The organism is Tsuneonella deserti (assembly GCF_014644315.1).
GTDB lineage: Bacteria > Pseudomonadota > Alphaproteobacteria > Sphingomonadales > Sphingomonadaceae > Tsuneonella > Tsuneonella deserti.
Genome location: NZ_BMKL01000001.1, coordinates 2562849 through 2675247 on the forward strand (window position 1 = coordinate 2562849; position 112399 = coordinate 2675247).

Below are 112399 nucleotides of genomic sequence, written 5' to 3' on the forward strand. Positions count from 1 at the left end.
TGGCCGAGCCGGCCGCGCTCGCTCGCGACGCGAACTCGCCTCAGGCCTGCGCCAGGCTTTCGTCGGCCAGATACTCGGGCAGGAGGTCGAGCAAGGCCGCGCGTGCGTGAAGGTATTCGCGCCACAAGGTGAGCGCGGCTGCGGTGGGATCCTGGCCCCGCTCGGTGACCGCCAGCAGCGCCTTGAGGCCCGGGCGCATCATCGCGGAGATATCGCTGATGCCGTTGCTCGCAAGTTCTACCCGCCAGCCGCCGGCGCCCTCGATCCGCGAGGGAAAGTCCCTCACGTGTTCGTCAGGCTTTTCCGCCTCTACCCCCGCGATTGCGGCAACGGCCGCGGCAGCGTCCTGCAGCGCGGCCCATTGCCCCCGCATCGAGCCCAGGTCCCGGGGTGCGCTGCCGTCGCGGCGCGCGGCGGGGACGAAATCTGTCGGAGTCGCGTTCATCGTGACGCCCGCGTTAACCTGCGAGCGCTTGCCAAAACGCTAATAAGCGGCGGACTGCCCGCAAACTGCTGGCAAGCGGCGAGACGCTTTGCTAAGCGCCCGCCTCCGGTCCGCACCCGTAGCTCAGCTGGATAGAGCGCTGCCCTCCGAAGGCAGAGGTCACAGGTTCGAATCCTGTCGGGTGCGCCAAGCTGTCTAACAGACTTTGGCTGCATAACGCGAAGGCTCGCCGGTTCTTCAACCAAAGGAAAAGGCAGGGCTCCGAAGTGGAGGACTTTCAGCCGTTGCCTTCAGGCAATGGTACCTTCAGACCCACGTGGATGAACGGCCAGAACACTGGCGTATGCTTCATCGAACGCCTTCTCGAGCGCCGGATTGCAGCCTCGCAGTCCTTCGACCACCTCCCGCGCCCATTCGAAGTATTGCGCTCTCCGCTCGGCTGACCAATCGGCAGGAGGCGTGGCCACGAGATCGCGCAGGTTTGCCGTCTTGTCAGCCAGCTTCACAAGCTTGGCTCCATGGGATTTGGTGGCGGACTTCACCACCTGAAGCCGTTTCCGCTCCTCTTTTGGAAGCGACTTGTCGTCGGTTACTTCGGCAACGATGGTAGCCACGGGCTTGCCGAAGCGGTCTTCAATCTCCTCGATCGAGGTCTCGGTGTCTTCCACGGTGTCGTGAAGCAACGCGGCTGCGATCACGCTCGCGTCCTCCACGCCGCCTTCCCTCGCCAGGATGTCAGCCAGTGCCAGGGGGTGGTTGATGTACGGCGAGGCCTCGGCGTCCTTGCGCCTTTGTTGGCTATGCCTGGCGGCTGCGAAGGATGCCGCCTCGAGGATCAAAGTGATATCGTTTTTCATAGTGCGTTCCCTATCCAATTCTTGGCGGACGGGCGGCTACCGCATTCGAAACGCGTCACAAATTGGTTCCGTATCGTGCCCAAGGCATGCGATCAAAGCGGGTCAAGCTCCGCGGGCCCGCCTGCCGACGCCCATACGATTGCATGCTGGCGGAAATCCCGCGCGAGCGACTGGGCCTCGTCGCGGGAAGGGCCGATGAGGAGGATGCTGGGTTCGGCGGGCCAGGCCGGGTCGGCGCCTCGGCCCTCGCCCGGAATGTATTGCCAACCCCTCGCCTCCAAGTTCCGGATGAGTTCGGCCTGGCGAGCCATGTTCGCCCCGAGCGGGACTTGTTCGCTATACGGGTTCCAGGCGGTCAGGAACGCGGCCCCCGCCGCGCCGCTACGCTGTAGCAAGTCATCCAGCGCCGCCGAGCGTTCGCCGATACGCAGGACGAACGGCGGCTCGGCGAACACGTGATAATCGGTCGCCCGATAGGCTGCGATCAGGCTTGCATCGAGCTGTCGCGCCACCTCTCGCTCAATTCACCTGCCGCTCGCGTCCTTCCCAGTAGGGCGCGCGCAGTTCGCGGCGGAGGATCTTGCCGGAAGGATTGCGCGGCAGCGCGTCGATGAAATCCACGGTTTTGGGGCACTTGAAGCCGGCGATTTTCTCGCGCGCATAGGAGATCACGTCGCCCGCCTCGAGATGGACGCCAGGCTTGGGAACGACCACCGCCTTGACCGCCTCGCCCCATTTCTCGTCGGGCACGCCGATAACGGCCACATCGGCGATCGCGGGGTGACCATAGATCGCGCTTTCGACTTCGGCCGGATAGACGTTCTCGCCGCCCGAGATGATCATGTCCTTGATGCGGTCCTGGATGTAGAGGTAGCCCTCCTCGTCCATGATCCCGGCATCGCCGGTGCGCAACCAGCCATCGGCCGACAACACGCGGGCGGTTTCCTCTGGCCGGTTCCAGTAGCCGACCATCGTCGTCGGGCTGTAGATCGCCACTTCGCCGATTTCACCCGGAGGGAGCGGATTGCCCTCGGCATCGAGGATTCGGATCTCGCACGATGGCAGCGCCTTGCCGGCCGAGCGCATCACGCCCTCGCGGCCGGGCCGGTGGTCTTCCGGCGGCAGGCTGACGACGGTGCCGTAGGTCTCCGTCATCCCGTACATTTGCGCAAAGCCGCAGCCCAGCTTCTCGACCCCGCGCTTGAGCAGGTCGAGCGGAATCGGGCTCGCGCCGTAAGCCATTCCCTCGAGGTTGGAGAAATCCGCGTCCTTCGCATCGGGATGATCCAGCATCATCTGCAGCGCGGCAGGGACGAGGAACGCCCACTTGGCCTTGTAGCGCTGGATGTCGCGCAGGATCAGCGCGGGATCGAACTCGGTATGGATGATGAGCTGCTGCCCGCCGTTGACCGCGCCGGTGACGGAGCCGACCCCGGCGATATGGCCGAACGGCATCGCGTGGATCAGCGTGTCGCCAGGCTGCGAACTGAACCAGCCGATGCCCTCCTCCTGCATGATGGGGCGCAGCACGGTGGCGTTGCGGTGAGTCAGCATCACCCCCTTGGGCATACCGGTGGTGCCCGAGGTGTAGAGCTGGAGGAACACGTCGCCGCGATCGACTTCGGTCGTCACCGGGGCATCGGACTGGCCGTCGCGCCACTGGTCGAACCGATCGTCCATGATCACGCGCTGGCCTTCGAAGGCTTGTCCTTCGAACAATGGCTCGACGAACAGGGCGGCCGCTTCGGCATCCTTGAGGATGAACTCGATCTCGGCCGGGGCCAGGCGCCAGATTACCGGCACCAGCACCATGCCGGCGCGGGCGACGCCCATGACCAGCTCGCAGGCGCGCCAGGAATTCTTGCCGAGATAGGCGACGCGGTCGCCCTTCTTGAGGCCCATCGCGGCAAGGCCGTTGGCGATCTGCGTCGCATGCCGGTCGTAGGTCTTCCAGTCGATGATGACATCATCGTGACGCATCGCGACCCCATCCGGGGTTTCCTGCGCCCACTGGGTCAGCGCCGCGCCCAGCGTGCGCGACTTGTCGGGATATTCCATTCGCCTCTCCTTGGCTCGCCATCATGCGTGGCGAATCTCGGCAGGCAAGTTGCGTTGGGAAACCAATCAGCGCAAGTCCGGTTCGTCGAACCCGTTTTCGAGGAAACGAAGCGCGCATCCGGCCAGCACCGCGCTGCCGCGAGGCAGCGCAGCTTCATCGACGAACATGCGCGGAGAGTGGATCGAGCAGGCGCTGCGCCAGTCGTCGCCCTCCCTGGCCACGCCGAGGAAGAACATCGCGCCGGGCACCTGTTCGAGCACATAGGAGAAGTCTTCCGCGCCCATGATCGGGGTGGGCAGGGTGATCCAGTCCTGCTCGCCGAACAGTTCGCCGGTCACCGCCTGGCCGAGCGCAACCGCGCGCTCGTCGCACATCGTGACCGGGAAGCCGGGGGTGACCGTCGTGCGCGCGGACAGGCCATAGCCTGCAGCCACGCCCTGCGCGGTTTCCGCGATCAGCCGGTGGACCGTGTCGCGGTTGCGCGGCGTCAACGTGCGGATCGTGCCGCGCAGGGTCACCCGGTCGGGGATCACGTTGTGCGCGGTGCCGGCTTCGATCATCGTGACGGTGACGACCACCGCATCGGCGGCGTTGAAGCGGCGGGTGACCATCGCCTGCAGCGCGGTGACGATGGCGCAGGCGGCGGGCACGGGATCGAGCGTGTCGTGCGGCATCGAGGCGTGGCCGCCCTTGCCCTCGACCACGATGTCGAGCTGGTCGGCCGATGCCATCAGCGCGCCCGCCCTTCCGGCCACGGCGCCGTGGCGGGCGTTGGGCATGATGTGGAGCGCGAAGGCGGCCTCGGGCAGCGGCGAGACCAGCCCGTCATCGAGCATGTGCTTCGCGCCGTGGAAACCTTCCTCGCCCGGCTGGAACATGAACTGGACTTCGCCCGCGACATCGTCCCGGCGCGCACAAAGCAGTTCCGCCGCGCCGGCAAGCATCGCGGTGTGGGTGTCGTGACCGCAGGAATGCATCCTCCCGGGCACAATAGAGGCGAATTCGAGGCCGGTGTGCTCGTCCATCGGAAGAGCGTCCATGTCGCCGCGCAGCAGGACTCGCCGGCCCGGCCTGCCACCCTTGAGCGTGGCCACCGCGCCGGTCGTCGAGCCGCCCTCGCGCCATTCGAGCGGCAGGTGCGCGAGCGCGGCGCGCACCTTGGCGAGTGTCTTCGGCGTGTCGAGGCCCAGCTCGGGCTCGGAATGGATGGCGCGGCGCAGGGCGACGATCTTCTCGGAGATCGCGCGAGCCGAATCGAGCAGGTCGGGGTGCAGCATGACAGGAGACTAACCTGCGTTCGCGCGCCTGCATCAGGAAAAGTGTAGTGGTGTGCCCGCGCCGCCCCGTCTAAGGCGCGAGGCCAATGTCGCCCGCCACGCCACAATACTCCACGCTGCCCCGCGTCGGGGTCATCTTCAACCCGCGCAGCCACCGCAACCGCCAGCTGTGCGATGAAGCAGCGGCGCTGCCGGGCGTGAGCGTCGCGTCACCCGAGAAACGCGGGGAGCTCGCCGCGGTCCTGGCCGGTTTTGCCGAGGAGGGCGTCGAATGCATCGCCATCAGCGGGGGAGACGGCACGGTGCGCGATGTGCTGACCGCCGGGATGCGGGTGTTTGGAGATCGCTGGCCGCTCCTCGCGGTGATACCTGCCGGCAAGACCAATGCGTTGAGCCACGATCTCGGCGCTCCCAAGCACTGGACCATCCAGGAAGCCGTTGCGGCGGTGCGTGACGGAAAACGGGTCGTGCGCCGGCCGATGATCGTTCGCGACGTTGAGGGTGGCGGCGAACTTGCCGGTTTCGTGCTGGGCGCGGGCCTGTTTACCGTCGCGGTGAACGCGGGCCAGGACGCGCACCGGCTGGGCGCATTCGACGGTGTGGCGGTGGTCGCCACCGCCCTGTGGGGTATCGCGCAAGGCCTGTTCGGCTCCGACCACAACCACTGGCGCCGCGGCGCGCCCATGCGGATCCGCGTCGGGCAGGAGGGCAGGGAACTGCCACGCAGCGCCAGGGGAGACCCGCGCCGAAGGGGGATGCTGCTTGCCGCCACGCTCGAACGGTTCGCGTTCGGCATCAATCCCTATGGCCGCCTTACGGGTCTCAAGCTCGCGGTGATGGATCATCCGCGCCGCCGGCTGATGGCGATGATCCCGGCTGTGGCATGGGGGTGGGAAAGCGAGTGGCTGGAGAAGGCGGGCCTGCACCGCTGCTCGACCGACCGGATCCTGCTCGATCTGGGGGATCGCTTCATCCTCGATGGTGAGGCCTTCCCCGCCGGAAGTTACGAGCTCACCGAGGGGCCGCGGTTGAGCTTCGTGGTGCCGTGAGCGGGCCGCTCGAGGGGCGGGTCGCCCGGTCGCTCGAAGCCCCCGTGGCCGGGCAAGTGCGCGCAATCGCCGCGCGCCTTGGCGAGGAAGCAGGCGCGCGCGCAGTGCTGTTCTACGGCTCCAACCTGCGCACCGGCTCGCTGGAGGGGGTGCTCGATTTCTACGTCCTGTTGCCCGGCTCCCAGGTCGAGCGAATTTGGCCGCGCGTCTCCTACCGCGAATGGAACGAGGGCGACCTGACCCTGCGCGCCAAGATCGCAACCATGGCGCTGGGCACCTTCGCACGCGCCGCGCTCGGCGAATCGCGCGATACGACGATCTGGGCGCGGTTCGTCCAGCCTTCGGCGCTGGCCTGGGCCGCCGATGCGACGGCACGGCGAGAGGTGACGCATGCCGTGTCGGGCGCGGCGATCACTGCCGCGAGGCTCGCCGCCGCGCTTGGCCCGCGCGAGGGCCGGGCACAGGATTTCTGGCGGGCGCTGTTCCGGGCGACCTATCGCGCGGAGTTCCGGGTCGAGAAACCAGGCCGCGAAAACGACATTCTTTCGGTCAACGAAGCGCATTTCGACGGCCTCCTTCCGCTGGCATGGGAGAGCGGAGGGATAGACTTCGAACGGCGGGGCGACGTTCTGCTGCCGCGCATTGCGGATGGTGAGCGGAAGGCGATCCTCCGCTGGTGGGGCTTGCGCAGACGGCTGGGCAAGCCGCTCAACCTGCTGCGGCTGGTCAAGGCCAGCACCACTTTCGAAGGCGCTGCGCGCTATGCGGCGTGGAAGATCGAGCGGCATACAGGCGTGCCGGTCGAGCTGACACCTTGGCGCGAGAGGCATCCCGTGCTCGCCGCGCCGGCCGTCCTGTGGCGGGTCTGGCGCCAGCAACGCTGAACCGGGTCGCAGCCCGGCCAGCTCACATGTAGCGCATGTTGATGTGGATCGACTTGACCCCGGATCCGACCGGGAACGCGGTCTTTGTGTAGCTCGGCTTGCCGAGATTGAAGATGTTGATCGAAGGGTTGTTCGACATCCCGCCGCCATCGCTCGTCAGGTCGGTGTTGCCGTCGCCGTCGAGATCGTGGCGCACCGCGATGCCGTAACTGCCGCTCGCCGGCACCGGCACGCAGAAGGTCATCGTCCCGGCACGCGCCGGGGCCTCCATCCGGTTGATCCACCGCCCCTTCTTCAGCCAGTCGGCGGCGGTCGCGCGATAGCTCTGCACGCGGATGCGGCCCCTGGAAGCCTTCACCCCCGCGACGGTCACCAGCACGGCCGGGCCTTCGCCGCCGCGGCACTGGGACATGTCGTTGGAGATGGTCTGCCGGTATTGCGCGTGAACCGGCGCGGCGGCGCCGAGCACCAGCGCGCCGAGCGCGATAATGTTGGCAGGAAGGCGGGAAGTACGAAAGTTCATGGAACCGTCCATATGGCGGGGCGGGGCGCGCGGCTCAAGCCGGAGCGCGCCTGCGTGGCCCCAGTGGGTTGCGCGGCCGTGGCTGCGGCGGCCTGAATTTGCCCTGAATTTTCGCCCCGGCTCCTGCGCGAACTGTCACCATTTGGCACGAATGACGCCCGAGTGGGCGGGGCGATGTGGAAAAGGCCGCCTGTTTCGCTTGTGCCCTCCGCAAGGCAGTGGTTAAGCCCTTCACAGGCATCCCGAGGAGCCCCAAAGGCCGTCCCATGGCCCATCCGCTGATCAGCCCGTCCATCCTGTCCGCCGACTTTGCCCGGCTGGGCGAGGAAGTGCGCGCAATCGACGCGGCCGGTGCCGACTGGATCCATGTCGACGTGATGGACGGGCATTTCGTCCCCAACCTCACGATCGGTCCGGGCGTGGTCAAGGCGCTTCGCCCGCACACGGGCAAGCCGTTCGACGTCCATCTGATGGTCAGCCCGGTCGACCAGTGGCTCGAAGCCTTTGCCGAAGCTGGCGCGGACATCATCACCGTCCATCCCGAAGCCGGGCCGCACGTCCACCGCACGGTGCAGGCGATCAAGGGCCTGGGCAAGAAGGCGGGAATCAGCCTCAACCCGGCGACCCCTGCGAAGATGCTCGATTACCTGGTCGACGAGATCGACTTGGTGCTGGTGATGAGCGTCAACCCCGGTTTCGGCGGGCAGAGCTTCATCGCCAGCCAGCTCCGCAAGATCGAGGCGGTGCGCAAGATGATCGACAAGTCGGGCCGGGCAATCCACCTCGAGGTGGATGGCGGCGTCGATGCCGTCACCGCGCGCCAGTGCGTGGATGCGGGGGCCGACGTCCTGGTAGCGGGATCGGCTACCTTCCGCGGCGGGGCGGAGCGCTACGCCGCCAACATCGCCGCGCTCAAGGGGCTTCAAGAGGCTGGTGCCTGATGGCCGACGCGGCGCTTACCGACAGGCGCGCCGCCACCACCGCCCGGGCGCGTGCGATACCGCTCCACGGGGGCGAGGATCCGCACGTTTTGAAGGCCGTGGAAGCGGAAGACGGCGCCACCGGTGATCTGATCGAACCCGGCCGCGCGCTGGCGCTGGCCGATTTCTCGCCTCCCGCGGTAGGCGCGGGCGAGGCGCTGATCCGGCTCGCCTACCGCCTCGGCGTATCGGGCGCCACGCTGGCGCGCCCGTTCGGCAAGCCTGCCCGTCCACGCCTGCTGGCGACGGTCGAAAGCCCTCTGGCCGGCGATCGCGCCGCGGGGGTCGCGCTGCGGGCCGGGCATTTCCTGGTTTACGGGGTCAAGGCGCCGATCGCGCAGATGGACTTCGCTCCAGCCGCCAGGCTGACTCCGCCGTTCGAGCGCACCGTGCACGGCTTCACCTGGCTGCGCGACTTGTGCGTGTCAGCCCCGCGCGAACAATGCACCGCCACAGCCGAGCGGATCCTTGCGGCCTGGCTTGCGGCCAATCCGGGGCCAGGCGGAAAGCAGGGCAAGGGTGCGGCGTGGACGGTGGAGAACGCCGGCCTCCGGCTGCTCGGCTGGCTGGTTCATGCCCCGTTGATCCTGTCCGGGCAGGATAGCCGCCTGCGCACGAAGGCGCTCAAGGCGATGGAGGAAACCGCCCGCTGGCTTGACCGCAGCGTGTCGAAGGCCGGCGACGGGCTTGGTCAGGTCGCGGGCTGGAGCGCGATTGTCTCGGCCGGGCTGCTGCTGCCCGATGGAAAGCCCCGCCGCCTGTTCGGCGAGGCCGGCCTCGTTCGCGCGCTGGGCGAGCTGGTGGCCGAAGACGGCGGCGTGCTCTCGCGCAGTCCGCTGGCGCAGGCTCAGGCGATCGCCCTGCTGATCGAGCTGAAGGCATGCTACCGCGCCGTGCGGCGCGAACCTCCGGCGGCGATCGAGGCGATGCTGGGTATGCTGGTGCCGCCGCTGCTCACCCTCACGCATGGCGATGGCGGGCTCGGTTCGTGGCAGGGCGCGGGCGCGGTTCCGGCAGAGCGCATCGCGGCGCTTGTTTCAGCCAGCGGGGTGCGCACCCGGCCGCTCAAGGACGCACGCCAGTGGGGCTACCAGCGAATCGTCGCCGGCAAGTCGGTGCTCCAGTTCGATGCCGCTCCTCCGCCGCTTGCCCGCCATGCGCGCTCCGGCTGCGCCTCGACGCTGGCTTTCGAGCTCAGCCACGGGCCCCAGCGGATAGTGGTCAATTGCGGCGGCGCCGCGTTCGCGGGCGGACAGGTGCCCGTGCGGATCGAGCAGGGCCTGCGCGCGACCGCTGCCCATTCGACCCTGGTGCTGGGGGATGCGAACTCGACCGCGGTGCTGCTGAACGGCAAGCTTGGAGGAGGCGTCGGCGAAGTCGAGCTCGACCGGCGCACGATCGCGCCTGAAAAGGCGGGGCGGGGCGCCACGCGGCTGGAAGCGAGCCACGATGGCTATGTCGCGCGCAATGGCCTCATCCATCGCCGCATCCTCATCCTGCGCGACGACGGCAGCGAACTGCGCGGAGAGGATCTGCTGGTGCCTGCGGGAAAGAAGGGCAAGCGCGGCAAGATCGGCTTCGCGATCCGCTTCCACATCGGCCCGGGCATCGATCTCGGCCTCACCGCAAACGGCCGCGGCGCGGGCCTCGCGCTGCCTGACGGTACGTACTGGCAGTTCCGCTGCGGCGAACTGGGCGAAGGGGCGGCGCTGTCGATCGAGGAGAGCCTGTGGGTCGATGGCCAGGGCCGCCCGCAGCCGATCGAACAATTGGTGATACAGGGGCTGACGCCCCGCAGCGGGGGAAGCTTCTCCTGGCTGTTCAAGAAAATGGGATGATCTTTCGTGACTGACGTGACCATCAGGCGGGCGCTGCTGTCCGTCTCCGACAAGGACGGGCTCGCCGCGCTCGGCGCGACGCTTGCCGATGGGGGCATCGAGATCATCTCGACCGGCGGGACCGCAAGGGAACTGCGCGGCGCGGGGCTGGACGTGCGCGACGTGTCGGACGTGACCGGCTTTCCCGAGATGATGGACGGGCGGATCAAGACGCTCCATCCGGTGGTCCACGGGGGCCTGCTGGCTGTCCGCGACAACCCTGAACACGCCGCGGCGATGGCCGCGCACGAGATCGGCGGGATCGATCTGGCGGTGATCAACCTCTACCCGTTCGAGGCGACCGTGGCGCGCGGCGCGAGCCGGGACGAGATCATCGAGAACATCGACATCGGCGGCCCGGCGATGGTCCGCTCGGCGGCGAAGAATCACCAGTACGTGACGATCGTCACCGACCCGGCCGATTACGACGAGCTGCTGGCCGAACTCGCCGCCAACAACGGGGCGACCACGCTCGCCTTCCGCAGGCGCATGGCGGCCAAGGCTTTCGCCGCGACCGCCGCCTATGACGCGATGATCAGTCAGTGGTTCGCGTTCGCCGACCAGCAGCAGAAGTTCCCGCCGCTGGTCAGCACGTCGCGCAGGCTCGCCACCACTCTGCGCTACGGCGAAAACCCGCATCAGGACGCCGCGCTGTACCTGCCGGTCGGACCGCACGTGAACGGTTTGCCGCAAGCCGAACAGGTGCAGGGCAAGGAGTTGTCCTACAACAACTACAATGACGCTGCCGCCGCGCTCGAACTGGTGGCAGAGTTTGCCGGAGGCGATCCGGCGGTGGTGATCGTCAAGCATGCGAACCCTTGCGGTGTCGCACAGTGTTCGACGCTGTTCGGCGCGTGGAATGAAGCGCTTCATTGCGATGATGTTTCGGCGTTCGGCGGCATCGTCGCGACCAACGTGCCGCTCGACGGGCCGACCGCGGAGGCGATCTGCTCGATCTTCACCGAGGTGGTAGTCGCCCCCGGCGCCGACGATGCCGCCCGCGCCGCCTTCGCGAAAAAGAAGAACCTGCGCCTGCTGATTACCGACGGCCTCCCCGATCCCCGCCGCTCCGGCCAGACGATGGCAGTCATCGCCGGCGGCATCCTGGTGCAGGACCGCGACAACGGCGCGATTTCGCGTAACGACTTGAAAGTGGTCACGAAAAGGGTTCCGACCGAGCAGGAACTGAGCGACTGCATGTTCGCTTGGACGGTCGCCCGGCACGTAAAATCCAACGCGATCGTGTACGCGAAAGACGGCGTCACCGCGGGCATCGGCGCCGGCCAGATGAACCGGCGCGATTCCTCGCGCATCGCGGCGATGAAAGCGGCCGAGGCGGCGGAAAAGCACGGCTGGAGCCAGCCCCGCACCGTCGGCAGCGCGGTCGCTTCGGACGCCTTCTTCCCCTTCGCCGACGGCCTGCTCGCCGCAGCCGAAGCGGGCGCGACTGCGGTGATTCAGCCGGGCGGTTCGATCCGCGACGAGGAAGTGATCAAGGCGGCCGACGAGGCTGGCCTGGCGATGGTCTTCACCGGGATGCGGCACTTCCGGCACTGATAGGTTTTCGAAGGCGCCTCCGCGCCTTCGTCCTCGGCGCTGCTTCCTACGCTTCGCTTCGGACCGCCTGCGGGCACCCGTTTGGTCTCGCGGTCGGCTTGTCGCCGCCCGTCTTAGCGGCGCCAGGGAAGTCGCCTGCTTTCCCGCAAGATCGCGTGGGCGCAGTTGTGGCCGGGCGCGCCGGTGACGCCGCCGCCCGGGTGCGTGCCAGCGCCGCATAACCACAGGCCGGGCACGGGCGTGCGGTGACTGCCGGCACCGAGCACGGGGCGAGCAGCCCACAGCTGGTCGAGGCTCATGCGCCCGTGGAAGATGTCTCCACGCCACAATCCGAACTTGGCTTCGAGTGCACGGGGAGTGTGGACCTGCCTATGGAGAACCAGTTCACGAAACCCGGGTGCGCGGGCCTCGATCGCGTCAAATACCGCCTCCACCGCGTCATTCTCCCGATCCTGGGGCAAATCCGGATCGATGTGCTGGCAGAACAGGCTCGCGACATGCTGGCCGCGCGGGGCCAGGCCTTCATCGACGAGGCTGGGAATCAGCATCTCGACGATCGGCCGGGTGCTGAACCCCCGGTCCTTCGCATCGCGCCACGCCTGATCCATGTAGTCCAGGCTCGGCGCGATAATGATGCCGGCTTTCAGATGTTCCTCGCCTTCCGGAGCGTGGGTGAAACGGGGCAGAGCGGATAGTGCGACGTTCATCCGCAATGACCCCGACCCGCCCTGGTACCCCGCCATCGCCCGTGAAAAATCCGCCGGCAGCGTTTCGCCGGGCACCAGCTTGTCGAATAGCGGCTTGGGCCCCAGGTTTGCGATTACCCGCTTCGCGCGAATTTCCGCGCCGCCCGCAAGCCTGAGGCCCACCGCCCGGCCGCCCTCGACCAGCACCCGTTCGACCGGCTCCCCGGTCATGATCTCGCCGCCGGCTTCGCGCACTGCTTCGCTCATCAGGCGGGTAATGGTCCCCATGCCGCCCGGCACATGGCCCCAGGCACCCTTCTTGCCGTTCACCTCGCCGAAAACATGGTGGAGCAGGACATAGGCGCTGCCGGGTTCCTCGGGGCTGGCGTAGTGGCCCACGGTGGCGTCGAACCCGAACGCCGCCTTGACCGGCTCGCTTTCGAACCACTGGTCGAGCACCTCGCGTGCCGAACGGGTGAACAGCGTCAGCACGTCGCGCTTGGCTGCCAGTGGCAGCCTGGCAACCTTGCGCGATTGCAGGACCGCATCGATCATCGCACGCGGCCCCCCGGCGGCATCCGGAGGGATCTGCAACGCAAGGTCGCGCATGACTTCGGCCACGGTCTCGAGCATCGCGTAATAGCCGGGCAACGCCTCTGCGTCCGCGCGCGAGAAGCGCGCGAACTCGGTCTGGGTTGCCTCCAGCCCGCCGCCAACCAGCAGGTAATCGTTATCGAGGGGAAGGAAGTTGGCGAAAGGCCGCTCGATGACGCGGTAACCGCGGGCCACCAGACCCATGTCTTCGATGACCTTGGGCTGGAGCAGGCTGACCGTGTAGCTGGCCGTCGAATTGCGGAAACCGGGGGCGAATTCCTCGGTTACCGCCGCTCCGCCGATCACTGTACGCGCTTCGTAGAGCCGCACCTTGTGTCCTGCGCGGGCAAGGTAGAACGCGCACACCAGCCCGTTGTGGCCAGCCCCGATTATCGCCGTGTCGAGCACCCGTGTCCTCCTGAACGTCCCGCAACCCCAGTATTCAGGGCCTCGCAATCGGCGCAGCGCTATCCATATCGGCGCCCCAAAGGAAGAAAGACAATGCGCCTGTTCAAGACCGATCTGCCCCGCAATTTCGCCATCGGCTTCGCCGTGGGCACCGCGATCGCGGTGTGGCAGATCGCCCCGCAAATGAGCGGTGAGCTGATCCCTCCGGCCCAGGCCGCGACAATAGCCGCTCCGGCACAGTGAAGCAGGCGGCCCTCGCGCTCGCCGCTGGCGCGGTCGCCTTGGCGAGCTGCCAGAGCGCGACTGCAGGGGAGGCCGTCGTCGCGGCGCCGATGGCGAAACGCCAGGCTGCCGAAGGCAGGGGCCTCAAGACCGCTGTTTTCGCGGGCGGCTGCTTCTGGGGCGTGGAGGCCGTCTTCAGCCATGTGAAGGGCGTGAAGAGCGCTGTCAGCGGTTATGCCGGCGGAACCAAGGCGAGCGCCGATTACGATACCGTTTCGGCCGGCGGCACCCGCCACGCAGAGGCGGTCAGGGTAACGTACGACCCCGCGGTGATCCGCTACGATCAGCTCCTGCGGATCTATTTCGCGGTCATCGCGGACCCCACCCTCAAGAATCGGCAGGGTCCTGACGTCGGCGCGCAGTATCGCACCGCGTTGTTCCCGCAGAACTCCGAACAAAGCGCGGTCGCCCGGGCCTATCTCGCCCAGCTTGGCGCCGCCCGCCTGTGGAAGAGCCCCATCGTCACCACCCTCGAACAGGGCGCGTTCTATCGGGCCGAAGCCTACCATCAGGATTTCGCCGCGAAGAACCCCAATCATCCCTACATCCGGCGCTGGGATGCGCCGAAGGTCGCGGCCCTGAAAGCGACTTATCCCGGCGTCTGGAAGGCATCGTTCACGACTGGTTGACGCTCTGGCTTCTGTCGATTCCCGGCACTACATTGCACCCATGTCCGGCCACCAGCACCATGAACACTCCGGTTCCGATCTTGCCGAGGCGGCGCGCGCAGCGCTGGTCGCCGCGGGTGAGCAGTGGACCGACTTGCGCGCTGACGTGTTCGCCGCGCTTTCGACCCATGCCTCGCCGGCATCCGCTTACGATATCGCCGACGAGGTTTCGGCACGGCGCGGCAAGCGCATGGCGCCCAACTCGATCTACCGAATTCTCGACGTGTTCGTGGCCAACAACCTCGCGCTCAGGGTCGAAAGCAGCAACGCCTACCTCGCCAACAGCCATCCGGGTTGCCTCCACGATTGCATCTTCCTGGTGTGCGACGAGTGCGGCGAGGCGACCCACATCGATAACGATGCGGTGAGCAAGACCGTGCGGGGCCTGGCCGAGGCGGCTGACTTCAAGCCCGAGCGCCCGGTGATCGAGATTCGCGGCCTGTGCGCCGAATGCCGCTAGGACACGCGCTTTTCAGGCGATGCTCATGGTCTGCTCACCCGGCTTTCATCGACAGCGCGCAGCCGCGCGTGTAGGGCAGCGCCCATGACTTCGCGCCCCGTGACGCCGCTTCTCGACACTGTCGATACGCCCACCGACCTCCGCAAGCTTGATCCAGGTCAACTGCGCCAGCTCGCGGACGAGCTTCGCGCGGAGATGATCAGCGCCGTCGGCACGACCGGGGGGCACCTCGGCTCCGGCCTTGGCGTGGTCGAGCTCACGGTCGCGTTGCACTATGTCTTCGACACTCCGACCGACAAGCTGATCTGGGACGTCGGTCACCAGGCTTACCCGCACAAGATCCTGACCGGCCGCCGCGATCGCATCCGCACCCTGCGCCAGGGCGGCGGGTTGTCCGGCTTCACCAAGCGCAGCGAGAGCGAATACGATCCGTTCGGCGCGGCCCACTCGAGCACCTCGATCAGCGCGGCGCTGGGCTTTGCCATCGCCAACAAGCTGAAGCGGCAGCCAGGACGGGGCATCGCGGTCATCGGCGACGGCGCGATGAGCGCGGGCATGGCCTACGAGGCGATGAACAACGCCGAGGCGGCGGGAGATCGGCTGGTCGTCATACTCAACGACAACGACATGTCGATTGCACCTCCGGTGGGCGGACTTTCGGCTTACCTCGCCCGGATGGTGTCCTCGAGCGAGTACCTCGGCCTGCGCAGTCTCGCCAAACGCCTGACCGCGAAACTCAGCCGGCGCCTGAACCACGGGCTCGAAAAGGCCGAGGAGTTTACCCGCGGGATGGTGACCGGCGGGACGCTGTTCGAGGAACTGGGTTTCTACTACGTCGGGCCCATCGACGGCCATAACCTCGACCACCTGATCCCGGTGCTGGAGAACGTGCGGGACAGCGGCCAGGGGCCCATTCTCGTTCACGTCGTGACGCAGAAGGGCAAAGGGTACGCCCCGGCCGAGAACAGCGCCGACAAGTACCATGGCGTGCAGAAGTTCGACGTGATCACCGGCGAACAGGCGAAGAGTGCTGGCGGCCCTCCGTCGTACCAGAACGTGTTCGGCGATGCGCTGGCGAAGCTGGCGGAAACCGACGACCGAATCTGCGCAATCACCGCGGCGATGCCTTCAGGCACCGGCGTGGACCGCTTCGCCAAGGCGCACCCGACCCGCGCGTTCGACGTTGGTATCGCCGAACAGCACGCGGTGACGTTCGCCGCAGGGCTCGCCGCGCAGGGAATGCGCCCGTTCTGTGCTATTTATTCGACCTTCCTCCAGCGGGCCTTCGACCAGGTGGTCCATGACGTGGCCATCCAGAACCTGCCCGTTCGCTTCGCGATCGACCGCGCCGGGCTGGTGGGTGCCGACGGGGCGACACATGCCGGTTCGTTCGACGTGACCTATCTCGCTACTTTGCCGAACATGGTGGTCATGGCACCTGCGGACGAAGCCGAACTGGTGCACATGACCTACACCGCCGCGGAGCATGACAGCGGGCCGATCGCCTTTCGCTACCCGCGCGGAAGCGGCACCGGCATTGCGCTGCCCGACACTCCGCAGAAGCTGGAGATCGGTAGGGGACGGGTGACGCGCGAAGGCACCAAGGTCGCGCTCCTTTCGCTCGGCACTCGCCTTGCCGAGGCCGAGAAGGCGGCCGACGCGCTCGAGGCGAAGGGACTGTCCACCACGGTCGCCGACTTGCGCTTCGCGAAGCCCCTCGACACCGCGCTGATCGATCGCCTGATGCGCACGCACGAAGTCGTGGTGACGGTGGAGGAAGGCGCCATCGGCGGGCTGGGCGCCCACGTGCTCACGCACGCCAGCGACGAGGCCCTGCTCGATGCCGGCCTGAAGATCCGCACGATGCGCTTGCCCGATCTGTTCCAGGACCATGACGACCCCGTGAAGCAGTACGACGTGGCTGGCCTTAATGCGCCGCACATCGTGGACACCGTGCTCAAGGCGCTGCGCCATAACAGCGCCGGCGTGGAAGAGGCGCGGGCCTAGCTCAGCCTAGCCAGCGCCATATTCCCGCCGGGACACCGGCGGAACGGATGTGCGCCCAGGTGATCAGCAGCCAGAGCGCCAGCGTCACTAGCCATAGCACGGCGCTCACGGTGAGGAGCCCGCTCCATCGCGGCCAGTAACTCGTCCGCGCCTCCCATCCGGACCAGCTATCGCCCATCAGCGTTTCCTTCTTGCGGTCCTGCAGGTGCGCTCCGACGAGCGCGAGGACGAGGATCGCGCTCGCCACGATCAGGGTGCGGTTGCTCCACCACAGGACAATGTGCGCGATGGCCCACAGCGCGAAGCCCCACATCATCGGGTGTCGGGTAATGGCGAACACGCCGGTTGGCGCGCGCTCGATCGGTTTTGCGGGACCGGGGTTGGGGAGAGCCGGGTTCTTTGCCAGCGACCCGAGAAACAGCACGAGCGCGGGCAGGGTAAGGAGCGTGGCGATGATCCAGCCGACCTGACCGGAGCCCGGTAGATCGGCGGGCGGGGCCGCCCGAAACGCGAAGATCACCCATCCCAGCGTCGCAAGGGCAACCAGCGAGTAGAAGCCGAGAAAGCCGCGTTGGCCGATCCGCGCGACCAGCGGCCGACGCAGCGGGTGCGACAGCGCAAAGTGCGTGCCGACGAAGGCGAGGCTGGCGGCGAGAAGGCTGGCGAGTGCAGGGTCCACGGATATCCTCCCGTTTCGACCCCGCCCGAAACTACTGCCCGCCTTTTCCGATGTCGAGCAAGCGTACGGTGAACAGCAACGTCGCGCCGCCCGGAATAGGGCCCTTGCCCTTGACTCCATAAGCGAGGTTGGCGGGGGCGGCGATCTCGATCGTGTCGCCCACGCCCATCTGCGGGATCGCCAGCTTCCATGCAGGGATCAGCTTCCCGAGCGGGAAAGTCACCGGCTCACCGCCTTCGGATGTGTCGAAAGTCGATCCGTCGACGAATGTGCCGGTGTAGTGCACGGTGACGATGTCAGTGACTGCCGGATGCGCTCCGCTGCCGTCACCCGCGACGCGCCGCCACAAAAGGCCGCCTTCGACCGGCTGCCACCCGGGCTGCGCCGCGCGAACTGCGAGGGCGGACTGCTGGGCGTTCATCCAGACAACGTCCTGGCTGCGATCGGCAGGGCCATCAGCCGGCCCTTCGGCAAGCGCCGCGGCGCCCACGATCAGCGCGAGGCCAAGCGCGAGGGTGGCACCGCCATGACCGCTGAACAAACGCCTCACCAATCGTATCCCTTGGGCCGGTCGCTCTCGTCGAGATCGCGGTAGCGGTCGCGCAGACGGGTCTGGTGGTCATCCTTCGGCTGCTCCACTCCGTCGATGAAGACCCGCTCGGGCGCGCTCGAGAGCTCCAGCGGATCGCCATCCCAGATCACCAGGTCGCCGGCGGCCCCGGGCGAGAGGACGCCCGCGCGGCCGCCTTGGCCGGCGATCTCTGCCGGGACCGAGGAAATGGCGGCGAAGGCCTGCCCCCAACTAAGGCCGGAAGCGCCGGGAATCTTCGTCAGCGCGACGAGGTTGCCGGCGTATTGCGCCAGATTCTTCGGCTGGTCGCCGGTCGTGCCGGCGAGGCCTCCGAGCGCGACCTTCACACCTGCGGCGGCCATCCGCCCGACGTTGCTCTGGGTCGCGGCGAGTTGCTCGAAACTCGACGGGAGGTCGTCCACCGGATCGGCGATCACCGGCACACCGGCGGCGGCGATGTCGGCGGCGGCCCGCCAGCCTTCGCTGGCCCCCACAAGCACCAGCTTTAGTTTGGGAAATTCCTTGCGCAAACCCAGCACCGAGCGAATGTCCGCCGCACGCTCCACGGCGACATACAGGGGCTGCTGTCCGTTAACCACCGGGATGAGCGCCGCGGCGTCGAAGCGGGTCAGCAGAACGTCGTCGCGTTCGGCGGAACTGTCGACCAGGCGCGTGTCGACCGGGATGTCGTCGCCCGTGCTGACCTGCCGTGGTCCGCTTCCCCCGGGTATGCGGCTATCGGCGGAATACTGCCGCGCCTCTCGCAGCGCATTGCGTAGGACCGCATGGGCACTCGTCCGGCTGCCACCCGCGAGCCGCGCGCCGTATTCACCCAGTGCGACCAGCTGAAACGCACGCGGCCGCACGACCATGTCCGGATCCGCGCCGAGATCGACCACCGCGCCTTGGCCGCCGAAGATCGAACTGGCGGGACGCGAGAAAACGCTCGCGCGGGTAATCCCGCCATCGCGCGCCACTGCTACGTGCTGCGAGGCCGGGTTGAGCGCGGGTGTCACGTCGAGCGCGGCGCCGAACGGCGAGTTGCGCGCGCTGGTATCGTTCGATTCCTCGACCCCGTCGGCGTCCGAAAGGCCGAGCGCGGTCATTGCCGCGAACAGGCCGGGAGTGACCCATTTTCCGGTGCCGTCGATCGTCTCGACTCCGGCCGGAATCGCCACGCCGGGTCCTGCGGCGACCACCTTGCCGCCGCGCACGACGACGGTCGCGCCCTGCACCGGCTCGCTGCCATCGCCGGTCGCAACGGTGGCGTTGGTCACCGCGAAGTCCTGCGCGAGAGCGGGGGCGGAGAGCGCGAGGAGCGCCGCGCCGATCAGGAGGCGAGAATTCATTTCACGTCTCCTTCGCCGGGTTGGCCAAGCTCGAAATCGCTCACCGGGCGCATCTTCCGGTTATCCGAATCGTACATCAGCGCGCCGTCGATCCAGACTTTTTCGGGGCGCGAATAGACGGAGAGGGGATCGCCGTTCCACAGCACTACGTCGGCCATTTTGCCGCTCGCGAGGCTACCGGTCATTTCGTCGATGCCCATCGCGTGTGCCGGATTGAGGGTCAGCCATCGGATCACCTGCTCATCGGGAATGATGATCCCTGCGCGCCGTCCCGCGGCCTGCGCCTTGGCGGCTTCCTGGTTGAGGCGCTGGATGCCGTTCTCGTCGTCCGAGTGGATGATGACGCAGGCGCCCGCATTCTGCAGAAAGGCGGCGTTTTCAGGGATGCCGTCATAGCTTTCCATCTTGAAACCGTACCAGTCGGCCCAGATGGCCGAGCAGATTCCGTTTTCGCGCAAAAGGTCGGCGATCTTGTAGCTCTCCACCGCGTGGTGGAAGGCGGAGATCTTGTAGCCCATCTCCCTGGACAGATCGATCATGAAGGCCATCTCGTCGGCCCGGTAGCAGTGGTTCTGGACCAGGATCTCGCCGTCGATCACGCCGGCCAGGGTCTCGTTGGCGAGGTCGCGGCCCTTTCGGCCTTCCGCCATCCATTTCTTGGCGTCCAGGAAGGTCTGACGGTCCACCGCCATGTTGCCCATACGGGTGGAGGGCATGCGGCCCCTGCCGCCATAGACCCGCTTGGGGTTCTCGCCGCAGGCCATCTTCATGCCGTATGGCGCGCCGGGGAACTTCATGCCTTGCACGGTGCGCGCGGGCACATTCTTAAGCGTGACCGAGCGCCCACCGACGAGGTTGGCCGAGCCGGGAAGGATCTGGAGCGCTGTCACGCCGCCATTGGCAAGCGCGCGTGAAAAGCCCGGGTCCTGCGGCCAGACGGAGTGCTCGGCCCAGACGTCGGGCGTGGTAGGAGCGGTGGCTTCGTTGCCGTCCGACTGCGCCTCTACCGATGGCGAAGGATACACACCGAGATGCGAGTGAATGTCGATGATGCCGGGAGTGACGAACTTGCCCGTGGCATCAACCCGAGTGTAGCCCGCAGGGATCGCGAGGTCGGCGCTGCCAACCCCTACGATTTTCCCATCGGCGAAAAGGACGGTTCCGTTATCGATCCGGCCGCCCGCTCCGTCGAACACGGTCGCCCCGACGAGTGCGGTGGCAGCGCCCGGGTAAGCCTTGTAGGTCGAAGGATAGGGATTTTTATCGATTGCGCTGTTCGCGCTTGCGGTGTCCGTTCCGCCGGGGGCGGTGGCGCAGGCTGCCAGTGTCAGCGCGCCCAGGGCCGCGCAGGTCGTTCGCCAGAATCTCATGTTACCCCCCAAGAGAACGGGGCGCGAAGCTTTCGCCCCGCGCCCCGGTAATAGAATGTCAGGCGCGGCTCGCCGGATGCACGCCTGCTTCCTGCGGTTCGAGGCCGGCTTCGTCCTGACCCGCCAGATCATCACCCACATTGTCGTCACGCAAGGTGTCGAGGTGCATGAGGCGCTTGATGAAAGGGCTGATGACCAGGACAAACACGCCCACGCCGACCGCCACCCAGCCGACCGTCGAATAAACGTTCAGCACGACGGTCTTACCCGCTTCCTCGCCCACACCCTCGGCACCGGTTGCCGAAGCGATCAGCCCCGCGGCGAAGTTGCCGGTTGCCGAAGCGAAGAACCAGGTGCCCATGATCAGCGAGGCCATGTGCGTCGGCGCCAGACGGTTCATCGCGCTGAGCCCGACGGGCGAAAGGCACAGTTCTCCGGTCGTGTGGAGCAGGTAGATCAGGAAGATGAAAATGACCGGGGTAGGCACGTCGACGCCCACCGAGTTCGCGCCCCAGACGAGGACGAGGAACCCGAGCCCGACCTGGACCACGCCGAGTCCGAACTTGAACGGGGTCGAAGGCTCCATCCCCTTGCGTCCCAGCACCGTCCAGATGGTCGCGAAGATCGGTGCGAGCAGAATGATGTAAATCGCGTTGATCGACTGGAACACCGATGCCGGCACCCCACCGCGATCGACGTGTCGATCGGTGAACAGGTTGAGGCTCGACCCGGCCTGTTCGAACAGGGCCCAGAATATGATCGACGCGATGATGAGGAAGAGCGCGGCGAAAATGCGATCGCGCTCTTCCGCCTTCAGCTTGGTGACCGCGACGCCGATCACGTAGAGGACCAGCAGGCCGCCGAAGATGCCGAGAAGCAATCCGACCACGGACTGGTTCTGCACCAGCACCCAGCACAGCGCGACGAGCGCAAGGCCGACGCCGTACATCGCCCACTCGCGGCCTTTCGCGAGAGCCTTGGGCGGTTCGCCCCGGCCAAGCAGAAAGCCGCGGCCGATGACGAACACGACGAGGCCGGCCAGCATGCCGATGCCCGCCAGGCCGAAGCCATAGGCCCAGCCGTAAGTCTCGCCGATATAGCCGCACAGCAGCGAGCCGAGCGCCGCGCCGAGATTAATGCCCATGTAGAAAATGGTGTAGGCGCCATCGCGGCGCACGTCGGTTCGCGGATAGAGCTGCCCCACGATGACCGAGATGTTGGCCTTGAGGAAACCGGAGCCGACGATGATCAGCGCCAACGCCAGCCAGAATACGTTGATCATCGGATTGGCGGTGTGTCCGACGGCAGCTTCGCCTTCGAAGGCCATGAAGAAGTGGCCCAGGGTCAACAGGACCGCGCCGAATTGCACCGCCTTGCGTTGCCCGAGATATCTGTCGGCGAGATAGCCGCCGACCACCGGCGTAATGTACACCAGCGCGGTATAGGCGCCGTAGATGATGCCGGCTTCGCTGTCGGAATAGAGCCAGTGCTTGGTCAGGTAGAAGATCAGCAGCGCGCGCATGCCGTAGTAGGAGAACCGCTCCCACATCTCGGCGAAGAAGAGCATGAACAGGCCCTTCGGATGCCCAAGGAACGTGCCGGCGCTATCGCCGTGCGGAAGCTGCTGTGTTGCCATGTACTTGAACGTCCTCGTTGAACCCTTGCCGGTACGGTCTCGCGCCGTTCCCGGGCCTGAAAGGGGCGCAACCTAGCGGCTCGCGCTGTCATGTGAAGCCACTTGTTTCATCGGCAACCGCCTTTGCGGCCCGAACGGGAACCTTGACGCGCCGCGCTGTATTATGTCACTGATGCACCCCAAGCCAAGGACTTGTCATGACCCAGCAGAGCCGACCGGTGTACCTGCGCCTGCGCGATCTCGTCGCTGCCGCAATTATCGAGGGACGCTACCGCGAAGGCGAGATGCTGCCTTCGGTGCGCGTTCTGGCGGCCGAGCAGGGCGCCAACCCGCTGACGGTGGCCAAGGCCTATCAGCAGTTCCAGGCTGATGGGCTGGTCGACGTCCAGCGAGGCATCGGCATGTACGTGGTCCCAGGCGCGGCCGAGCGGTTGCGCAAGTCGGAACGCGCGCGTTTCCTGAAGGACGAATGGCCCGAGCTGAAGGCCCGGATCCACCGCCTCGGCCTTGAACCGGCGGAACTTCTCGCCGAGGCGTAAGGCCTGCCCGATGCGCCTGTAAACCGTTGCGCGGCAGCACTTCTTCTGGCACTTTGAGCGCCGGGGCACAGGGGTCAGCCCCTTTTGCTCAGGTGGTGTCGCGGCCGGGAGAAGAACGATGATCAGGTCCGAGCTGCTTCAAGCGCTGGCCAGGGAAAACCCGGATCTGCGGGCCGAAGAGGTGGAGCAGGTCCTCGACACTTTCTTCGACGAGATCGGCAAGCGCCTGGCCGAGGGCGGGCGGGTTGAACTGCGCGGTTTCGGCGCTTTCTCCACGCGGGAACGTGCGGCTCGCAAGGGGCGCAATCCGCGCACTGGCGAGGCGGTTGACGTCCCCGCCAAGAAAGTGCCCTACTTCAAGCCCGGCAAGGAAATGCGGCGGCTCGTCAACGAAGGTTGAACAGGCTTCCGCCGCGGGAAATTGCCGCGGCGAACGGCGCCGGCTAAGCGCGCCGCGACGCGGGCGTGGCGGAATGGTAGACGCCGGGGACTTAAAATCCCCTGAGCTTTGCTCGTGTGGGTTCGAGTCCCACCGCCCGCACCAGCGCAGAGCCGAGCCGCAGCATCATTCTTCCTCGCCCTCGTCCTCTTCCAGCAGAACGCGCATCGCCGCTCCGTCGAGATCCTCGAACTGGTTGTGCCGCATCGCCCAGAAGAACGATACGAGGCCAAGTGCGCCGAGGCCGAGCGCTACCGGCACGAGAAGAACCAGCCCTGTCACCGCGCGGCCCGGACGAGGCGCAGCGAATTGCCGACCACGATCAGCGAGCTGAGCGACATGGCGACGGCCGCGATCAGCGGAGTGACGTGACCCGTGATGGCGAGCGGCACGGCGACGATGTTGTAGCCCACCGCGAGCGTGAAGTTCTGCCGCACGATGGTCATCGCGCGCCGGGCCGCGCGCACCGCCAAGGCAACCGGCAACAGGCTGTCCCCGAGGAAGACTGCGTCGGAGGCTTGCCGGCTGACGTCGCTCGCATCGGCCGGCGCAATCGACACGTGGGCGGCGGCCAGTGCCGGCCCGTCGTTCAGCCCGTCGCCGACCATCAGCACGCGTTTGCCGGCTTCGGCCAACTGCCCAAGATAAGCGAGCTTTTCGGCCGGCTGAACCTCTGCCACGAACGGAAGACCCAGCGGTTCGGCGACCTTCGCGACCGCAGCCCTGGTGTCGCCGGACAGGATGGAGGACGTGCAGCCCGCAGCGCCCAACGCCCTGAGAGTGGGTTCGATGTCAGGCCGCAAGGGGTCGCTGAAGCGGAGGGCGACGTGCACGTTTCCATCGTCCAGCTCGGTTGTGGGAAAGCCGCTCGCAGCCACCTCCGGCCGTCTGAGCGCAACTTGTCTGCCGTCGATGATCCCCGCCACTCCATCTCCGGGTTTCTCGGTGACGGCATCGAGGTTCGCGGGGCGAACATCTTCTGCCCGCAGCGCAGCGGCGAGACCCCGACTGAGCGGATGCCGGCTGCTCTGCGCGAGCGCCATGGCAATCTCCTTCTGCCGCGGCGTCAGTTCATCGAGATTGACCGGTCGCGGCTGGCCTAGGGTGAGGGTCCCGGTCTTGTCGAACACCGCGCAGTTGGCCTCGGCCAGCCGCTCGAGCGCGCTGCCGTCCTTGACCAGCACCCCGCGCCGCATCAGCGCGCTTGCGGTCACCACGTGCGCCGCCGGCACCGCGAGCCCCAGCGCACACGGGCAGGTGATGATCAGAACCGCTACCGCGATCAGCAGCGCCTGGTGCAATCCTGCGCCCGCGATCAGCCAACCGGCCAGGCTCAACAAGGCAAGCGTGTGGACTGCCGGGGCATAGAGGCGGGACGCGCGGTCCGCGATGCGAACATAGCGCGAGCGCGATTGGCCCGCCTCCTCCATCAGGCGAGCGATTTCCGCAATGGCGGTGTCGCCCGCAGCCGCGGTAACGCGCGCGGTGAACGGCTGCCCGAGGTTGACCATCCCGGCGTGGACCAAGGCTCCCGGCCCGGCGCGCGCCGGCACGCTCTCTCCCGTGAGCATCGAGGCATCGAGCGAAGCCTCGCCCGTCACCACCTCGCCATCGGCAGCCAGCGCCTCCCCGGCGGCGACCCGCATCAGCATCCCTGGCTGAATGTGGTCCGCCGGTATGCGCTCGGTGCGGCCATCGGTGGTCAGTACAGTCGCTTCGCGCCCCATTCGCGCGAGCAAGGCCCCGATGCCGGCCCGCGCCCTGTCGCGCATCATCGCGTCCAGTACGCGGCCGGCAAGGAGGAAAAACAGCAGCATGACCGCACCGTCGAAGTAGGCATGGTGCCCGCCGATCACGGTTTCGTAGAGACTGAGGCCGGTGGCCAGCAGCACGCCGATCGAGATCGGCACGTCCATGTTGGTCCGTCCCCGGCGAAGCGCGGTCAACGCGGAGCGGAAAAAAGGCTGTCCGGCATAGGCGACCACCGGCACGCCGATCAGCGCCGAGAGCCAGTGGAACAGGTCACGAGTGGTCCCTTGGGCGCCTGACCAGACGCTGACCGATAGCAGCATGACGTTCATCATGCCGAACCCGGCCACCGCCAGCGCCCTCAGCAAGCGGCTCGTTTCGCCGTCCGCCTTCCCGATGGGCTCGCCCGCGGTGGGCTGGGCTTCGAAGCCGAGCCCTTCAAGCAAGGAGAGGATACGCTCTTCGGACGTGCCCGGCGCGTGGCGCACGACCACTCGCCGGGCCGAGAAGTTGACGCGTGCCCCTTCGATCCCGGGCAGATGCTCGAAACCGCGCTCGATCTTGCCGATGCAGCCGGCGCAGCGGATGCCGGGAACCGTAAAGCGGCTCTCGACCAGCTCGGGGTGCCCGGAAAGGTCGGTCATGCGAGGGGAATCTCCCCGCGCCAGGACTTTTCGCCCCCACGGCCCTCGAGTCGCAAGGTCCAGCGCCCCGCCGGCAGCACATCGGTGCTGATGAAGCGGCCCGGGGCAGCCATGCGGAAAGAAAGGCGCTGATCGGGCAGCCGGCCAAGCGGGTGACGGGCGGTCCCGCCGAGCTGGGTCGGCGCGCCGCCGCCCGCGAAGTCGATTACGACGCGGCCGTCGCCCGCCCGGGAAACGGCCGGCTTCCAGCCGAGCGCCCGCGAACGATCGGCCTCGTCGAGCCACTTGTTGAACTCCTGGCTCGCGACGTAGGAGTTTTCGACCACGACACCGCCGAACGTGCTCACGGCGAACCGCGCCATGACGAGGTTGACGGCGATGACGATGCCGAAGCCCGCGACGAGAATGGCCGTCATGTGCCTGCCGGTGAAAGGCTTGGTCATTGGTCCTGTCCTCCCGGGGCGGCGAACTGGATCTGCGCCTCGTCCGATGCGGCTTCCTTGTCGAGCGAGCGGAGTCGGAAGCGGAACTCCTGCGCCGCGGTCTCGGGCGGCGCGATGACGTAGACGCGCACCGTTCGGGTGGCGTCGGGCGCCGCATTGATGCGCATCGAGCGGGCGGCCGAGTTCCGCGATTCCTCGTCGTTCCACATGGCTGCGCCGGGCAGGCCGTCGAGCGCGATCTCCAGCGCGCGCGGGCGGCTTTCCATGTTGCGCACCTTGAGGGTGTAGGCGTTGCGCACCGATCCGTCGCTCATGAGCATGAATGGCGGGTTGCGGTCGGCAGCGGCGGAGAGATCGAGATGGCTGCGGGTGCCGAGCATGAACAGCATCGCCAGACCTATCGCGCTCCATCCGCCGAGATAGATGACCGTGCGCGGCCGAACGAGGTTGCGCCACGGCAGCCTCCGAGGCTCGCCGGCGGCTTCGCGCTTGCTGTCCTCGAGCGTGACGTAATCGATCAGCCCGCGCGGTCGGCCCACTTCGGCCATCACCCGGTCGCAGGCGTCGATGCACAGGGCGCAGGTGATGCAGCCGATTTGCGGTCCTTCGCGAATGTCGATGCCGGTCGGACAGACCGATACGCACTGCAGGCAGTCGATGCAGTCGCCGTAGTGCTGGGGATCCTTCTGCGCCTTCTTGACGCTGCCGCGCGGTTCGCCGCGCCAGTCCTTGTAGGTGACCGTCAGCGAGCGCTCGTCCATCATCGCCGACTGGATGCGCGGCCAGGGGCACATGTAGATACAGAACTGTTCGCGCAGGAACCCGCCCAGCGTGAAGGTGGTAAAGGTGAGGATGGCGACCGTGATATACGCCACCGGCGCCGCCTGGCCCGACCAGAAGTCGCGCACCAGCGTGGGCGCGTCCGCGAAGTACATGATCCACGCGCCGCCGGTCCAGAAACTGATCAGCAGGTAGATCGACCACTTGATGCCGCGCTTGACGATCTTCTCCGGCCCCCACGGCGCGCGCGCCAGCCGCGCCTGCGCGTTGCGGTCGCCGTCGACCAGCCGGTCGACATGCTGGAACAGGTCGGTCCACACCGTCTGCGGGCAGCTGTAACCGCACCATGCGCGGCCGACCGCGCTGGTGATCAGGAACAGGCCGATGCCCGCCATGATCAGCAGGCCGGCGACGAAATAGAATTCGTGCGGCCAGATTTCGATGCCGAACATGTAGAACCGCCGGTTGGCGATATCGACCAGCACTGCCTGGTCGGGCGCATAGGGCCCGCGGTCCCAGCGGATCCACGGGGTCGCGTAGTATATGCCGAGCGTGATCGCCATGACCACGTACTTCACGTTGCGGTAGAACCCGTGGACCGCCTGCGGGAAGATTGCGCGACGTTTCTCGAACAACTCCGGCAAGTCCTCGCGCGGCGGCTCGTGCGGCTCGTGCCGCAGGTTGCCCGTATCCGGCTGCGCGACCGTCAGGCTGACGGGCTTGTTCGGCTTGCCAGGGCTTTCTTCGGTTCTCGGGTGCTCAGGGTTGTTCATCGACCGCGACCGCCGGATCCTTGGCGACCTCCACGAAATCTTCGCCGCCGCCCAGCGAGTGGACATAGGCCGCCAGCATCTTGATCGTCACCGGGTCGAGGCGTCCGCCCCAGGCCGGCATCACGCCCATGCGCGGGTTGCTGATCTGCTGCACGATACGGCCCTTGCCGCTGCCGTAGAGCCAGATCGCATCGGCGAGGTTTGGCGCGCCGAATTCGCGCAGACCCTTGCCTTGCGGGCCATGGCAGCTTGCGCAGTTGTTCTCATACAGCGTCGCTCCGGCCGCTGTCGGCTTCGCCTTGCCGCTGAAGGACAGCACCTGGTCGGCGACCGTCGAGATTTCCGCAGGCGTCAGCAAGCCGTCACGCCCGAAGGCGGGCATCATGGAATTGCGGGTGCTCTCCACGCCCGGCTGGCGCACGCCGTGGACCAGCGTGTACTCGATCGCCCTGAGGTCCCCGCCCCAAAGCCAGTCGTCGTCGTTGAGGTTGGGATAGCCGTTGCCGCCTGCCGCGCCGGAACCATGGCACTGCACGCAGTTCACGCGGAATGCCGCCCGGCCGCCTTCCACGGCGGCGCGCATCAGCCGGCTGTCGTCGGGCAGTCGCTCGATCGGCACCCGCGAAAGCGCAGTCAGGGTGGGGGCGCGGCGCTGGTTCTCGGCACGCATTTCCTGTGCGAGCTGACCGCGGCTGGACCAGCCGAGCACGCCTTCGGTACCCGTGCGCAGTAGCGGCCAGGCAGGATAAAGGACGACGTAGATGATGCCCCAGACGATTGTGGCGTAGAGCGTCCACAGCCACCAGCGCGGCATGGGCGTGTCGAGTTCCTCGATCCCGTCCCATTCGTGACCGACGGTCTCGGTGCCGGTTGGTTCGTCGATCCGCTTATTCGCCACCGTCTTCATCCTTGAAAATAACGTGGGCCGCTTCGTCGTTGCGCGGGCGCGCGCCGGGGCGGAATGGCCAGGCGATCAGCCCGGCGAAGACCAGCAGCATGGCCAGAAGCCCCCAGCTGTCGGCAAAGTGCCGCAGCGCCTCGTAGGTCGAGTGATCGCTCACCGCGATCCCTCCTTCGCCAGTTCCTCCTGAGCCGCGGCACTGTTCACATCGACCAGCGTGCCAAGAACCTGCAGGTAGGCGACGAGCGCGTCCATCTCGGTCACACGGTCGGGGTTGCCGTCGAAGTCCCGGATCTGCGCCTTCGGATATCGCGTCTCGAGATCCCCGGCGTCGGCTTCGGGGTCGGCCTGCGCGGCCAGGTCCCGCGCGGCCTCGGAGATGTCCTTGTCGCTATAGGGGACCCCGACACGGCGCAGCGCGGTGAGGTTATCGGCCATGTCGGGCGTGGTCAGGTCGTTCTCGGCAAGGAAGGCATACGTCGGCATGACGCTTTCCGGCACCACCGATCGCGGGTCCTTGAGGTGCTGGACGTGCCATTCGTCCGAGTAGCGGTTGCCGACGCGGGCAAGGTCCGGCCCAGTGCGCTTCGATCCCCACTGGAACGGATGGTCGTACATGCTTTCCGCCGCGAGGCTGTAGTGGCCGTAACGCTCCACCTCGTCGCGGAACGGGCGGATCATCTGGCTGTGGCAGGTGTAGCACCCTTCGCGCACGTAGATGTCCCGTCCGGCCTGCTCCAGCGGAGTATAGGGACGCATGCCGCGCACCTTCTCGATCGTGTTATCGATCCAGAACAACGGGGCGATTTCCACCACCCCGCCGATGACCACAGCCACGAAGGCAAAGGTGCCCAGCAGGGTGATGTTGCGTTCGAGCTTCTTGTGACGCTGTGCGACGTTGAACATGGCGCGCTTTCTTATTCCGCCGGTACGGAGACGATCGGGCGATCGGCTTCGGGGTTGTAGGGAGCCTCGGTCATCGGCGCTTCCTCGCGCAGGTCACCGGCGATCGTCCGCCACACGTTGACGACCATCAGCACTCCGCCGGCGAGGTACAGCAGGCCGCCGAACGCGCGCATGATGAACAGCGGGTGGAGAGCGGCGACCGTGTCGGCGAACGTGTTCACGAGGTATCCGTCGCTGCCGTACTCGCGCCACATCAGGCCCTGGGTGATGCCCGCCACCCACATCGAGGCGGCGTAGAACACGATGCCCACGGTCGACAGCCAGAAGTGCCAGTTGACCATTCGCAGCGAATACAGCCGTTCGCGCTTCCACAGGCGAGGGGTTAGGTAATAGACCACCGCGAAGGTGATCATCCCGTTCCACCCGAGGGCACCGGCGTGCACGTGGCCAATCGTCCAGTCGGTGTAGTGCGACAGCGAGTTGACCGCCTTGATGCTCAGCATGGGGCCTTCGAAAGTGGCCATGCCGTAGAACGCCAGGGCCATGACCATCATGCGGATCAGCGGATCGGTGCGGACTTTGTCCCAAGCCCCGTTGAGGGTCATCAGGCCGTTGATCATGCCGCCCCAGCTGGGCATCCACAGGATCACCGAGAACACCATGCCGAGCGTCTGCGCCCAGTCGGGCAGCGCGGTGTAGTGCAGGTGGTGCGGGCCGGCCCAGATGTAGAGGAAGATCAGCGACCAGAAGTGCAGGATCGACAGGCGATAGGAATAGATCGGCCGGTTTGCCTGCTTGGGCACGAAGTAGTACATCATCGCCAGGAACGGCACGGTCAGGAAGAACGCCACCGCGTTGTGCCCGTACCACCACTGCACCAGCGCATCCTGCACGCCCGCGAACGCCGAGTACGAGCGGGAGCCGAACACCGACACCGGGATCGCCAGGTTGTTGACGATGTGCAGCATCGCGATGGTGATGATGAAGCTGAGGTAGAACCAATTCGCGACATAGATGTGCGGCTCGTTGCGCTTTGCCAGCGTCCCCACGAAGACGATGAAGTACGCCACCCACACGATCGTCAGCCAGATATCGACGTACCACTCGGGCTCGGCGTACTCCTTCGACTGGGTAATGCCGAACAGGTAGCCCACCGCCGCCAGGACGATGAACATCTGGTATCCCCAGAACACGAAGCGCGCGAGAGCGGGGAACGCCAGGCGGGCGCGGCAGGTCCGCTGGACGACGTAGTAGCTCGAGGCGATCAGGATGTTGCCGCCGAACGCGAACACCACGCCCGAGGTGTGCAGGGGCCGGAGCCGGCCGAAGTTGAAATAGGGCTCCAGGTTGAGCGCGGGAAACGCCAGCTGGAGGGCGATCAGCAGGCCCACGGTGAAACCGACCACACCCCAGAAAACCGTCGCGATGACGCCCCAGCGAACCGGATCGTCATCATAGCGCGAAGGGTCGGTCGGCATCCGGAACAGGCTCTGTGCCCTGGCCAGCGGATCGAACCGGCCGGCCGTGGCGCACAGGAACACGAAGGCGACGATGGCGACCACCGTCATGCTGGCCGCATAGCCGGTGTCCTGGGCCATCGCGATTGCCACGATGGCGAGCATCAGCACGAGAAACCAAGCCCCCAAACGCCCGAGTACTGCTTCCATTATTCAACCCTTCTTGGCCGCTTCGCAGCGATATTCGGCGGATTGTAAACCGCCGCCCGTCGCGCGCCCTATAGAAGTCCAATTTGGCCCGTCGCACTAGGGAATGTCCGTAGCCTGCGCGGTCAATCGGCAAGCCCGGTCGCGCACATCCCCTCGCGCGCCCGCAAGTGCGCGTGAAAATCCAGCGATCTAGGGAATTACCGGATGGGTCCGATAACTCAAGATTCACGCGTCTCACGCTACCCGTATTGGGGACAGCGCAGATGGTGCGCCGGTTGGGGAACCCCGCATGGAACTGGGTCGTATCGAAGTGCCGGAAGAGGTTCACCCGGTTTCCGCCGAAGAGCGGGACGCACCGCGCTTCACGCTGCTGATCCGCGCGGCAAAGCTGATTGCGGCCCAGGGAGAGTTCGTCTGCGTGATCCGCGACGTTTCCCAAAGTGGCGTCAGCCTGCGCGGTTTCCATGCCTTGCCGGTCAGCGATTCGTTGTGGCTCGAACTCCAGAGCGGCGAACGGTACGCTATCAGGCCCGTATGGTCGCGCGGGCTGGAAGCGGGATTCCGCTTCCTTCATCCGGTAGAGGTCGGGGCGGTGGTTGCCGAGGCAGGGCGCTTTCCTCGCCGGCAACTGCGGCTCGCCATCTCGTTCGGGGTCGAGCTTGCCTTCCTTGGCGGTCGGATGCGCGCCCAGGTCGTCAACCTGTCGCAGCAGGGCGCCCGCATCGAATGCGACGGCCTCCTGGCGATCGACCAGCCGCTTCGGCTCTGCTCGGGTCCGCTGCCGGAGGTGCGCGCCCGCGTGCGCTGGCGGCAGGGCAGGGAGTACGGCTTGGTATTCGACGATACCTTCAGCCTGAGCCAACTGGCCGTATTTGCTGCCGGGGCACAATGCCCGGATCTGCTCGCGGGCCCCACCGGCGTCGGGCAACGCCGTTAGGCCTGGCCTGCCCGGCGGTGGGCATTTACCACCCGGTAACCAATTTATTTCATCCCTCTGGTGCATGACCGGGGGGCCAGAAGACCATGAATTCCAGCGAATTGACCGTCGGGGTTGACCGGCGCCGTCCAAATGGGGGTTCCGGGGGGATCAACGGTCGGATGGCCGCGAGCGCCGATGGCGGCTCATTAAGCTGCGCCCGTCGGGGCGGCGCCGTGTACGTCTCCCGCGCGGCATCCGCGGCGTGACCCTGTTCGTCGAGCGGCGCCGTCCGGCGCTAACGGGCGAGCTGCTGCTGCGGGTGCTGCTGGCATGGGCGATGATCGCAGCGCTTCTTTTGGTGACCAGCCTCCCGTCCATCCAATCACATCGGTTTCCCGATCCCGACGACGCGCTTCGGCTGGTCCAGGTGCGCGACCTCATGGCCGGGCAGGGCTGGTTCGACCTGACCCAGCATCGGATCGACGCGGTCCGCGGCGGATTGACGATGGGTGGGTCGCGCCTGGTGGACATTCCCCTGGCGGCGGTGATCCTCGCGCTGCGGGGGCTGATCGGCCAGGGTGCGGCCGAAACGGTCGCCATGGTTGCCGTGCCGCTTCTCACCTTCGGCGTTGCGCTTCTGCTGGCTGCCCGCATCGCCTGGCGGGTGATCGGTGACGAGGCGGCAGGTTTCGCCTGCCTTGCCATGGGGCTGTCCGCGCCGCTGGTCCAGCAACTGCGCCCGATGCGGATCGATCATCATGGCTGGGAGGTGGTCTGCGTGCTGGCCGCCATGAACGGCCTCATGGCAAGGTCCGCACGTCTTGGAGGCTCGGTCACGGGCCTTGCACTCGCGGCAGGGCTGTCGATCTCGACTGAAGGGGTCACGCTGGCCGCGGCCATCTGCGGCGTCACCGCACTGCGCTGGTTGCGCGAGCGCGGCGACGCGGCATGGTTTGTTGCCACCATGCAGGGGCTGGCTGCCGGATCGCTTGGCTTCTTCGCGGTGACCCGCGGCTTTGCCGGGTCGGCCGAATACTGCGATGCAATCTCCCCGGCGCATCTCGCCGGGCTTGGTGCGGCCGCGCTCGCCGCTACTGGACTCGCCCGGCTCGAACCGATGCCGCGCTTTGCCCTCGTGATCGGGATCGGGGCCGTTGCGGGGATCGGCGCGGCTACGATGGTTGCGCTTGCTCCGCAGTGCACGGGAGTCGCGCCTGCTCCGCTCGATCCGCTCGTCGCGCGCCTGTGGACCGGCGGTCCGGGGGACGGCCTGCCGATCTGGCGGCAGGACGCCGCGCTCGCGCTGCAGATCGCCGTTCCGCCGCTGGTCGGACTCCTGGCCTGCTTCAGGCTGGCGGGGCGAAGCTCGGGCTGGCTGCGCCGCTTCTGGCAGGAGTACGCAATCGTGCTGGGCGTGGCACTCGCAGTTGCCCTTTTCGTCGCCCGCGCAGGAGCGGCGGCCGGGGCGCTGGCGGCGGTGCCCCTGGGCTGGCAGGTGCGCGAGTGGCTCCGCTCGTCCCGAATGCTTCGCCGTCCGGGCAAGCGTGCGCTCGTGCTGACCAGCATGTCGCTTTCGCTCCTGCCTGCCTTGCCGCTGATGCTGTTTGCGCTCGCCATGCCGGCGCAGGCAGCGGGAGCGGTGCACCCGGTTTACGCGCACGATTGTGCGATTTCCGTGAATTCGGTCGCGTTGAGGTCGCTTCCCCCGGGGGAGATTCTCGCCCCGCTGGAGATCGGCCCGCAGATACTGTTGGAGAGCGGCCATTTGGTCGTCGCCACCGGCCACCGGCGCGAACAGGCCGCGATGGGCACGGTCATCGGGACGTTCACCGGGTCGCCCGAAGCGGCGCAAGCCGCGCTTGCGGCGCGGGGAACCAGGTATGTCGCGATCTGTCCCGGCATTCACGAAGCCGCTCGCTATGCCGGGGCGGCGCCGGCCGGATTGATGGCGCGCCTGTTGGGAGGGCACGCGCCGCAGTGGCTCGAGCCGGTGCAGGCTTCCGGGGACGGCAAGCTGGAAATCTGGCGCGTCCGGCGCTGACGCACTTCGTCGGGCCGACTGATACCCCCGTCGAGCCTGCGATTGCCCTCGCCCGCGGCACGGCCTATGGGCCAACCGCTCCGCTTGCGCGCAGTGCGTTACGCGTGTAATACAGTCGGGGACCTAGGGCACGTTGATGAATTACGAGACAACCCTCGATGCGCAGGATGAGGCGCGCTATCCGCTTGAAGGCGACGCCGAGTTCTCGGCCGTGCCCGGCGAAGACGCTTCGCCCGCGCGCCGCAAGTACGCCATCATCGCCATCGTCGCGGCGATCGCGCTGGTCGCCGCTTTCTTCCTGCTGAGCGGCGGCGAAAAGGACGATCCCTTTGCCGCGCCCCAGGCGGGCCAGGTTCCGCTGGTGACGGTCGTTTCGCCCGGACGCACGACGATCGCCGGCTCTATCGAGGCTACCGGCACGCTCAACGCCCGGCGCGAGCTTCCGGTCGGCTCCGTCGGCGAGGGCGGGCGGGTGGTTTCGGTGCCGGTCGACGAAGGCGACTGGGTACGCCAGGGCCAGGTCCTGGTGTCGATCGACCGTTCCGTGCAGGTGCAGCAGATCGAGGGCGCGCGCGCCCAGATTGGCGTCGCCCAGGCAGACCTCAACCTGGCTCAGGCCAACCTCGACCGTGCCCTGAAGCTGGTCGAGCGCGGCTTCATCTCCAAGGCCGATGTCGATCGCCTGACCGCGACTCGCGACGCCGCGCGCTCGCGCGTCGCCGTCGCCCGCGCCACCGTTGGCGAACTGCAGGCGCGCACCGCGCGGCTCAACATCTATGCGCCGGCGTCGGGCCTGATCCTCACTCGCGCCGTGGAGCCCGGCCAGACGGTCGGCGCCGGCGGCGCTCCCCTGTTCACCATTGCCCAGGGCGGCGAAATGGAACTGGCCGCGCGCCTGAGCGAGGAGGACCTGGCAAAGGTCTCGGTCGGCCAGTCGGCTACCGTGACCCCGGTATCCAGCGACAAGAGCTATACCGGCCAGATCTGGCAGGTCAGCCCGACGATCGACGAGCAGACCCGTCAGGGCGAGGCGAGGATCGCGCTCGCCTATGCTCCCGGGTTGCGGCCCGGCGGCTTCGCTTCGGCCGTCCTCAACAGCGGGACCATCGTCGCTCCGCTGCTCCCCGAATCGGCGATCCAGTCGGATGACAAGGGTCGGTTCGTCTACGTAGTGGGCAATGACGACCGCGTGCGTCGCCGCCCGGTCCGCACCGGCATCGTCACCGAGAAAGGCGTCGCTGTCATCGAGGGGCTGAGCGGAAACGAACGCGTCGTGCTGCGCGCCGGCGGGTTCCTCGCGGACGGCGACAAGGTCAAGCCGCAGCGCGCCAAGTAAGCCGCGGACAGAACAATGAGCCTTCGCAACATCTCGGCCTGGTCGATCCGCAACCCGGTCATTCCGATCGTGTTCTTCATCGGCCTGTGCCTCGCGGGCATCGTCTCGTTCATCCGGATGGACGTGAACCAGATGCCGGACGTCGACTTCCCGGGTGTGATCGTCACCATCTCGCAGCCCGGCGCTGCGCCGACCGAAATCGAGACGCAGATCACGCAGAAGGTCGAGGCGGCGGCGCGTTCGATCAGCGGGGTGGAGGAAATCTCCTCGACCGCGTCCGAAGGCAATTCCCAGACGATGGTCCAGTTCGCGATCGGCGAGGACGTCGACGAGGCGGTCAATGAGGTCAAGAACGCGATCGACCAGATCCGCAGCGACCTGCCGGAAGGCATTCTCGAGCCGCGCGTGTTCAAGGTCGAAGCGGGCGGCGGCGGCTCGATCGCATATTTCGCGGTCAGTGCCGACGACATGACGATCGAGCAGCTTAGCTGGTTCATCGACGACACGGTGTCGAAGCGGCTGCTGTCGATCGAGGGCGTCGCCACCGTCAGCCGGGCGGGCGGCGTGGACCGCGAGATCAGCGTGGTGCTCGACCCCCCGCGGATGCAGGCGCTCGGCGTGACGGCACGCGACATCAACAATGCCCTGCGAGCGACCAACGTGGACGCCGCCGGCGGCCAGGCCGAGATCGGGGGCTCGCGCCAGTCGGTCCGGGTGCTCGGCAACGCCGATAGCGCTTTCGAGCTGTCGAACACGCGGATCAACCTCGGCGGCGGGCGCACCGTCAAGCTGTCGGACGTGGCCCGCGTGACCGACGGCTACTCGGAAAAGACCCGCACCGCCAAGCTCAAGGGCCGCGAGGTCGTCACCTTCGGTTTCGAACGCTCGCGCGGCGCTTCCGACGTGACCGTCTACGACGAGGCGATGAAGCAGCTCGAGGCGATCCAGAAGGAGAACCCGCAGGTCCACTTCACGCGCCTCTACACCGAAGTGACCTACACCAAGGCGCAGTACTCCAGTTCGATGGAGGCGCTCGTCGAAGGCGCCGTGCTGGCGATCGTGGTGGTGTTCCTGTTCCTGCGCGACTGGCGCGCGACGATGATCAGCGCAATCGCGATCCCCTTGTCCGCCATTCCGACATTCTGGTTCATGGACCTGCTCGGCTTCACGCTGAACATGCTGTCGCTGCTCGCGCTGAGCCTCGTCGCGGGCGTGCTGGTGGACGACGCGATCGTCGAGATCGAGAACATCGTGCGCCATATGCGCATGGGCAAAAGTGCGTACCAGGCATCGATCGACGCCGCCGACGAGATCGGCCTCGCGGTGGTCGCCACCACCTTCTCGATCGTCGCGGTGTTCCTGCCGGTCGGCCTGATGCCCGGCATCTCGGGCCAGTTCTTCAAGGCCTTTGGCCTGACAGTGGTGGTCGCGGTCCTCATGAGCCTCGCGGTCGCGCGGCTCATCACGCCGATGATCGCAGCCTATTTCCTGAAGGCGCACGGCGAGGCGGGGCACGGCGAAGGCCGGGCGATGGACATCTACATGAAGGTCCTCGCGTGGACGCTCGACAGCCGCCGCAGCCAGGAACTGCGCGCGCGGATCGAGCGGGTGCCGGCAGCGTGGTGGTACGGGCTCGCAGCGATCTTGCCGATCCTCCTCATCCTGGGAACTGGCGGAGCGGCCGGCTTCTTCGCGGGCAAGGCGATGTCGATGATCGTACCGACGATCCTGGCGGTGATCCTGGCGCCCTTTGCCGCCTTTGCCGCCGCCTATGTCGCTGGACGGATGCTGCGCGTCGCAGTCGGCACGTTGGGACACTTCGGCGAATGGTACCGCTCGCTCGCCGACCGTTTCGGCGCCCGGATGCGCGATCACCGCTTCTACGCTTTCCTCCTCGGCGTTTACGCGCTGATCGTTACCTTCGGCCTCCTCGCCACGCTGCCGCAGCAGTTCCAGCCGAACGAGAACCAGGACACCAGCCGCGTCACCATAGAAATGGTGCCGGGCACGACGCTCGAGCAGACCGAAGCGGTCGCCGACCAGGTGACCGCTATCCTGGAGGCGCAGCCGGAGGTCGAACGGGTGATGGAGAGCATCCGCGAAGGCAACGCGACGCTGTTCACCGCGCTCAAGGACCCGGACGAGCGCGAGGCGACGAGTACCGAGTTCGAGCGCAGGCTCTCGCCCAGGCTGCAGGGCATCCCCGATGCACGGGTCAGCTTCGCCTCCAGCAACCAGGGCGGCGGTGGCGGCGGCTCGGGCCGTGACGTGTCGATCATGCTGTCGGGATCGGATTCCGAGCTGCTCGAAAAGACCGCCCAGACGCTGGTCGAACAGATGCGCACCGTGCCGGGCGTGCTCGCCCCGCGCATCGCGGCCGACCTCCAGCGGCCCGAGCTGGTGATCGTTCCGCGGCTCGATCTTGCGGCGCAGCTGGGCGTGACGACCGCTGCGCTCAGCCAGACGATCCGCATCGCCACGCTTGGCGAAATCGACCAGAACGCGGCCAAGTTCTCGCTGTCGGACCGCCAGGTTCCCATTCGCGTGAAGCTGCCGCGGGATTCGCGCAAGGACCTCTCGACGATCGAGAACCTCCCGGTCCCGACCACGGCCGGCGGCTCGGTCCCCTTGAGCCGGGTGGCGGAAATCCGTTTCGGGGCGGGCCCCACGCAGATCCAGCGCTTCAACCAGGCGCGCCGCGTGTTCGTCGGCGCGGACCTTGGCGAAGGCGTGGTCAAGGGCCCCGTCTCGCAGGCGATCCAGAAGCTGCCGATCATGCAGAACCTGCCGCAGGGCGTGTCCAACGCGCCGGTCGGCGAGGACAAGTTCCAGGCCGAGATGATCACCAATTTCGGCATCGCCGTGGTCAGCGGCATCCTGCTTGTCTTCGCGGTGCTGGTGCTGCTCTACAAGCGCTTCGTGTCGCCGTTGGTGAACATGACCTCGCTCCTGCTCGCGCCGCTCGGCGGGGTGCTGGCGCTGGCCCTGGTGGGCGAGCCGATCTCGATGCCGGTGTACATCGGGCTGCTGATGCTGCTCGGCATTGTCGCCAAGAACTCGATCCTGCTGATCGACTTCGCGATCGAGGAAATGGCGCACGGCGTGCCCAAGAAGGTGGCCATTATCGACGCCGGACACAAGCGTGCCCAGCCGATCGTCATGACAACCGTGGCCATGACGGCGGGAATGGTGCCGACCGCACTGTCCCTTTCGGGCGATGGAGCCTGGCGGGCCCCGATGGGCACGGTGGTGATCGGCGGGTTGATTCTCTCCACCCTGCTCACGCTCGTGCTGATCCCGGCCGGGTTCAGCCTGGCCGACGGGTTCGAAAAGCGCATCGGGCCGTGGCTGCGCACCCGATTGCTTACTTACAAGCCGGGTGACGAGGACCTTGTGCACGTGCCGCAAGCCGATGCCGATGGGCGGCCGCCAAGGGTGCTGCCCGCCGAGTGAGCGGCGAAACCTCGCCCCCCCTCGCACGTTGGCGGCGCATGGGAGGCACCCATTCCCCGCCCGATCGCGCGCGCACCATGCGGCGCACGGCCACCGGCCTGCTGCTGGCTATGGCGGGCCTGTTCGTGCTTAGCGGGCAGTACCTCGGGCTTCATCCCGCGGTCGGCTATGTGCGCGCCTTCGCCGAGGCGGCGATGGTCGGCGGGCTGGCAGACTGGTTCGCGGTGACGGCGCTGTTCCGCCGTCCGCTCGGCCTGCCCATCCCGCACACCGCGATCATTCCGGAGAACAAGGACCGCATCGCCGACACGATGGCGGCTTTCCTGCAGGACAACTTCCTGACCCCTGCGGTGGTCGCGCGGCGGATGCAGGACATGAACCTGGCGCGGGCGGTGGGCGAATACCTCGCTGCGCCGGCGCAGGGCGAGACCGGGGCCAGGCTGAGAGCGGGCGCGGGCGAACTGCTTGCCGAATTCCTGGAATCGCTCGATCCCGAGCGGCTGGGCACGCAAGTGCGCGGCGGCCTCAAATCGCTCGCCGCCAAGGTGGAGGTCGCCCCGCTGCTCGGCCAGATGCTGACGGCGGCGATCGCGGATCGCCGCCATCTGCCGCTGATCGACGCGGGTATTCGATGGGCGGGCCTGACGATCGAGGCGAACGAGGGCATGATCCGGCAGATGATCCACGACAAGGCCAACGGCCTCGTGCGCTGGACAGGGCTCGACGAGCGCCTCGCCAATTCCGTTCTCGACGGCTTGTACAAGCTGCTGGCCGAAGTGCTGGTCGATCCCTCACACCCCCTGCGCGGCAAGCTCGACGAAGGCCTTTCCAAGCTGGCGAACGACCTGCTGCACGATGCCGATACCCGCGGAAAGATCGAGCGAATGAAGAACGAACTGCTCGATAACCCGGCGGTGGCGACCTGGTGGATCGGCGTGTGGGAGCGCATCCGCGCGGGCCTTATCAAGACCGCGCGCGATCCCGGCGGGTCGCTTGGCGGACAGCTTGGCGCCAGCCTGGGCGAGCTGGGCCGGGTTCTGCGCGACGATCCGCGGATGCAGCTCCAGCTCAACCGCTTCGCCCGGCGCACCGCAGTCGGCATTGCCACCCGTTACGGCGGCCAGATCGTGCGGCTGGTGTCCGAAACAGTGCGCCGGTGGGACGCGCGAACGGTCACAGACCGGATCGAGGGAGCGGTCGGCCGCGACCTCCAGTTCATTCGCATGAACGGCACGCTCGTCGGCGGGCTGGTCGGCGTCCTCATCCATGCCGGAGATACCCTGCTGTGAAGACCCTGTGCCCCACGGCCCCCATCCTGGAGACCGAGCGGCTGGAGCTCTGGCATCCGCAAGCCGGCGACCTTGCCGGCATCGAGGCGATGATGCAGCCCGAGGCGGTCCGGCGGTACCTCGGCGCAACCGAGCCCAGTACGCCCGACCTGTTCACCCGGCTGCTGCGCAATGCCGGCTCGTGGACGCTCTACGGCTACGGGTCTTTCGTGGTGCGCGAGCGGGGGCAGGCGCGGATCATCGCGAACCTTGGCATTTTCCACTCGTGGCGGGGGCTGGGCGCGGACTTCGATGACAGGCCCGAAGCCGGATGGATCCTCGCCGAAAGCCACTTCGGCAAAGGCGTCGCGTCAGAGGCGATGACCGCCGTCCTCGGCTGGTTCGACGAAGTGCATGGGAAGCGCGAGATCGTGGCTATGATCGACCCGGAGAACGCCCCCTCGATCGCGTTGGCCGGCAAGCTTGGCTTTGGCCCCACGCGCCGGGCCGAACTGCCCGATACCGGCGAGGAAATGCAGCTGTTCGCGCGCAGGCGCTAGTCCGGGCTGGCGGTGGGAGCCGGCGCTACGCGTGCGTCGCTGACGGGCGTGGCAACCGGCCTCAGCAGCATGATCGACCAGTCCGGGAATGCGGCCCGCAGCGCCGCCGGAAGAACGGTACGCGGAGCCTCCTCGTTCTCCGCCTCGCTGCTCACGTCCGGATCGGGCGCAGGGATGGCAACCGTGGCGCGCTGACGGTCCAGATCAATCGTCACCGCGTCAGGATCCATGTCGAAGGCGGCGACGAGCGCGGCGCGCAGCCGCTGTGCCTCCCGAATGGCAATTTCGTACTGGAGCGCTTCAGCGGCCCGCGCGGTCCGCTGGTTCTCGCTTTCGGCTGTCCCGTTGCGCAGCTGGATGACCGAGAGCCTCGTGTCTCCGCCCAGTTCCTTGCGCGCCGCGGCGCCGAACGACTTCTCCAGGCTTGGTTTGAATGATGGAGCGATGACCACCGCAGATACTGTCGGCGGAGCCGCCTGGAAGTCGATATCGAACCGGTCGATGGTCGCCTCGGGACCGGCCATTTCGCCGAGGGTATCGCGCAGAGCGCTCGCCGCACGCGCCTCGCGCACGATGGCGGACAGGCTGAATGCCAGCGGCACCGCGAGTATCGCGAGGGCCGACCCGATCCCGATGCTCTGCAGCAGGCTCTGGCGTGGCGACAGGCCTGTTCCAAAACCGTTGAAGCGAGCCACCGCGGTCGCCATGAAAGCGATCGCGGCGGAATTGGTGACGTAGAGCAGCAGCGCCCCGCCCGCATATTCGTAACGGCCAAGCGCAAGACCCCAGCCGACCGTTGCCAACGGCGGTATCAGCGCGGTGGCGATCGCCACTCCGACGAGCGTCGCGGAGAACTTGCGCAGGAGCGCATAGGCGCCTGCCAACCCGCCGAAGATCGCCACCATCAGGTCGAGCAGGCTCGGCCGGACGCGCGCGAGAAGGGCGGGGGTAGCATCGGTGATCGGCGACAGCACCGTCAGGAACAGGGCCACGCCAATCGCGGTCGCAGTACCGACGCTCAGCGTCTGCAGCGATCGCCGCAGGAGGCGGCCGTCGAAGGTCGCCAAGGCGAAGCCGGCACCCATGATCGGCGCCAGCAGCGGTGAAATCAGCATCGCCCCGATGACAACGGGCGCCGAGTTCATCAGCAGGCCGAGATGCGCAATCGCCGTCGCCAGCGCGACTTGCAGCAGATAGCCGCGCGTCAGCCGCGCGTCGCGCGCTATGGCGGCGAGGGTCGCCGCGCGGCCGTGCCCCTTGCCCCCGACTCCCGAGAAAGCGCCTCCCCGCCGATCGTCCGTCGCCGGGGAGCTCATGTCAGAGCTTCTGGGTCAGCTCCGGCACGATCTTGAACAGGTCACCGACCAGGCCGATGTCCGCCACCTGGAAGATGGGTGCGTCCTCGTCCTTGTTGATGGCGATGATCGTCTTCGAATCCTTCATGCCCGCAAGGTGCTGGATCGCGCCGGAAATGCCGATCGCGATGTACACTTCCGGGGCGACGATCTTGCCGGTCTGGCCGACCTGGAAATCGTTCGGCACGTAGCCCGCGTCCACCGCCGCGCGACTGGCGCCGACGCCGGCGTTCAGCTTGTCGGCCAGCGGAAAGATCAGTTCCTTGAAGGTTTCGCCGTCCTTCAGCGCGCGGCCGCCCGAGACGATCACCTTGGCGCTGGTCAGCTCGGGGCGCTCGCTCTTGGCGAGTTCCGAACCCTCGAAAGTGGAGAGGCCCGCGTCGCCGGTGCCGGAAACCGCCTCGACCGTCCCGCTGCCGCCTTCGGCCGCTGCCTTGTCGAAGCCGGTGCCGCGCACCGTGATGACGAGCTTCGGATCGCTCGATTCGACCGTGGCGATCGCGTTGCCCGCATAGATCGGGCGCACGAACGTCCGCTCGCCCTCGATGCCGATGATCTCGGAAATCTGCATCACGTCGAGCAGCGCGGCGACCCGCGGGGCGATGTTCTTGCCGTTGGTGGTGGCGGGCGCGAGGAACGCGTCGTGGCTCTCCATCAGCGAAGCGACCAGCGGCGCGACGTTCTCGGCCAGCTGGTGCTCGTAGGCGGCGTCGTCGGCGAGGTGGACCTTGCCCACGCCGGCGATCTTCGCGGCCGCTTCGGCCACGCCCGCGCAGCCCTTGCCGGCGACGAGCAGGTGCACTTCGCCCAGCTTGGAAGCGGCGGTGACGACCGACAGCGTGGCGTCCTTCACCGAGGCGTTGTCGTGTTCGACGAGAACGAGAGTCTTCATGTGTCTAAAACCTTCCTCGGGAGAGTGCTCAGGCGATGCCGAGCGCCTTCATCTTGGCGACCAGTTCGTCGACATCGGCTACCTTGATGCCCGCCTGGCGCACCGGCGGCTCGGAAACCTTGACGGTCCTCAGGCGCGGCGCGGTGTCGACGCCGAAATCGGCCGGGGTCTTGGTGTCGAGCGGCTTCGACTTCGCCTTCATGATGTTGGGCAGCGAGGCGTAGCGCGGCTGGTTCAAGCGCAAGTCGGTGGTGACGATCGCCGGCATCGCCAGCTTGACCGTCTCAAGCCCGCCGTCGATCTCGCGCTTCACGGTGACGTGGTCGCCCTCGACCGTCACCTCGTTGGCGAAAGTGCCCTGCGGACGGCCCATCAGCGCGGCGAGCATCTGGCCGGTCTGGTTCGAATCGTCGTCGATCGCCTGCTTGCCGAGGATCACCAGGCCCGGGGCTTCGGCGTCGGCCACGCCCTTGAGGATCTTGGCGACCGCCAGCGGCTCGACCTCGTCGTCGGTCTGCACAAGAATGGCCCGGTCGGCGCCCATGGCCAGGCCCGTGCGCAGGGTCTCGGTTGCCTTGGCCGGCCCGATCGAGACAACGACCACCTCGGTCGCGACGCCCTTTTCCTTAAGACGGAGCGCTTCCTCGACCGCAATCTCGTCGAACGGGTTCATGCTCATCTTGACGTTGGCGAGATCGACGCCGGTGCCGTCGGCCTTGACCCGCGGCTTGACGTTGTAATCGATCACCCGCTTGACGGGGACGAGAATCTTCATCGGTCTGCGCTCCTAAAGCTGTGCCTGCGCCTCTAGATAACCTTTACGTAAGCGTCAACGTGCTCACGCGGCTTGCTTGACTTCCGCGACGATCTTGCGCGCCGCATCGCCGAGGTCGTCGGCGCTGACGATCGCGAGCCCGGAATTGTCGAGGATTGCCTTGCCCTGCTCGACGTTCGTGCCTTCCAGCCGGACCACCAGCGGCACCGACAGGTTCACGTCCTTGGCAGCCGCGACGATGCCCTCGGCGATGATGTCGCACTTCATGATCCCGCCGAAGATGTTGACGAGAATGCCCTTCACCGCCGGGTCCTTGAGGATGATCTTGAACGCCGCGGTCACCTTCTCCTTCGAAGCGCCGCCGCCGACGTCCAGGAAGTTGGCCGGGAACGCGCCGTTGAGCTTGATGATGTCCATCGTCGCCATCGCCAGGCCGGCGCCGTTGACCATGCAGCCGATGTTGCCATCGAGCTTGATGTAGGCGAGGTCGTACTCGCTTGCCTCGACTTCGGCCGGGTCTTCCTCGGTCGTGTCGCGCAGCGCCTCGATGTCCTTGTGACGGTAGAGCGCGTTCGAATCGAAGCTCATCTTGGCGTCGAGCACCAACAGCTTGCCATCCTCGCTGACGACCAGCGGATTGATCTCGAGCATCGAGCAATCGGTGGCGAGGAACGCCTCGTAGAGTTGGCTGGCGAGCTTCTGCGCCTGCTTGTTGAGGTCGCCCGTCAGCTTGAGCGCGAAGGCCACCGCGCGCCCGTGGTGCGGCTGGAAGCCCTCCGCCGGATCGACGGTGAAAGTGGTGATCTTCTCGGGCGTGTCGTGGGCGACCGCCTCGATGTCCATGCCGCCCTCGGTCGAGACGACGAACGCCACGCGCCCGCTGTCGCGATCGACCAGCAGCGAGAGGTAGAATTCGCTCGCGATGTCGACGCCGTCGGTGATGTAGAGTCGGTTCACTTCCTTGCCCGCATCGCCGGTCTGGATGGTCACCAGCGTGTTGCCGAGCATCTCGCGCGCGTTCGCTTCGACTTCCTCGAGGCTCTTGGCCAGCCGCACGCCGCCCTTGGCGTCCGCGCCCAGTTCCTTGAACTTGCCCTTGCCGCGGCCGCCGGCGTGGATCTGCGCCTTGACCACGTAGAGCGGTCCGGGGAGCTTCTTCGCCGCCTCGACGGCTTCCTCGACGCTCAGCGCCGGATAGCCGGCGGGCACCGCGATACCGTGCTTCGCGAGGAGTTCCTTGGCCTGGTATTCGTGAATGTTCATGCCGCCGCAGCTTTCCTGTGATGGGGGAGTTGGCCCGCGCCTAAGCATGGATCGCCTCTCTTGAAAAGGGCGAGGCTACCCTCCAATGCGCCCGCGATGATCGATGCAGCCCGTCTCGAAGCCATCGTCCGGCAAGCGGGCGAGATCGCCTTCGGCATGTGGCCGGGCGGCGGCCATTCTCTCGAAGCGTGGGAGAAGAGCCCGGGCAACCCCGTCTGCGCAGCCGACATCGAAGTGGATGCCTTCCTCAAACGCGAGCTTGGCGCGCTGCTTCCGGCGGCGGGCTGGCTGAGCGAGGAGACTGCCGACGATCCCTCACGGCTCGGCAAGGGGCTGATATGGCTGGTCGATCCGGTCGACGGGACGCGCGATTTCATTCGCGGGCGCACCGGCTGGGCAGTGTCGGTCGCGCTGATCAGCGAAGCGCGCCCGTTGCTCGGCTTCCTTGCGGCTCCCGCTCGGGGCGAGTTCTGGAGCGGGATCGCCGGGCAGGGCTCGTGGCGCAACGGAGAGCGCCTGGTCGCCTCACGGCGCGAGGAGTTCTCCGGCGCGCGGGTTCCGGCCGATTCGCTGCCGCCCGAGGACGAGGACCTTGCCCTGGTGGACAAGCCCAATTCGATCGCCCTGCGCGCGGCGATGGTGGCAAGCGGGGAAGCGGACCTCCTCGCTACGCTGCGCTGGGGCTGGGAATGGGACATCGGGGCGGCGACGCTGATTGCGCGCGAAGCGGGCGCGGCGGTGACCGACGCCTTCGGCCGCCCCCTGAACTATAACAAGCGCGACCCGCGCGCGTTCGGCCTGCTGGTCAGCGCGGCAGGGATCCACGATGCGGCGGTGGAACGGCTGGCGGAGCGGGCGAAGGTGATCGCGGGCTGACTGGCCGGGAACCTAGCCGGCCGGACCGAGCGCGGCGATGGCATCGTCGATCTCTTCCTGCCGTTCGGCCGAGGCGCCTGCCTTGAGCTGCGCGAGTGCCATCCGGTAAGCCACGTCGAGGGCCTTTGCGCTTTCCGCCCTGGTATCCGGGACCACGCCGACCCCCTCCCAGTTGGTCTTGCTTACCGGGTTGATCGCACGCCCGGTGGGAATGAACACCGAGAAATGCTCGCCCAGGGCGACGGTGCCCCCCGGATTGGCCCCGCCGGCGGTCGTCTCGCCGACAATCGCGCCCCGCTTGTTCTGCTGGATGTCATAGGCGAGCTCTTCGGCCGCCGAGATGGTGACGCTGTTCGTCAGCACGTAAACCGGCTTGCCGCTGCCATACGGCCCACCCGGCACCACCGGATAGCTCCACATCTGCCTGGTCGAGTCCTCCACCCGGTTGTAGAAATCGTTGATGTGGGTGTCGGGCGGCAGCAGGTAGCTCAGGACGAACGCGACCATTGCCGGGTTCCCGCCGCGATTGTCGCGCAGGTCGATGACCAGCGCGTCGCTGTTGCCGACGAACTTCATCGCCGCGGCAAATGTCTCGCCCGCCAGCTCGGCAGGCAGGAAGTTGGTCATCTTGATATAGCCGACATTGCCGGGAAGCACTTCGACGCGCGGGATCGCGAAGTTGCGACGGGCCGTCGCCTGCTGCCATTTCGCCAGCGCAGCCGGGTCTTTCGCGCGCGCCGCTCCGAGCGGGGGCAGCGGTTCTTCGGAATAGTCGACGCCGATATGCTTGTCGTGCGCGACGGCAAACACATCGGCAGTGAGCTTTTCGGCAAATGCCTGCGGATCGCTGATCCTGGCGTATTCGCCCCGCCGCTCGGCCTTGCGCAGGGCTGTCTCGACCTGGGCGGCAACCTGGGGAAAGACATAGCTTTCGCGCATGTTCGTGACGATCCCGTCGATCACTTCCTTGCGGGTCTTGTCGTCAAGCGGGGCGGCGGAGGAAGGTGCGGCGCCGGCCAGCAGGGCGGCGGCAATAATGGAGCGGGTGATCGCGTTCATTGGTCGTCTCCGGAACTGAGCTGTCGTTCGATCCGCCCGGCCAAAGGCGCGGCGGCGAGCGCAGCTTCGTAAAGATCGATCGCGCCGAGCAGGTCGGCGCCCGTTTCGCGCCCGATCTCGCCGAAGACGCGCTCGAGCGCGGCGTTGAGTTCCTTGAGCCTGACCGCCTCTTTGCTGCCGGCCTCGGTCAGCGAGACCCATTTGCGGCGCAGGTCCTCCTTGTCCGCCTGGATCGCCACCAGGCCCAGCTGTTCCAGGCGGGCGGCGAGCCTGACGATGAAGGGATGAGTGACGCGCAGGCGCTCGGCGATCTCGACGATGCCCAGGCGCTGCTCCTGCGAGAGGAGCAGGAGGGTCGAGCCCGCGGTCGGCGGAACCTCAAGGCCGAGCCGCTCGATGACCCGGCCGATCTCCGCCACGAGGTGGTCTGACAGGCGCTTGAGCCGGTGGGCGAGAAACGCGCTGCCGGTAGTCTGCAGGAAATCATCGTGCATGGTTACGTAACTATGCACATAACGCGGGCAGGTCAAGCGGTCCAGACGTTCTTATCGCCTAACGAATGCGTCAGCCCCCGTATTGCCAGCTTCACGCGAGCTGCCCATCGCGGAAGCGATCTCACGGGCGACGATCTGCGCGGCGAACAGGGTCATGTGGCTCCCGTCGTTATAATACAGCCGTCCGTCGGCAAGTATCCGGCAGCGACCTTGCGGGCAGAGCGGCCCGGCTGCGTCCACATAAGTCACGCGAGGATGCTGGCGGGCGAAGCTCATCAGGATGCGGTTGGCCGCGCGGCCTTCCGCCTTGGCTGCCGGAAAGCTCGTCGGGCACTTCACGTCGAGGAACGCGCGGCATCGCAGCAGGCCGCCGTCCATCTGGGGACCGCTCGCCCAGGCAGTCGGAGAATTGCCCACCAGGACAATGCGCGTGCCGGCCGGAAATGCTGCGAGAAAATCGTCCAGCTGGGCCCGGAAGAACCTTGCTCCATCGCCGGACGTTTCCCCTTCCCGGGCGCCCGTGTCGTTGCGGAACAGCAGTCGCTCCCACCGTTGGGCCCAGATCACGACGGGCACCTCGCGCGCATGTGAGAGTGCGAGCGCCTGTCCATATTGCGACTTGCAGACAGCGCGGTCGGGCGAGCCCGGCTGCTGGTTCGTCGCCGCTGGAAGGGACATGCATCCCGAGGTGGTCAGAACGGCGCCGCGGCCCAGGCGCTCGGCCAGCGCGGACCGGTACTGCTCCGCATGGCTGTCCCCGTACAGCAGGTAGGGAATGTCGCGCGCTTCGGGCACGAGGTTCGTGGTCGGATGCAGCACCACGGCACCCCACAGTCGCGCTTCCCTAGCCGACCTGGGCTTCGCGACCTCGAAATGGCCGGCCAACCCGATCGCCGCCATCGCGACGAGCCCGCCCGCGCAGACCGCAGCCAGGGTGCGCCGCGATCGGAATGCTCGCCCCGCGCGGACAGGCTTTTCAACCCAGCGATACGATGCTGCCGCCAGCGCCAGCGAGAGGATCAGCGCGGCTGCGGCGAGCCACCATGGAGGCGGCGCGAAATGGGTGTAGAAAACGAAGGCGAGGATCGCCTGGTGCCACAGGTAAAACCCGTACGATACCAGGCCGATGAGGACGAACGGTCGCCACCCGAGCGCCCGTGCCGCCGGCGTAGAGCCGGTTGCATAGCGCACGACCAAAGCGGCACCCGCTACGGGCAGGGCGAACATGGGCCCGGGCGCCGGAGTGTCAGCCCTGATGAAGGCCATGCCGGCTGCGATGAACACAATGCCGGTCAGGCCCGCCCACCAGCGGTATTTGGCAGGCGGAGGAAGAAGTGCGCAGGCGGCCCCGGCCATCAGCTCCCACGCGCGCGTCGGAAGGAGGTTGAACGCGAACCGTGGCGCGCTGCCAGCCATCGCCACCGCCAACACGAAGCTGGCTGCCAGGATCAGCAGGATGACCGGCAGAATCTTCAGCCGGCGGCGAACCAAGGCAAGGAGCAGCACCGGAAAGAAGAGGTAGAATTGCTCTTCGACCGCCAGACTCCAGCTATGGACGAGCGGCGTGAAGCCTTCTGCGGTCCCGAAATAATCGCTGCGCAGCGCGAACAGCAGGTTCGACACGAACAGCGCGGTCGCCCCGAGCGCCTGCGCAAAGCGGCGGAAGTCGTCGGGTGTGAAGACCCACAACGCGGCCGCGAGGGTGAACGCAAGTACCGGAAGCAGCGCGGGCACGATGCGCCGCGCGCGTCGCTCGTAGAAATGGCCGAGCGCGCCGGACCTGCCGGCTTCCCTCAGCAGGATGGCGGTAATGAGATATCCGCTGATGACGAAAAAGACATCGACGCCGACGAAGCCGCCTGCAAATCCCGGCACCCGCGCATGGAACAGCGCGACAGGGACTACCGCCAGCGCACGCAGACCATCGATCTCGGGGCGGTAGGCTGGCGCCGTGGAATGCATCGGCACTTCTAGCCACGTTATCGGCGGAGAATGAAGCCGTCGCGTGGCGGCGCCGGGCCGTGCGCCTGAACGGGCAATGGGCCCGGCACCATCGCGAGGTGCTCAAGGAAAAGGGCCGGCCCCCTGGCGGAAGCCGGCCCTACCGTGCTGCGACCACACGGTCTGGAAAAACCTAGCCGGCCGAGTTTGCTTCGGCCTGGCTGACCGGAATGATCTTGATCTCGACCCGGCGGTTCAGCGGCTCGTTGACGTTGTCGCCGGTCTGGACCTTCAGGTTGGTCTCGCCAAAACCCATCCAGCGGATCCGGGCTGAGCTCACGCCGCGGCTGATCAGGTAGTTCGACACGGCCTGCGCGCGCTGTTCCGAAAGACGCTGGTTCGACGATGCCGAACCGACGGTGTCGGTGTAGCCATACACGTCCACCAAGCTGTTGGGATACTGCTGCAGGCTCGATGCCACACGGTCGAGCAGGGTCTGGAAGCCGGGGTTGATGGCGTAGCTGCCGGTCGCGAACGTTACGCCGTCCGGCAAGTTGACGAGGATTGCCTGGCCGCCATCGACCTCGCTGACGTCGACGCCCGAACCGGCTGTCTGGTCCTTCAGCTCCTTGATCTGCTGGTCCATCCGGTAACCGACATAGCCGCCCAGCGCGCCGCCTGCGACAGCGCCCGCGATGCGCGCCGTGCGGCCGCCGATCAGCCCGCCGAGCAGGGCGCCGGCGGCAGCGCCGCCTACGCCGCCGATCGCGGTGCGAGAGATCTTGCGTTCGCCGGTGTTGGGGTCGGTTACGCAGGCCGACACGCCGACGAGCGACACGGCAGCGAGCGCAGCGGTAAATTTGCGCGAAGTCTTCATTGGGTAGTCCCCTTTTTTCTCGTTCGTTCTGACGTCCCGCACGGGCGGCACGCGAAATGCGGGCGCGCCCGACCCGCACCTCGTTTTCGCTAAACGAAAGGAGCCGGACCCCGTTCCCGCTGGCAGGGCCGCGCTTTTGTGCTAGCGCGCGAGGCGTGACACCGTTTCCATGGACCGACGTCCTGATCATTGCCGGGTTGATCGTCCTCAACGGCCTGTTCGCCGCGAGCGAGCTGGCGATCGTCTCGGCCAAGCCCGCCCGGCTCAAATCGCTGGCTGACAAGGGGAGCGGCGCGGCGCGGACCGCGCTCATGCTGCAAGGCGATCCCGGCAAGTTCCTGTCGACCGTCCAGATCGGGATCACTCTCGTCGGCATCGTCGCGGGCGCCTATTCGGGAGCGAGCCTCGGCGGCCCCGTGGGCGAGCGGCTGGCGATGCTGGGCGTGCCGGCCGAATACGCGCCGCAGATCGGATTCGTGCTGGTGATCGCGGTGACCACCTACTTCAGCCTCGTCGTCGGCGAGCTGGTGCCCAAGCAGGTGGCCCTGCGGGCGGCAATGCCGATCGCCCTGGTCGCGTCGCGGCCGATGGCGCTGCTGGCGAAAGTCGCCGCCCCGATCGTCTGGGTCCTCGATACTTCCTCGGCACTGCTCATCCGCCTGCTGGGGGTGCGCCCGGCGGGCCAATCGCACGTGACCTCCGAAGAACTGCACATGATCTTCACCGAGGCGACTCATTCCGGCGTGATCGAGGCGGGGCAGAGCCAGATCCTGGCCGGCGTGGTGCGGCTGGCGGAACGCCCGGTGCGCGAACTCATGACTCCGCGGACCGAGCTCGACTGGCTCGACCTCCATGCGCCCGAGGCTGACTTGCGCGCACGGATCGATGCCAGTCCCCATTCGCTGCTGCCGGTGGCCGATGCCTCGCCCGATCACATCGTCGGCGTGGTCAAGGTGCGCGAAGTGCTTGGCGCGCTGCTTGCCGGACGTGCGGTTGATCTGGGCGCGCTCATGAAGAAGCCGGAGGTGATCCCCGATCAGCTCGACGCGATGGACGCGCTGCGCACACTGCAGATGGCCGAAGTGGCGATGGCGATGGTGCACGACGAATACGGGCATCTCGAGGGCATCGTCACGCCCGTCGACCTGCTAACCGCGATCGTGGGCAACTTCGTGTCCGACCAGGACCTCGGGGAAGCGCCGGCGATCGTCGAGCGGGAGGACGGATCGCTGCTGATCTCAGGCGCGCTGCCGGTGGACCAGCTGGCCGACCGCCTGTGCATCGACCTGCCCGAAGACCGCGAGTTCGCCACCGCAGCGGGCTACGTCCTGTGGAGCCTCAAGAAGCTGCCCGAGGAAGGCGAGCACTTCGAGGACCAGGGCTGGCGGATCGAGGTGGTCGACATGGACGGCCGCAAGATCGATAAACTGCTGGCGGTTTGTTTGTGAGGATTCTGGTTTTCCGAACGCGCCTCCGCGCGTCCGCTCCTTGGCGCTGATCGCTCCGCTACGCGAAATTGAACATGCTCTCGGCGCTAGAGCACGGCTCGCGACCAGCGAGCCGCGAAGCGGAGCTGTCCCGCAGGGACAACGTCGAACGGCCGCCCGCAGCGGCTCCGAAGCGAAGCGGAGGAGATAGCCGCGAGGACGACCCCGCGGAGGCGGGGTCGCAAACAAAACTCACCCGGGGATTACGGCCGAAGCCCCCGCCCCGTCACCTTCCGGCGCGGCGATGATGTCGCGGGTCACGCGGCCCTTGGCCACGGTGTTGGTCTGCGGATCGCCGACCGCGGTGCGAATGCCCGGATCGGCGGCGCCGGCGCGTTCGAGCGCGCTCGTCTCCACCTGGCTGCGGGGCGCGGGTCCGCCGAACAGCACGTCGAGCGCCTGCTCGGCCGCGGTTCCTTCGGTCGGGCGCGGCGCGCCCGGGGCCGGCGGGGTCAGGCTGAAATCGGGCGGGACCACCAGCGGCGCCTGGCGCTGCACGGCGAACTCGTCGGGCCGGTCGCGGCTGAGCAGGCCCGTGCTGCCGCAGCCGGTGAGCGCGGCGGCTGCCATGGTGGCGAGTGTGAGGGTAACGGTCTTGCGCATCGGTCTTAGCTCTCCACGGCCGGGTCGGCCGGTTGGTCGGGTGCCTTGTCGCGGATTAGCAGCGATCGGGCAAGGATGATGACGACGCCGACGGTGATCGCGGCATCGGCGAGGTTGAAGATCATGAACGGGCGGAAATCGCCGAAGTGCAGGTCCAGGAAATCGACCACGTAGCCGAGCGAATACCGGTCCATGATGTTGCCCAGCGCCCCGCCGAGGATCAGCGCCAGGGGCACAATGTCTCCCATTTTGCGCTCGCGCAGCATCCAGATCGTGACCACCAGCGCGATTGCGCCGGTCACGGCCACCAGCGCCCAGCGCTGCGCGTCCGATTCGGCGGTGAACATGCCGAGCGAGACGCCGTAGTTGTGGGTCAGCGTGTACTGGAAAAACGGCAACAGGTAGTGCGACTGGCCGAGCGATAGCTGCAACCCATCGAGAATGTACGACTTGTACGCCTGGTCGGCCGCGAACAGCACCACCGCGATGGCGAGCCCGATCAGGCGATTGCGCAGCACGGGATTCACGCCGCGATCTCCCCGACCACGTCCGCGCAGCGCGCGCACAGCTCGCCGTCGTCGACCACCTCGGGCAGCAGCCGCCAGCAGCGGCCGCACTTGCTGTCGCTGGTACGGGTGACAGTCACGTCGTCGCCATCGCCCCGCCGCACTGTCGCGGTGATGAACAGCCCGGCGAGGTCGGCGTCGCTGAATCCTTCCGGCACCGCGCTGGCCGGCACGGTGACTTCGGCCTCGAGCCCCGAGCGCACGATTTTCTCGCGACGCAGCGGCTCGATCGCCTCGGTCACCTGTTCGCGCAATGCGATGAGCGCGGCGTATTTCGCCACCAGCGCCTGGTTGGCGAACTCAGCCGGAAGCGGGTGCATCTCGAGCAGGTGGACGCTCCCGCGCCCCTTGCCTTCATTGGCCGGGAAGCGCGTGCCCCACACTTCCTCGGCGGTGAACACCAGCACCGGCGCGGCGTAGCGCACCAGTGCCTGGAACAGCACGTCGAGCACTGTGCGTGTCGCCCGCCGCTCGATGCCGTCCGGATCGTCGCAATAGAGCCGGTCCTTGCGGATATCGAAGTAGAAAGCGGACAGGTCCTCGTTGCAGAACTCGATCAGCGCGCGGACGTATTCGTTGAAATCGTAGGCATCGATCGCCGCGCGGATGGTCGCGTCGAGCTGCGCGAGGCGGGCGAGCACGTAGCGCTCCAGTTCCGGCATATCGCCGTAGCCGACGCCTTCGCTGTCGTAATCGAACCCGTCGAGCGCGCCCAGCAAATACCGGAAGGTGTTACGCAGCTTGCGGTACTGGTCGGCCACGCCCTTGAGGATCTCGTCGCCGATGCGGTGGTCCTCGGTGAAATCGACCGACAGCGCCCACAGCCGGATGATGTCCGCGCCGTACGTCTCCATCACCTTGATCGGATCGACCGTGTTGCCGAGGCTCTTCGACATCTTCATGCCCTTGGCGTCCATCGTGAAGCCATGGGTGAGGATCTGGTCGTACGGCGCGCGGCCGCGGGTGGCGCAGCTCTCGAGCAGCGAGGACTGGAACCACCCGCGGTGCTGGTCGGAGCCTTCGACGTAGATATCCGCCGGCCACTTGAGGTCGGGCCAGCGCCCGCTGTCGAGCACGTAAGCGTGGCTGGTGCCGCTATCGAACCACACGTCGAGGATGTCGGTGACCGGCTCCCACTCGGCTGGGTCGTAGTCGTCGCCGAGGAAGCTATGCGCCGTCTCGGGCGTCCAGGCGTCGATGCCGTGTTCCTTCACCGCCGCGACGATGCGCGCGTTGACCGCCTCGTCGACGAGGTATTCACCAGTCTGGCGGTTGACGAATAGCGTGATCGGCACGCCCCACGCGCGCTGGCGGCTCAATACCCAGTCGGGCCGCCCTTCGACCATCGAGCCGATCCGGTTGCGGCCCTTTTCGGGGATGAACTTGACCCGCTCGATCTCGGCCAGCGCCAGCTCGCGCAGGCTCGGCGAGCCGGCGTGCGCTTCCTCGTCGATGGTGGTGTCGCCGCCCTCGTTTTCCCAGCGCTGCTCGGCGCGCGAGATTGCCGGCAGATGGTCGAGCGGTTTGTCCATCGGCACGAACCACTGCGGGGTGCAGCGGAAGATCACCTTGGCCTTCGAGCGCCACGAGTGCGGGTAGGAGTGCTTGTAGTCCGCGCTCGCCGCGAGCAGCTCGCCGGCTTCGCGCAGGTCCGAACAGATCGGCCCGTCCGGCGCGTTGAACTTGGGGTTGATCACCGAGCCCTGCCCGCCGAGCCAGCCCCAGTCCTCGCGGTACTTGCCGTCGCCCTCGACCGCGAACTTCGGCGTGATGCCATAGGCCTTGCACAGCTCGAAATCGTCCTCGCCATGGTCGGGCGCCATGTGCACGAGCCCGGTGCCGGTGTCGGTGGTGACGAAATCGCCCGGCAGGAACGGCCGCGGCTCGGCGAAGAACCCGCCTAGCGCATGCATCGGGTGCCGCGCGACGGTGCCGGCGAGGTCGGAGCCTTTGACGGTCCCCAAAAACTTGAGGGTCGTCGAAAGCTCGACAACTGGTTGGGTGCTCTTGTCACGCAGGTCTTTGTTGAGCCGTTCGCGAAACGCTTCCTTCAGTTCCTTCGCAACCAACACCTTTCGCTTATCAAGCGAACTCATAAGCGGATTACGGCGCTGCTCGAGCGACAAATCTCCGTCACCTTGATCAGAGACGTGAAGCCAGATTTCGAGAAGTTCGTATTCAACCTCCGGCCCATAGGCCAAAGCCTGGTTCACCGGGATAGTCCACGGCGTGGTCGTCCAGATCACCGCGTAGGCGCCGACCAGCTCGGGGATCGGGCTCTCGACGATCTCGAACCCCACGTCGATTTGGGTCGAGACGACGTCCTCGTACTCGACCTCGGCCTCGGCGAGCGCGGTCTTTTCGACCGGGGACCACATCACCGGCTTGGCCCCGCGATAGAGCTGGCCGCTGGTCGCGAACTTCAAGAGCTCGGCGACGATTGTCGCCTCGCTCTCGGGCTGCATGGTCAGGTAGGGGTGGTCCCAGTCGGCCATCACGCCGAGGCGCTTCAACTGCTCGCGCTGCACGTCGACCCAGTGCTGGGCATAGGCGCGGCACTCGGCGCGGAATTCGAGCAGCGGCACGCTGTCCTTGTCGCGCTTGGCCTTGCGGTACTGCTCCTCGACCTTCCACTCGATCGGCAGCCCGTGGCAGTCCCACCCGGGTACGTAGGGCGCGTCCTTGCCGAGCAGGTTCTGCGTGCGGCAGACCATGTCCTTGATCGTATGGTTGAGCGCGTGGCCGATGTGCATGTCGCCGTTCGCGTAGGGCGGGCCGTCATGGTACATGAACTTGGGCCGGCCGCGGCGCGCATCGCGCAGCTGATCGTAGAGCTTTTCGGCCTCCCACCGCGCGGCAATACCCGGCTCCTTCTGCGGCAGGCCGGCTTTCATCGGAAAGTCGGTCTTGGGCAGGAAGACGGTGTCGCGGTAATCGCGGATGGGCTTGGGATCGGCGTCGCTCATTGCGCGCGGGCCTTAGCGAGCGGCGCGGCTGTAGGAAAGTTTTTCGGGTGGATGGTGGATAGGCAGGTTCACCGCCCCCTTCGTCATTCCCGCGTAGGCGGGGAGTCGAAGACGTGCTTGCACAATCCAGACGCCGCGCTTGGACTGGATCCCCGCCTGCGCGGGGATGACGATAGTTTCTAGCTGAGCACCCGCCGCGCCTCGTCGCAGTCCTTCGCCATCTGCGCCTGCAGTTCCTCAAGGCTGTCGAACTTCGCCTCGGGGCGGAGGAAGCGATGGAAGCCCACCTCGATCTCCTGCCCGTAAAGGTCGCCGTCGAAATCGAAGAAGTACGGTTCGAGCAATTCCTTGGGGGGATCGAACATCGGCCGGATGCCGACGCTGGCCGCGCCTTTCAGCTCCTGCCCCGTGGCCAGCACCCGCCCCGTCACCGCGTAGATGCCGTAACGGGGGCGCAGGTAGCTTTCGAGCGGCAGGTTGGCGGTCGGATAGCCGATCGTCCGCCCAAGCTTGTCGCCGTGCTGGACGATCCCGCGAATGGCGAACGGGCGGGTGAGGAGGCGGGTCGCGGTGCTGCAATCGCCCCGCTGCAGGGCGGCGCGGATGCGGCTGGAAGACACCGGCTCGCCCTCGTCGAGCACCGGCGCCACCGCGCGCGCTTCGATGCCGCATTCCGCGCCGAGCGATTCGAGCACCGCTCGATTGCCGCCGCGCGCCTTGCCGAAGGTGAAGTCCTCTCCCGTCACCACGCCCGCCGCGCCGATCCGTTCGTGCAGCAGCACGCGCACGAAATCCTCCGCGGTGGTGCCTGCGAGATCCCCGTCGAAGTGGAACACCAGCATCGCGGTCGCCCCGGCGGCGAGGAACAACTCCTGCCGCTGCTCGAGCGTGGTGAGGCGGAACGGCGCGACATCGGGCTTGAAATGGCGCACGGGATGCGGATCGAACGTGGCGACGATGCTCGGCCGGCCTTCGGCGCGCGCCCACGCGATCGCCTCGCCGACCACCGCCTGGTGGCCCTGGTGGAAACCGTCGAAATTGCCGAGCGCCACGACCGCCCCGCGCAGGGACTGGGGCACCGATTTGCGGTGATCGAGCCACCTCATGCGGCTGGTGTCCGATCTGCACCCTGGGGCACGATCCCGGCGCGGATCACCCGCAGCGCGTTTTCGCCCATCGCCTTGCGGATTTCCTCGGGCGTGAACCCTTCGTCGAGCAGCGCTTGAGTGACCTGGGTCAGTTGCGAGGTATCGAACCGCACCGTGGTCGCCCCGTCGTAATCGCTGCCAAGCGCGACGTATTCGATGCCGACCAGATCGCGCACGTGCTTCATCGCGCGCGCGGTGTCCCTTGGGCTGGTGCCGCAGACCGCAGCGTCCCAGTAACCGATGCCGACCACGCCGCCGGTCCGCGCGACGCCGCGGATTTCCTTGTCGGTCAGGTTGCGGTTGACCTTGCAGGTCGCCTGCACCCCGCCGTGGCTCGAGACGACGGGGCGGGTCGCCATGCTCAGGATATCGGCGACGCAAGCATGGCTGCAGTGCGCTAAGTCGACGATCATGCCGAGCCGCTCCATCCGCTTGACCGCCTCGCGGCCCTTCGGTGTCAGCCCGCCTTTCTTCACCCCGTGCATCGAGCCGGCGAGGTCGTTGTCGAAGAAGTGCGTCAGCCCCGCCATGCGGAAGCCAGCGGCGTGCAGGCGATTGAGGTTATCGAGGTTGCCTTCGAGGTTCTGCAATCCCTCGATCGACAGCATCGCGCCGACCGGTTTCTTCGCGCCGCGCCGGTCAGCCAGCAGTTTCGCGAGCGAAGCGTCATCGGTCACCTGCTCGAGTCGCCCGCCGGCCTTGCCTACGGCCCGGTGCAGCTTCTCGGCATGCCACAGCGAGCGTTCGAGCAATGAGCCCCACGTGCGCACCGGCTGGAGCTGCGCGATTGCCAGCGTCGCGATGTTGTCGGTCTCGCCGGTGTTCGAATCGTAGTTCTGGCCCTTGGGCGTCTTGGTGACGCTCGAGAACACCTGCAGCGCGACGTTCCCTTGCTCGAGCCGCCCGAGATCCTCGTGACCGCCCTGGTTGTCCGACAGCAGGCTGCGCTTCCACATCAGCGTATCGGAGTGGAGGTCGACGATCGTCAGGGTGCGGTGCAGCGCCTTCGCCTTATCGGACACCCGGATCAGCGGCTGGCCATCGATCTGGTTCATCGACCGCTCGACGATACCGGGGCCGAGCGCGAAGAAGCCGACGAGCGCGGCAAGCAGGAGGACGGCGAGGCCCCAGAGCCACTTGCTCATCCGGCGCGCTCCAGCGTGACGAAGGAAAAGGCGGGCGTGTCGCCCTCGGCGGCGTGATCCTCGCGCCTCACCTCGCGCCATTCCGGCCCGAATGGCTCCATGAAAGTGTCACCGGCCATATCGGCGTGAACCTCGGTCAGCTCGATCCGGGTGGTGTGCGGCAACAGCAGATCATACACCTGGGCCCCTCCGATCACCGAAACATCGCTGTTCGGCGCCAGATCGAGCGCTTCATTCGCATCGTGCGCGACTTCGGCGCCGTCCGCCTGCCAGGTCCGACTGCGGGTCAGCACGATATGCCGGCGTCCGGGAAGAAGCCGTCCCAGGCTCTCGAAAGTCTTGCGGCCCATGATCATCGGCCGGTCGCCAGTAAGTGCCTTGAACCGCTTCAGGTCTGCTGGAATCCGCCACGGCAGCCCGCCATCGCGGCCAATGGTCCCGTTCGCGGCGCGGGCGACGATCGCCGTTACCCGGCGCGTCATCCCCTTGGCCATACGCGCGTTACGTGCCCCATCTTGCGCCCCTCGCGCGCCTCCCGCTTGCCGTAGAGGTGGAGGTGGGCATGGGGGTCGGCCAGCAGGCGATGCGCGGTAAGCGCTTCCTCGCCGATCAGATTGTCCATCTCGATCCGCCGGGCGATGGTCGACGTGTCGCCCAGCGGCAGGCCGCAGATCGCGCGGATGTGATTTTCGAACTGGCTCGTCGCCGCGCCCTCGATCGTCCAGTGGCCCGAGTTATGCACCCGCGGCGCCATCTCGTTGAACACCGGGCCGACCTCGGTGGCGAAGAACTCGACCGACAGGACGCCGACATATCCGAGATCGCCGGCAATGCGGGCAGCCAAGCCACGCGCCGGCTCCACCTGCGCCGCGACGGACGCGCTCGGCGGCCAGTGCGACCGGGCGAGAATACCGTCGTCGTGGCGATTCTCGGTGCTGTCCCAGAAGCGGATCTCGCCGTCCTGCCCGCGCACCAGTATGACGGAAAATTCCCCGTGGAACCGCACCATGCCCTCATAGACGCAAGTGCGCTGGGGCAGGCGGACCGCATCGGCGTCGCGGGCCGAAGCGAGCTTCCACTGGCCCTTGCCGTCGTAGCCCTCGCGAGCGGTCTTCAGGATGCCGGGAGTACCGATCCGCTCCACCGCGCGGGCGAGGTCGGCGGGCGAGTCGACCGACGCGAAGGGCGCGGGCCGCCCTCCAAGCGATTCGGCGAAGCGTTTTTCCTTGAGCCGGTCCTGCGCCACTTCGAGCGCGCGCAAGTTGGGTGCCAGACGCTCCGAGATGAAGCCGAGGGGGCCGGCGGGCACATTCTCGAATTCGAAGGTCAGAACACTGCACGCCTGCGCGAAGCGTCCGAGCGCAAGCGGATCGGTGAAGGGAGCGATCGTCGCATCATGCGCGACTTCCGCGGCCACGCTGTCGCGCTCCGGGGTGTAGATGTGGACGCGAAAACCAAGTTGCGCGGCGGCCATCGCCAGCATCCGGCCGAGCTGGCCGCCGCCAAGAATGCCGATCGTTCCTCCCGGCTGCAGCATCAGTCCTCCGGCGCCTCGTTCACGGCCTCTGTTCGTGCGGCGCGCCAGTCCTGCAGGCGTCGCGACAGTGCCGGATCGCTTAAGGCCAGGATAGCCGCGGCGAGCAAACCGGCGTTGGTGGCGCCCGCCTCGCCGATCGCAAGCGTACCAGTCGGCACCCCGGCCGGCATCTGGACAATCGACAGCAGGCTGTCGAGGCCCTTGAGCGCCCTAGATTTGACTGGCACCCCCAGCACCGGCAGATGGGTGAGCGCAGCGAGCATTCCGGGCAGGTGAGCCGCGCCTCCCGCGCCGGCGACAACGACCTTGAACCCTTCTTCGTGCGCCGTCCTGCCGAAGCGGTACATCCGCTCGGGCGTGCGGTGCGCCGAAACGATGCGCGCCTCGTAGGTCACGCCCAGCTCGTCGAGCACCTCGGCGGCACAGCGCATGGTCGACCAGTCGGACTGGCTGCCCATCACGATCGCAACGTCTGGCGCCCTGCTCGCCTCCCCCTTGCCAGCCACCGTCAGATATCCTTGAGGTAACGCCGCTCGCCCGGGACCAGCCGCTCATCGAAATCATAGACGATCGGCTGTCCGGTCGGAATCTCGAGGCTGGCGATGTCCGCATCCGAAATGCCCGACAAGTGCTTGACCAGCGCACGAAGCGAATTGCCGTGCGCGCTCACCAGGACCGTTTCCCCCGCCTCTAGCTGAGGGCGGATCGCGCTTTCCCAATAAGGCAGAACGCGTTCGATCGTCAGCTTGAGACTCTCGGTCCGCGGCACCGGGATCCCGGCATAGCGTGCGTCGGAGGCCAGATCGAATTCGGAACCGGATTCAAGCTCGGGCGGCGGTACGTCGAAGCTGCGCCGCCAGACGTGGACTTGTTCCTCGCCGTGCCGGTCGCGGGTTTCCTGCTTGTCCAGACCGGTCAGCCCGCCATAGTGTCGTTCGTTGAGGTGCCAGTCCTTTGTCTCGGGGATCCACAGCCGCCCACACGCCTCGAGCGCGAGGTGCAGCGTCTTGATCGCCCGGGTCTGGAGCGAGGTGAATGCCACCGTCGGCAGCAGCCCCTTTTCGGCCAGAAGCTCGCCCGCGGCGAACGCCTCAGCCACGCCTTGCTCGGTAAGGTCGACATCCCACCAGCCGGTGAAGCGGTTTTCCAGGTTCCATTGGCTCTGGCCGTGACGGACCAGGATGAGGGTCGGCAAGGAATGCTCCCGCGTAGCTATGAAAGAGCCGCCGCGTTAGCCGCCGGGCTCGTCTTTGGAAAGGCCGGGCTGCGCGACGGAGGCCTTCTCGCGCACCTGCATTTTGCGGCGGCGCAAGTTCTCGCGCAGCTTTGCGGCAAGGCGCTCTTCCCTCGTCGGAGCGCGGTGGTCTGGCTTGTCGGCGGACATCGCTCGCGGACTTGCCCGCACCGGAAATGATTGACAAGGGGAGGCGGCACTGTAAGGCGCGCCCGCTCCCCCGCCTGGCCTCCAGCCGGATGGGAGCTTCCGATGGTCATGCTGCTGTAGCTCAGTGGTAGAGCACTCCCTTGGTAAGGGAGAGGCCGAGAGTTCAATCCTCTCCAGCAGCACCATCGCTCTTATCGCCCTGTCGCTTCGCTGCTTGAAGGCGCGGTTCTACCCATTTGCGAGCACGGCTTTTCCGGGGACGGATGAGCCGGATCAGGTCGGGGTCTCGGCCAGCAGATCCGACCATTCCGGATGACGGCGGAACTGTGCTTCGACATAGGAGCACTGCGGAACGATCTTGAAGCCTTCGCTCCTCGCGTCCGCCACCAGCGCATCCACCAGCGCCGCCGCAACACCGCGACCGCCGATTTCGGGGGGGACCAGCGTGTGATCGGCAATTCGCGCATTGCCGCGCGCTTGCCATGTCAGCCGGCCGATCGCCGTGCTGCCCGGAACCCGGGCGCGGTATTCGCCATGGGCCTCATTGCCGTGGCGGGTGATCTCGAATTCAGCGTCGGGCATTGGGAGTCTCTCTCCTTCTTGCGCTCAACGTGCGCGCCGCTAGGGGCGTTCCGTGATGAGCCGATCGATGCAGTTTCTCTCCGACAACTCCGCCGCAGTCCATCCCCGCGTGTGGGAGGCTCTGCGCGCCGCGGACGAAGCGCAGGCGCCTTACGACAACGACGCGCTGTCTCAGCGCCTCGATGCAGCGTTCTCCGCTCTGTTCGGACGAGAGGTCAGCGTGCTGTGGGTAGCCACCGGCACGGCAGCCAACTGCCTCGCACTTGCGACGATCTGCCCGCCGCACGGAGGTGTCGTCTGCCACCGCGAGGCGCATATCGAGGTAGACGAAGGCGGCGCGCCGGGCTTCTACCTGCATGGAGCCAAGTTGCTCCTCGCCGAGGGGGAAGGGGCCAAGCTGACGATCGAGGGGGTGCGCGCGGTCATCGACCCGATCCGCGATGATGTGCATCAGGTCCAGCCACACGCTCTCAGCGTCACGCAGGCAAGCGAGTATGGGCTGGCTTACCGGCCCAGCGAGCTTGCCGCCCTGGGTGCTCTGGCACAGGAACGACGGCTGGGCTTCCATGTCGACGGCGCGCGCTTCGCCAATGCGGTGGCCTTCCTCGGCTGCACTCCCGCTGAAGCGGCTGGACCGTGCGACGCGCTGAGCTTCGGCTGCGTCAAGAACGGCGGCATGAGTGCCGAAGCGATCGTGTTTTTCGACCTCGGGCTTGCATCGGTCGCCCGCTATCGCCGCAAGCGGGCCGGGCACCTCCAGTCGAAGGGCCGTTTTCTCGCCGCACAGTTGCTGGCGATGGTGGAGGGCGATCTGTGGCTCGCCAACGCACGCGCCGCAAATGCCGCGGCGGCCGAGATCGCGGCGGCTTGCGGAGAGCGGCTGCTCCACCCGGTGGAAGCCAACGAATTGTTCGTCCGCCTGACCGCTGCCGAGCGCGACGCGCTGCGCGGACAAGGCTTCGGTTTCTACGACTGGGGAGACAACGCCGCCCGCTTCGTTACCGCATGGAACACCGACGAGGCGGCCGCATCGGCACTTTTCCGCGCGATCGCCGCGTTATGAGCGAGGCCGCCGGGCACCCGCCGCCGCATGCTCTGCTGCGGCCGCGGATCGCCATCCCCTTCGTTCTGGTGGCGCTCATCTGGGGATCGACCTGGTACGTGATCACCGGCCAGATTGCCGAAGTGCCGCCGAGCTGGTCGATCACCTACCGCTTCGCGCTCGCGACCCCGGCGATGTTCGCCCTCGCCACCATCATGCGGCAGCCTCTCGCGATGACATGGCGCGGCCATGCGCTGGCCCTCCTGATCGGGCTCACCCAGTTCTGCGGCAACTTCAACTTCGTCTATCGCGCCGAGCAGCATCTTACGTCCGGCGTGGTGGCAGTGATGTTCGGCATGCTGATGGTGCCCAACGCGTTGCTTGGCTGGTGGTGGCTGGGGCAGAAGGTGACGCGGCGGTTTCTCCTCGGCAGCGCCATCGCCATCGCCGGTATCGCGCTGCTCCTGGTGCACGAGGCTAACGTGGCTCGGCTTGGCGGAAACGTGCTGCTGGGCGTGGCGCTGGCAGTCGGCGGCATCATGTCGGCCTCGATATCCAACGTCGCGCAGGCAGGGCGCGTTGGCCGCGCGCAGCCAATAGTCACGCTGCTGGCCTTCTCGATGCTTTACGGCACGCTGATCGACGCGGCGATCGCCTGGGCACTGGCCGGCCCGCCGGTCATCCCGTCTTCGGCTTCATTCTGGAGCGGGACGGCATGGCTCGCGCTGGCAGGCTCGGTCGTGACCTTTCCGCTTTACTACGGGATCATCCGCGCAATCGGCCCCGGCCGGACAGCCTACAACGGGGTCCTGGTAATCGTCGTCGCCATGCTGATCTCGACCCTGATCGAGGGGTTCCAGTGGTCGTTGCTGGCGATTGCCGGGGCGACGCTGGGAACGCTCGGCATGATCATCGCGCTGCGCGCGCGGCAGGTCTGATCCGGCTTCAGCGCAAGCTCGCGAGCCCTTCGCGGTAAGTGGGATAGCGCAGCCGCCAACCAAGTACGCGTTTGGCCTTGCCGTTCGCCACGCGGCGGTTCTCGGCATAGAATCCGCGTGCCATCGGGGAGAGCCCCGCCTCGTCCATGGTCTGCAGCGGCGGCGGCTCGCGGCCGAGCAGGCGGCAGGCGTGTTCTATGACGGCATTCTGGCTTGCCGGGAGGTCGTCGGCGAGGTTGTAAGCGCCCGCCGGGGCGCCCAGCCCCGCGACCACGCCGCCAGCTATGTCTTCGACATGGACGCGGCTGAACACCTGTCCGGGAAGATCGATGCGGTGCGCGCGACCCTCGCGGACCCGGTCCAGCGCGCTGCGTCCTGGACCATAAATGCCGGGCAGGCGGAATACCCGCGCCCCGCGTGCGATCCAGGCTGAGTCGGCATCGCTACGGGCGGTGCGGCGGCCCATTCCGACAGGAGCACATTCGTCCACCCAAGCCCCGCCGGTGTCACCATAAACGCCGGTGGACGAGAGGTAGCCAAGCCAGGGCTGGTCGAGCGCGTCTCCGTAGCGCGCGAGAACCGGGTCCCCCTCCTCGCCGGGCGGGACCGACGACAGCACATGGCTCGCCCTGGACAGCGCAGCGCGCACGGCCTCCTCGTCTTCGAAGCGGGTCGTCCCGTCGCTTCCGGTCGCCTCGATTGACCACCCGTCGAGGCGGCGCGCAATCGCCTTTGCGCTGTACCCCATCCCGAAGATGAACAGGCGGCTCACCCGGTTTCCGGATGCCTGCCAGCCGTCTCGACGACTCATCCCGGATTGAAGGCTGGGGTCACGAAATCGATCTTCATAAGCGTCTTCTTTCGGATTGCACTGCTCGGTGGGCGGAGCACCGGAGTCAAGCGGCCCCGAAGCCTCGACCGGCAGCGGCTGCTGGCCGACAAACCGCGCCATGCCGTCTGGACGCCCCGCGCCTGCGGTGCGAAGGCTGGAGGCATGGATATTGCGCGCACCCCTTCGACACCCGACGGCAACCCGGAAATGGCCGATGCCGCGCCCGGCCCGCTCGACCGGCCGAGCGAGCCGCCGCTCATTCGGCGCGAAGATTACCGGCCGTTCGACTGGCTGGTGCCGGAAATTCGCCTGGACTTCACGCTGGGGCTCGAAAGGACCCTCGTTGTTGCCACGCTCAAAGTCGAGCGTAATCCAAACGGTGAACCTGCCAGCGAGATTCGCCTTAACGGTGACGGGCTGACGCCGCTTGATGTCACGGTCGACGGACATGCTTCCAACAGCTGGCGCATGGAAGGAAGCGATCTCCTCGTCGATCTCCCCGGCGACGCGCACGAGATCCGCTTCGCGACGGAGATCGCGCCGGTCGCCAATTCGCAGTTGATGGGCCTTTATGCCTCGAACGGAATGCTGTGCACCCAGTGTGAGGCCGAAGGCTTCCGGCGCATCACCTTCTTCCCCGACCGGCCGGACGTGCTCAGCACTTACACCGTGCGAATGGAGGGGCCGAAAGATGCCTTTCCCGTGCTGCTTTCCAACGGCAACCGGATTGCGGCCGGTGGGGGCGAGGACGGCACCCACTGGGCCGAGTGGCACGATCCCTGGCCCAAGCCGAGCTACCTCTTCGCGCTCGTCGCGGGCGACCTGGTAGCACGCAAGGACCGCTTCACGACGATGAGCGGGCGCGAAGTGGACCTAGCGATCTGGGTGCGCGCCGAAGATCTCGACCGCACCGGCCATGCAATGGAATCGCTGATCAAGAGCATGAAGTGGGACGAGCAGGTGTTCGGGCGGGAATACGATCTCGACCAGTTCAACATCGTCGCCGTCGGTGATTTCAACATGGGGGCGATGGAGAACAAGGGCCTCAACGTCTTCAACACCAAATACGTCCTCGCCGACCCGGAAACCGCCACCGACGGCGACTATGACGGGATCGAAGGCGTGATCGCGCACGAGTATTTCCACAACTGGTCGGGCAATCGCGTCACTTGCCGCGACTGGTTCCAGCTTTCGCTGAAGGAAGGCTTCACCGTGCTGCGCGACCAATTGTTCAGCCAGGACATGCAAGGCGAAGCGGTCAAGCGGATCGAGGATGTGCGCCTGCTGCGCAGCGTCCAGTTTCCCGAAGATTCGGGTCCGCTGGCGCATCCGATCCGTCCGGACAGCTTCCGCGAGATCGGCAATTTCTACACTTCGACGGTTTACAACAAGGGTGCCGAAGTCATCCGCATGATGCGTACGATGGCCGGCCCGGAGCGCTTCCGCGAGGGCACCGACCTCTATTTCGGGCGCCACGACGGCGAGGCGGCGACTTGCGAGGACTTCATCCGGGCAATGGAGGACGGGGCCGGGCTCGATCTGGCGCAGTTCCGCCTGTGGTACTCGCAGGCCGGCACCCCGAAGGTCGAGGTGTCGCTCGCCCATGAAGGCGAAGCCGCGACGCTCACCCTGAGGCAAACCGTGCCGGTGACGCCGGGGCAGCCCGACAAGCAACCGATGCCCATCCCACTGCGGCTGGCGCTGCTTGATCGCGAGACCGGACGCCACAATGGTGAGCAGTTGATCGTTCTCGACAAGCCGGAGCAGGTCCATCGCTTCGAAGGCTTCGCGGCGAAGCCCGTTCTGTCGGTGAACCGCGGGTTCTCAGCCCCGGTCGCGATCGAACGGGTGATCGACTCCGATGATCTCGTGTTCCTCGCCAAGAACGATGACGACGCTTTCGCTCGCTACGAGGCGATGCAGGAGCTGATCGTCGGACACCTCGTCGCGGTGGTCGAGGGAGGGCTCGACGAACGCGTCCAAGACGCGGCGCGCTCTTCGATTGCAGAGGTGATGCGCGTCATCGTCACCGACGCCGCACTCGATGATTCCATGCGCGGGGAACTGATGATGCTGCCCGGCCAGACCTATATCGCCGAGCAGCTCACGGTCGCCGATCCAGGCGCGATCCACGCCGCGCGTGAAGCCCTCAAGGGGTGGCTGGCGAAATCGCTCGAGATGGAACTGGTTGCGTTGCACGAGCGGGCAAGTGGCATCTCCTCGGGCATGGACCGGGCGGCGCGCGGGGCGCGCAAGGTGAAGACCCAGGCCCTTGTCTTCCTTGCCGCCGGCAATCCCGAACTGGCCGAACGAATGGCTGCTGCGCAGTACGACGCGGCGGATACCATGACAGACCGTCAAGGTGCACTGATGGTGCTCGCCGGCCTGGCCGGACCGCAGCGCACTCACAAGCTGATCGACTTCTACAACCGGTTCCAGGGCGATGCACTGGTGATCGACAAGTGGTTCAGCCTGCAGGCCGGCTCGCTCCACCCGCACGTCATCGAGCATGTCCATGCGCTCGCCCAGCATCCCGATTTCAACATCAAGAACCCCAACCGTGTGCGCAGCCTCTACATGGCGTTCACCGGCACGCCGCTCGGCTTTCATGCCGCGGACGGCGAGGGGTATCGGATGATCGCCGATCTCATCCTCGCGCTCGATCCGATCAATGCCTCGACCGCGGCGCGCTTTGTGCCGCCGCTGGGCCGCTGGCGGCGCATCGAACCGGGCCGAGCTGCATTGATGCGAGGTGAGCTTGAGCGGATCGCCGCACATGCGGACCTGTCGCGCGATACCTTCGAACAGGTCACCCGTTCGCTTGGCTGAGGTGGAGGCGGAGCGCGCAAAAGTCCTTGCCGGCGTACCGCATGGCTTCATGACCCGCATTGGCGGCGTCTCGACGGGCCTTGTCGAAGGACTCAATTGCGGGTTCGGTGCCGAAGACGATCCGGCTGCCGTGGCGGAGAACCGGCGGCGCGCCGCGGACGCTGTGCTTTCCGGCGCCGCGCTCGTGAGCGTTCATCAGATCCATTCGCCCCGCGCGGTAACCGTGGACGAACCGTGGCCCGACAACAGGCGTCCGGAAGCAGACGCACTGGTCACCAAACGGCAGGGCATCCTTCTTGGCATCGTGACCGCTGACTGCGCCCCGGTCCTCCTGGCCGATCGTGCCGCGGGAGTCATCGGCGCTGCCCATGCCGGCTGGCGCGGCGCCGAAAGCGGCATCATCGAAGCAACGGTTGCGGCGATGGAGGCCCTGGGCGCTCGGCGCGATGCCATCGCAGCCGCGGTGGGACCCTGCATCGCCCAGGCGAGCTACGAGGTGGGAGAGGAGTTGCGAGAGCGTTTCGGCGAGGCGGCGCAGCAGTTCTTCTCTAGCGGCGCTCGAGGGCGGTGGCAGTTCGACCTGGCAGGCTATGTCGCCGCGCGACTGGCCGAATCGCTCGTCGGTTCGGTCGAGGTGCTCGAATGCGACACTTACTGCGACCAGCGGCGGTTCTACTCCTTCCGCCGCGCGACCCACCTCGGGGAGCCGACTTACGGGCGCCAGGTTTCGCTGATAGGGCTGCCGCCGGAGGCCTGAAAACGGCCATAATGGCGGTTGGCAACCCGCCGACTTGCGTATATGCGCGCCGCAAACCGGCACTTCGGGCGGCTTTCGGGCGGTTCGGTGACCGCGAAAACAGGGGCCACAGCTTCTCGTCGCGGGATCGGTGCAGACACTCGTTGGCTCGTCATTCGGCGGGTTTCATTCGCGAAGAAGTACAAGGCAGGGCAGGCACCGCTGATGGCTGACACGACTGGCGACGCGATCCCGGGGACCATGACGGTCGACGATGACGGGATCCGGCGGCGCGATTTCATCAATGTTGCGGCCGTGGGCGCCGCGGGCGTGGGCGGCATCGCGGTCCTTCTGCCGCTGATCAGCCAGATGGCGCCCAGCGCCGACGTGCTGGCCGAAAGCAGCACCGAGATCGACGTTTCCTCGGTTCAGCCGGGGATGGCTATCAAGGCAGTCTTCCGCAAGCAGCCGCTGTTCGTGCGCCGCCTGACGCCGGCCGAGATCAAGGCCGCGAACGCGGTCGACGTGTCGAGCCTGCGCGATCCGCAGACGCTGGCCGAGCGGACCAAGGAAGGCCACGAGGACCTGCTCATCACCATGGGCGTGTGCACCCACCTCGGTTGCGTTCCGCTGGGCGCGGGCGAGGGTGAGAACAAGGGCCCCTTCGGCGGCTACTTCTGTCCGTGCCACGGTTCGGCTTACGACACCGCGGCACGCATCCGCAAAGGTCCGGCACCCAAGAACCTCGAGGTTCCGGAATACGAGTTCACCAGCGACACCGTCGTCAAGGTCGGCTGAGGCGAGAGAGAGCGAATACGATGAGCTTCCCCTGGGCCAAGCACTACGAACCCGTTAACCCGCTGATGCGGTACCTCGACGAGAAGCTGCCGCTTCCGCGTCTGGTCTACAACGCGATCGGTGGCGGCTATCCGGTGCCGCGCAATCTGAACTACATGTGGAACTTCGGCGTTCTCGCCGGATTCTGCCTGGTCCTGCAGATCGTCACCGGCGTTATCCTGGCGATGCACTACGCCGCCAACGCGGGCGTCGCATTCTCGTCGGTCGAACACATCATGCGCGACGTGAACTGGGGCTGGATGCTGCGCTACGCGCACGCCAACGGCGCCAGTGCGTTCTTCGCAGTGATCTACCTGCATATCTTCCGCGGTTTCTTCTATTCGTCGTACAAGGCGCCGCGCGAGATGATCTGGCTGATCGGCGTGGTCATCTTCCTGCTCATGATGGCGACCGGCTTCATGGGTTATGTGCTTCCCTGGGGGCAGATGAGCTTCTGGGGTGCGAAGGTCATCACCGGCCTGTTCGGCGCGATCCCTGTCGTCGGTGAGCCGATCCAGATCTGGCTGCTGGGCGGCTATGCGCCGGACAACGCCGCGCTCAACCGTTTCTTCAGCCTGCACTTCCTGCTGCCCTTCGTGATCGCGGGCGCGGTGATCCTGCACATCTGGGCGCTGCACATCCCGGGTTCGTCGAACCCCACGGGGGTCGAGGTGAAGAAGGAAAGCGACACCATCCCGTTCCATCCCTATTACACGGCGAAGGATGGTTACGGATTGGGTGTTTTCCTGATCCTCTACTGCATCATGCTGTTCTTCCTGCCCAATTACCTCGGGCACCCAGACAACTATATCGAGGCGAACCCGCTCTCGACGCCGGCGCACATCGTGCCCGAGTGGTACTTCTGGCCGTTCTACGCGATCCTGCGCGCCTTCACCGCCGACTTCTTCTTCATCCCGGCGAAACTGATGGGCGTGCTGGCCATGTTCAGCGCGATCCTGCTGTGGTTCTTCCTTCCGTGGCTCGACAAGGGGCCGGTCCGCTCGGGCCACTACCGTCCGCTGTTCCGCAAGTTCTTCTGGTTCGGCCTCATCCCGGCGATGGCTGTGCTGTTCTACTGTGGCGGCGCACCGGCGGAGGAGCCGTACGTCATGCTCAGCCAGATCGCGACGGCGTACTACTTCCTCCACTTCCTCGTGATCCTGCCGATCGTGTCGATGATCGAGCGGCCCGATCCGCTGCCGTATTCGATCACCGAAGCGGTACTGGGCGAGGACAAGGCTGCCGTGCTGGGCGAAAACGCCACGCCGGGCGTCTGAGCAGGTTCAAGGGAAAGCGATAAGACAATGATCCGCCTCATCGGAATCCTCGCCGGCCTGTTCTTCAGCGTCGCGGTGCTGTGGGCCTTCGGCAACGGCGCCGTCGCCACGATCGGCCAGGGCTATCTCAAGGAAAAGACCGCCGAGAGCGAGTTCCACCTCCACCCGCGGGAGCTGAATCTGCAGTCTGATGGTCCCTTCGGGACCTGGGATCTCGCGCAGCTCCAGCGCGGTTTTCAGGTGTACAAGGAAGTCTGCGCCGCCTGTCACAGCCTGAAATACGTGGCCTTCCGCGATCTCAGCGCGCTCGGCTATTCTGAAGCCGAAGTGAAGGCGATCGCAGCCGGCTTCCAGGTGCCCGGAATCGATCCTAACACCGGCGAGGCGAACACGCGCCCGGGTCTGCCGACCGATTATTTCCCGTCGCCCTACCCCAACGCGGTTGCCGCGCGCGCGGCCAACAACAACGCTGTCCCGCCGGACCTTTCCCTGATGACGAAGGCGCGCCACGACGGAGCAGCCTACGTGCACTCGCTGCTCACCGGCTACCGCAACCTCGATACTTTCAGCATCGACGGCAAGCACGTGAAGGACGAGTTCCCCGAGTTCACAACGCCCGAGGGCGGCCACTTCAATCCGTATTTCGCGAACCTTAATATCGCGATGCCACCGCCACTCACTGCTGCCGGCCAGGTTACTTACGCTGAAGGCCAGCCGAAGCCGACCGTCGACCAGATGGCCAAGGACGTATCCGCCTTCCTCGCATGGACGGCGGAGCCGAAGAAGGTGAAGCGCACGCAGGTCGGTTGGCCGGTTCTAGGGTTCCTGCTTTTCGCCACCATCCTTGCCTGGCTCGCCAAGAACCAGGTGTGGGCGGCAATCAAGCCCAAGAAGCCCCGGGCCGCCTGATTCCCGGCGACGGGGCATGACGCCCGAACAGCTTCGCAATCTCGTACGCTCGGTGCCGGACTTTCCGGTGCCGGGCGTACTGTTTCGCGACATCACCACGCTCATTTCGCACGCCGAGGGACTGCGCGCGGCGGTGGGACACTTGGTCGACCGCGCTCGCGCCTCGGGCGCGCAGGCGATCGCCGGTATGGAGGCGCGAGGGTTCATATTCGGCGCGGCCGTGGCAATCGAACTGGGCGTCGGCTTTATTCCTGTGCGCAAGCCGGGGAAGTTGCCTGTGCCTACCGTCGGCATCGACTATCAGCTCGAATATGGCAGCGACCGGCTGGAGGTCGATCCGACCGCCATCCTTCCAGGTCAGAAAGTGGCGATCGTCGACGATCTTATCGCGACCGGCGGGACCGCGCTGGCCGCCGCGGAACTCTTGAGAAAGGTTGGAGGCGTCGTGGACCAGGCGCTTTTCGTGATCGACCTCCCGGACCTCGGCGGCGCGGAAAGGCTCCGCTCGGCCAATGTCGGTGTCGACGCCCTGATGTCATTTCCGGGGCACTGAGGGAGCACTGGCGTCGCGACCGGAGAGACGCCGACCGCATGTCCATCCTTTGCGACTGTCGTAGCAAAGCCGTTGACGGGGCGCTGCTCTACGTGGCAATTGCCGCCGCCTCGGACGCGGGTATAGCATAGTGGTAATGCTCTAGCCTTCCAAGCTAGCTAGGCGGGTTCGATTCCCGCTACCCGCTCCAACCGCACACAAGCCGACTTGAAGCGGCTATTTTGGGGTGGCTCGGCCCCTAGATTTAACACTGGTTCCGTGCCGTCGCTGCCTGTTTCCATCCGCATACAGCAAGAATCGAACGGTTTGACGCTCGCCCGTTTCGCGGCTCGCCTCTTCCGTTATCTCCCGATCTGCAGGGGACGAGTGACGGGAAGGGTCGAAAACAATGGTGAAGCTTGCGCATCTTGCGTGCGCGTTCGGTCGGCATAGCGTCGACATGGGCGCGGTTCGGCGCGTGCACGGGGGACAGGTGGGTCGCTGCCGTCATTGCGCGACGCCGATGGAGGAGAGCATGCCGCACACCTGGACGGTTCTTCACGTGCGCGACGCGGGTCTCGGCGGGCGCTTCCTGAACTAGGAAGCGCCTTTCAGGCGGCCGAGCTGGTCAGGCTGACGAACACGTCCTCGAGGTCAGCTTCGCGCGTTGTCACATCCTCGATCACGAAACCCTGACTCTGCACCAGGCCAAGGACCTGCCCGGCGGTGATCTTGTCCTTGTCGTAAGTGATTTCGATCGTCCGGTCGCCCTTCTTCTCGGACTTCTTGAAAGCCGCATGGACAGGCGGCGCGCCCATTTCGCGATCGACTGTGATCTCGACTACCTTCTCGGCCATCATGCCGACCAGTTCGCGCGTCGGCTTGTTCGTGATGAGCTCGCCGTGATTGATGATCGCGATGCGGTCACACAGCTGCTCGGCCTCTTCGAGGTAGTGGGTGGTCAGGACGACCGTGACGCCTTCGCGGTTTAGCTGCGTGACCAGCTCCCACAGCTGGCGGCGAAGTTCGACGTCGACGCCGGCGGTGGGCTCGTCGAGTACGAGAATCGGCGGTGCATGAACCATTGCCTTGGCCACCAGCAGCCTCCGCTTCATGCCGCCCGACAAGGTGCGCGCATATGCGTCCCGCTTGTCGGCTAGCCGAACAGCCTCGAGCAACTCGGCAGAGCGCCGAAGCGCTTTAGGCACGCCGTAAAAACCGGCCTGGTTCTCCAGGACCTCGAACGGGGTGAAGAAGGGATCGAACACGATCTCCTGCGGGACGATCCCGATAGAGCGCTTCGCGTTGCGCGGGTGCTCGTCGATGTCGAAACCCCAGATCTCGGCCGACCCTGAGGTCTTCATCACGAGGCCTGCGAGAATGTTGATCAGCGTCGACTTGCCCGCCCCGTTGGGCCCGAGCAAGCCGAAGATCTGACCTTCGGGGACGTCGAAGCTCACGCCCTTGAGCGCCAGCTTGCCTTCCGCGCCCTTCACGCCGGCGTAGCGCTTCACCAGGTCGCTGATGCGGATCGCGGGTTCGGTAGCCATCGCTCGCGGCACTAGGGCCGTTGCGTGCCTCCCGCAATGGCGGTATCGGCGCACCCCATGAGTATCGCGCCGCCCGAAGTCACTCTAGTCCAGAAAAGCCGCGTAGCCTGCGACGGGGCTGAAGCGATCCGCGGCGGCCCGGGTTTCGTGCCGAGCGCGCTGGGCCATCCACGCGTCTGGCTGGAAATCGACGAGCATGGCTACGTTGACTGCGGTTACTGTGACCGCCGGTTCGTTCTGCGGGGCGGCCCGGCCGATGGCGCGGACCAGGCGAGCCTGAGCGATATTTCCTCCGGAGCTACGCCCTAGATTACCGTGGCCGCCGCGCCCATATCGGGTGCATGACGACCGACCCGCATTCGCTTATTTACGCCGACGGCAAGCTTACTCCGGACGAGGCACGCGCGGTGACCGCTGACGTGTTGCGTGCGTGTGACGACGGTGAGCTTTACCTGCAGTTCGCGGCAACCGAGGCATTCGTGTTCGACGACGGGCGACTGAAGACCGCCAACTACTCGCGCGACGCAGGCTTCGGGCTGCGTGGCGTGTCGGGCGAAATGACCGGCTTTGCCCACGCCAACGAGATTTCGGCCGCCGCCATTCGCCGCGCCGGCGAGACGCTGCGATTGCTCGACCCCGCCAGGGGCACGCGCCCCGCGCCGCCGCCTCGCAGCAACCGCCACCTCTACACCGACGCCAGCCCGCTCGATGCGGTGCCTTTCGCCGCGAAGGTGGCCCTGCTGGAGAAGATCGATGCCGCCGCACGCGCGCGCGATCCGCGCATAATCCAGGCAACCGCCAATCTCGCAGCCTCCTGGAGCGCGATCGAGATCGTCCGCCCCGATGGCTTCGTCGCGCGCGACATCCGCCCGCTGGTGCGGCTCAACGTTTCGGTGGTGGCGGAAGCCAACGGACGCCGGGAGACCGGCTCGTTCGGCATGGGCGGGCGTTATCTCTACGATGCACTTTTCGAGGAAGCCAACTGGAGCCGGGCGATCGACATGGCGGTCGCGCAGGCCCTGACGAACCTCGACAGCGTGGCCGCCCCCGCCGGAGAGATGACGGTGCTGCTGGGCCCGGGATGGCCGGGCGTCCTGCTGCACGAGGCAGTCGGGCATGGGCTTGAGGGAGATTTCAACCGCAAGGGGACCAGCGCCTTCTCGGGTCGCCTCGGCACTCGCGTGGCCGCGTCCGGTGTGACCATCGTGGATGATGGGAGCATCACGAACCGGCGGGGCTCGCTGACAATCGACGACGAAGGCACACCCACGCAGGAGACGGTGCTGATCGAGGACGGCATCCTCAAGGGCTACATGCAGGACCGGCTCAACGCCCGTCTGATGGGTGTAGCCGCGACGGGCAACGGGCGGCGCGAAAGCTATGCCCATGCGCCGATGCCGCGCATGACCAATACCTTCATGCGCGCCGGAAGCGACGACCCGGCAGAGCTCCTCGCGCGGGTCGGGAAAGGTATCTACGCCAAGAGCTTCGGCGGTGGCCAGGTGGATATCGTGAGCGGCAAGTTCACCTTCACCTGCACCGAAGCCTACCTCGTGGAAGACGGAAAGCTGGGTGCGCCCATCAAGGGAGCCACGCTGATCGGCGACGGACCGAGCGTGCTGACCAAAGTGCAGGGCATCGGCAACGACATGGCGCTCGACGAAGGCGTCGGAATGTGTGGCAAGGGTGGTCAGAGCATACCCGCGGGCGTCGGCCAGCCGACTCTTCTGGTCGGAGGTTTGACAGTCGGGGGCACGGCTTGACCCAAGTCAGGGGCAGTTCAGCCGGCTTGTGCTACCCAGGCATTCTAGCAGGAGAGCGGACATGAAGAAGATCGCATTGTCGCTGATCGCACTCGCCGGGATGGCGCTGGTGTCCGGTCCTTCGATCGCCCGGGACCGCCTGACCGGCCAGGAACGGCTTGCCAGGATGCTGGAGGGCCGCGTGGCCGGGAAACCGCAAAGCTGCGTTAACACGCGGGTGTACAGCGATTCCCAGATCATCGACGGGACTGCGCTGGTCTACGGGCACGGCAAGACCATCTGGGTGAACATCCCTGCCAATCCGGAAGATTTGAGGAGGCACGACATTCTGCTGGTCCGTCAGTTCGGCCCGGAGCTCTGTCGCCAGGATATCGTGACCCTGCTCGATAATGCGAGCGGCATCTTCAAGGGCAGCATCTCGCTGGGAGACTTCGTCCCCTACACGCGGGTCAAGTAAAGATCGCTTAAGGTCGCCGCTCTCCCCTCCGCCGGCTACCGCGCGGGGGCGGTGCCGGCGGCGGAAAAGAGGTTGTGATTCAGTCGGTCAGCTGACCGCGGATCGCCCCGTTGGGATATTCCGCGGTGTGCACGTTGACGTAGAAATCGGCCGGATTTCCCTGGAGCCGGTTCTGGGTCCATTCCGCGCCGTCCTTGCAGCCCTGCCAGATGCCTTCGTTCGACTTTTCCAGCGTGAGCACGGGCGGCCCGTTTACCCCCGCTCGCCCGGCATGGATGTGCGCCGCGGTAACCGGACCGATGCCGCGCAGATCCTTGATTTCCCAGCAAACTTGCCCGAACCCGTCGGAGACGGAGATTTCCGCGCGGCCATAGCCATCGGGATCGCCGCCGCCCGCCTCATTGGCGCCGGTCAGCACGGCCTTGTAGGTGTCCGAAGTGGCATCGACGGCTTCTTCTTCCAGGGTGGCGCAGCCGGCGAGAGCGACCGCTCCGGCGAGACCCGCAATTGCGAGCGCGTGTTTCCTGTTCATGAACTAGCTCCTCTCGTTGCGGCCGCGATTCCCCCGCAGCCTGCACCAGCACAACTCACTTTGCGGACCGGGCGTTCCGGGCCGACAGGGGTTCAGGCGTGAGGCCGACGCGGCTGTGCTACGGGCCTGCGCGCCGGATCGAGGTCGAACACCAGGTCCGCCGGCTCGTCTTCGAGCATCCAGCGCGTGATGCGCTCGTAGTGGTGAATGAAGCGCTCGACTTCGCGACCGGACATACCACCGGACGGCAAACCGCGTTCCTGTTCGGCGCGCCAGTCGAGAACCACGTCGAATTCCGGCGCACGCAGGAAGAACCTTAAGTCCAGGCGGGCGAACAGCGCCGCGTAATCGCTCGCCAAGTGCTGGTTGACCCAGTCGCGCCAGGCTCCGCTGGCATCCTCGTCACGCTCGAGCGCGTTGACCGGCGCGAGCAAGCGTTGCGAGGGCTCCGGCCGCGCGCCGACGCACCACCCTTCCAGCAGGATGACGTCCGCCGCGCTGTCGAGAGTGCGCCAGCCGGCGCGGTCATCGCGGGCCTTGTCGAAAATCGGGATCGCGGCCTCGCGCCCTGCCAGCAGCGAATCGATCGCGCCGCGGAGCAGACCGATGTCGTGCGTCCCCGGGACGCCGCGGGTCAGAAGCAGCGGGTGGACCGTGCGGGCCAGTTCCGCCCGCTCGGCTTCCGTCAGGTAGAAATCGTCAAGCGCGAGAACCTGGGCGCGCAGTCCGGCAGCGGAGAGCCGCTGGACCAGACGCGGCGCCATCGTGGACTTGCCCGAGCCTTGCGCACCCGAAAGTCCGACGACCAGCCGCTCGCCGCCCACCTTCGCGCGGATCGCCTCCGCCACGGCGGCATCGGCCTGTTCCCAGGCCGCAGCCGGGGTCACTCCCACTCGATCGTGCCGGGCGGCTTGCTGGTATAATCGTAAACCACGCGGTTCACGCCCTTCACCTCGTTCACGATGCGGGTCGCCACCCGGCCCAAGAACGCCGCTTCGAAGGGATAGACGTCCGCCGTCATGCCGTCGGTGCTGGTCACCGCGCGCAATGCGAGTACGCTGTCGTAGGTCCGGTAGTCCCCCATCACGCCCACCGTGCGCACCGGGAGCAGAACGGCAAAGGCCTGCCAGATCGCATCGTAAAGACCGGCGGCGCGAATCTCCTCGAGGTAGATCGCGTCGGCCTTGCGCAGGATGTCGCAACGCTCCTTCGTCACCTCGCCGGGGATGCGGATGGCCAGGCCCGGCCCGGGGAACGGGTGGCGCCCGACGAACGCCTCGGGAAGGCCCAGCTCGCGGCCAAGCTCACGCACCTCGTCCTTGAACAGCTCGCGCAGCGGCTCGACCAGGGCCATGTTCATGCGTTCGGGCAGGCCGCCGACGTTGTGATGGCTCTTGATCGTGACCGAAGGGCCGCCGGTGAAGCTGACGCTCTCGATGACATCGGGGTAGAGGGTGCCCTGGGCGAGGAAATCGGCCCCGCCCACCTTGTTGGCCTCGGCCTCGAAGAGGTCGATGAACGCCTTGCCGATGAACTTGCGCTTCTTTTCCGGATCGGTCTCGCCGGCGAGGCCGGAGAGGAACATCTCTTCCGCGTTCACGTGGACCAGCGGGATGTTGTAATGATCGCGGAACAGGGTGACGACCTGCTCGGCCTCGTTGAGCCGCATCAACCCGTGGTCGACGAACACGCAGGTGAGCTGCTCGCCGATCGCTTCGTGGATCAGCACCGCTGCCACCGCGCTGTCGACCCCGCCCGAAAGGCCGCAGATGACCCGGCCCTTGCCGACCTGGGCGCGGATCTCCGCGATCTTGGTCTTGCGGAACTCGGCCATCGTCCAGTCGCCGGCGAGGCCGCAGACGTGGCGCACGAAGTTGGCGATGAGCTTCCCGCCGTCGGGGGTGTGAACGACCTCGGGGTGGAACTGGGTGCCGTAGTATTTGCGCTTCTCGTCGGCGATCACCGCGAAAGGCGCGCCGTCGCTGGTGGCGACGATCTCGAACCCGTCGGCGAAGCGGGTGACCTTGTCGCCATGGCTCATCCACACTTGGTGACGCTCGCCTTCGGCCCACAGGCCGTCGAACAGCGCGCAGGGCCTGGTCACGGTGAGGAACGCGCGGCCGAATTCGCCGCCTTCCCCGGTCTCGTGGCCGGGCCGCACTTCGCCGCCCAATTGGTGGGTCATCACCTGCTGGCCGTAGCAGATGCCAAGAATCGGCAGGCCGCTGTCGAACACGATCTGCGGCGCGCGGGGAGAGCCTTCCTCCGGTACGCCGGCCGGGGAGCCCGAGAGGATGATGCCTTTCGGCTGTAGCCGATGGAACGCCTCCTCGGCGGTCGTGAACGGGGCGATCTCGGAATAGACCCCCGCCTCGCGCACGCGGCGGGCGATGAGCTGGGTCACCTGGCTGCCGAAATCGACGATGAGGATGGAGTCGGGCCGGGTGGAATCGGAGGCTTGCTGGGGTTCCATGACGGGCCGATATTCGTTTGAGCCGCGTGCTGTCCAGCGCGATTGCCGCATAGGGGCACAGGGTCTAGCAAGGCTGGCCGGTCGGGGGACGAGCAATGCAGCAACGCACGGTTCTGTGGTTCCTGTTCGCGGTCGTGCTGGTCGACATGATCGGCTTCGGCATCGTCATGCCCGTGCTGCCCGAGCTGATCATGCACCTGGGCGACATGCCGGTCGACAAGGCGGCGCTGTGGGCGGGCTGGCTCGCCGCCGGGTACGCCGCGATGCAGTTCGTCTTCGCGCCGATCATCGGCAACCTGTCGGACCGGTTCGGGCGGCGCCCCGTGATCCTCGCGTGCCTCGCGGCTTTCGGCCTCGACTACCTGCTGCAGGGTCTTGCGCCGGAGCTGGGTTGGCTCGTCGCGGGGCGGATCATCGCCGGAGTGACAGGGGCGAGTTACTCGGCTGCGTATGCCTATATCGCCGACATCACCCCGCCCGAAAAGCGCGCGGCCAGCTTCGGGCTGATGGGAATGGCGTTCGGGTTCGGATTCATCATCGGACCCGCGCTCGGCGGGCTGCTGGGTGAATTCGGCCCGCGCGTGCCGTTCCTGGCAGCTGCGAGCCTTGCGCTCGCCAACGTCGCGTTCGGCTTCTTCGTCCTCAAAGAGAGCCTGCCAGCCGAGCGGCGACGTCCGTTCAGCCTCAGGCGTTCGAACGCCTTTTCCGCCCTGCGCGTTCTAAGCCGGCAGAGCCCCACGGTGCTATGGTTCGTCGCCGCGATCGGGGTGTGGCAGCTTGCGCATATCGTCTACCCGGCGATCTGGGCCTACTTCACGATCGAGGCCTATGGCTGGAGCGCATGGCAGATCGGGCTGTCGCTCGCGGCAGTCGGGGTCGGCAGCGCCGTGGTGCAGGGCGCGCTGCTCGGCCGGGTGGTCTCGCGGGTCGGCGAGGTCGGCGCGGTGCTGATCGGGCTGAGCGCGGTCCTGGTGGCGACGGCCGTTTTCGCCACTGCGACGTCCGATGGGATCGTTTATGCCGCGCTCCTGGTGAACGGCCTCCAGGGCCTCATCTACCCGTCGCTCAACGCGCTCAACAGCAGGGCAGTCGACGCATCGAGCCAGGGGGCATTGCAGGGGGCGACCCAGGCCATCGGCTCGATCGCCCAGATCGCGGGGCCGCCCATGTACGCGATCGTTTTCGCCCGGTTTTCCGGAGCGGGAGCGATCGCGCAGTTTCCCGCCATGCCGCTGGTGCTGGCGGCAGCCATCGCAGTCGTGGCGGTCGCGCTCTTCCTCGCCGGAGCGCGCCGAACGGGACGTTAGTTGCGCCGAATGCAACTCGTGACGCAGTTAACTCATTTGTGAAAAGCGCGGAGAAATTATATTGCTCCACGCATACCGGTGATCGCCTCTCCTCTCCCCCGATAACGGGCGGCCCGGCCAGCGCCTGCAACCCACCCCCCGGGTTCCAGAAGCGCGCTTCGCCCCCGCCGCTCGACGGCGGCCCGCGATTTGATGCGGAGCGGCGGCTCTCTCTCCCTTTCGCCGCCGCTCCGTTTTCACCCCCGATGGCGGATTCTTCCATCTTTTCCGAGCGATGTTCGCATAATCGATGCTTCTCAACCGGGGGGCTGAAAGATGGATTCGAACGATGCCGCCGAACTGATCGCGGAGCTGCGCGAGGATCGTTCGGACAAGGTCGAGAGCGAGCACTTCACCAACCGCGCCGCCTTGATGATCGCCGCAATCGCGGCTGTCCTGGCGATCGGCGGCCTCGGCGGAGGCAACGCGACCGACGACATGATGATCGGCAACATCCGCGCCAGCGACACCTGGGCGTTCTACCAGGCCAAGAACATCCGCCAGACCGGCTACGAGATCGAGGTGGCTGAACTCGAATCGCGGCTTTCCGGCGCGCCGGCGGCAGCGGCGGATCTCCGCGACCGGATCGACCGGTACAAGGAGAAGATCGCCCGTTACGATGACGAGCCGGACCCCTCTGCGCCGGGCGACCCGCTGAAGGGCGAGGGCAAGAAACAGCTTATGGCGCAGGCCCGCGCCTTCGAAGCCATGCGCGACCGCGCATCCGAACAGGACAATAACTTCGATTACGCCGAAGTCGTGTTGCAGCTCGCGCTTGTTCTCGGCTCCGTTGCCATCCTCGCAACCAACCGCGCGGTGCTGCTGGCGTCGGCCGTCCTGGGAGTTCTGGGGGTGCTTATGACAATCAACGGCTTTTTCCTGCTGGCGCCGTTGCCGTTCTGAGCCTGACCGTTGCGCGGCGTGCAACACACGGCGCAGTCTTCTCATTTGTGGAAAGCCGCGCGTAATATTATTTCGGGTGCAGCGCCGGGGTCGCGGGCTCGTTGAGCCTCGCGATTACAACGGCCCGATACCACTCAAGGAATAACCCAATGCGCTTCGCATCGCACATCCTGGCGTTCCTCGCCGCGGCGGCCATCAGCGGCCTCACGCTCGGCGCCACGCTCGCCTAACCGCAAGGCCCAGGGATTTCCCTGGGCCTTTTGCGTTGGCGATCAATCGATCGTCAGCTCCGCCGCGGCGCGCTCGCGCAGTTCGGTCTTGAGCAGCTTGCCGATGTGGCTGCGGGGCATTTCGTCGATCGGCAGCAGCGCGGCGAGCCGCTGGGTCTTTCCCAGCTTGCCGTTTGTCTCCACCATGATCGACTGGACAGCTTCTGGCGGGGTTTCCGGGTGGAGCCGGACGAAGCCGACCGGGGTTTCGCCCCAGCGCCGGCTCGGCATTCCGACAACCGCCGCCTCGGCCACCCGCGAATCGGCTTCGAGCACAGCTTCCAGATCGCTCGGATAGATGTTGAACCCGCCCGAGATGATCATGTCCTTCGCCCGGCCGACCAGCTCGACGAAGCCATCCTCGTCGATCCGGCCGATGTCGCCCATCCGTTGCCACACCTCGCCCGTCTGCGGATCGGTCCAGTAACCTTCGCGCGTCTTGCCGGGCTGGTTCTTGTAGCCCGACATCATCGTGCCCGAACGGCCGACAAGGTTGCCGGGTGTACCCGGTGGCACCTCCCTGTCTTCGTCGTCCAGCACCTTGAGCTCGCTTCCCGGCGCGGGCCGGCCCACGGTGTGCAGCTTGTCGGGAAACTCGTGGGCCGGCAGCAGGCAGACCACGCCGCCCTCGGTCATCGAATAGATTTCGACCAGCGCGCCGGGCATCCGCCGCACCACCTCGCGCTTGAGTTCAGCCGGGAACGGCGCCGAAGTGCAGTACTTGAGCTTGAGCGACGACAGGTCGAAGTCGTCGAACGACGGCTCGTCCATCAGCCGCTGGTACTGCACGGGCACCAGCATGGTCAGCGATGTGCGGTCAGCCTGCGCATGGGCCAGCCACCGCCTAGTATCGAACTTGCCCATTACCCGCACCGTGCCGCCCGCCAGCAACGGCGGCAGGAAAGCGACCATCGTCGTGTTCGAATAGAGCGGTGTCGAGGCGAGGCTGACAACCGGAAGGCCCGGCGCGAGCAGCGATGTCGCCGTTGCCGCGAACTGGCGCCAGCGCATCAGGTGCGAATGGACGATGCCCTTGGGAATGCCCGTGGTGCCGCTGGAATAGATGATGTTGAACGGATCGCTCTCTGCAGGCTCGAACTGGCCGGCGCTGGTCCCGGCGGGGGCCATCCACCCGTCCAGCTCCTCGTCGAGCACGATGCGTTCGAGGTCCGGCATGAACCCGTCGCCCAGCTCGGTCAGCTTCGCGCGGTCGATGAACAGGTGGCGCGCACCGCTGTCGGCGGCCATGCCGGCGAGCTGTTCGGCGCTGGCGCTGGTGGTGAGCGGCGCCGCCACCCCGCCCGCCCGCACCGCGGCGAGGAAGGCGAGCGCATAGGGAATTGTCGAGGTGCCGAGGATCGCCACCGATTGGCCCCGCTCGAGCCCGCTGGCCTGCAGCTTCGCGGCGATCCGCTCCACCCGGTCTCCCAGCTCGCCCCAGGTAAGTTCTCCCTGCTCGTCGCGCAGTGCGACCTTGTCGGGCTGGAGGGCCGCCCAGTCGGCGATGGTTCGGGGGAAGGATCCGAACGGCTCGGCCAGGCGGGCGGCGATCTCCTCGGATGTCATTTGCCGGCCAGCTCCTTGACGAGGTCGAACAGATAATCGCGCGCGGTATAGACCGCCTTGACCTCGACCCGCTCGTTGAGGCCATGGGTGCCGTTGCCGTCGGGATCGGACCACACGCTCGGGACGCCATAGGTCGGTATGCCGGCGCCGCCGGTATAGACCCCGTCGGTCGCGCCGGTGGACATGCTCGGCACCACCGGCACCCCGGGGTAGTACTTCGCGGCGAGCTTCTCCATCGGGCCGATCAGTGCCGGATCGAGCGGGGGGCTCTTGGCGAGCGGCTTGTCGTCGCGGCGGAAGGCGATTTCCACTTTCGGGTTTCCGATCACCTGCGCGAGCTGGTCCCTGATCTCGGCAGGGGTGTGGCCGGGGAATATGCGGCAGTTGACGTTCGCCTCGACCCGCTGGGGCAGCGCGTTGAGCGCGTGGCCGCCATCGATCATTGTCGCCACGCAGGTCGTGCGCAGCATCGAATGGAGCGACTTGTCCTTGTTGACGAGGGCCATCGCCTCGGCATCGTTCAGGTTCCTGGTCAGCGCGACCATCGCCTTGCCGGTGTCGTCGGGGCGCAGCGCGCCCGCCTTGGTGAAGAACGCGCGGGTGGTGTCGTTGAACTCGGCCGGAAACTCGTGCTTCGAGATGCGGTCGAGAGCGCGGCTCATATCATAGATCGCGTTCTCGGGCACCGGGGCCGAGCTGTGGCCGCCGGGGTTGGTCGTGGTCAGCTTGAAATCCTGGTACACTTTCTCGCCGACCTGGATCGTCTGGACCAGCAAGTGGCCCTTGCCGTCGGTCCGCCCGCCCCCGCCTTCGTTGAGCGCGAACGCCGCATCGATCAGGTCGCGCTTCTCGGTCGAAAGATACTGCGCTCCGTTGAACGCGGTGTCGGTTTCCTCGCCGCAGGTGAGCGCCATCTTGATCGTGCGCTTGGGCTTGTAGCCTGCTTCCTTCATGCGGATGAGCGTGTCGGCCCACACGGCGGACTGGAACTTGTCGTCGAGGATGCCGCGGGCGTAGTAGTACCCGTTCTCCTCGACCAGCTTGAACGGGTCGCGCACCCAGTCCTCGCGCTTGGCGGCGACGACATCGATATGACCGAGCAGCAGCATCGGTTTGAGCGTGGCCGAAGTGCCCGGCAGGATCGCAACCAGCCCGCCATCCTGCGGATGCTCGGCCACCGAGAAGGGGATGACCTGATCGTCGGTGAACCCGGCGGCTTTCAACCGCGCGGCGATCTGCGCCGCGGCCTGCGTACAGCTGCCGACGCCGACGACCGTGTTCGTCTCCACCAGCTCCTTGTAGAGGCCGAGGAACTGCTGCTGGTCAGGGCGCAGCGGGCCCATCGTGCCGGTGGCGACCTGCGCCATTGCCGGGCCTGTCAGAAGAGAGGCTGCGACCGCCCCCAGAACCGCCTTCTTCATCCTGCTCTCCCCATCGAGTCGGCGCGCACACAAGCAGGAAACGATTGTGGATGGAAGGGCCCCGCGCGGGTTTCCCAATGCGCCCTCGATGCCTATATAATCGGCATGGACGAGAGCACTCAGAACAACGCTTCGGGCAACACCGGCAACAACAGCTACGGCGCGGACAGCATCAAGGTCCTCAAGGGCCTCGACGCCGTGCGCAAGCGGCCGGGCATGTACATCGGCGATACCGACGATGGATCGGGCCTCCACCACATGGTGTTCGAGGTCAGCGACAACGCGATCGACGAGGCGCTCGCCGGGCATTGCGACCTGGTGCTGATCGAACTCAACCCGGATGGCTCGGTCTCGGTCGAGGATAACGGCCGCGGCATTCCGGTCGACATGCACAAGGAAGAAGGCGTCTCCGCGGCCGAGGTCATCATGACCCAGCTCCACGCGGGCGGGAAGTTCGAGAACACTTCGGATGACAACGCCTACAAGGTCTCGGGCGGCCTGCACGGCGTGGGCGTGTCGGTGGTTAACGCGCTGTCCGAGTGGCTCGAGCTCACCATCTGGCGCGACGGCAAGGAGCACTGGATGCGGTTCGAGAACGGCGACGCCGTCGGTCCGCTGGTGGTCAAGGGGCCTGCGGGGCGCGAGCGCAACGGCACGCGGGTCACCTTCATGGCCTCGACCGAGACCTTCAAGAACGTCACCGAGTACGATTTCGAGAAGCTCGAGCACCGCTACCGCGAGCTTGCGTTCCTCAATTCCGGCGTGCGCATCAAGCTGCGCGACCTTCGCCACGAGGAGCCGGTCGAGCACGACCTCTACTACGAGGGCGGGATCGCCGCGTTCGTGAAGTACCTCGACCGCAACAAGCAGGCCCTGGTGCCCGAGCCGATCTCGGTCTCGGCCAACAAGGATGGCATCGGCATCGACGTCGCTCTCGAGTGGAACGATTCGTATTACGAGAACGTGCTCTGCTTCACCAACAACATCCCCCAGCGTGACGGGGGCACCCACCTCGCGGCATTCCGTGCCGCGCTGACGCGCACGATCAACGCCTATGCCGAGCGCACCGGGCTGCTGAAGAAGGAAAAGGTCTCGCTCTCGGGCGAGGACATGCGCGAGGGGCTGACCGCGATCGTCTCGGTCAAGCTGCCTGATCCGAAATTCTCTTCGCAGACCAAGGACAAACTCGTCTCGTCCGAGGTGCGCCAGCCTTTGGAATCGCTGATGGGCGAGAAGATGACCGAGTGGCTGGAGGAAAACCCGGCCGACGCGAAGACCATCATCCAGAAGATCGTCGACGCCGCCGCTGCGCGCGAGGCCGCTCGCCGGGCGCGCGAGATGAGCCGCAAGGGCGCGATGAGCGTCGCCTCGCTACCAGGCAAGCTCTCCGATTGCCGCGAGCGCGATCCCGCCAAGTGCGAACTGTTCCTCGTCGAGGGCGACAGCGCGGGCGGATCGGCAAAGTCGGGCCGCGACAGCAAGTACCAGGCGATCCTTCCGCTACGCGGCAAGATCCTCAACGTCGAGCGCGCGCGCTTCGACCGGATCATCTCGTCGAAGGAAGTCGGCACCCTCATTCAGGCGATGGGCACCGGCCTGCGCGACGAGTTCAACCTCGACAAGCTGCGCTACCACAAGATCGTCATCATGACCGACGCCGACGTGGACGGCGCGCACATCCGCACGCTGCTGCTGACCTTCTTCCATCGCCAGATGCCCGAGATCGTCAAGGCCGGGCACCTGTTCATCGCCCAGCCGCCGCTGTTCAAGGTCTCCAAGGGCCGCAGCGAGGTATACCTCAAGGACCAGGCCGCGCTCGACCGTTACCTGGTCGATGCGGGGATGCAGGGCCGCGTGCTCGAGACGAGCGAGGGCGCGCGCACGGGCGAGGACCTGCGCAGCCTTGTGGAATACGCGCTGCGCATCCGCAGCCTGCTGGGCTTTGTGCCGCGCAAGTACGATCCAGCGGTGATCGAGCAGATGGCGCTCGCCGGCGCGCTTGACCCTGCGCTCGATGCGGCGGGCCGCATGGCCGCGCTCGAGCGTGCCGCCGCGCGGATGGGCCGCGGCGATCCCGAGGCGCAGTGGAGCGTGATCCGCCGCGACGACGGGTCGATCGCGTTTGCCCGCGTATGGCGCGGCGTGACGGATGCGCACGAGATAGAGGCCAAGTTCCTCGAGAGTGCCGAGGCGCGCAAGCTGCACCGCGTGGCGGAGGAGCACGCCGGGGCGTTCGACCGACCGAGCCGCTTCGCTCGCTCGTCGGCCGAGCCCGAACCGGAAGCCGAACAGGACGGCGAGCCGGAAGGCGAAGCGGGCGACGCGCAGGCTGCTCCCGCTCCGGCTTCGTTCGACGGCGCGATCACCCGGCCTTCGCAATTGCTCGATGCCGTGCTGGCCGCGGGGCGCAAGGGGCTGGCGATCAGCCGCTACAAGGGGCTGGGCGAGATGAATGCCGAGCAGCTGTGGGAAACCACGCTCGATCCCGAGAACCGGGCCCTGCTGCAGGTGAAGGTCGAGGATGCCGACGTGACGGACGAAATCTTCACCCGGCTGATGGGCGACGTGGTCGAGCCGCGCCGCGAGTTCATCCAGGACAATGCGTTGAACGTCGCCAATCTCGATGTCTGACATCGTGAGTTGCGCCCGGGCGCTTGTGCTCGACCTTTAGCCTCCTGAATTCCCGGCCAGCGACGACCGGGGCCAAGGGGCGCGCATCGCGTGGTGGGAGCTTTCCACCATGCGGCGCGCCTTGAAAACGCTCTGGCGCGCAGCCTTGCCCCCGCGGCGGAACAACCGCTGGTGCCATGCGCTTAATCAGCCCCCCCCCCCGAAATTCTTCGTGAAGGAGCGCAGACTCATGGAAAACGACGCTTATACCCGCACCGGCAACACCACCGGTGATCATTCGGACGCTGCTCACACCAGCGAACTCAACACCCTCATCGCGACCTTGATCGACTCGGTCGAAGGCTACCAGAAGGCGGCTGCCGACACCCACAACACCCGCTTTGCCGAAATGTTCAACTCCCGCGCCCGGGAGCGGCAGCAGATCGTCACTCGCCTCCAGGCCGCCGTCGCCCAAATGGGCGGCACGCCCGAGAGCGAAGGCAGCACCACCGGCGCGATCCACCGCGGCTGGATCAACCTCAAGGAAGCGGTCGTGGGCCGCGATGATGAGGCGATCGTCAACTCGGTCGAGAGCGGCGAGGACTATCTAAAGGAGAAGTTCGAGGCCGCCATTCGCCACACGGACCTGCCCCCCGCCGCGCGGTCGGCGGTCGAGGAAGCCTGGACTTCGGTAAAGTCGGGCCATGACGAGATGAGCCAGCTCAAGCACGCGATCGACTGATCGAGCTCGATCTTGACGCAAAGGACGGCGCTTCCCCCGGGGGGCGCCGTCTTTTGGTATCCGGCACCTCGGGCGCGCCGCGCGCGTTGGGAGATTATGCCTTCGACCGTAATCCGGCGCGTCGTCTACCTGCCCGAACTGTCGGTGCTCGATATCGAGTTCGTGACTGGCCGCATATACCGCTACCTCGCGGTGCCCGAAGGTGTTGCGGCAGAATTTACGCGGGTGCGCTCCAAGGGCGGGTGCTTCAACCGCGCGCTGCGCGGCCGCTTCGAATTTGTCGAACTCGACGAGTGGAGCGCACCTGCGGGTCCCTGAGCGGCTGACCGGGTTCTCGCCTCGGCGCTTGCACTGGTCCCCCTGGCGCAGAGGCGGAAACCGGCAGGCTTGGAACGCATTGAAAAATCATGCCCGGGCATTTGCGCCGGGCGGATCAAAGCACAGGAGAGCGATGATGAATGAGCGCGACAACCAGCGCGATAGCCAGCGTGGCAGCGGCCAGCAGGAGCAGCAGCAGGGCGGCCAGAATCAGCAGTCCGGCGGCAGCTCGGGCCAGCAGAACCAGCAGTCCGGCCGGCAGGACCAGCAATCCGGTGGCAGCGGTAGCGGCAGTTCGGGCCAGCAGAACCAGCAATCGGGCCAGCAGGGCCAGTCAGGCAGCAATGCGGGCCAGTACGAGCAGTCCGGCCGGCAGCCTGGCCAGCAGGAAGCGCAGGAGCGCGGCATGGGCCAGCAGTCCGGCGGCCAGGCCGAAGGCGAGCGTAACCGCGGCGACTTTGGCGAGGAGAGCATGCGCCCCGAACAGGCCTCGCAGGAAGAATGGGACAACGGCAACGAACGTGCCCAGCAGGGCGGTTACGGTTCGGGCCGCGACAAGCAGAGCGGCGGCAACGCCTGACTCCTGAGGGTAGACCAACCCACCGAGCGGCCGCTTCCCCGTGCGGGAGGCGGCCGCAGCGTTTTGGGGAAACTGGCTGTTCATCGGACTGCCTGGTGGCAAAGCGATGATCGCCAGGCGCGCGCAGATGCAGAATACCGCCTGGAACTGCGCGCGTCTCAGCCGTTGTGCAGGGCTTCTTCCCGCGGCCGGGGGGTGCTTTCCTCGATCAGCTCCCCGAACAGCGCTTCGTAATGGATCATTGCCTGGCGCAGGTCCTCTGTCGTCGCCCGTCCATCAAGCTGGCAGGCGGCGATATCGTGACCCGCGCGGTAGTGGCGCGCGACTTGCCCGTGATCCACGGTCAGGCTCTCGTAGCGGGCGTCGAAGTCGGCAACCGGATAACCGCGCGCTTCCATCACCGCCCCGAGGACGCGGTCGGCCTGTCCTACAGCCGCGGCAGGGTCGTCGACGAACCGGGCCTTGGCCTCGTGCCACTCACCCGAGAACCGCCGCTGTTGATCCGCTGTCAGCGGACGCAGCTCCAGCTCGGCGACCCGCTTCTCGCGCTCGATCAGGTCGGCCTCGGCCTTGCCTCTCGCCCCATGTGCCTGGAGCGTCCGCTCGTATTCGGTGTCGCCGAACCGGTCGCGCAATGCGGAGGTGCGGCGCGAGTGATAGAGCCACCACAACAGGAGCGCGGCGACCGCGATCAGGGCGAGGATGGCAGCGAGCGCAAGCGGATCGAGCGACATGGCCGATAACTCCTGGTCCGGCCCTCCCGCACCCGGACTATTCGAACGTGCGCCAAAGGGCGCGGTTCCTTCCCGGAGCAGGGGCAAGTGGCGCAATATTCCTGTTTTTTGCCGCCCGGACTCCGGCGCATCAGATTCGTCTTGAAGGGCATGGCGGGCCGGTGCAGTTCCCCTGCCCATGATCCGCACGCTCATCGCACTTCCGCTCGCCGCCGGCCTCGCGGCCTGCGCCACCGTTCCCCAGGCGTCCCGCGAGCCGGTGACGGTCCGGATCGTCGGCCTCAACGATTTCCACGGCAACATCGAGCCGATCAAGCGGCCGATCGTGATCGAGGACGGGCAGGGCGGAAAGCAGGAGGTCTATGCGGGGGGCGCGGCCTCGTTCGCGACCGCGGTGGCTCAGCTGCGCAGCCAGGATCCCTTCAACATGGCGATCGGCGCGGGCGACCTGATCAGCGCCAGCCCGCTGGCGTCCTCGCTGTTCCTGGACGAGCCGACGGTCGGCGTCATGAACCGCGTCCACCTCGATTTCACCAGCGTCGGCAACCATGAATTCGACCGCGGGTGGAAGGAACTGAAGCGCCTGCGCAATGGGGGCTGCGAGAAGTTCACCTTGCGCGAGCCGTGCGCGGTCGAACCCGCATACAAGGGCACTGACTACCCGATTCTGGCGGCCAACGTTCGCACGCCGGACGGGACCACGCTGTTTCCCGGCTACGGCATCAAGCGCTTCGGCAGCGGCCGCAATGCGGTGGCGGTTGGGGTGATCGGCCTCACGCTCAAGGGCACCGCCCAGATCGTCTCGCCGGGCGGCATCGAAGGGCTGACCTTCGAGGACGAGGCCGAATCGATCAACGCGCTGGTGCCGAAGGTGATTGCAGAAGGCGCTGACGCCGTGGTGGTGGCCATCCACCAGGGCCTGGTGCCGGAACCGGGCGACAGCTACACCGGCTGCGGCGCCATGGCGGGCGACCTGCGCGACATCCTCGCCAGGCTGGACCCGCGGATCGACCTCGTGATCTCCGGCCATACGCACAAGGCCTATGTCTGCGACTTTTCCCGGGTCGATCCGAGCCGCCATTTCACCGTCACCAGCGCAGGCTACGGCGGCACGTTGCTGACCGATATCGCGCTGAAGATCGATCCGCGGCTCGGCGACGTGACCGCAGTCGCGGCGCGCAACGTCCCGGTGCAGAGCGCGGGCGAGGGCCGCCCAGCCAACGCGGGTTTCGCGAACTTCGCGCCCGATCCCGCGATTGCAGAATATGTCGGCATGTACACCGCCGCAGCCGCCGAAGTGTCGAACCGGCCGGTCGGCCGCATCTCCGCCTCCGCTCTCAAGAAAAAGCCGGAAAGCTCGCTCGGCAACCTGGTCGCCGACGCCCAGCTTGCCTCGACCCGAGATGCCGGCGCGCAAGTGGCCTTCATGAACCCCGGCGGCGTGCGTACCGATCTCGTCGCGCGCCAGGGCGGAGTGGTGACTTTCGGCGACATCTACGCGGTGCAGCCGTTCGGCAACACGCTGGTGACCATGACCTATACCGGCGCGCAGGTGCTCCAGATCCTCGAGGAGCAGTTCGCCAACATGAACGACTGGAACATCCTGGCGGTGAGCGACGGATTCACTATGACCCTCGACCCCTCGAAGCCAGCCGGGCAGCGGGTGGTTGCCGCGGCCCTCGACGGGAAGCCGATCGATCCGACGGCGAAGTACCGCGTCACGCTGAACAACTTCATCGCGGCGGGCGGTGACGGCTTCGTCACCTTCAAGGAGGGCGCCGATCCCCAGGTCGGGCCGCTCGATCTCGATTCGATGGAAGAATACCTGCGCGGCAAGGACATGGTGCAGGTCCCACCGGTAGGGCGGGTGACCTTGATCGGCGGCTGACAGCAGGCGCTAGGCGGCGCGCAACCCGCTGAGGCCGCGCGCGCCGCGGTCGGCAGCCGACAGGCCCGCGAACAGTGTATCGACGATCTGGCCGAGCTTCTCCTCGCTCAGCCGCTCGTCCATGTAGGTCAGCACGTCGGCCATCGTGTAAGGCAGCACCATCTGGTTGATGAGGCTGAGCGCCCGGTCGATCGCCAGCCCTTCGAAGGCGCCTTCGGCCTGCGCCTGGGCGATCAGTTCGCACAAGTAGTGGTCGGCGAGATCGACATAGCTGCGCACCCGTTCGAAATGCGCCGCGCCCAGCTCGCAATAGGCCTTGAAGGCGGCCGGGTTCGCGCGGAACCGCTCGCGCTGCAGGCGAAAGCGGCGGGCGAAGAATTCGAACATCTTGCGGTTGGGCGGAAGATCGCTGGCGAGCACTTCCTCCATGATCGTCACGTGATCGCCGAACCAGCCGGCGACCACCGCGTCGAACAGTTCGTCGTCGTCGGCGAACATCGCCTCGATTCGCGGGCGAGGTACGCCGGCGTAGCCGGCAAGGGCGCTGCGACTGACCGCATCGCCGCGCTCCTCGATCATCCTCTCCGCAAAGCGCAGCATCCGCGCTTTCTCGCTGTCGAACTGATCGGCCGTTCCGCTCATCGCTCGCTCCCGCATTCCCAATCGCATGTAGTCTCGTCTACCGCGCAGTTGAAGGGTGCGGTTGAATCGTCGGCCGGTCCGGCCTGCTACATGCGGAACACGCCGAACGCGGGTCGCTCGGGTATCGGGGCCTCCAGCGCCGCGTCAAAGGCGAGGCCGAGCACGTCGCGTGTCTGGGCGGGGTCGATCACCCCGTCGTCCCATAGCCGTGCTGTCGCATAGTAGGGATTGCCCTCGTCTTCGTACTTCTGGCGGATCGGTGCCTTGAACGCTTCCGCATCCTCCGGAGTCCACTCGTCCGCGTTGCGATGAACTGTCGCGAGGACCGAGGCGGCCTGCTCGCCGCCCATCACCGAGATTCGCGCGTTGGGCCAGGTGAACAGGAAGCGGGGGCCGAACGCGCGGCCCGCCATGCCGTAGTTGCCCGCGCCGAAGCTGCCGCCGATGACCACGGTGATCTTGGGGACGGTGGCGGTGGCGACGGCGGTGACGAGCTTGGCGCCGTGCTTGGCGATGCCTTCGGCCTCGTACTTGCCGCCGACCATGAAGCCGGAAATGTTCTGCAGGAACAGCAGCGGGATGCGGCGCTGGCAGGCGAGCTCGATGAAATGCGCGCCCTTCAACGCGCTTTCGGAGAACAGCACGCCGTTGTTGGCGAGGATCGCCACCGGCATGCCCCAGATGTGCGCGAAGCCGCACACCAGGGTGGCGCCGTAATGGGCCTTGAACTCATGAAACTCGCTGCCGTCGACGATGCGGGCGATGACTTCATGGACATCATAGGGGGCGCGCACGTCGTCTGGGATGATGGCGTAGAGGTCTTCGGCGTCGAATTTCGGCTCGCGCGGATCGCGCAGGGTCACGTTGGCCGCAGCGCCGGTATTCGCGCCAAGGTGGCTGACGATGTCGCGCACGATCGAAAGGGCGTGCTCATCGTTCTCGGCGAGGTGATCGACGACCCCGGACTTCCTGGCGTGGAGGTCGCCGCCGCCGAGGTCCTCGGCCGAGATCTCCTCGCCCGTCGCGGCTTTCACCAATGGCGGGCCGGCGAGGAAGATCGTGCCCTGGTTGCGCACGATCACGGTCTCGTCGGACATGGCGGGCACATAAGCCCCGCCTGCGGTGCAAGAACCCATCACGCAGGCGATCTGCGGAATGCCAAGCGCGGACATCTGCGCCTGGTTGAAGAATATGCGCCCGAAATGCTCGCGGTCGGGAAAGACCTCGGCCTGATAGGGCAGGTTCGCGCCGCCGCTGTCGACGAGATAAACGCACGGGAGGCGGTTCTCCTGCGCGATCTCCTGCGCACGGAGGTGCTTCTTGACCGTCATCGGGTAATACGAGCCACCCTTCACGGTCGGATCGTTCGCGACGATCATCACCTGCCGGCCCGAGACGCGGCCGATGCCGCAGATCATCGAGGCGCCCGAGACATCGCCCTCGTACATGCCGTTGGCGGCAAGCTGGCCGATTTCGAGGAAGGGCGCGCCCGGATCGAGCAGCCGCTCGACCCGCTCACGCGGCAGCAGCTTGCCGCGCGAGACATGCCGTTCGCGGTGCTTCTCGGGCCCGCCGAGCGCGGCCTCGGCGACCTTCGAGCGCAGATCCTCGGCGAGTGCCCGGTTGTGCGCGAGCCGTGCCTTGGCCTCGGCGCTTTCGCGGTCGAGCTTGCTGGTGAGAACGGGCGCGGTCATCAGCGCTTCTTCACGAATTCGGCGCGCAGGACCAGGCCCTTGATGCCGGGGTACTTGCAGTCGATCTCCTGCGGGTGGCCCGTGAGCCGGATCGACTTGATCAACGTGCCCTGCTTGAGCGTCTGACCCGCGCCCTTGACGTCCAGATCCTTGATCAAGGTCACCTGGTCGCCATCGGCGAGGATGTTGCCGACGGCGTCACGCACCTCGATCGCGCTTTCGGCCGAGCGCTTGGCAGCGAGTTCGGAGACGGGCAGCCATTCCCCGCTCTCCTCGTCATAGACATAATCCTCGTCGCTCAACCCGCCGCTCCGATCAGCTCTCGCCCGATCAGCATACGGCGGATCTCGTTCGTCCCCGCGCCGATGTCGAGCAGTTTGGCGTCGCGCAGGTAGCGTTCGACCGGCCAATCCTTGGTGTAGCCCGCGCCGCCCAGCGCCTGAACCGCCTCGCCCGCCACGCGGAACGCGTTCTCGCTCGCCAGAAGGATCGCCCCCGCCGCATCGAAACGGGTCGTCTGGCCGGCATCGCAGCTCTTGGCGACGGCGTAGGTATAGGCGCGCGCCGATTGCAGCGCGACGTACATGTCGGCGACCTTGGCCTGCATTAGCTGGAAGGTGCCGATCGGCTTGCCGAACTGCTTGCGTTCGCGCAGGTAGGGGATGACCGTGTCGAGGCATGCCTGCATGATGCCGAGCTGTAGCCCGGCGAGCACCACGCGCTCATAGTCGAGACCGCTCATCAGCACGCCGACACCGCCGTGCAGCGGCCCCATGACGTTTTCCTCCGGCACTTCGCAGTCTTCGAACACGAGCTCGGCGGTAGGCGAGCCGCGCATGCCCATCTTGTCGATCTTCTGGCCGATCGAGAAGCCCGGCATGTCCTTTTCAATCAGGAACGCGGTGATGCCTCGGCTGCCGCCTTCGGGCGCGGTCTTGGCATAGACCACCAGCGTATCGGCATAGGTCGCGTTGGTGATCCAGAACTTCGTGCCGTTGAGCACGTAGCCGCCCTGCACCGCGTCGGCCTTGAGTTTCATCGACACGACGTCCGATCCGGCGCTTGCTTCGGACATTGCGAGACTGCCGACATGCTCGCCGCTGATCAGCTTGGGCAGGTATTTCGCCTTCTGCCCTTCGGTCCCCCAGCGGCGGATCTGGTTGACGCACAGGTTCGAATGCGCGCCGTAGGACAGGCCGACCGAGGCGCTCGCGCGGCTGATTTCCTCCACCGCGATGACATGCTCGAGATAGCCAAGTCCGAGGCCACCCCATTCGGGCTCGACCGTGATCCCGTGCAGGCCCAGCTCTCCCATCGCGGGCCACAACTCGCGCGGGAACCAGTCCTCCCGGTCGGCTCTTTCGGCAAGCGGGGCCACCTGTTCATCGGCAAAGCGCGCGGTCGCCTCGCGGATCATTTCGGCACTTTCGCCTAGCTGGAAATCGAAATCGGGGGTGGCGCGCAAAGGTTCTCTCCAGAGTTCGCGCGGCGCATAGCCGAGGCTGCGGGGAGCAGGCAAACGCTTCGATAACAGCGGTTTGCGCCGAGGTTAAGCTCTCGCAGCAAACCCTTGAAGATAAGATGTTTTTACTCTATGGTGAGTGCAGGATCGCACCTGATGAGCTCACGCCAAATTTCCCATGGGACTGCTGAGGTCCCCGATGCCGCCGTTGACGGCTCCGTTGACGCGCGCGCCGCCGGCATGGCCTCCTTGCAGTTCGACGGCCTGGGTGACGATGACGAACTGGCCCGGATCACCCGGTTCGCCGCAAAGCTGTGCGATACGCGCCTCGCCATGTTGACGATCATCGAGGATGGGGAACAGCGCATCATCGCCTGCAGCGGCTGCGATCGTGCCGAAGCGCCCAGTCTATCGCGCGCCTGCTCGGAAGCGATGCGCGAGGGACCGTTGGTCATTCCGGACCTGTCCGCTGACCCGCGTTTCGAAGATGGGGCCGGGCCGGATGAGCCGAGCGCCCGGTTCTATGCGGGCGTGCCGCTCGTCTCGAAGGAGCACGTCCCGGTGGGGACCCTGTCCGTTATCGATCCTTCCGCTCGCCCAGGCGGACTGGGGCCCGTCCAGCTGGAAGGCCTCGAGGTGCTCGCGGCCGCTGTCATGCTGCGGGTGGAGGCCCAGCGCACCAGCCGCGCCAGCAGTCTGCGGGCCAGCGAAAGCGCGCGCGCCATGCGCGAGATCGCCGACATGGTCCCCGGCATCGTCTGGTCCGCCGACGGTGATGGCAACTTCGATTACTTCAACAGCCGCTGGGGCCAGATCACCGGCCTAGCGCCCCCCGCCATGGTATCGGAGTGGCGCCCGATGGTGCATCCGGACGATGCCGACCGCACGTTCGACACGTGGACCAAGAGCTTTTCCGAAGGGCGCGCATTCGAGTGCGAATACCGGCTGAAGCAGGCGGACGGGAGCTGGCGCTGGACCCTCGCGCGGGCGCTGCCACTGCAGGATGCGGCTGGCAAAGTGGTGCGATGGCACGGAACGCTGACCGATATTCATGAAGGCCGCCGCCGGTCCGATGACCGGGACCTGCTGGCTCGCGAGTTGTCGCACCGCATCAAGAACATCTTCGCAGTGGTCTCGGGACTCATATCGCTGCGGGCCCGCCGTTCGCCGGAGAACCGGGAATTCGCCCAGGAACTGATCGACACCATCGGCGCGCTCGGCCGGGCGCACGATTTCGTCCGACCGGTGGAAGGGGTGAAGGGGGATAGCCTGCACGGCCTGCTGATCGAGTTGATGGCGCCCTACGCCGACGGGCACGACCGCGTCACTATCGTCGGTGACGATTGCGCCATCGGTCCCCGCGCGGCCACTCCGCTCGCGCTCACTTTTCACGAGCTCGCGACCAATTCCGCCAAGTATGGCGCAATGTCGGTTGACGATGGCTCGATCTCGATCGCACTCGACTGTCCCGAACATGCGGACCAGGCGTTCGTCGTATGGCGTGAGAACGGCGGGCCGGCGGGTGCCGACGCCGGTGAGGAAGGCTTCGGTTCGCGCCTGATCCGCAGTTCGATCGAGGGGCAGCTCGGCGGCCGTATCGAGCGCCGCTTCGCCGAGGAAGGCCTGGAAGTCCGCCTGTCGATCCCCCTTGTCGCGATCCGGCGCTAGCCCACTCGCCAGCCTCGGTCGCGGCCGCTAGGCTGGCGGACGATGCTCGAGTTCGCCCACGTCACGAAGTGCTTTGGCGACCTGCCAGCGGTGGATGACGTCTCGCTGAGCGTGGCGCGGGGCCAGTTCGTCGCCCTGGTGGGGCAGTCGGGCTCGGGCAAGTCCACCCTTCTCAAGATGGTCAACCGGCTGGTCGAGCCTACTATGGGCGAAGTGCTTGTTGGTGGCGCCGGCGTACACACGGAACCCGCGCCCGCGCTGCGGCGGCGGATCGGCTACGTTTTCCAGTCCGTCGGCCTGTTCCCCCACATGGACGTCGCTGCCAACATCGGCATCGGAGCACGCCTGGCCGGGACGCCGCTGACTGGCAAACGCATAGCGGAACTGCTCGATCTGGTCGGGCTGGAAAGGGAACACGCGCGGCGAATGCCCGACGAATTGTCGGGCGGGCAGCGCCAGCGGGTCGGGGTGGCGCGCGCGCTTGCCGCGCAGCCGGAATTGCTCCTGATGGACGAGCCGTTCGGCGCGCTCGATCCGGTTACCCGCGATGCCCTTGGGCGCAGAGTGCGGGAACTGCACGATCGGCTGGGCCTGACCACGGTGATGGTCACGCACGACATGACCGAGGCCCTGCTTCTCGCGGACCGGATCGTGGTGATGGCGGCGGGGCGGCTGGTGGCCGACGAGGCGCCGCGGGCATTGCTGGCGGGCGCGGGCGGCGAAATTGCCCAGGCCCTGGTCGCGGTCCCGCGGGCCCAGGCCGAAGCGCTGGCGGCGATCGGCACGTGAACGAGACGTTTTCGGGGCTGACGACGCTGGGCGACAAGTTCGCGGCCCACGTTGTCCTGTCGGCTGCGGCCCTGGCACTAGGAGTGGCGCTCGGGCTGCCGCTCGCGGTGTGGGCAACCCGCTCGCGAACGGTATCGCGCCTCGCGCTCGGCTTTGCCAGCCTTGTGCAGACGGTGCCTGCCTTGGCCTTGCTGGCGCTGTTCTTCCCCATTCTCCTGTCCTTGCGCGGCGTCTTCGGGGACGGGTTGCCGACGCTGGGATTCCTGCCCGCGTTGCTCGCGCTGGCCCTCTATGCGCTGCTGCCGATCTTGCGCAACGCGATCACCGCGCGAGCGGAAATGGATCCAGGAGTGCTCGAAGCGGCCGACGCGGTCGGCATGACGAAGTGGCAGAAGCTGCGGCTGGTCGAAGCGCCGCTCGCAGCCCCTTTCGTCATGGCCGGTATCCGCACGGCAGCGGTGTGGACCATCGGCGCGGCCACCTTGTCCACGACCGTCGGCCAGCCGGGCCTCGGCGACCCGATCTTTGCCGGCCTGCAGACGCAGAACTGGGCGCTCGTGCTCGCCGGGTGCATCGCCTCGGCCGGGCTGGCGCTGGCAGCGGACTTGCTACTTGGGCTGGTGGAGCGCGGATTGAAGCTGCGCCGGCCCGCGCTTGCCTGGTCCGGCCTGGCACTGGTCGCCACAGGGATTTTGACGGCAATGCTCGCGGGCCGGGCACAGCCGCGCGACACCGTCGTGATCGGCGCCAAGAACTTCTCCGAGCAGTACATCCTGGCCCGCCTGATCGGCGAGCGGCTGCAGGACCAGGGTTACTCGGTGAGCTACCGCCAGGGTCTCGGATCGGCAGTAATCCACCGCGCGCTGACCTCGGGTCAGATCGACGTCTATGTCGATTACTCGGGCACCGTCTGGGCCAACGAGATGAAGCGCGCGGAGCCAGTGAATCGCCGGGAGATGCTGCGGTCGATCTCGCAGTGGGAGCGGAAGTCGAGTGGCACGCTCCTGCTCGGTGCGCTTGGCTTCGAGAACGCTTACGCCTTCGCGATGAAGCAGCAACGCGCGCGGCAGCTCGGCATCGCCTCGCTCGGCGACCTTGCCGCGAAAGGGCGCGACCTTACGCTCGGCGCGGACCTCGAGTTTCTTCGCCGCCCGGAATGGCGCGCGGTGGACGCGGCCTATGGTCTTGGAGCGCTGCGCCAGAAAAGCTTTGCCCCGACTTTCATGTACGATGCGCTGGCGAGCGGGGAGGCGGACGTGATCAGCGCGTTCTCTTCCGATGGCCGCATCGCGGCCGACCGGCTGACCGTGCTGGAGGATCCCAAAGGTGCGCTCCCCGCTTACGATGCAATCCTGCTGGTTGCTCCGCGCAGGGCTGGCGACGAACGCTTCCTTGCGGCACTGGGGCCGCTGGTTGGCGCGATTCCGGTAGCCGCAATGCGAGAGGCGAATTTCATGGTCGACCGGGCCGAGGACAAGCGCTCGCCCGAAGCCGCTGCCCGGTGGCTGGCCGGGCGCCTTTCCCGCTAGTCGGCCCGGCGCCAGACCTGCGTCTGGCAGAACGGCCCGATGCAGCCCTTGACCTCTAGCCTGGAAGCATCGAGGCGGCGGATGATCGAGCGGTAGGATTTGCCAGCCTTGGGATCGTAGATCGTTCCCCGCCAGACCGCGCCATCCTCCCGGAACCCCGACAGGATCGGCAGCCCAAGCAGCTTGCGGCTGCGCAAGCTCGCGTCAGGGTTGTGGACGTCGCGCTGGTCGGCCCCCTGCGGAGGCACGACCAGGAAACGTGCCAGCCGTCCGCAAACCGTCGCGCCGCAGTCGCCGATCCGAACCACCCCGTCCTTTGTAGCCGTGATCCACGATCCGGCGACCGATTCAGCGGCGCTGAGCGGAGCGGCGAAGGCCACGGCGATGGTAAGGGCGATGCTGTGGGCAAGCGTGCGCATGGTCTCGTTCCTATCAGTTTTCCTCGAACCCGACACCTATCGGCCAACCTGGGGCAGCCAGGCCCATGACCTTGAACAGACTTCCCATGTGCTCGCTGGCCACGAGCCGGTCACGGGCCGCGTGAACCGCCGCCCGCTGATGCGGAGCGCGCGCGACCAGCGCCTCAGCCCGCGTCTCTATGCCCAGCGTGCGAAGCCAGTCGCCTTGAGTGACGGTGCCCATCCAGTGCGCTCCGTGCCCCTCCGCGACGCGGGCGAGGGTCCCGAAATCGACGTGCGCGGTCATGTCCGCCTCGCCCGGGGCGCTGAATGGATCGACTTTCCGGTGCTCGCGCACCGCCTGGAAGGTCGATCCGCCGCGCATGTCCGAATGGCCATAGTCGATTATCAGCGCCGCGCCGCCCTGGTTCGCGAGGCGTCCCGCGACCTCTCCAACAATTGCCGCTGCGGCAGGGGAGGTCTCGACTATCGCGCCCTGTCGTGCGGTGCGCCAGTCGGGAGGCACTGCCGCATCCATCGGGGCCGAGCCGGCGACATAGACGAACCTGTCTCCATCGAGGCCGACCATTCTTTCGCGCCAGCCTTCGGCCGCCCGCACCAGTTGGCGGATGGGCAAGGCGTCGAGAAACTCGTTGGCGACGACCAGCAGCGGGCCGCCATCGGGCAAAGTCGCCAGGTCGTCATGGTAACGCGCCTGCGGGATCGCCTCGGCCTGCATCTTCCGGAGCAGGGGAGAAGTCTCCACCAGGTGCACCTGCGGATCGAGGCCATAGCGCTGCATCGTGCGCAGCGCGTCCCTCGCAAGCGTCCCGCGCCCCGGACCAAGCTCGACGTAGTGGACTGGTGCGGCGCGGCCGGCCCGAAGCCACATGTCGGCGAGCCACAGGCCTATCAGCTCTCCGAACATCTGGCTGATCTCGGGCGCGGTCACGAAATCGCCCTCGCGGCCGAACGGATCGGCAGCCGCGTAGTATCGCGCATTCGATTCAGCCATGAACTGCGCCAGGCTGATCGGGCCGGTCTCGCGGATCAGCCGGCGGAAAACGTCCGCCAGCGGCATCGGTGTTCCGCTCATGCCGCCGCGGGCTGCGCCGCCTGCTGGCCCATCGGCGGACGCGCCAGGGCCCGCACGACGACCGCCAGGCCGATGATCATCAGCGGGATCGTGAGCCATTGACCCATCGAGAGGCCGGTCTGCCGGGCAAATTCGGCGAGCTGCGAATCGGGCTCGCGGAAGAATTCGACCGTGAAGCGGGCGAGCGCGATGCCGAAGGTGAAAACGCCCACCAGCAGGCCGGGCCGCCAGCGCGCGCGGGTTTTCCAGAACAGCAACAGCATGATGACGATCAGCAGCGCGCCTTCCAGGGCTGCCTCGTACAGCTGGCTGGGGTGGCGCGGCAGGCCGAGCGGATCGGTCGGGAAGATCATCGCCCACGGCACGTCGGTCGGGCGCCCCCACAGTTCTCCGTTGATGAAATTGGCCAAGCGGCCGAACATCATGCCGAACGGCACGTTGACCGCGATGTAGTCCGCCGTGCGCAGGAAGTTGATCCCCCCGCGCCAGCAAACCCAGGAAATCGCCGCGAGCACGCCAAGCACGCCGCCATGAAAGCTCATTCCGCCGTCCCACAGGCGCAGGAGATCCCAGCTGGGGAACTGGCCTGGGGTGAAGTGAGTGAACATGCTCGGCAGGCCGGTATCGCCGCCGGTGTAGAAGGCCGCGTAACCGAGCCGCCCACCGATGATGATGCCGAGCGTGCAGTAGAAGAACAGGTCGTCGGCATGGCGCTGCGCCATCGGGCTGCCGGGCGCCTTGACCATCTTCGACAGGTGCCAGTAGCCGAGAACGATGCCGGCGAGGTAGGCCAGCGAATAGAACCGCAGCTCGAAGAAGCCGAGATCGATCCCCTTGCGCAGCCCCAGGTCCTCGAACCGGATGGCTTGCGCCGAAGTCTGGGCCGCATCGGCTAGTAGTGACAGCAGCACGTTTGATCCTTACCCTTTGGTCAACCGATCCCCCGGTCGCCGGTCGGCGCGGCTCTTGCCATAGCCCGCCAGCGGATGAAAGCCGCGCGGGAGCCAAGAGAGAGGACCTGCAGCAGATGGCCACCGAGCTGGACAACGCACTCGACCGGATGATGGATACCCTGGTCGCGCCGGGAGGACCGTTCGAGACGGTGCCGTTCGAGCGGTTCGGCACTGAACTCAGGGCGTTCAAGAACGCTCCGCCCAGCCTCGCCCACTATTTCGCGCACTACTGCGCGCAGAACGGCGACAGCGAGTTCCTCATCGATGGCGAGACGCGGCTGAATTACGCGCAGACCTACACGGCGGCCAGGGCCGTCGCCGCCGGCCTGATCGAGCGACACGGAGTGAAGAAGGGCGACCGGGTGGGCATCGCCGCGCGCAATTCGGCGAACTGGATCATCGCTTACATGGGCGCGCTGATGGCAGGCGGCTGCGCGACGCTGCTCAACGGTTTCTGGACGGGCGAGGAACTCGCGTTCGGGGTCGAGCTGGCGGAATGCAAGCTGATCCTGGCCGACGCCCAGCGCGCCGCCCGGCTGGAAGGCACCAACCATCGTGCCCGGGTGATCGTGTTCGGCCACGGCGGCGATCCGGCCGAAGGATTGGCGGAAGTCTGGGGCGATGCCGCCGCGGCCACCTTGCCCGAAGTCGGCCCGGACGACGTGGCGACGATCCTCTACACGTCGGGCTCGACCGGCAGCTCGAAGGGCGCGTGGTGCGATCACCGCTCGGTCGTCCACGGCACGATGAGCTATATCGCCCAGAGCGCGATGGCGGCGTTGCTGATGGCCGAGCGCGGCGAGGAAGTCGGCGCGAGCCAGCCGGTCGCGCTGGTCGCGGTGCCGCTGTTCCACGTCACCGGGGAAGTGCCGCTCCTGCTCCAGAGCTTCGCGATCAACCGCAAGCTGGTGCTGATGCCCAAGTGGGACGCCGTCCACGCGATGCAGCTGATGCAGGACGAGGGCGTCACCTACTTCGTCGGCGTGCCGCTGATGAGCTACGAGATCGCGACGCATCCCGACCATGAAAAATACGACCTGTCGGCGTGCAAGAGCTTCGCCGGAGGTGGTGCTCCGCGTCCGGTCGAGCACGTGGAGAAGATCAAGAACGCATTCCCCGACAGCTTCCCGCTGTTGGGATACGGCCTCACCGAGACGAACGGGGTGGGCTGCGGCAACTTCAACGAGAACTATCTCGCCAAGCCGGGCAGCACCGGGCGCGCGAGCCGGCCTATCATGCAGATTGCCATCATCGACGATGACGGCAATTCGCTGCCGCAGGGTTCGACGGGTGAGGTTGCCTTCCGCTCGGTCGCCAACTTCAACGGCTACTGGAAGAACGACGAGGCAACCCGCGCCGCATTCACCGACGACGGCTGGTTCCGCACCGGCGACCTGGGGTACCTCGACGAGGACGCGTACCTGTTCATCGTCGACCGCAAGAAGGACATCATCATCCGCGGCGGAGAGAACATTTCGTGCATCGAGGTGGAGCAGGAAATCTATGCTCATCCCGATGTCGCGGAATGCTCGGTCTTCGGCTTGCCCGACGAGCGCATGGGCGAGGTCCCGGCGGCGGTCTATGTCACGAAGGACGGGCGCGAGCTCGAGCCGGAAGACCTCCAGGAGTTCCTTGCCGAGCGGCTGGCCAAGTTCAAGGTTCCCCAGCAGATGTGGCACGTGACCGACGCCCTGCCGCGGCTGGGCACCGAGAAGATCGACAAGCGCGCGCTGCGCACCCGCTATACTGAGCTGGCGCAGACGGCGGAGGCCGGGGCGGCTTGAACCAGCTGCGCATCCCCAACCAGCGCGCGGTGATCGACCGCCGCACGGTGGCGGGGAAGATAGCCGCACTCGCGGCGAACGGGCCGTCGGCTGCCCGCTCCGCCATCGTGGCCGAACTGAAAGCGGCGCTGGAGAACGGCCGCGCCGAACTCGACCGGCGGCTGATCGAGCGCCCTTCGGCCGGACACGAGATCACCGGCGGCCACGCGTTCCTGATCGACCAGCTGGTGCGCACGATCCACGACCACGTGGTTGCCGACGTCTATCCAGCGGGCAACCGCTCGACCGGCGAGCGCCTCGCGCTGATGGCGGTGGGCGGCTACGGCCGTTCGGAAATGGCGCCGCACTCGGACGTCGACATCGCCTTCATCCACCCGACCCGCCACGCGCCGTGGTGCGAGCAGGTGATCGAGGCGATCCTCTATTTCCTGTGGGACCTCGGCCTCAAGGTCGGTCACTCCAGCCGCTCGATGGACGAGATGATCCGGCTTGCCCGGGCAGACCTCACTATCCGCACCGCCCTGCTCGAGGGACGGTTCGTGTGGGGAGACCGCCCGCTCTACGACGAGGCGACGCGACGCTTTACCGACGAGGTGGTAAAAGGGACCGAAAAGCAATTCGTTTCCGAAAAGCTCGAGGAACGCAACGCGCGGCACAAGCGGATGGGGGACAGCCGCTACGTCGTCGAGCCCAACGTAAAGGATGGCAAGGGCGGCCTGCGCGACCTCCAGACGCTCTACTGGATCGGGAAATATATCTACAAGGTGCGCACCGCGTCCGAGCTCGTCGAGGTCGGGCTGTTCACCGCGGCCGAGTACCGCAGCTTCCGCCGCGCGGAGGCGTTCATGCTGGCGGTCCGCTGCCACCTCCACACGGTGACCGGAAGGGCGGAGGATCGCCTGACATTCGACTTGCAGCGCGCGGTCGCCGCGCGAATGAATTTCGCCGACCGGCCGGGAAAGAGCGCGGTTGAGCGGTTCATGCAGTTCTACTTCCTCCAGGCCAAGCGCGTCGGATCCCTGACCGGGGTATTCCTCGCGCACATCGACGAGCAGTTCGACCGCAGCCGCGCGCGGCGGGGCTTCCTCGCCAGCTTCACCCCGCGAGCGCGGAGCCTGAAGGGTTATCGGGTATTCGGGGGACGCATCGCCGCTCCGTCGGATGACTGGTTTCGCAAGGACCCGGTGCGCCTGATCGAGCTGTTCCAGCTTGCCGAAGCGAACGAGCTCGAAATCCACCCGGAGACGATGCGCCAGGCGGCCCGCGATGCTGGCCTGCTCAAAGGGGAAGTCCGCGAGGATCCCCGCGCAAATGCCATTTTCCTTGAGGTCCTCGCCGGTCGCAACGACCCTGAGGGCGTGCTGCGCTGGATGAACGAAGCCGGCGTGTTCGGCCGCTTCGTGCCAGATTTCGCGCGGGTCAACGCGCAGATGCAGTTCGACATGTACCACCACTACACGGTGGACGAGCACACCATCCGCGCGATCGGGCTCCTCAACAAGATCGAGAAGGGGGAGCTTGCCGGCGATCATCCGCGCTCGACCCGGTTGATCCACGAGGTCGCGAGCCGCCGCGCGGCCTATGTCGCAGCGTTGTTGCACGATATCGCCAAGGGGCGCGGAGGCGATCACTCCGTGCTCGGCGGCGAAGTGGCCGAACAGCTCTGCCCGCGCTTCGGGCTCGACGAGGGCGAGACCGCGCTCGTCGCCTGGCTTGTGCGCCAGCACCTCCTGATGAGCCGCACCGCCTTCAAGCGCGACCTGACCGATCCAAAGACCATCGAGGATTTCGTCGCGCAGGTTCAAGGGCTCGAGCGGCTGCGCCATCTCATGTTGCTGACCGCGGTGGATATCCGGGCGGTGGGCCCGGGAACCTGGAATTCGTGGAAAGGGCAGCTGCTCGGCGAACTCTACGATGCGGCGGAGGAGCGCCTGCGGCTCGGCCACATGAGGCAGGGCCGCGGCCAGCGCGTCGCGGCCAAGAAGGCGGCGGTCGCCGCGAGGCTTGGCGAGAGGGCGGGCTTGCTGGACCGGTTCGCCGAACGCTTCGACGATGCCTACTGGATCGCCGAGCCGGAAGACATCGTCGCGCTCAACCTGCTGCAGTACGCCGCGAGCGAGGAGGACGACGAACACCTGTCGGTCCATTGCGAGGTCTACCCCGCGCGCGGCGCCACCCTGGTGACGGTAATCGCCGCCGACCACCCGGGCCTGTTCTATCGGATCGCCGGCGGCATTCACCTGGCCGGCGCCAACATCATCGACGCGCGCATCCACACCACGCGCACGGGCTGGGCGGTGGACAATTTCCTAGTGCAGGATCCGCACGGGGCGCCCTTCAGCGAGCCCGCCCAGATAAAGCGGATCGAACAATCGATCGGCGATGCGCTCGCCAATCGCCGCGCGCTGGTGCCGGAGCTTGCACGCCGCCCCCTTCCGCACAGCCGCGCGCGCGCCTTCGAGGTGCGCCCGGTGGTGTCGTTCGACAACCAGGCCTCTGGTCGCTTCACGGTGATCGAGGTGAACGCGCGCGACCGGGCCGCGCTCCTGAACCGCCTAGCCCGCGCGCTGTTCGAAAGCCGGCTGGTGGTGTTCAGCGCGCACATCACCAACTACGGCGAACGCGCGGCGGACACGTTCTACGTAACGGACCTGACAGGGGGCAAGGTCACCTCCCCCACCCGCCTCAAGACCATCGAGGCGGCGCTGCTGGATGCGGCGAGCGATGAACGGCAGGCCGAACTGGAGAGCGCCTGACGCTCGTACGAACACGTGCGCCGCTCATCGCCATGTGCGCATCGATCATACGGACCGGGCCAGCATTTCCTCAAGCTGGTCGAGCTGGGTGGGCAGCCCGGCGGCCGCCCCCGTGATCGCCTCGTCCAGAGCCTCCTTCGATGGATAGAGCTCATGAAAAGTAAGCAAGGTTTTGCCGCCGTGGTCCTCGAGGACGACGGTCGTCACCGCGCCATCCTCTTCTTCCTCGTTGGTCCAGACGATGCGTTCACCGGGGACCACCTCCAGATACTTTCCATGAAAGGTCATGGTGTTCCCTCCCGCGGCGAAGTCGAGCCGGTAAGTGCCTCCGGTGCGGACGTCCATTTGGCAATTCTGAAGGACCATTCCAGCGCCCTTGGGCACCCACCATCGCCGGAACAAATCGGGATCCGCCCAGGCTTTGAAAACCGTTGCCGGAGGCGCATCGAACAGGCGCGTCACCTCAAGCTCCCGGTCCGACTTTCTGTTCACCGTGGTGCGGCTGCGCTGCCCGGTGTCACTGCTCGCCTGCTGGTCCATCGTCTTTCTCCTGCTGCATCTCGAAAATCAGCCTGTCGAGCGCGTCGAAGCGCGCTTCGAACAGCTTGCGGTATGCCTCGATCCACTCGGCTTCGGCCTTGAGCTCCCTGCGGCCGAGACTGCAGGTCCGGACACGCCCCACTTTCCGTGTTTCGACGAGGCCCGCCTTTTCAAGCACAGAAATGTGCTTCTTCATGCCGGTCAGGGTCATCTCGAACCTGTGGGCGAGCGAAGTGATCGACGCATCGGCCCGGCCGAGCTGCTGGAGCAGACTACGGCGCGTGGCGTCAGCCAGGGCCGCGAACGCCAGATCGCCAGAGGAAAGGTTATACTGAACCATTTAGTTCAGTATAACCCGCAAACGAACTGCGGCAAGGGCTGAGTGGCCCTGGCGACTGCGGCGCTTGCCGGATTTAGGGACGTTCTCCGAACAGGGCGCTGCCGACCCGAACTTGGGTCGCGCCCAGCATGATCGCGGTCTCGTAGTCGCCGCTCATGCCCATGCTGCGCCCCTCTAGGCCGTTGTCGCGGGCGAGCTTGTCGAGGAAGGCGAAAAACGGCGCGGGCTCGATCCCCGCCGGGGGCACGCACATCAGGCCGATCACCGGGATGTCGGCTTCGCGAGCCTGCGCGAGCAGCTCGGGCAGCTGCTTGACCGCGCACCCGCCCTTTTGCGGCTCCTCGCCGACATCGACCTGGACGAAGCACGGCACCTGTCGCCCGACCTTGTCGAACGCCTTCGCGAGCGCGGATACCAGGCTCGGGCGGTCGAGCGAGTGGATGCAGTCGAACAGGCGCACGGCCTCCTCCGCCTTGTTCGACTGGAGCTGTCCGACGAGATGCAGCGCAACGTCCGGATAGCGCTCACGCAGGGACGGCCACTTCGCCTGTGCTTCCTGCACGCGGTTCTCGCCGAACACCCGCTGGCCCGCATCGAGCAGCGGGAGGATCGCATCCTCGCCGCGGGTCTTGCTGACCGCGACCAGCGACACCTCGGCAGGATCGCGCCGCGCGATCCTGCAGGCGTGCTCAACGCGGCGGTGGACTTCCTCCAGGGGCAAGGCTGCATTCATGGCGGGCGTGCGCTATAGCGACAGTATGGGAACGCGCCAGTCATTGCCGAACCTGTGGCTCCTCTCCGACGCCCGCAACGACGAATTGCTGCCCCGCGCCTTGCGCGCCCTGCCGCCCGGGTCGGCGTTCGTTTTCCGCCACTACCACCTCGATCCCCGCAGCAGGCGGGCGCGCTATGACGAACTGTTGCCGCTGGTGCGCGACGGCGGTCATCTCCTGATCCTGTCGGGCAGCGACGACCAGGCGCGGGCATGGGGAGCGGATGGCTCCTACGGCCCGCCCGAAGCGGTGGGCGACGCGCCCGAGCTGCTGCGTATCGTGACCGTCCATGACGCGAACGAGATCGCCCATGCCAATGCGGCGGGCGCCGATGCGGCAATGATCTCCCCGGTGTTCGCCACCCGCACTCATCCCGACATCCCCCCACTCGGGCCGGAGAAGTTCCATGCCCTCGCGGCCTTGGCCGAAATGCCGGTCATCGCGCTGGGCGGCATGACCTTTGAGCGGGCGAAGGAGCTCGGCTGGTCGCGCTGGGCGGCGATCGACGGTCTGGCGCTCAAACAGCACTCTTAGGGATTTCTTGACGCCGGAGTCCCGCGCCTGCGATAATGGCGCTTCGACGGCTAGGGGAAGCAGGCATGGCGACACGCGCGATCGGCGCCGCAGCGAAACGGCCGCCAGCCGACTGGCGCGCGACGTTCCGGCGCAGCCTGCGCCGCGCCCTGCAGATCGCCGGGGCCGCATTGCTGTTCGCGGCGCTGGTGTTCCTCGCCCTTGCGCTTGCCAGCTATACCCAGACCGATCCCAGCGCTTCCACCGCAGCCGCCGGGGACGACGTGCGCAACTGGATGGGCGCGAGCGGGGCATGGGTGGCCGAGCGGGTGTTGTTCCTGTTCGGCGCTACCGGCGTGCTCCTGCTGCCTTTGCTTTATGTCTTCACGCGCAAGCTGTGGCGCGATGTCGAGGAGGAGGATCGCGACGCCGATACCCGCTGGTGGCGTCCGACCGCGCTGCTCCTGCTGTCCATGATGCTCATCGGCACGGTCCTGGCGCTGGCGTTCGACCGGCCCGGCGGCTCGCTGCCCGCATCGCTCGGGGGCATCAGCGGCCTGCTTGGGGCCAAGATGGTCACTGCGCTCGCGGGAAGACTGGGTGACGGGCTCGCCGGGTGGGCGATCCTTGCGATTGCACTCGCAGCGCTCGCTGGAGGTGTCGCAGGCGTGACGCGGGTCTTCGCGCTCGACTGGGCCCAGCTCCTGACCCTGCCCGCTTTCCTGAAACGGGCTCGAACGCTGCCTGAGGTGGACATTCCGTTCCTGCCCCGCCAGCGCGAGCGCAAGCGCGAGGCCGCGCCGGAGGAGGCGCCCCAGTTTACCGAAAGGCGCGCGCCGGAAATCTCGGACCCGTCCGCTCCGCCGAAGCCGGTCAGGCCGGCAGCCAAGGCCGCCCAGAAGGACCTGTTCGCAAGTTATCAGCTTCCGAGCCTCGACCTGCTGTCCAATCCTCCTCCGCAGGCCGCGCCCAAGCTCGACAAGATCGCGCTCGAGCGCAACGCCCGACTGCTCGAGACCGTGCTCGACGATTTCAACGTGAAGGGCGAGATCACCGCGGTGCGGACCGGACCCGTGGTGACGATGTACGAACTGGAGCCTGCGCCGGGCATCAAGGCCAGCCGCGTCATCGGCCTGGCCGAGGACATCGCCCGCAACATGAGCGCGATCAGCGCACGCGTTTCGTCCATTCCGGGCAAGACCGTCATGGGCATCGAATTGCCCAATGCGGACCGGCAGACCGTCGCGCTCAAGGAACTTGCCGCATGCGACGCGTTCGTTAACGCAAAAGGCGCGCTGCCGATCATCCTGGGCAAGGATATCGCGGGCGAGCCGATCGTGGCCGACCTTGCCGCGATGCCGCACCTGCTGGTGGCGGGCACGACCGGCTCGGGCAAGTCGGTCGGGCTCAACTGCATCCTGTTGAGCCTGCTTTACCGTTTCACTCCCGATGACTGCCGCCTGATCCTGATCGATCCCAAGGTTCTCGAGCTCAAGAGCTACGACGACATTCCGCACCTGCTCTCGCCCGTGGTGACCGAGCCGGCCAAGGCGGTGCGCGCGCTCAAGTGGGCGGTCGAGGAGATGGAGCGCCGCTATCGCCAGATGAGCTCGATCGGCGCGCGCAATATCGCCGGATTCAACGAACGGGTGCGCAACGCTATCGCCAAGGGCAAGCCGCTGGGGCGCCGGGTGCAGACCGGCTTCGATCCCGACACGGGCGAGGAACTGTTCGAGGAAGAGCAACTCGAGTACGCACCCCTGCCCCAGATCGTGCTCATCGTCGACGAGCTGGCAGACCTCATGGTGACGGTCGGCAAGGAAGTCGAAGTGCTTATCCAGCGCCTCAGCCAGAAGAGCCGCGCGGCCGGCATCCACCTGATCATGGCGACGCAGCGCCCGTCGGTCGACGTCATCACCGGTGTGATCAAGGCTAACCTGCCTACCCGCATCAGCTTCAACGTCACCAGCCGCATCGACAGCCGCACGATCCTTGGCGAGCAGGGCGCCGAGCAGCTGCTGGGCAAGGGCGACATGCTCTACAAGCCCAACACCGGTTCCCTGGTGCGCGTCCACGGTCCTTTCGTATCGGACGAGGAAGTGGAAGCGGTCGCCACCCACTGGCGCGGGCAGGGCAAGCCCGACTACGTCGATGCGGTTACCGAAGAGCCGGAGGAATCCTTCGGGTTCGGATTCGACGACGAGCTCACTGCCTCCGACAATCCCGAGGAGCGGAAATACCGCCAGGCCTGCCAGATCGTGTTCGAGCATCAGAAGGCTTCGGGTTCGTGGCTCCAGCGCCAGATGGGCGTGGGCTACAACACGGCCGCGAAGTGGATCGAACGAATGGAGGAGGACGGCCTCGTCGGTCCTGCCAACCATGTCGGTCGGCGCGATATCTACCGCGACAAGGACGGCAATCCGCTCTGATCGGCACGGCGGCTGAATTGTAGCGGCCACGCAACACTTGTGCGAAATTGTGCGCGGCGGCGCACAATCCTGCTGCCTCGAGCGCCCTCCCTGTTACGTCAATACGACACAGGGAGATTTCTATGATCGATTACCGCTTTGCTCTGCTCAGTTCCGTCGCCGTTCTTGCCGCCGCGAGCGCGCAGCCCGTGCTGGCGCAGGACGTGCCGGGCGAAAGCACTGCTTCGGAACAGGGTGAGGCGACTCCGCAGGCGCAGATCATCGTCACGGGCACCCGCCGGACCGACCGTACCGTTGCAGAAAGCCCGGTCCCAATAGACGTCATCGGCGGCGACCAGATGACCGAGAACGGCTACACCGATACCAACCGCATTCTCAACCAGTTGGTCCCCAGCTTCAACTTCCCGCAGCCGTCGATCACCGATGGCACCGATGCGGTGCGGCCTGCAACGCTGCGCGGCCTGGCGCCCGACCAGACTCTGGTCCTGGTGAATGGCAAGCGGCGGCATACCTCGGCGCTGCTCAACCTGAACGGGTCGGTTGGTCGCGGCTCGGCCGCCGTCGACCTCAACACCATTCCACCCATCGCCATCGAGCGCATCGAAGTCCTGCGCGACGGCGCGTCATCGCAGTACGGCTCCGATGCCATTGCCGGGGTGATCAACATCCAGCTTCGCAAGCGCGAGGGCAACAAGGCGCAGGTGACGTACGGCAAGTACATCACCACGATGGACGACGTGCTGCAGCAGGGTGGCCCGGTGATCGGCCCGAACGGACAGCCGGTGCTCGATGCCAATGCCGGCGCGGGCGACGTCTACCAGCTCACCGACAACGGCCAGGAGCGCAAGCGGCGCGATGGCGGGACATTGACCCTGGCGACCAGCCTGGGCTTGCCGGTCGGGCCGGGCGGCTACCTGAACTTCGCGCTCCAGTACCAGGATCGCAATCCCACCAACCGCTCCGCCGCCGACCCCCGCCGGCAGTATCCGTTCGTGGGCGGCCTGGTCGATCCGCGTGAGCTGACCATCGATCGCTACACGCACCGTTACGGCGATGCGAAAACGACCGACTTCACCGCCTTCCTGAATGCCGGATACGAGCTTTCGCCTTCGGCGGAGTTATACACTTTTGCCAGCTACAACGTGCGCGATTCCGACGCGGCCGGTTTCTATCGCCGTGCCAACGATGCCCGAAATCGCGACTTCTCGGCTTCGACCACGACTTTCGTTCCCTATTACGCGGACGGTTTCCTGCCGATCATTACCGGCGACATCGAGGATATCGCCGCCGCCGCCGGGGTGCGCGGGCAGTTCGGTGACGAGTGGAATTACGATCTCAGCGTCGTCTACGGCACCAACCGTTTTGGCTTCGGGGTCGAGAACAGCTTCAACGTCAGCTTCGGCCAGCAGAGCCAGCGCAAGTTCGATGCCGGTTCGCTCCGCTTCGGCCAGACGACCGCCAACCTCGATATCCAGAAGACGTTCGACCTCGGCATCGGCAACGGCGTGTCGGTCGCCTTCGGTACCGAATACCGCAACGAGAACTTCCGCATCGTGGCGGGTGACTTCCAGAGCTATGCCGGCGGTCCCTTCATCGCCAATGGCGCTCCCGCCGGCGCGCAGGTCTTCCCGGGCTTCAGGCCCGCCAACGAAGTCGACGAGAGCCGCAATTCGAAGGCCGCCTACCTCGAGCTCGAGACCGACCTGACCGATGCGCTGACCATACAGCTTGCAGGACGCTACGAGGACTTCTCGGACTTCGGCGACACCGTCAACGGCAAGGCGGCCGCCCGGTTCGAGCCGATCGACGGGATTGCCCTGCGCGGCTCGATCTCGACCGGCTTCCGCGCTCCGTCGCTGCAGCAGCAGTATTATGCCACCACGTCGACCAACAACGTCAACGGCACGCTGATCGAAATCCTCACCGTGCCGGTCAACAGCCCGGTGGCGGTCGCGCTGGGGTCGCAGCCGCTGCAGCCCGAAAAGTCGACCAACTGGTCGGCGGGCGCCACGTTCTCGATGATTCCCGGCCTCAACATCACCGCCGACTACTACAATATCGATATCAAGGACCGGATCGTCGTGACCGAGATCCTGCAGGGTCCCGCCGTGTTGGCACTGCTGCAGCAGAACGGTTTCAACAACGTCAGCTCGGCGCGCTTCTTCGTGAACGGGATCGATACCCGCACCCGCGGCTACGAGATCGTCGGCACTTACCGGGTGCCAGAAATGGGGCTCGGCAACATTTCGCTCACCGCCGGCTTCAGCCACAACAAGACCAAGATCACCGACGCGGCGGTCCTGCCGACGCTGCCGGGCCTGACCCTCTTCGGACGGCAGGAGTCGCTTCGCCTGATCCGGGGC

General features: G+C 66.6%; 103 protein-coding genes and 4 tRNA genes (1 of these 107 running past the window's edge). 50 read left to right on the forward strand and 57 right to left on the reverse strand.

Annotated features, from left to right (window positions below; genetic code table 11):
• Positions 1-40: 40 nt before the first annotated feature.
• The gene (locus IEW58_RS12705; protein ID WP_229658583.1) at positions 41-445 is read right to left on the reverse strand and encodes a hypothetical protein; all 405 of its coding nucleotides are present in this window, start codon (positions 443-445) and stop codon (positions 41-43) included.
• A 112-nt stretch (positions 446-557) separates the two neighbouring features.
• On the opposite strand from IEW58_RS12705, the gene IEW58_RS12710 reads away from it, so the two are divergent.
• Positions 558-634: transfer RNA gene (locus tag IEW58_RS12710), tRNA-Arg, on the forward strand.
• Positions 635-735: 101 nt separating this feature from the next.
• Here the strand turns inward: IEW58_RS12710 and IEW58_RS12715 are convergent.
• From IEW58_RS12715 to IEW58_RS12730, 4 genes are all read right to left on the reverse strand, one after another.
• Complete coding sequence (locus IEW58_RS12715) at positions 736-1302, reverse strand: HD domain-containing protein (RefSeq protein WP_229658584.1); 567 nt, start codon at positions 1300-1302, stop codon at positions 736-738.
• Between the two features lie 92 nt (positions 1303-1394).
• The gene (locus tag IEW58_RS12720) at positions 1395-1814 is read right to left on the reverse strand and encodes a DUF3293 domain-containing protein (protein WP_188645450.1); all 420 of its coding nucleotides are present in this window, start codon (positions 1812-1814) and stop codon (positions 1395-1397) included.
• Between the two features lie 7 nt (positions 1815-1821).
• A complete protein-coding gene (locus tag IEW58_RS12725; protein ID WP_188645451.1) occupies positions 1822-3360 on the reverse strand; it encodes a long-chain-fatty-acid--CoA ligase in 1539 nt (512 codons plus the stop codon).
• A gap of 66 nt (positions 3361-3426) precedes the next feature.
• Positions 3427-4638 carry a M20 metallopeptidase family protein gene (locus IEW58_RS12730; protein ID WP_188645452.1) on the reverse strand — a complete coding sequence of 404 codons (1212 nt, stop codon included), beginning with the start codon at positions 4636-4638 and terminating at the stop codon, positions 3427-3429.
• Between the two features lie 86 nt (positions 4639-4724).
• On the opposite strand from IEW58_RS12730, the gene IEW58_RS12735 reads away from it, so the two are divergent.
• Positions 4725-5687 carry a diacylglycerol/lipid kinase family protein gene (locus IEW58_RS12735; RefSeq protein ID WP_188645453.1) on the forward strand — a complete coding sequence of 321 codons (963 nt, stop codon included), beginning with the start codon at positions 4725-4727 and terminating at the stop codon, positions 5685-5687.
• Complete coding sequence (locus IEW58_RS12740; RefSeq protein ID WP_188645454.1) at positions 5684-6571, forward strand: hypothetical protein; 888 nt, start codon at positions 5684-5686, stop codon at positions 6569-6571. Before IEW58_RS12735 ends, IEW58_RS12740 begins: the two co-directional genes overlap by 4 nt.
• 22 nt (positions 6572-6593) lie before the next feature.
• On the opposite strand, the gene IEW58_RS12745 is transcribed toward IEW58_RS12740, so the two are convergent.
• Positions 6594-7094, reverse strand: a complete 501-nt coding sequence (locus IEW58_RS12745) for a DUF2141 domain-containing protein (protein ID WP_188645455.1) — start codon at positions 7092-7094, stop codon at positions 6594-6596.
• 266 nt (positions 7095-7360) lie between these two features.
• Between IEW58_RS12745 and rpe the strand changes: the two genes are divergently transcribed.
• The 3 genes from rpe to purH are packed head-to-tail and all read left to right on the forward strand — an operon-like array spanning position 7361 to position 11508.
• Positions 7361-8035 (forward strand): ribulose-phosphate 3-epimerase, encoded by a 675-nt coding sequence (gene rpe, locus IEW58_RS12750; protein ID WP_188645456.1) that lies wholly within the window; start codon positions 7361-7363, stop codon positions 8033-8035.
• A complete protein-coding gene (locus IEW58_RS12755; protein ID WP_188645457.1) occupies positions 8035-9912 on the forward strand; it encodes a heparinase II/III family protein in 1878 nt (625 codons plus the stop codon). Before rpe ends, IEW58_RS12755 begins: the two co-directional genes overlap by 1 nt.
• 6 nt (positions 9913-9918) lie before the next feature.
• Positions 9919-11508, forward strand: coding sequence for a bifunctional phosphoribosylaminoimidazolecarboxamide formyltransferase/IMP cyclohydrolase (gene purH, locus IEW58_RS12760; protein ID WP_188645458.1), 1590 nt, complete (start codon positions 9919-9921; stop codon positions 11506-11508).
• 113 nt (positions 11509-11621) lie between these two features.
• On the opposite strand, the gene IEW58_RS12765 is transcribed toward purH, so the two are convergent.
• Positions 11622-13196 (reverse strand): phytoene desaturase family protein, encoded by a 1575-nt coding sequence (locus IEW58_RS12765; protein WP_188645459.1) that lies wholly within the window; start codon positions 13194-13196, stop codon positions 11622-11624.
• A 93-nt stretch (positions 13197-13289) separates the two neighbouring features.
• Between IEW58_RS12765 and IEW58_RS12770 the strand changes: the two genes are divergently transcribed.
• The 4 genes from IEW58_RS12770 to dxs all read left to right on the forward strand — a co-directional run bounded on the left by IEW58_RS12770 (position 13290) and on the right by dxs (position 16613).
• On the forward strand, positions 13290-13439 hold the full coding sequence (locus IEW58_RS12770) for a hypothetical protein (protein ID WP_188645460.1): 150 nt from the start codon (positions 13290-13292) through the stop codon (positions 13437-13439).
• Entirely contained in the window at positions 13436-14107 is a 672-nt protein-coding gene (gene msrA / locus IEW58_RS12775; protein ID WP_229658585.1) for a peptide-methionine (S)-S-oxide reductase MsrA, read from the forward strand. Before IEW58_RS12770 ends, msrA begins: the two co-directional genes overlap by 4 nt.
• Positions 14108-14147: 40 nt before the next feature.
• Entirely contained in the window at positions 14148-14606 is a 459-nt protein-coding gene (locus tag IEW58_RS12780; RefSeq protein WP_188645461.1) for a Fur family transcriptional regulator, read from the forward strand.
• Between the two features lie 84 nt (positions 14607-14690).
• A complete protein-coding gene (dxs, locus tag IEW58_RS12785; protein WP_188645462.1) occupies positions 14691-16613 on the forward strand; it encodes a 1-deoxy-D-xylulose-5-phosphate synthase in 1923 nt (640 codons plus the stop codon).
• Position 16614: 1 nt separating this feature from the next.
• On the opposite strand, the gene IEW58_RS12790 is transcribed toward dxs, so the two are convergent.
• The 5 genes from IEW58_RS12790 to IEW58_RS12810 are packed head-to-tail and all read right to left on the reverse strand — an operon-like array spanning position 16615 to position 22218.
• Positions 16615-17292, reverse strand: coding sequence for an NnrU family protein (locus tag IEW58_RS12790; RefSeq protein WP_229658586.1), 678 nt, complete (start codon positions 17290-17292; stop codon positions 16615-16617).
• A gap of 31 nt (positions 17293-17323) precedes the next feature.
• Entirely contained in the window at positions 17324-17842 is a 519-nt protein-coding gene (locus IEW58_RS12795) for an FKBP-type peptidyl-prolyl cis-trans isomerase (protein ID WP_229658587.1), read from the reverse strand.
• Positions 17839-19212 carry an amidohydrolase family protein gene (locus IEW58_RS12800; protein WP_188645464.1) on the reverse strand — a complete coding sequence of 458 codons (1374 nt, stop codon included), beginning with the start codon at positions 19210-19212 and terminating at the stop codon, positions 17839-17841. Before IEW58_RS12800 ends, IEW58_RS12795 begins: the two co-directional genes overlap by 4 nt.
• Positions 19209-20582: an amidohydrolase gene (locus tag IEW58_RS12805; protein WP_188645465.1), complete on the reverse strand. Its 1374-nt coding sequence runs from the start codon at positions 20580-20582 to the stop codon at positions 19209-19211. The genes IEW58_RS12800 and IEW58_RS12805 overlap by 4 nt, the downstream gene beginning before the upstream one ends.
• 58 nt (positions 20583-20640) lie before the next feature.
• Complete coding sequence (locus IEW58_RS12810) at positions 20641-22218, reverse strand: peptide MFS transporter (RefSeq protein WP_188645466.1); 1578 nt, start codon at positions 22216-22218, stop codon at positions 20641-20643.
• 197 nt (positions 22219-22415) lie between these two features.
• Here IEW58_RS12810 and IEW58_RS12815 point away from each other — a divergent pair, with 197 nt between their 5' ends.
• The 3 genes from IEW58_RS12815 to IEW58_RS12825 all read left to right on the forward strand — a co-directional run bounded on the left by IEW58_RS12815 (position 22416) and on the right by IEW58_RS12825 (position 23301).
• Complete coding sequence (locus IEW58_RS12815; protein WP_188645467.1) at positions 22416-22757, forward strand: GntR family transcriptional regulator; 342 nt, start codon at positions 22416-22418, stop codon at positions 22755-22757.
• A 118-nt stretch (positions 22758-22875) separates the two neighbouring features.
• Positions 22876-23157, forward strand: a complete 282-nt coding sequence (locus IEW58_RS12820) for an integration host factor subunit beta (protein ID WP_188645468.1) — start codon at positions 22876-22878, stop codon at positions 23155-23157.
• 59 nt (positions 23158-23216) lie between these two features.
• A tRNA-Leu gene (locus tag IEW58_RS12825) sits at positions 23217-23301 on the forward strand.
• A 21-nt stretch (positions 23302-23322) separates the two neighbouring features.
• On the opposite strand, the gene ccoS is transcribed toward IEW58_RS12825, so the two are convergent.
• The 8 genes from ccoS to ccoN are packed head-to-tail and all read right to left on the reverse strand — an operon-like array spanning position 23323 to position 31059.
• Complete coding sequence (gene ccoS, locus IEW58_RS12830) at positions 23323-23478, reverse strand: cbb3-type cytochrome oxidase assembly protein CcoS (protein WP_188645469.1); 156 nt, start codon at positions 23476-23478, stop codon at positions 23323-23325.
• Positions 23475-25589: a heavy metal translocating P-type ATPase gene (locus tag IEW58_RS12835; protein ID WP_188645470.1), complete on the reverse strand. Its 2115-nt coding sequence runs from the start codon at positions 25587-25589 to the stop codon at positions 23475-23477. The genes ccoS and IEW58_RS12835 overlap by 4 nt, the downstream gene beginning before the upstream one ends.
• Positions 25586-26032, reverse strand: a complete 447-nt coding sequence (locus IEW58_RS12840; protein WP_188645471.1) for a FixH family protein — start codon at positions 26030-26032, stop codon at positions 25586-25588. Before IEW58_RS12840 ends, IEW58_RS12835 begins: the two co-directional genes overlap by 4 nt.
• Positions 26029-27585, reverse strand: coding sequence for a cytochrome c oxidase accessory protein CcoG (ccoG, locus tag IEW58_RS12845; RefSeq protein ID WP_188645472.1), 1557 nt, complete (start codon positions 27583-27585; stop codon positions 26029-26031). Before ccoG ends, IEW58_RS12840 begins: the two co-directional genes overlap by 4 nt.
• Positions 27572-28492 (reverse strand): cytochrome-c oxidase, cbb3-type subunit III, encoded by a 921-nt coding sequence (gene ccoP, locus IEW58_RS12850; protein WP_188645473.1) that lies wholly within the window; start codon positions 28490-28492, stop codon positions 27572-27574. Before ccoP ends, ccoG begins: the two co-directional genes overlap by 14 nt.
• A complete protein-coding gene (locus IEW58_RS12855; RefSeq protein ID WP_188645474.1) occupies positions 28473-28646 on the reverse strand; it encodes a cbb3-type cytochrome c oxidase subunit 3 in 174 nt (57 codons plus the stop codon). Before IEW58_RS12855 ends, ccoP begins: the two co-directional genes overlap by 20 nt.
• Positions 28643-29392 carry a cytochrome-c oxidase, cbb3-type subunit II gene (gene ccoO, locus IEW58_RS12860; protein ID WP_188645475.1) on the reverse strand — a complete coding sequence of 250 codons (750 nt, stop codon included), beginning with the start codon at positions 29390-29392 and terminating at the stop codon, positions 28643-28645. Before ccoO ends, IEW58_RS12855 begins: the two co-directional genes overlap by 4 nt.
• 11 nt (positions 29393-29403) lie before the next feature.
• Entirely contained in the window at positions 29404-31059 is a 1656-nt protein-coding gene (gene ccoN / locus IEW58_RS12865; protein WP_188645476.1) for a cytochrome-c oxidase, cbb3-type subunit I, read from the reverse strand.
• A gap of 289 nt (positions 31060-31348) precedes the next feature.
• Here ccoN and IEW58_RS12870 point away from each other — a divergent pair, with 289 nt between their 5' ends.
• The 6 genes from IEW58_RS12870 (at position 31349) to IEW58_RS12895 (ending at position 40636) form a co-directional block, all read left to right on the forward strand.
• On the forward strand, positions 31349-31996 hold the full coding sequence (locus tag IEW58_RS12870; RefSeq protein WP_188645477.1) for a PilZ domain-containing protein: 648 nt from the start codon (positions 31349-31351) through the stop codon (positions 31994-31996).
• 244 nt (positions 31997-32240) lie between these two features.
• Entirely contained in the window at positions 32241-34019 is a 1779-nt protein-coding gene (locus IEW58_RS12875) for a hypothetical protein (RefSeq protein WP_188645478.1), read from the forward strand.
• A gap of 136 nt (positions 34020-34155) precedes the next feature.
• Positions 34156-35355: an efflux RND transporter periplasmic adaptor subunit gene (locus IEW58_RS12880; protein ID WP_188645479.1), complete on the forward strand. Its 1200-nt coding sequence runs from the start codon at positions 34156-34158 to the stop codon at positions 35353-35355.
• Between the two features lie 15 nt (positions 35356-35370).
• Positions 35371-38808, forward strand: a complete 3438-nt coding sequence (locus tag IEW58_RS12885; RefSeq protein ID WP_188645480.1) for an efflux RND transporter permease subunit — start codon at positions 35371-35373, stop codon at positions 38806-38808.
• Positions 38809-38846: 38 nt separating this feature from the next.
• Entirely contained in the window at positions 38847-40097 is a 1251-nt protein-coding gene (locus IEW58_RS12890) for a DUF445 domain-containing protein (protein WP_229658589.1), read from the forward strand.
• Positions 40094-40636, forward strand: a complete 543-nt coding sequence (locus IEW58_RS12895; RefSeq protein WP_229658590.1) for a GNAT family N-acetyltransferase — start codon at positions 40094-40096, stop codon at positions 40634-40636. The genes IEW58_RS12890 and IEW58_RS12895 overlap by 4 nt, the downstream gene beginning before the upstream one ends.
• On the opposite strand, the gene IEW58_RS12900 is transcribed toward IEW58_RS12895, so the two are convergent.
• From IEW58_RS12900 to sucC, 4 genes are all read right to left on the reverse strand, one after another.
• Complete coding sequence (locus IEW58_RS12900) at positions 40633-41952, reverse strand: TIGR00341 family protein (protein ID WP_188645481.1); 1320 nt, start codon at positions 41950-41952, stop codon at positions 40633-40635. The genes IEW58_RS12895 and IEW58_RS12900 overlap by 4 nt on opposite strands.
• A 1-nt stretch (position 41953) precedes the next feature.
• Positions 41954-42883, reverse strand: a complete 930-nt coding sequence (locus tag IEW58_RS12905) for an electron transfer flavoprotein subunit alpha/FixB family protein (protein WP_188645482.1) — start codon at positions 42881-42883, stop codon at positions 41954-41956.
• A 28-nt stretch (positions 42884-42911) separates the two neighbouring features.
• Entirely contained in the window at positions 42912-43658 is a 747-nt protein-coding gene (locus IEW58_RS12910) for an electron transfer flavoprotein subunit beta/FixA family protein (RefSeq protein WP_188645483.1), read from the reverse strand.
• A 63-nt stretch (positions 43659-43721) separates the two neighbouring features.
• The gene (gene sucC, locus IEW58_RS12915; protein ID WP_188645484.1) at positions 43722-44921 is read right to left on the reverse strand and encodes an ADP-forming succinate--CoA ligase subunit beta; all 1200 of its coding nucleotides are present in this window, start codon (positions 44919-44921) and stop codon (positions 43722-43724) included.
• A gap of 96 nt (positions 44922-45017) precedes the next feature.
• Between sucC and IEW58_RS12920 the strand changes: the two genes are divergently transcribed.
• On the forward strand, positions 45018-45797 hold the full coding sequence (locus tag IEW58_RS12920) for a 3'(2'),5'-bisphosphate nucleotidase CysQ (RefSeq protein WP_188645485.1): 780 nt from the start codon (positions 45018-45020) through the stop codon (positions 45795-45797).
• A gap of 12 nt (positions 45798-45809) precedes the next feature.
• Here IEW58_RS12920 and IEW58_RS12925 read toward each other — a convergent pair whose 3' ends face one another.
• From IEW58_RS12925 to IEW58_RS12940, 4 genes are all read right to left on the reverse strand, one after another.
• Positions 45810-46856: a S41 family peptidase gene (locus tag IEW58_RS12925; RefSeq protein ID WP_188645486.1), complete on the reverse strand. Its 1047-nt coding sequence runs from the start codon at positions 46854-46856 to the stop codon at positions 45810-45812.
• Positions 46853-47350 (reverse strand): MarR family winged helix-turn-helix transcriptional regulator, encoded by a 498-nt coding sequence (locus IEW58_RS12930; RefSeq protein ID WP_188645487.1) that lies wholly within the window; start codon positions 47348-47350, stop codon positions 46853-46855. The genes IEW58_RS12925 and IEW58_RS12930 overlap by 4 nt, the downstream gene beginning before the upstream one ends.
• 51 nt (positions 47351-47401) lie before the next feature.
• Complete coding sequence (locus IEW58_RS12935; RefSeq protein ID WP_188645488.1) at positions 47402-49312, reverse strand: acyltransferase family protein; 1911 nt, start codon at positions 49310-49312, stop codon at positions 47402-47404.
• A 172-nt stretch (positions 49313-49484) separates the two neighbouring features.
• Complete coding sequence (locus tag IEW58_RS12940; protein ID WP_188645489.1) at positions 49485-50168, reverse strand: YiaD family glycine zipper/OmpA-like lipoprotein; 684 nt, start codon at positions 50166-50168, stop codon at positions 49485-49487.
• Positions 50169-50323: 155 nt separating this feature from the next.
• Here IEW58_RS12940 and IEW58_RS12945 point away from each other — a divergent pair, with 155 nt between their 5' ends.
• On the forward strand, positions 50324-51616 hold the full coding sequence (locus tag IEW58_RS12945) for a hemolysin family protein (protein WP_188645490.1): 1293 nt from the start codon (positions 50324-50326) through the stop codon (positions 51614-51616).
• Positions 51617-51847: 231 nt separating this feature from the next.
• On the opposite strand, the gene IEW58_RS12950 is transcribed toward IEW58_RS12945, so the two are convergent.
• The 10 genes from IEW58_RS12950 to IEW58_RS12995 all read right to left on the reverse strand — a co-directional run bounded on the left by IEW58_RS12950 (position 51848) and on the right by IEW58_RS12995 (position 61004).
• Entirely contained in the window at positions 51848-52258 is a 411-nt protein-coding gene (locus tag IEW58_RS12950; protein WP_188645491.1) for a DUF3035 domain-containing protein, read from the reverse strand.
• A 5-nt stretch (positions 52259-52263) separates the two neighbouring features.
• The gene (gene lspA, locus IEW58_RS12955) at positions 52264-52785 is read right to left on the reverse strand and encodes a signal peptidase II (RefSeq protein WP_229658591.1); all 522 of its coding nucleotides are present in this window, start codon (positions 52783-52785) and stop codon (positions 52264-52266) included.
• Positions 52782-55790: an isoleucine--tRNA ligase gene (gene ileS, locus IEW58_RS12960; protein ID WP_188645492.1), complete on the reverse strand. Its 3009-nt coding sequence runs from the start codon at positions 55788-55790 to the stop codon at positions 52782-52784. Before ileS ends, lspA begins: the two co-directional genes overlap by 4 nt.
• A 179-nt stretch (positions 55791-55969) precedes the next feature.
• Entirely contained in the window at positions 55970-56896 is a 927-nt protein-coding gene (locus tag IEW58_RS12965) for a bifunctional riboflavin kinase/FAD synthetase (RefSeq protein ID WP_188645493.1), read from the reverse strand.
• Positions 56893-58083, reverse strand: a complete 1191-nt coding sequence (locus tag IEW58_RS12970; RefSeq protein ID WP_188645494.1) for a dipeptidase — start codon at positions 58081-58083, stop codon at positions 56893-56895. The genes IEW58_RS12965 and IEW58_RS12970 overlap by 4 nt, the downstream gene beginning before the upstream one ends.
• Positions 58080-58565, reverse strand: a complete 486-nt coding sequence (locus tag IEW58_RS12975) for a dihydrofolate reductase (protein ID WP_188645831.1) — start codon at positions 58563-58565, stop codon at positions 58080-58082. Before IEW58_RS12975 ends, IEW58_RS12970 begins: the two co-directional genes overlap by 4 nt.
• A complete protein-coding gene (locus tag IEW58_RS12980) occupies positions 58562-59620 on the reverse strand; it encodes a 5-(carboxyamino)imidazole ribonucleotide synthase (protein WP_188645495.1) in 1059 nt (352 codons plus the stop codon). Before IEW58_RS12980 ends, IEW58_RS12975 begins: the two co-directional genes overlap by 4 nt.
• Complete coding sequence (gene purE / locus IEW58_RS12985; RefSeq protein ID WP_188645832.1) at positions 59620-60078, reverse strand: 5-(carboxyamino)imidazole ribonucleotide mutase; 459 nt, start codon at positions 60076-60078, stop codon at positions 59620-59622. Before purE ends, IEW58_RS12980 begins: the two co-directional genes overlap by 1 nt.
• A gap of 50 nt (positions 60079-60128) precedes the next feature.
• Positions 60129-60815, reverse strand: a complete 687-nt coding sequence (gene gpmA / locus IEW58_RS12990) for a 2,3-diphosphoglycerate-dependent phosphoglycerate mutase (protein WP_188645496.1) — start codon at positions 60813-60815, stop codon at positions 60129-60131.
• Between the two features lie 36 nt (positions 60816-60851).
• Positions 60852-61004: a hypothetical protein gene (locus IEW58_RS12995; protein WP_188645497.1), complete on the reverse strand. Its 153-nt coding sequence runs from the start codon at positions 61002-61004 to the stop codon at positions 60852-60854.
• Positions 61005-61114: 110 nt separating this feature from the next.
• Between IEW58_RS12995 and IEW58_RS13000 the strand changes: the two genes are divergently transcribed.
• A tRNA-Thr gene (locus IEW58_RS13000) sits at positions 61115-61189 on the forward strand.
• 88 nt (positions 61190-61277) lie between these two features.
• Here the strand turns inward: IEW58_RS13000 and IEW58_RS13005 are convergent.
• Positions 61278-61586 (reverse strand): GNAT family N-acetyltransferase, encoded by a 309-nt coding sequence (locus IEW58_RS13005; RefSeq protein ID WP_188645498.1) that lies wholly within the window; start codon positions 61584-61586, stop codon positions 61278-61280.
• A 67-nt stretch (positions 61587-61653) separates the two neighbouring features.
• Between IEW58_RS13005 and IEW58_RS13010 the strand changes: the two genes are divergently transcribed.
• Together IEW58_RS13010 and IEW58_RS13015 are read left to right on the forward strand one after the other, a co-directional pair.
• Complete coding sequence (locus IEW58_RS13010) at positions 61654-62649, forward strand: threonine aldolase family protein (protein ID WP_188645833.1); 996 nt, start codon at positions 61654-61656, stop codon at positions 62647-62649.
• Positions 62646-63566 (forward strand): DMT family transporter, encoded by a 921-nt coding sequence (locus tag IEW58_RS13015; protein ID WP_188645499.1) that lies wholly within the window; start codon positions 62646-62648, stop codon positions 63564-63566. The genes IEW58_RS13010 and IEW58_RS13015 overlap by 4 nt, the downstream gene beginning before the upstream one ends.
• 7 nt (positions 63567-63573) lie before the next feature.
• Here the strand turns inward: IEW58_RS13015 and IEW58_RS13020 are convergent, their stop codons facing one another.
• Complete coding sequence (locus IEW58_RS13020; RefSeq protein WP_188645834.1) at positions 63574-64338, reverse strand: Rossmann-fold NAD(P)-binding domain-containing protein; 765 nt, start codon at positions 64336-64338, stop codon at positions 63574-63576.
• Positions 64339-64560: 222 nt separating this feature from the next.
• On the opposite strand from IEW58_RS13020, the gene pepN reads away from it, so the two are divergent.
• From pepN to IEW58_RS13060, 8 genes are all read left to right on the forward strand, one after another.
• Positions 64561-67227, forward strand: a complete 2667-nt coding sequence (pepN, locus tag IEW58_RS13025) for an aminopeptidase N (RefSeq protein ID WP_188645500.1) — start codon at positions 64561-64563, stop codon at positions 67225-67227.
• Positions 67228-67276: 49 nt separating this feature from the next.
• Positions 67277-67984: a peptidoglycan editing factor PgeF gene (pgeF, locus tag IEW58_RS13030; protein ID WP_229658592.1), complete on the forward strand. Its 708-nt coding sequence runs from the start codon at positions 67277-67279 to the stop codon at positions 67982-67984.
• A gap of 204 nt (positions 67985-68188) precedes the next feature.
• Positions 68189-68761 carry a ubiquinol-cytochrome c reductase iron-sulfur subunit gene (gene petA / locus IEW58_RS13035; RefSeq protein WP_188645502.1) on the forward strand — a complete coding sequence of 191 codons (573 nt, stop codon included), beginning with the start codon at positions 68189-68191 and terminating at the stop codon, positions 68759-68761.
• Between the two features lie 20 nt (positions 68762-68781).
• On the forward strand, positions 68782-70077 hold the full coding sequence (locus IEW58_RS13040) for a cytochrome b (RefSeq protein ID WP_188645503.1): 1296 nt from the start codon (positions 68782-68784) through the stop codon (positions 70075-70077).
• A 27-nt stretch (positions 70078-70104) separates the two neighbouring features.
• Positions 70105-70986, forward strand: coding sequence for a cytochrome c1 (locus IEW58_RS13045; protein WP_188645504.1), 882 nt, complete (start codon positions 70105-70107; stop codon positions 70984-70986).
• A gap of 16 nt (positions 70987-71002) precedes the next feature.
• Positions 71003-71539 carry an adenine phosphoribosyltransferase gene (locus tag IEW58_RS13050; RefSeq protein WP_188645505.1) on the forward strand — a complete coding sequence of 179 codons (537 nt, stop codon included), beginning with the start codon at positions 71003-71005 and terminating at the stop codon, positions 71537-71539.
• A 116-nt stretch (positions 71540-71655) separates the two neighbouring features.
• Positions 71656-71729, forward strand: a tRNA-Gly gene (locus tag IEW58_RS13055).
• Positions 71730-71927: 198 nt separating this feature from the next.
• Entirely contained in the window at positions 71928-72119 is a 192-nt protein-coding gene (locus IEW58_RS13060; protein WP_188645506.1) for a hypothetical protein, read from the forward strand.
• 10 nt (positions 72120-72129) lie between these two features.
• On the opposite strand, the gene IEW58_RS13065 is transcribed toward IEW58_RS13060, so the two are convergent.
• Positions 72130-73068, reverse strand: a complete 939-nt coding sequence (locus tag IEW58_RS13065) for an ABC transporter ATP-binding protein (RefSeq protein ID WP_188645507.1) — start codon at positions 73066-73068, stop codon at positions 72130-72132.
• Positions 73069-73125: 57 nt separating this feature from the next.
• Between IEW58_RS13065 and IEW58_RS13070 the strand changes: the two genes are divergently transcribed.
• From IEW58_RS13070 to IEW58_RS13080, 3 genes are all read left to right on the forward strand, one after another.
• Positions 73126-73377, forward strand: a complete 252-nt coding sequence (locus IEW58_RS13070; protein WP_188645508.1) for a zinc-finger domain-containing protein — start codon at positions 73126-73128, stop codon at positions 73375-73377.
• Between the two features lie 32 nt (positions 73378-73409).
• Positions 73410-74831, forward strand: a complete 1422-nt coding sequence (gene tldD, locus IEW58_RS13075) for a metalloprotease TldD (RefSeq protein ID WP_188645509.1) — start codon at positions 73410-73412, stop codon at positions 74829-74831.
• 61 nt (positions 74832-74892) lie between these two features.
• Positions 74893-75288: a hypothetical protein gene (locus IEW58_RS13080; protein ID WP_188645510.1), complete on the forward strand. Its 396-nt coding sequence runs from the start codon at positions 74893-74895 to the stop codon at positions 75286-75288.
• A 79-nt stretch (positions 75289-75367) separates the two neighbouring features.
• Here IEW58_RS13080 and IEW58_RS13085 read toward each other — a convergent pair whose 3' ends face one another.
• The 3 genes from IEW58_RS13085 to guaA form a co-directional block, all read right to left on the reverse strand.
• Positions 75368-75820 carry a CHRD domain-containing protein gene (locus IEW58_RS13085; protein ID WP_188645511.1) on the reverse strand — a complete coding sequence of 151 codons (453 nt, stop codon included), beginning with the start codon at positions 75818-75820 and terminating at the stop codon, positions 75368-75370.
• A 92-nt stretch (positions 75821-75912) separates the two neighbouring features.
• Positions 75913-76713, reverse strand: a complete 801-nt coding sequence (locus tag IEW58_RS13090) for a kinase (RefSeq protein ID WP_229658593.1) — start codon at positions 76711-76713, stop codon at positions 75913-75915.
• Positions 76704-78293, reverse strand: a complete 1590-nt coding sequence (gene guaA / locus IEW58_RS13095) for a glutamine-hydrolyzing GMP synthase (RefSeq protein WP_188645512.1) — start codon at positions 78291-78293, stop codon at positions 76704-76706. Before guaA ends, IEW58_RS13090 begins: the two co-directional genes overlap by 10 nt.
• A gap of 95 nt (positions 78294-78388) precedes the next feature.
• On the opposite strand from guaA, the gene IEW58_RS13100 reads away from it, so the two are divergent.
• Both IEW58_RS13100 and IEW58_RS13105 read left to right on the forward strand, forming a co-directional pair.
• A complete protein-coding gene (locus IEW58_RS13100) occupies positions 78389-79600 on the forward strand; it encodes an MFS transporter (RefSeq protein ID WP_188645513.1) in 1212 nt (403 codons plus the stop codon).
• Between the two features lie 315 nt (positions 79601-79915).
• Positions 79916-80542, forward strand: a complete 627-nt coding sequence (locus IEW58_RS13105; RefSeq protein ID WP_188645514.1) for a DUF4337 domain-containing protein — start codon at positions 79916-79918, stop codon at positions 80540-80542.
• A 272-nt stretch (positions 80543-80814) separates the two neighbouring features.
• Here the strand turns inward: IEW58_RS13105 and IEW58_RS13110 are convergent, their stop codons facing one another.
• Together IEW58_RS13110 and IEW58_RS13115 are read right to left on the reverse strand one after the other, a co-directional pair.
• Positions 80815-82377: a class I adenylate-forming enzyme family protein gene (locus IEW58_RS13110; RefSeq protein WP_188645515.1), complete on the reverse strand. Its 1563-nt coding sequence runs from the start codon at positions 82375-82377 to the stop codon at positions 80815-80817.
• Positions 82374-83798 carry a M20/M25/M40 family metallo-hydrolase gene (locus IEW58_RS13115; RefSeq protein ID WP_188645516.1) on the reverse strand — a complete coding sequence of 475 codons (1425 nt, stop codon included), beginning with the start codon at positions 83796-83798 and terminating at the stop codon, positions 82374-82376. The genes IEW58_RS13110 and IEW58_RS13115 overlap by 4 nt, the downstream gene beginning before the upstream one ends.
• Positions 83799-83903: 105 nt before the next feature.
• Here IEW58_RS13115 and gyrB point away from each other — a divergent pair, with 105 nt between their 5' ends.
• The 4 genes from gyrB to IEW58_RS13135 all read left to right on the forward strand — a co-directional run bounded on the left by gyrB (position 83904) and on the right by IEW58_RS13135 (position 88048).
• Positions 83904-86429 carry a DNA topoisomerase (ATP-hydrolyzing) subunit B gene (gene gyrB, locus IEW58_RS13120; RefSeq protein ID WP_188645517.1) on the forward strand — a complete coding sequence of 842 codons (2526 nt, stop codon included), beginning with the start codon at positions 83904-83906 and terminating at the stop codon, positions 86427-86429.
• 229 nt (positions 86430-86658) lie between these two features.
• Positions 86659-87150, forward strand: a complete 492-nt coding sequence (locus tag IEW58_RS13125; RefSeq protein WP_188645518.1) for a PA2169 family four-helix-bundle protein — start codon at positions 86659-86661, stop codon at positions 87148-87150.
• 96 nt (positions 87151-87246) lie between these two features.
• Positions 87247-87468 carry a KTSC domain-containing protein gene (locus IEW58_RS13130; RefSeq protein WP_188645519.1) on the forward strand — a complete coding sequence of 74 codons (222 nt, stop codon included), beginning with the start codon at positions 87247-87249 and terminating at the stop codon, positions 87466-87468.
• 136 nt (positions 87469-87604) lie between these two features.
• Entirely contained in the window at positions 87605-88048 is a 444-nt protein-coding gene (locus IEW58_RS13135; RefSeq protein ID WP_188645520.1) for a hypothetical protein, read from the forward strand.
• 158 nt (positions 88049-88206) lie between these two features.
• Here the strand turns inward: IEW58_RS13135 and IEW58_RS13140 are convergent, their stop codons facing one another.
• The gene (locus IEW58_RS13140; protein WP_188645521.1) at positions 88207-88782 is read right to left on the reverse strand and encodes a hypothetical protein; all 576 of its coding nucleotides are present in this window, start codon (positions 88780-88782) and stop codon (positions 88207-88209) included.
• A 178-nt stretch (positions 88783-88960) separates the two neighbouring features.
• On the opposite strand from IEW58_RS13140, the gene IEW58_RS13145 reads away from it, so the two are divergent.
• Positions 88961-90670 carry a bifunctional metallophosphatase/5'-nucleotidase gene (locus IEW58_RS13145; RefSeq protein WP_188645522.1) on the forward strand — a complete coding sequence of 570 codons (1710 nt, stop codon included), beginning with the start codon at positions 88961-88963 and terminating at the stop codon, positions 90668-90670.
• A 9-nt stretch (positions 90671-90679) separates the two neighbouring features.
• Here the strand turns inward: IEW58_RS13145 and IEW58_RS13150 are convergent, their stop codons facing one another.
• The 4 genes from IEW58_RS13150 to IEW58_RS13165 form a co-directional block, all read right to left on the reverse strand.
• A complete protein-coding gene (locus IEW58_RS13150; protein WP_188645523.1) occupies positions 90680-91312 on the reverse strand; it encodes a hypothetical protein in 633 nt (210 codons plus the stop codon).
• A gap of 86 nt (positions 91313-91398) precedes the next feature.
• Positions 91399-93006, reverse strand: coding sequence for a carboxyl transferase domain-containing protein (locus IEW58_RS13155; protein WP_188645524.1), 1608 nt, complete (start codon positions 93004-93006; stop codon positions 91399-91401).
• Positions 93006-93308 carry an alkylphosphonate utilization protein gene (locus IEW58_RS13160; protein WP_188645525.1) on the reverse strand — a complete coding sequence of 101 codons (303 nt, stop codon included), beginning with the start codon at positions 93306-93308 and terminating at the stop codon, positions 93006-93008. The genes IEW58_RS13155 and IEW58_RS13160 overlap by 1 nt, the downstream gene beginning before the upstream one ends.
• Entirely contained in the window at positions 93305-94471 is a 1167-nt protein-coding gene (locus IEW58_RS13165) for an isovaleryl-CoA dehydrogenase (RefSeq protein ID WP_188645526.1), read from the reverse strand. The genes IEW58_RS13160 and IEW58_RS13165 overlap by 4 nt, the downstream gene beginning before the upstream one ends.
• A 153-nt stretch (positions 94472-94624) precedes the next feature.
• On the opposite strand from IEW58_RS13165, the gene IEW58_RS13170 reads away from it, so the two are divergent.
• The 3 genes from IEW58_RS13170 to IEW58_RS13180 are packed head-to-tail and all read left to right on the forward strand — an operon-like array spanning position 94625 to position 98454.
• The gene (locus IEW58_RS13170) at positions 94625-96136 is read left to right on the forward strand and encodes a sensor histidine kinase (RefSeq protein WP_188645527.1); all 1512 of its coding nucleotides are present in this window, start codon (positions 94625-94627) and stop codon (positions 96134-96136) included.
• 42 nt (positions 96137-96178) lie between these two features.
• Positions 96179-96925 carry an ATP-binding cassette domain-containing protein gene (locus IEW58_RS13175; protein ID WP_188645528.1) on the forward strand — a complete coding sequence of 249 codons (747 nt, stop codon included), beginning with the start codon at positions 96179-96181 and terminating at the stop codon, positions 96923-96925.
• Entirely contained in the window at positions 96922-98454 is a 1533-nt protein-coding gene (locus tag IEW58_RS13180; RefSeq protein WP_188645529.1) for an ABC transporter permease/substrate-binding protein, read from the forward strand. The genes IEW58_RS13175 and IEW58_RS13180 overlap by 4 nt, the downstream gene beginning before the upstream one ends.
• On the opposite strand, the gene IEW58_RS13185 is transcribed toward IEW58_RS13180, so the two are convergent.
• Genes IEW58_RS13185 through lgt form a run of 3 tightly spaced genes read right to left on the reverse strand, consistent with a single transcriptional unit; the run spans position 98451 to position 100859 of the window.
• A complete protein-coding gene (locus IEW58_RS13185) occupies positions 98451-98873 on the reverse strand; it encodes a DUF2147 domain-containing protein (protein WP_188645530.1) in 423 nt (140 codons plus the stop codon). The genes IEW58_RS13180 and IEW58_RS13185 overlap by 4 nt on opposite strands.
• Positions 98874-98886: 13 nt before the next feature.
• Positions 98887-99948: a class I SAM-dependent methyltransferase gene (locus tag IEW58_RS13190; protein WP_188645531.1), complete on the reverse strand. Its 1062-nt coding sequence runs from the start codon at positions 99946-99948 to the stop codon at positions 98887-98889.
• Complete coding sequence (lgt, locus tag IEW58_RS13195) at positions 99945-100859, reverse strand: prolipoprotein diacylglyceryl transferase (RefSeq protein ID WP_188645532.1); 915 nt, start codon at positions 100857-100859, stop codon at positions 99945-99947. Before lgt ends, IEW58_RS13190 begins: the two co-directional genes overlap by 4 nt.
• Before the next feature lie 116 nt (positions 100860-100975).
• On the opposite strand from lgt, the gene IEW58_RS13200 reads away from it, so the two are divergent.
• Complete coding sequence (locus IEW58_RS13200) at positions 100976-102685, forward strand: class I adenylate-forming enzyme family protein (protein WP_188645533.1); 1710 nt, start codon at positions 100976-100978, stop codon at positions 102683-102685.
• Positions 102682-105441, forward strand: coding sequence for a [protein-PII] uridylyltransferase (locus IEW58_RS13205; RefSeq protein WP_188645534.1), 2760 nt, complete (start codon positions 102682-102684; stop codon positions 105439-105441). Before IEW58_RS13200 ends, IEW58_RS13205 begins: the two co-directional genes overlap by 4 nt.
• Positions 105442-105486: 45 nt before the next feature.
• Here the strand turns inward: IEW58_RS13205 and IEW58_RS13210 are convergent, their stop codons facing one another.
• From IEW58_RS13210 to IEW58_RS13220, 3 genes are all read right to left on the reverse strand, one after another.
• Complete coding sequence (locus IEW58_RS13210; protein ID WP_188645535.1) at positions 105487-105981, reverse strand: SRPBCC family protein; 495 nt, start codon at positions 105979-105981, stop codon at positions 105487-105489.
• Positions 105959-106321: an ArsR/SmtB family transcription factor gene (locus IEW58_RS13215; RefSeq protein WP_188645536.1), complete on the reverse strand. Its 363-nt coding sequence runs from the start codon at positions 106319-106321 to the stop codon at positions 105959-105961. Before IEW58_RS13215 ends, IEW58_RS13210 begins: the two co-directional genes overlap by 23 nt.
• Positions 106322-106394: 73 nt before the next feature.
• Positions 106395-107054, reverse strand: a complete 660-nt coding sequence (locus IEW58_RS13220) for a YggS family pyridoxal phosphate-dependent enzyme (RefSeq protein ID WP_188645537.1) — start codon at positions 107052-107054, stop codon at positions 106395-106397.
• Between IEW58_RS13220 and IEW58_RS13225 the strand changes: the two genes are divergently transcribed.
• The 3 genes from IEW58_RS13225 to IEW58_RS13235 all read left to right on the forward strand — a co-directional run.
• Positions 107053-107628, forward strand: a complete 576-nt coding sequence (locus IEW58_RS13225) for a thiamine phosphate synthase (RefSeq protein ID WP_229658594.1) — start codon at positions 107053-107055, stop codon at positions 107626-107628. The genes IEW58_RS13220 and IEW58_RS13225 overlap by 2 nt on opposite strands.
• A gap of 65 nt (positions 107629-107693) precedes the next feature.
• Entirely contained in the window at positions 107694-110036 is a 2343-nt protein-coding gene (locus tag IEW58_RS13230; RefSeq protein ID WP_188645538.1) for an FtsK/SpoIIIE family DNA translocase, read from the forward strand.
• Between the two features lie 122 nt (positions 110037-110158).
• Positions 110159-112399 carry the 5' portion of a TonB-dependent receptor plug domain-containing protein gene (locus IEW58_RS13235; protein WP_188645539.1) on the forward strand. 354 nt of this gene lie beyond the right edge of the window, so only the first 2241 of its 2595 coding nucleotides appear in the window; its start codon is at positions 110159-110161; its stop codon lies beyond the right edge, outside the window.

What these genes read in the sequence shown, in the direction of transcription:
- IEW58_RS12705 (WP_229658583.1), bottom strand. Translation starts at nt 445, where the DNA reads ATGAACGCGACTCCGACAGATTTCGTCCCCGCCGCGCGCCGCGACGGC.
- IEW58_RS12715 (WP_229658584.1), bottom strand. Translation starts at nt 1,302, where the DNA reads ATGAAAAACGATATCACTTTGATCCTCGAGGCGGCATCCTTCGCAGCC.
- IEW58_RS12725 (WP_188645451.1), bottom strand. Translation starts at nt 3,360, where the DNA reads ATGGAATATCCCGACAAGTCGCGCACGCTGGGCGCGGCGCTGACCCAG.
- IEW58_RS12730 (WP_188645452.1), bottom strand. Translation starts at nt 4,638, where the DNA reads ATGCTGCACCCCGACCTGCTCGATTCGGCTCGCGCGATCTCCGAGAAG.
- IEW58_RS12735 (WP_188645453.1), top strand. Translation starts at nt 4,725, where the DNA reads ATGTCGCCCGCCACGCCACAATACTCCACGCTGCCCCGCGTCGGGGTC.
- IEW58_RS12745 (WP_188645455.1), bottom strand. Translation starts at nt 7,094, where the DNA reads ATGAACTTTCGTACTTCCCGCCTTCCTGCCAACATTATCGCGCTCGGC.
- rpe (WP_188645456.1), top strand. Translation starts at nt 7,361, where the DNA reads ATGGCCCATCCGCTGATCAGCCCGTCCATCCTGTCCGCCGACTTTGCC.
- IEW58_RS12755 (WP_188645457.1), top strand. Translation starts at nt 8,035, where the DNA reads ATGGCCGACGCGGCGCTTACCGACAGGCGCGCCGCCACCACCGCCCGG.
- IEW58_RS12770 (WP_188645460.1), top strand. Translation starts at nt 13,290, where the DNA reads ATGCGCCTGTTCAAGACCGATCTGCCCCGCAATTTCGCCATCGGCTTC.
- IEW58_RS12780 (WP_188645461.1), top strand. Translation starts at nt 14,148, where the DNA reads ATGTCCGGCCACCAGCACCATGAACACTCCGGTTCCGATCTTGCCGAG.
- dxs (WP_188645462.1), top strand. Translation starts at nt 14,691, where the DNA reads ATGACTTCGCGCCCCGTGACGCCGCTTCTCGACACTGTCGATACGCCC.
- IEW58_RS12800 (WP_188645464.1), bottom strand. Translation starts at nt 19,212, where the DNA reads ATGAATTCTCGCCTCCTGATCGGCGCGGCGCTCCTCGCGCTCTCCGCC.
- IEW58_RS12805 (WP_188645465.1), bottom strand. Translation starts at nt 20,582, where the DNA reads ATGAGATTCTGGCGAACGACCTGCGCGGCCCTGGGCGCGCTGACACTG.
- IEW58_RS12810 (WP_188645466.1), bottom strand. Translation starts at nt 22,218, where the DNA reads ATGGCAACACAGCAGCTTCCGCACGGCGATAGCGCCGGCACGTTCCTT.
- IEW58_RS12815 (WP_188645467.1), top strand. Translation starts at nt 22,416, where the DNA reads ATGACCCAGCAGAGCCGACCGGTGTACCTGCGCCTGCGCGATCTCGTC.
- IEW58_RS12820 (WP_188645468.1), top strand. Translation starts at nt 22,876, where the DNA reads ATGATCAGGTCCGAGCTGCTTCAAGCGCTGGCCAGGGAAAACCCGGAT.
- IEW58_RS12835 (WP_188645470.1), bottom strand. Translation starts at nt 25,589, where the DNA reads ATGACCGACCTTTCCGGGCACCCCGAGCTGGTCGAGAGCCGCTTTACG.
- IEW58_RS12840 (WP_188645471.1), bottom strand. Translation starts at nt 26,032, where the DNA reads ATGACCAAGCCTTTCACCGGCAGGCACATGACGGCCATTCTCGTCGCG.
- ccoG (WP_188645472.1), bottom strand. Translation starts at nt 27,585, where the DNA reads ATGAACAACCCTGAGCACCCGAGAACCGAAGAAAGCCCTGGCAAGCCG.
- ccoP (WP_188645473.1), bottom strand. Translation starts at nt 28,492, where the DNA reads ATGAAGACGGTGGCGAATAAGCGGATCGACGAACCAACCGGCACCGAG.
- ccoO (WP_188645475.1), bottom strand. Translation starts at nt 29,392, where the DNA reads ATGTTCAACGTCGCACAGCGTCACAAGAAGCTCGAACGCAACATCACC.
- ccoN (WP_188645476.1), bottom strand. Translation starts at nt 31,059, where the DNA reads ATGGAAGCAGTACTCGGGCGTTTGGGGGCTTGGTTTCTCGTGCTGATG.
- IEW58_RS12870 (WP_188645477.1), top strand. Translation starts at nt 31,349, where the DNA reads ATGGAACTGGGTCGTATCGAAGTGCCGGAAGAGGTTCACCCGGTTTCC.
- IEW58_RS12880 (WP_188645479.1), top strand. Translation starts at nt 34,156, where the DNA reads ATGAATTACGAGACAACCCTCGATGCGCAGGATGAGGCGCGCTATCCG.
- IEW58_RS12885 (WP_188645480.1), top strand. Translation starts at nt 35,371, where the DNA reads ATGAGCCTTCGCAACATCTCGGCCTGGTCGATCCGCAACCCGGTCATT.
- IEW58_RS12890 (WP_229658589.1), top strand. Translation starts at nt 38,847, where the DNA reads ATGGGAGGCACCCATTCCCCGCCCGATCGCGCGCGCACCATGCGGCGC.
- IEW58_RS12900 (WP_188645481.1), bottom strand. Translation starts at nt 41,952, where the DNA reads ATGAGCTCCCCGGCGACGGACGATCGGCGGGGAGGCGCTTTCTCGGGA.
- IEW58_RS12905 (WP_188645482.1), bottom strand. Translation starts at nt 42,883, where the DNA reads ATGAAGACTCTCGTTCTCGTCGAACACGACAACGCCTCGGTGAAGGAC.
- IEW58_RS12910 (WP_188645483.1), bottom strand. Translation starts at nt 43,658, where the DNA reads ATGAAGATTCTCGTCCCCGTCAAGCGGGTGATCGATTACAACGTCAAG.
- sucC (WP_188645484.1), bottom strand. Translation starts at nt 44,921, where the DNA reads ATGAACATTCACGAATACCAGGCCAAGGAACTCCTCGCGAAGCACGGT.
- IEW58_RS12920 (WP_188645485.1), top strand. Translation starts at nt 45,018, where the DNA reads ATGATCGATGCAGCCCGTCTCGAAGCCATCGTCCGGCAAGCGGGCGAG.
- IEW58_RS12925 (WP_188645486.1), bottom strand. Translation starts at nt 46,856, where the DNA reads ATGAACGCGATCACCCGCTCCATTATTGCCGCCGCCCTGCTGGCCGGC.
- IEW58_RS12930 (WP_188645487.1), bottom strand. Translation starts at nt 47,350, where the DNA reads ATGCACGATGATTTCCTGCAGACTACCGGCAGCGCGTTTCTCGCCCAC.
- IEW58_RS12935 (WP_188645488.1), bottom strand. Translation starts at nt 49,312, where the DNA reads ATGCATTCCACGGCGCCAGCCTACCGCCCCGAGATCGATGGTCTGCGT.
- IEW58_RS12940 (WP_188645489.1), bottom strand. Translation starts at nt 50,168, where the DNA reads ATGAAGACTTCGCGCAAATTTACCGCTGCGCTCGCTGCCGTGTCGCTC.
- IEW58_RS12950 (WP_188645491.1), bottom strand. Translation starts at nt 52,258, where the DNA reads ATGCGCAAGACCGTTACCCTCACACTCGCCACCATGGCAGCCGCCGCG.
- ileS (WP_188645492.1), bottom strand. Translation starts at nt 55,790, where the DNA reads ATGAGCGACGCCGATCCCAAGCCCATCCGCGATTACCGCGACACCGTC.
- IEW58_RS12965 (WP_188645493.1), bottom strand. Translation starts at nt 56,896, where the DNA reads ATGAGGTGGCTCGATCACCGCAAATCGGTGCCCCAGTCCCTGCGCGGG.
- IEW58_RS12970 (WP_188645494.1), bottom strand. Translation starts at nt 58,083, where the DNA reads ATGAGCAAGTGGCTCTGGGGCCTCGCCGTCCTCCTGCTTGCCGCGCTC.
- IEW58_RS12975 (WP_188645831.1), bottom strand. Translation starts at nt 58,565, where the DNA reads ATGACGCGCCGGGTAACGGCGATCGTCGCCCGCGCCGCGAACGGGACC.
- IEW58_RS12980 (WP_188645495.1), bottom strand. Translation starts at nt 59,620, where the DNA reads ATGCTGCAGCCGGGAGGAACGATCGGCATTCTTGGCGGCGGCCAGCTC.
- purE (WP_188645832.1), bottom strand. Translation starts at nt 60,078, where the DNA reads ATGGGCAGCCAGTCCGACTGGTCGACCATGCGCTGTGCCGCCGAGGTG.
- IEW58_RS12995 (WP_188645497.1), bottom strand. Translation starts at nt 61,004, where the DNA reads ATGTCCGCCGACAAGCCAGACCACCGCGCTCCGACGAGGGAAGAGCGC.
- IEW58_RS13005 (WP_188645498.1), bottom strand. Translation starts at nt 61,586, where the DNA reads ATGCCCGACGCTGAATTCGAGATCACCCGCCACGGCAATGAGGCCCAT.
- IEW58_RS13010 (WP_188645833.1), top strand. Translation starts at nt 61,654, where the DNA reads ATGCAGTTTCTCTCCGACAACTCCGCCGCAGTCCATCCCCGCGTGTGG.
- IEW58_RS13015 (WP_188645499.1), top strand. Translation starts at nt 62,646, where the DNA reads ATGAGCGAGGCCGCCGGGCACCCGCCGCCGCATGCTCTGCTGCGGCCG.
- pepN (WP_188645500.1), top strand. Translation starts at nt 64,561, where the DNA reads ATGGATATTGCGCGCACCCCTTCGACACCCGACGGCAACCCGGAAATG.
- pgeF (WP_229658592.1), top strand. Translation starts at nt 67,277, where the DNA reads ATGACCCGCATTGGCGGCGTCTCGACGGGCCTTGTCGAAGGACTCAAT.
- petA (WP_188645502.1), top strand. Translation starts at nt 68,189, where the DNA reads ATGGCTGACACGACTGGCGACGCGATCCCGGGGACCATGACGGTCGAC.
- IEW58_RS13040 (WP_188645503.1), top strand. Translation starts at nt 68,782, where the DNA reads ATGAGCTTCCCCTGGGCCAAGCACTACGAACCCGTTAACCCGCTGATG.
- IEW58_RS13045 (WP_188645504.1), top strand. Translation starts at nt 70,105, where the DNA reads ATGATCCGCCTCATCGGAATCCTCGCCGGCCTGTTCTTCAGCGTCGCG.
- IEW58_RS13050 (WP_188645505.1), top strand. Translation starts at nt 71,003, where the DNA reads ATGACGCCCGAACAGCTTCGCAATCTCGTACGCTCGGTGCCGGACTTT.
- IEW58_RS13060 (WP_188645506.1), top strand. Translation starts at nt 71,928, where the DNA reads ATGGTGAAGCTTGCGCATCTTGCGTGCGCGTTCGGTCGGCATAGCGTC.
- IEW58_RS13065 (WP_188645507.1), bottom strand. Translation starts at nt 73,068, where the DNA reads ATGGCTACCGAACCCGCGATCCGCATCAGCGACCTGGTGAAGCGCTAC.
- IEW58_RS13070 (WP_188645508.1), top strand. Translation starts at nt 73,126, where the DNA reads ATGAGTATCGCGCCGCCCGAAGTCACTCTAGTCCAGAAAAGCCGCGTA.
- tldD (WP_188645509.1), top strand. Translation starts at nt 73,410, where the DNA reads ATGACGACCGACCCGCATTCGCTTATTTACGCCGACGGCAAGCTTACT.
- IEW58_RS13080 (WP_188645510.1), top strand. Translation starts at nt 74,893, where the DNA reads ATGAAGAAGATCGCATTGTCGCTGATCGCACTCGCCGGGATGGCGCTG.
- IEW58_RS13085 (WP_188645511.1), bottom strand. Translation starts at nt 75,820, where the DNA reads ATGAACAGGAAACACGCGCTCGCAATTGCGGGTCTCGCCGGAGCGGTC.
- guaA (WP_188645512.1), bottom strand. Translation starts at nt 78,293, where the DNA reads ATGGAACCCCAGCAAGCCTCCGATTCCACCCGGCCCGACTCCATCCTC.
- IEW58_RS13100 (WP_188645513.1), top strand. Translation starts at nt 78,389, where the DNA reads ATGCAGCAACGCACGGTTCTGTGGTTCCTGTTCGCGGTCGTGCTGGTC.
- IEW58_RS13105 (WP_188645514.1), top strand. Translation starts at nt 79,916, where the DNA reads ATGGATTCGAACGATGCCGCCGAACTGATCGCGGAGCTGCGCGAGGAT.
- IEW58_RS13110 (WP_188645515.1), bottom strand. Translation starts at nt 82,377, where the DNA reads ATGACATCCGAGGAGATCGCCGCCCGCCTGGCCGAGCCGTTCGGATCC.
- IEW58_RS13115 (WP_188645516.1), bottom strand. Translation starts at nt 83,798, where the DNA reads ATGAAGAAGGCGGTTCTGGGGGCGGTCGCAGCCTCTCTTCTGACAGGC.
- gyrB (WP_188645517.1), top strand. Translation starts at nt 83,904, where the DNA reads ATGGACGAGAGCACTCAGAACAACGCTTCGGGCAACACCGGCAACAAC.
- IEW58_RS13125 (WP_188645518.1), top strand. Translation starts at nt 86,659, where the DNA reads ATGGAAAACGACGCTTATACCCGCACCGGCAACACCACCGGTGATCAT.
- IEW58_RS13130 (WP_188645519.1), top strand. Translation starts at nt 87,247, where the DNA reads ATGCCTTCGACCGTAATCCGGCGCGTCGTCTACCTGCCCGAACTGTCG.
- IEW58_RS13135 (WP_188645520.1), top strand. Translation starts at nt 87,605, where the DNA reads ATGAATGAGCGCGACAACCAGCGCGATAGCCAGCGTGGCAGCGGCCAG.
- IEW58_RS13140 (WP_188645521.1), bottom strand. Translation starts at nt 88,782, where the DNA reads ATGTCGCTCGATCCGCTTGCGCTCGCTGCCATCCTCGCCCTGATCGCG.
- IEW58_RS13145 (WP_188645522.1), top strand. Translation starts at nt 88,961, where the DNA reads ATGATCCGCACGCTCATCGCACTTCCGCTCGCCGCCGGCCTCGCGGCC.
- IEW58_RS13150 (WP_188645523.1), bottom strand. Translation starts at nt 91,312, where the DNA reads ATGAGCGGAACGGCCGATCAGTTCGACAGCGAGAAAGCGCGGATGCTG.
- IEW58_RS13155 (WP_188645524.1), bottom strand. Translation starts at nt 93,006, where the DNA reads ATGACCGCGCCCGTTCTCACCAGCAAGCTCGACCGCGAAAGCGCCGAG.
- IEW58_RS13170 (WP_188645527.1), top strand. Translation starts at nt 94,625, where the DNA reads ATGAGCTCACGCCAAATTTCCCATGGGACTGCTGAGGTCCCCGATGCC.
- IEW58_RS13175 (WP_188645528.1), top strand. Translation starts at nt 96,179, where the DNA reads ATGCTCGAGTTCGCCCACGTCACGAAGTGCTTTGGCGACCTGCCAGCG.
- IEW58_RS13185 (WP_188645530.1), bottom strand. Translation starts at nt 98,873, where the DNA reads ATGCGCACGCTTGCCCACAGCATCGCCCTTACCATCGCCGTGGCCTTC.
- IEW58_RS13190 (WP_188645531.1), bottom strand. Translation starts at nt 99,948, where the DNA reads ATGAGCGGAACACCGATGCCGCTGGCGGACGTTTTCCGCCGGCTGATC.
- IEW58_RS13200 (WP_188645533.1), top strand. Translation starts at nt 100,976, where the DNA reads ATGGCCACCGAGCTGGACAACGCACTCGACCGGATGATGGATACCCTG.
- IEW58_RS13210 (WP_188645535.1), bottom strand. Translation starts at nt 105,981, where the DNA reads ATGGACCAGCAGGCGAGCAGTGACACCGGGCAGCGCAGCCGCACCACG.
- IEW58_RS13215 (WP_188645536.1), bottom strand. Translation starts at nt 106,321, where the DNA reads ATGGTTCAGTATAACCTTTCCTCTGGCGATCTGGCGTTCGCGGCCCTG.
- IEW58_RS13225 (WP_229658594.1), top strand. Translation starts at nt 107,053, where the DNA reads ATGGCGGGCGTGCGCTATAGCGACAGTATGGGAACGCGCCAGTCATTG.
- IEW58_RS13220 (WP_188645537.1), bottom strand. Translation starts at nt 107,054, where the DNA reads ATGAATGCAGCCTTGCCCCTGGAGGAAGTCCACCGCCGCGTTGAGCAC.
- IEW58_RS13230 (WP_188645538.1), top strand. Translation starts at nt 107,694, where the DNA reads ATGGCGACACGCGCGATCGGCGCCGCAGCGAAACGGCCGCCAGCCGAC.